Here is a 115,343-nt window from a genome sequence, read left to right as displayed (position 1 = left end):
TTTGATATACTTTGCGTAGACGCACTGCAGTGCGTCTCTACAGAATATTGGGAGGTGTGAATTAATTCACAATTCATAATTTACAATTAACCATTATTAAGACACTACTTTGTACGTTGGATCTTCAATAACATTCACTTTAATAACTGCATCAGCATTTTTAAGCAATTGTCTGCAATCTTCGCTTAAATGCTGTAGCTCTACTGTTTTATATAACTGATTGTACTTTTTAGTAATATTATTCAAAGCTTCAATGGCCGACATATCTGAAACACGGCTTTCTTTAAAATCGATTATAATATGATTGGGGTCGTTTTTGATATCAAACTTTTCTAAAAAAGCCGCTGTTGAACCAAAGAATAACGGTCCATAAATTTCATAATGTTTTATTCCGTTTTCATCAATGTAATGTCGTGCACGGATTCTTTTGGCACTTTCCCAAGCAAAAACTAGAGCTGAAATAATTACGCCTATTAATACCGCTAAAGCCAGATTATGCAACACAATGGTAATTACAGCCACTAGAATTCCAACAAAAATATCGTGTCTTGGCATCTTATTAATAATCCTGAAGCTTGCCCATTCAAAAGTAGTAATCGCTACCATCATCATAACTCCTACCAAGGCCGCCATTGGTAATTTTCCGATTACAGGTGCGCCAAAAAGTATAATCATTAAAATGGTTAGTGCTGCAATAATTCCCGAAAGTCTGGCTCTAGATCCTGCACCAAGATTTACTAATGTCTGAGCAATCATTGGACAACCACCCATTCCGTAGAAAAAACCGTTTAAAATGTTTGAGCTTCCTTGTGCAATACATTCTCTATTGCTATTTCCTCTTGTTCCTGTAATTTCATCAACTAAATTCAGTGTAAGCAAACCTTCAGTCAAACCAACGGCTGCAACGATTACCGAATAAGGAAATATTACTTTTAAAGTTTCAAAAGAAAATGGAATATTCGGAATATGAAACGGAGGAAATCCGCCTTGAACCGAAGCGATATCTTCAACCGTTTTGGTTTCGATATTAAAAACAATTACCAGAGCAAAAATGACCATAATAGCCACTAAAGATGCCGGAACGGCTTTTGTAATCTTCGGAAAAATTAAAACAATCGCAATGGTCAAAGCAACCAAGCCTAGCATAATGTATAAAGGAGTTCCTTGAAGCCAAGAAACCTGTCCATTTACAACGGTTTTAAACTGCTCCAATTGCGACATAAAAATCACAACTGCCAAACCGTTTACAAAACCAAACATTACGGGTTGCGGAACTAACCGAATAAATTTTCCTAGTTTAAAAAGTCCAATACAGATCTGGACAACACCACCAAGAGCTACGGCGGCAAAAACATATTCTATTCCGTGCGATTTCATCAAGGCGATCAAAACAATTACCGTTGCTCCCGCTCCGCCCGAAATCATTCCGGGTCTTCCGCCAAAAATAGCCGTAACCAATCCTGCAATAAAAGCGGCATATAAACCAACTAATGGCGGAAATCCAGCCAAAATAGCAAACGACAGCGATTCTGGAATCATAGTCATTGCTACAGTTAAACCCGCTAAAATTTCGTTTTTGTAATTGACTTTCTGACTAAAATCGAAGAGTTGGAACTTTTTTTTCATGGCGTAAAATTAGAAAAATAATACGCAAAAGAACAGACCTTTTAGCTGATAAAAAGTTATTGGAAAAACACCTCAAAAAACAATTAAATCAGATTAACTGTTCGAGAAGAAAAAGAAAGATAGAAAGTATAAAACTTAGCATTCCAGATTTATTTTTAAAATTAGAATATCATACAAAATACTTACAAAAAAAAGAAATACAGCTGCGTACTTTTACCCGATTTTGACTGTGTTTTTATAAAAACATTATTCTAGTCTTATGCAAGTATAGCCCAAACTAGATACATAATTCACAACATTATCGTATTGCAAATCAAAACCTTCAATTCGTAAAATTTTATCGCAATCTTCCAGATCAAAATTGATTTTATAATCTGGAAACTGATTTTGTATAACCGTCATGATATAATCCCGATCAGATTCTTCCTGGATATTTGTTTTAAAAATTTCCACAACACTCTCTGCTTCTTGTAATTCTTTAAACTGGTGCATTTTTATTTATTATTAAAAAGATTATAGAAACTCAAGATCAAAAATAAAGCAGACATCCCTATTTTAACAGCAATTTTATACCAATGGCGTATGATTTATACGAATGGCGTTGGTATAAATTTTTCTTTATAAATACCTACAAACTATACGATTGTATTATTTTTGCCGCTATGACAATTGCAAAAATCTACCAGAACTTTTTTCTACGAAACCTAATCGTAAATACACTTGTTTACTTAGTTATTTTGGCCTGTATTTATGACGAAGTAAGACTTGACGGACACAGCTGGTCTTATATTCTGAGTAAAATTGCCATGGGATATTTTCCGTGTATTGTCTGGATTACGATTTTTAACATCTGCATCATTAAGCCTTTTTTATTCCATAAAAGGTTTAAAATCTTTTTCACGCTTCTTGCGGCTTATTGGACTTGTTTTTATTTCTTCATGAATTGGTTCCTTCCGCTTGTCGAATTGGGAAATTTAAAAACTCTTCAGATTGTATCGCTTATTATAAACGGTTGCTTTTTTTATTTTCTGCATATTGTTATTAGCAAAAAAATGAGTCAGGCCGATAAAGATATTATGAATTTCAAATCGGAGCTTTCGTTTTTAAAACAACAGCTGAATCCGCATTTTTTATTGAATGCTATGAATAATCTTTACGGAGAAGCTTTATTAGAACCAGAAAAAGTTCCAGATCGAATACTGAATCTTTCAGATTTGCTGCGTTATCAGATTGAAGCTTCTAAGAAAGACTTTGTTTTAATGCAGGAAGAAATTGCCTTTATCAAAAAATACATTGAATATTATACGTTTAGAAACGAAAGACTTGCCGTAACGCAAAAAATTGAAGGCGTTCATGACCAAATCGAGATTCCGCCTTTGTTCTTTCTTCCTTTGGTAGAAAATGCAGTAAAGTTTTCTGCCGAAACCGCCGAACCTTTTATTAATCTTGATTTGAAGGTAAATTGCCGAAGCGTTGTTTTTACCTTAAAAAACAATTATCTCGATTCGGGATCACGTCTTTCAAGCACGGGAATTGGAATTGAAAACTTAAAAAGACGTTTGGAAGTTTATCGTCTGAAACATGATTTGAGCTGTAAAAAAGAAAAAGATATCTTTATCGTAAAATTGAGTATATGGCACTTACCTACCGCTGTCTAATAATCGATGACGAATCGCCGGCGCACAAAGCCTTGATTTCGCATATTTCTAAATTTGACGAACTGGAACATTCTGGAAGTGCTTTTAATGGTATGGAAGCCATAAAACTGCTCAACGAAAACCAATACGATATTATTTTTCTCGATATTAATATGCCTGTAATTTCGGGTGTAGAATTAATGGAACTCCAGCCCAAGCGCCCAATTACGATTGTAACAACGGCTTATTCTGACTTTGCGCTTTCGGCTTTTCAAAATGATGCGATTGATTATTTAATGAAACCCATTTCATTCGATAAATTCTCAAAAGCGATCGAAAAAGCCAAAACCTATCATTCTGGAAATAACCTTAAAAAAGAAAACAGCGACGACGAAAAAGTCCTTTCTTACCGCTCCAACGGACAAGTAATTGAAACGCCTCTTTCTGATATTTTATACATCGAAAGCCTGGGCAATTACATGAAATTATACAATTGCAAACTAAAATCTCCAATTGTCATTTACGGTTCGCTTGCGAGTATAAGTGCCGAAATTGATTGTGCACATTTTCTGCAGGTTCATCGGTCTTATATTGTAAATACCACTAAAATTTCTGCTGTCACTGCAAAAAATCTTACTATGTCAAATGGCGATATTGTTCCTGTGGGAAGAAAGTATCAGATTCTTCTAAATAATCTTTCGATTAGATAATTTGTCAATTTTGATAATTAGATAATTTTTGAAAAATTCAGCTTATTGGCTGAGCTTCATTTTTTGCGCTATATTTAACGCAATCGCAAGCCCCTATTCATAGCAATTGCAAAGATTTCAAATCTTAAAAACTATTATTTTCATTTGTTTTAAATTTACAGCAATTACTCAAAATTGAAATTTTGTTAATTCTTTTCTTAAAAAAAATGGCAAACTAAGAAACTTTTCTTACTTAATTATTTAAATTCGCGCCAACCGAACCACTAAGCCCCTAAAACACCAATGAACATTTTTAATTTTTTTAGAAGATCAGATACAAAATGTCCGAGATGTCTTGGAAAAAGATTTGTTGATTGGGATGATATCCGCCGTTTAAATCGCCAGTTAAAATGGAGTCCTGCACCATGCGCATACTGCGATGCAACAGGAAGAGTCCCCAAAGAAATGCTTTCGAAAGTTGCTGTTGACTGCATGTATCTCACAATAGATTTGCCAGAATCTGTAATCGAAAAAATAAAAGAAGGTGATCTCGAAACCATTGAAAAAGGAAAACAGCGCGAACTTTTTGTAGACCATCTTATACAATATGCAGAGCATCATTACCTTACTCAAAATCTAGATGCCGAAAGCATTGCTAATTTATATTTGGAATTCGAAGCAGAAAAAGCTCCTTTTGCCGTTACCAAAGAAGAATTAATAAAATATATCCAAGGCGTAATCGAATTAAAGAAATCTGCATTACAATAACCTTTGCACCCCAACTACTCGAAATCTTTAACCGTTTACAAAAACAGGTATAAATACCCATAGTCATCACTTAATTTTAAACTAATATTGTTACTAATAATTTTTAGTTTAGGCAAGGTTTTCTAATAGAGAGCTTTTTAATTTTTTGTCACTTTTTTTTTGGAACACAAAGTGGGATTTCAAATCGCTGGTACCGATTAGAAATTTCACTTTTTTTGTTTCCCTATCCAACCGCTTATTTTACCGCAAAGAGCGCAAAGGGTTACGCAAAGTTCGCTACGTTTTTTTTAAGAAGTTTGTAAGGACACAATGCCTTGCGAACTTTTACGTTTTTATTAAGTTTCCTCATTAAAAATTCTTAGCGCTCTTTACGTTAAAAAACATTAACCGCAAAGTGCGCTAAGTTTATCTCTCGCAGATTTAGCAGATCTAAGAGATTTTGTTTTATCTGCTTAATCTGCAAAATCTGCGGAAAAATTATGTTGCCACAAAGCTTTGCGAACTTTGCGATTTTATTCAGTCTTGTATTAAAAATTCTTAGCGCACTTTGCGGTAAAAAAACATCGCGTTTAAAGCCTAAAGCCGTATTTTTGTCCTCTGTAAAAGCCACGAAATTAAGTCCGCATGACTAGAGAACATTATATTCCGTTTAACAAAGAATTTTTACTGGAACAGCAAATTTCTGCCTTTGCTGAAAATCCGCAAAAGGTTGATGATTTTAAAAAGTTATTCGAAATTATCGAACATTATTATCATTACGAATCTTTTAATCTTAACCGAAATTTAAAACAGCATTACGCGCTCTACGATCCGGATTTAAGCGAAAAAGAACGTGAGCAGTTTATCAATAAAAGCAATTTCCCAGTTTTTAAAGAAACGTTGCTAAAAGTTCTCGAACGTGGCAATTACTATAGAATTAATCAGAAAGCTTTAAACGACGCTTTTAACGAATCTGATTTGATCGGATTGAACCTTTCTATCGATTTTAATGCTTTTAAAGATTTCGAACTCTATGCACGCGGCCATCATAAAGCGAAAGAAAAAGTCAAAAAATACTTTTTCTGGACCAAAGAAGTCGAAATTGAATATTATGATCGAGTGCTCATTTATCTTAATTACAGCGATGCAGATTACCTGAGAGAAAAGAAAGTCAAATTAGGAAAAATGCCAATCGATCCAGGATCTATTGCATTAAAAATCTTTAAACGTGTTCCTAAAAACGATCTTGAAACCATTTTTCCGAATGCCATTCCGAAAATGTCTCTAAAGGACAAATTACTGCTTTGGGTCCCAGGTGTTTTTGGTGGACTTTCATTATTAAGTGCCAAAGTAATTCCGGCCTTGATCAATATGTATGAAGCCTATCAAACAGGCGAAACCATCGATTTATTAAACAGCAAAACCTCCTTAAATCAAGGTTTAATCGCATTGGGGATTTTAGGAGCATATTGTTTCCGTCAATACAATAACTTCATAAATAAGAAGATCAGATATTCCAAGACACTTTCTGATAGTTTGTATTTTAAAAATGTCGGGAACAACAGCGGTGCCTTTTATTCTTTATTAAATTCTTCTGAAGAAGAAGCTTTAAAAGAAACCATTCTAGCTTATACTTTTTTACACGAAAGTGAATATTCTTTAACAGCACAAGAACTAGACAATCAAATTGAATCTTGGTTTCAAACCAAACTAAATACCGATTTGGATTTTGATGTGAATGATGCTTTATTAAAATTAAAAAGCATTGGCCTCGGAATAGAAACTAATGGAAAATGGAACGTGATTCCGTTAAACCAAGCGCTTGTTGCCATAGATGAACTTTGGGATAATGTTTTTGAATATAATCAGAAAAGCTTAAATTATTTTGAGTAAAAGGAATCGAAAAAATGTGGTTTGTCGTAATTATCAAAATAATAAAATTTGTTTCTTTGTCGAAAACAAAAAAGTATGAAAAGAACTTTACTTTACACTTTATTTCTATTATTTACTTTCTCTCTTTACTCGCAACCAACTATTCAATGGCAAAAGTCAATTGGGGGAACAAAAAATGACTTTGGCAGAAAAATCATTAAAACTTCAGATGGTGGTTATATTTCTGCAGGTTATACTATGTCAAATGACAAAGATATAATCAATAATCATGGCAATACTGATATAATTGTTATTAAACTTAGTAGTACCGGAACTATTCAATGGCAAAAAACTTATGGAGGAAGTAATTCCGACACAGCATCAGCAATTCAACAAACTTTGGATGGTGGTTACATTATAGCAGGAACCACTTCATCGAATGATGGAGATGTTACAGGTTATAAAGGAGGATACAGTGATTACTGGATAATTAAAATTTCAAATGACGGCACAATTGAATGGCAAAAATGTTTTGGCGGTACAAATACTGATAGTGGAAGTGATGTACAACAAACCGCAGATGGCGGATATATTGTATGTGGAAGCGCCTCTTCAAATGATGGTGACGTTTCTGGAAATCACATGGGCAATGGTGCTAGCACTGATTATTGGGTTGTTAAATTAACAAATACAGGATCTATTATGTGGCAAAAATGTTATGGCAGTAATTACGAAGAAATTTTACATTCGATAAAACTAACTTCTGATGGAGGATTTATTCTAAATGGAGAAACTTCTGGTAACGGCGGAGACGTTACTGGATTTAAAGGAGAGGTAGATTATTGGGTCGTTAAAATAAATAGTAGTGGTGTATTAGAATGGCAAAAAGCACTTGGAGGAAGCAAGTCAGATTATGGAGTTGACATTATACAAAATTCTAAAGGAAACTACATTGCTGTTGGTTATATAGCTTCTACTGATCGAGACGTTACCAATTCATATGATAATGGTGATGCTTGGATCGTAGAGCTAAGTTCTACAGGAAATATAATTTGGCAAAAATCGATAGGCGGAACAGGAAGCGATTATTTATATTCTGTCAACCAAACTACCGATGGAGGCTACATTCTTGCTGGAGATACATCTTCAAATGATTTTGATGCTACTGGACATCATGGCACTTCTTTTAATTTTGATTTTTGGATCGTCAAATTATCAAATAATGGAAATGTCGAATGGAGCAAATCTTTAGGAGGATCTGCTACTGATACAGCTAGTATGGTAAATGAAACAAGCAGTGGAAATTATATAGCTGCAGGGTATTCCTACTCTAGTGATGGCGATCTAACAATCAATAATGGGGAAAGCGATATATGGATAGTAAATCTGGGAAATAATTTAAGCATACCTAATAGAAACACTAATCCAGTTTTAAGTTTTTTTCCTAATCCAACAAAAGAGTTTATTAATTTACATGTTGATCCAAGTTTAATGGGTGCTTTCTATAAAATATATGATCAATCATCAAAATTGGTTAAAACTGACACAATACAAACGGAGAATTCTACCATTCAGATTAATAACCTCCCAAACGGAATTTACTATATAAAGGTTTTAGATTCTACTTTTAAGATTATTAAAAATTAATTTCTAATCGAAAAACACAAAACGCAATTTTACAAATTGCGTTTTTTTATTATACTATTAAATTTTCCTTTTAAATGAAATCAAGCTACAAATGTTCCTGCTGCGGAGAAGTTTTTGACGAAATGCCTTTATGTTTCGGCAACGAATTTCCTGCTTATTATTTTACAATTCCGCCCGAAGAAAGAGAACAAAGAATTGAATATGGAGGAAGCTGGTGTTATGTTGATGAAGAACATTTTTTTCATCGCGGAAGATTAACCATTCCGATAATCGATTATCATGAAGATTTGATTTTTAATGTCTGGACTACGATAAGCGAAGATAATTTCTGCCTTAGAATGGATTTATGGGAAGATTCAAATAGAATTAATCAAGAGCCTTATTTTGGCTGGATGCAGACTGATGTTCCCACTTACGGCAAAACCATATCTCTAAAATCAATCGCCATTGAACAAGATTTAGGATTAATTCCTGAAATAAAACTGATTGAAGAAAACCATCCCTTGACCCTAGATCAGGAAAACGGAATTACCTTGGAAAAAGCCATTTCGATTGTAGATGAAATAATGAAAATACAGCACGGTAAAAGCTAAAAGAAATTTTATTAGATTTACGCATCTAACCTTAAAACCACAAAAATGAGAACATTAGATCAATGGTTTGCAGAATATGCCGTAAGTCACCAAAACCCGACCAATAAAGCGATTCATTACATTTGCGTTCCCGCAATTTTCTTTTCTATTGTTGGATTGTTAATGAGTATTCCGAGCGGAATTATTGCCAACACTTTAAACCTAAATTTACCTATTGTCGAAAACTGGGCTTTTGTAGTTCTACTTTTTGTTTTGGTTTTCTACATTAGATTATCAGTTGCAATGGCAATTAAAATTGCTTTGTTCTCGGGAATCTGCTTAATCTTAAATTATTATATCGGACAAGTTGTACCGTTGTGGGCATTCTCAATAGGCGTTTTTATTATTGCTTGGATCGGACAATTTTACGGACATAATATTGAAGGCAAAAAACCTTCTTTCTTAAAAGATCTTCAGTTTTTATTGATTGGCCCTGCTTGGGTTGTTGAGAATTTGTTTTCTAGGAAATAAATCGTTTCAAAATAATATTGCAATATTAACGAATAATTAAAAATAAGGATTATCTTATTTTTTGAAATAAAAATGTACTTTTGATATACCAAAAATAAAATCATGATAGAGTTAATCTGGGGAATACTAAATCTTGTACTGTCTTTAGGACTTCTTATTTTTTGCGCAAAAAAAGCAGCAGAGATTCGTAAAAAAGTTAGCTTATCCGTTGCCATTCTCTTTTCTTTTTTTGCTTTATCCTTTATGACAAGACCTGGTAATGAACAAAAAGATAAAAAATTTGAATTTGAAAATAGGGAAACCGAAAAACAACCTTCAAATCGCAATACCTATCTTTCAAAAATTACTCTTGAAGATGATCTCTTATCAAAAATCGAATTGTACGTTATATGCGATGGCGAAAATGCTCGTTCAGCATTGATTCCAAGAACTGGATATTCTTTTGGCACAGAATGGTCTACACAGTACATTACTATAAATAAAACAGAAAAGAAAAACACCTTTCAATATCAAGCTGGAGGAACTAGAAAATGGATACTTCTTGGCATTGACATATATTCAGAGTATAAAGAATTTAGCGGAATGAGCGAATTTAAACACACTTTCTAACGTTCTTTAAATCCTAAATCAATTCTAAAAAAATAAAGGACAAGGAAGAATTTATCTTTTTTGTCCTTTTCATTTAAAAAACATTTCCAAACAGTTTAAAAACTTAATCTATAAAATGAGAAAATCCTTGACTGTAATTGCTTCTGTAATTTTACTTTCCTCATGCAAACAAACAGACACTAAAAACGTTCAGAACAAAGAGACAACAAAAAAAGACAGCATTAAAGTTGAAAATACTACGCAAACAGAACAATCAAATTCTGATTTGCTAGAACAATTTTCTAAAAATAAAAATGAAGTTATTCGTAAATTAAAAACACTTTCTAATAAAGAAGCCAATGCTTTGTATGAAAAATATTCTGAAGAAAATACCGCTTTAGTACAGCAAATAGCCGAAAAAGAAGCTGGAGTATTGGATAAATTCTACAATGAAGATGAGGCCAATAAAAAAGCTGTTAAGCTTTTGGGCGAAAAACTTTCTAAACACCAACTTGAGTTTTCTGAAATTGGTGAAGGATACGTTGAAATAGAACCCGTTCATGATTTTTACTATCAAATTTTTAAAAACTACGTTACGCGTGATTATAAAGATTATTTGTATTTAATAAGTGAAGAAAGCAAATCGCTTTATTCTGCAGATGCTGGACTTGTTATCTCTTTTAAAGATTTGGGAGACAGAATAATTTCATGGGAAAATTTCATGACCAAATATCCTGATTCAAATTTGATTGCATCTGTAAAAGAGCAATACAAAAATTACCAGATGGATTATCTTGTTGGTCAAGACAATACACCAACTGCGGAAAGAGCAACAGATGAAAACTATATTTACCCAGAAAATATTCAGGAATTCAACCGATTCATGAAAAAATATCCAAAAAGCCCAACTGTTCCTCTAATCAACTTGTTTATGGAGAACTTTAAGAGCGAGAGTATTTTTGATCTATTAAGAGCTGAACAGGATAAACTATAAATCTGAACCAAAAAATATTTAACAACCAACAATCTAATTATGGAAAATAAAAACCAACCTATTACATTCGTCTTTTGGATAGTAGCCATCATTTTGGGCGTAACCTTATATAAGCAATTTGATTTTAAAAATTTAAAATTTGAGAATCCGGCAATGGCAGTTATTTATAGCATTGTCTTTGTATTTTCGGTTTATTACATCATTAAAAATTCTAAAAAGAAATAAAATGTAATTAATAATAAACCTCTAAAAGTTTATAAGATATATCTGCTAAATATTGATTAATATGTCTGATGTTTTCAGTAGTATTAACTCATTAGTGTCAAGCAAAAGCCAAAATTTCGCCTAAAAAATGAATTAAAAAAATACAGAATGGAATTGAATTTTAAAGATTTCCCTAAACTGATTACCGAAAGATTAGTATTAAGAAACATTGAAAACACTGATGTTGCTTTAATACATAAATTACATTCTGATGCAATTGTAAATGCTTTTGTTGGAAGAGAAAATTCATCAAGCTTAAAAAAAGCAGAAGAATATATAATCAAAATGCAAAATTTAATTGCAAGAAATGAATGCATTTATTGGGTTATAACAGAAAAAGGAAATAACAACCTAATTGGTTCAGTTTGTTTATGGAATTTTGATATTGAAAATGAAATTGTAGAAATAGGATATGAAATGTTGAGTGAATTTCAAGGCAAAGGAATAATGTCCGAAGCAATCAACAAAATAATAGAATATGCGTTTGAAAAAATAAAAGCAAAAATAATAACTGCTTTCCCCTCTTCTGACAATATTAATTCTGTATCAATATTAAAGAAAATGAACTTTGAACTGGAGAATGAAAAATATAATAATACCCATGAGAATGTAAAAAATCTGGTAACTTACACTTTTAGAAACAGTAAAAATCAATAACTAGAAGAGAATCTTAAAATCATCGAACCATAGAAAAGCCTGCAAAATATACTTTCTGCAGGCTCTTTTATTTTTTATTAACCTCGATTGTCTGAAATATTCACATCAGTGATTATTCTATTGTTTGTCAATATCTTCTAATATTGAAATTCCGGTCAAATTTGCCTGGTTGTTTTTTAAAAATGCGTAAGTAATTTTGTCAACTTTACAATTAATAAATTGAACTTTTTTAAATCTATCATTATACTTAAAAAAAGTGTTTAAAATTGTCGCGTCCTGAAATTTAACTCCATAGAAGGAACAATTTTCAAAATGACAGTCTTCAAAAGCTCCTGTGAATACAATATTACTAATGCTTGATTTGCAAAATTTCGTAAACTTCCATACGACATCATTTACAATACTGCTCTCTAAGTTTGATTCTAGAATTTCTGCACCCGAAAAGTCTGCTTCAGAAAAATTACATTTTTCAATATTACTTTTAAAAATATTAGCATCAATAAAATAGCAGTTGTTAAACTGATTGTTTGAAAGATTAGAAGACTGGATTTTGGTGTTTCTAATGTCCGAATTAGAGAAATCGCACGCTTCAATATTGTTTTTTCCCAGAATTAATCCAGATAAATCAGATTTTATAAACTTGCAGTTCTTCATATTTGAAGAGCTAAATTTTTCCTTTAAGTTTTTTAAACCCGAAAAATCAGCATCAATCCAATTACCTTGCGACATATCCCAATTCCAGTCAAATTTTTCACTTGGATTGTTTTTTGCGCGCTCTCCTGTTTCTTTAGAAATCTTTTCAATAAATGGTGCTGCATTTTTTTCTGTCTGAAAACTATCGGAGAAATAGTTAAGGTCGACACCCAGAATTTCCGCAAGTCGGTTTAATGTCGTGATATCCGGCATAGATTCGCCACGCTCCCATTTGCCAACTGCTTGAGGACTTATAGATACCTTTTGTGCAAGTTCAGCTTGTGAAAGATTTACTTTCTTTCTTGCTGCGACAATTTTATTGCCAATTGATTGTGAATTTAGCATCATAATTTTTGTGTATTTGTGATGTCACAAAGTTATTTTGTCCACTAGTCCTGATGCAAAAAATAGCATCTACCTTTAGTTGCTTTTACGCTACTTTCAGTTGTATTCTGGCAACTAATAGTTGTTTTTGTGTTTTTTTGCTTATTTGAGTCAATTATGCATCTTCATTAAAAATTATTTTAGCTGAATATGATTTTTCTTTTATGAATATCTTACCAATAAAAAGAACGCAATTGTAAATAATTAATTACAGAGGTTTAAGCTTTAAATTAGCGAGCTTAAATCAGCAATAACTCACTCATAAACAAATATATCATTATTATTTTTACTACAAATTTAATGTACTAATAAAAAACGGAGATCGTTTAAGTAGTTATGGTATTACTTAAAACGAAAAAATCTTGACAGCGTTTAAACCTGAATTCTACGTAAATGCAGACTATATTAAAATTAGATAATTTCTAAATCGATTTTCAAACCATAAAAAAAATCTGAGAATCTACATTCTCAGATTTTTAAATTTTATTGTGACATTGACGGTGCAGGCTTCGAATCGTTACTAGAAGAGCTAAGGATTTTAAATGGCTGCTTAATCTAATGCCTATTTTCTATTTAAGTAACATCTTAGTTTAAGTACTTTGATATAATATTTAAAAATAATTTATTCTAAAATTAAATCGCAAACCAATTCCCGTAAGAGAAAATGAGATCTTAAATGACAATTTCATAATTATCACAGTAATTTTATTGGTATATAAATATCAATAATATGATGATTTTCGGGATGTAATTTAGGATCATTTAAATGACTTAAGAAGAAATTTCTATTATCTGGCTGATACCCATTTTCTTCAAACCATACTTCGTAAATATAATTCCATGTTTTAAAGCATTCTGACATTGGCGCTTCTTTATGGAAAATAGCATACAATCCGCCACTTATTGTCGTATTGCCAATTATCCCTTCTCCTATTATTTTTTCAGGAACAGACAAACAAACATCTGCTTGAAGCATTCCTTCTAAATTAGCATTACTCCTATAGACGGTTAACGCTTTTGTTTCAGGAAAATTCACCAAATTTCTCGGAGAAGCCCAACTAAAAAGCTGTTTAAACATATCTTCAAATGTCTCGCTATCATGTTTGTGAATATTCAGATTTCGAATATAAATAACATTAAATGCATCCAGTTTTTTGACTTCAAAATCAAGTTTCATAGTTTCACTCATTTCAATATTTTTTAAATTATTTAATTTGAGTGCAAGGTAGTTTTCGATTTCGGACTGCATTTTTCCAATATTGCTATCTATTATACCAATATTGCTATTTTTATACAACTTCCGCCATTCAGAAGGTGTTTGCTGTTTAACTTCACGAAAAGCTCTTGAAAAGGATGAAATACTTAAAAAACCACAATCAGTTGCTATTTCGCTAATTGTTTTGGAAGGATTGTTCATTAAGAAGAATAAAGCTCTTTCAATTTTTGCATTTTTAATAAAATCATTAATTGTTTTTCCTGTAACTGACTTAAAAATTCTATGAAAATGAAATTTTGAAAAATTCGAAAGAACAGCCAATTGCTCTAAAGAAAGTTCTTCATGAAGATTTTCTTTAATATAATCTATACTCTTATTGATTCTAAAATAATACTCTTTAATAGATTCTTCTTTTGTCATGCTTTTGGATCTATATTTCGTTTCGACTAAAGATTCATGATGTGTAAACCAATATTGAAACCAAAGTTAAGAATGTATTTTTCAACCACAAAAAAGCCTGAGAATATTGATTCTCAGGCTTTCAATTTTTTTAGTGACCTTGGCGGTACAGAATTCGAACCATTTATTGGAAGATCTAAAGATTTTGAGTAAAATCTAAATTTTAGATTTAATGAAAATTCATATTTATTTCAAATCTTATCTCTTATTAATAAAACAATTACGAAGTATTTTTTTATAGCACTTTAGATTTCATTTTCATTAATTATTAACGAAGTATTAAGTTCATTTGATGCGTTACAAAGAATTATCAATATATTTGATTTAAAATTAAGTACTGCGTTATAGAGCATATCTATCCGAAATGGGGATGACTTATATGACTATGTCATACACATATACAAGTTAGTGGTAATTTTATGAACATATACAAAAGATATAAACTAGCAAAAGAAGATTTCCATAAACATAAGAAAGGAAGTCTATATAATGCCACAAAGAGTGCAGAATCTCTCTTCGATATTATGTACGAACTTGAAAATTATAGCAAAGATCAAAATCAAAGTTATCTACTTGCTAAAATTTATTATGAATTAGGCTGGAAATGGGAATGTAGAAAATTTATTAAAACCCATTTATCCTCAAACAAATTAAATTACTTAAATAAGTTGAAATGGAAATATCTATTAAATAAAGTCGAAGATTTATTTAAAGTGAGTCATTATGAATTAATTGAATATAGAGATTTAAGAACTGCTAAAAAAAGAAATCTACCCCAAACATTATTGAGAAACGACTTTATATTTAATGAGGAAGTATATTTTATTATAGTAAGTATAAAATCAGACTTTAATGATATAATATTGTTAAATAAAAAAGTATTAAATGAAGAGGTTGAATTTAGTATAGAAAAAGAAAGTAGCATTATTAAATTTATTGAAAAAACAAACTCGCATTTATCTTGGATAAATAATTCCCATAAAGATTTAATTAATTATTACAATGAAAATTATCAACAAATTTTGAGTAGCATAGGCCGTTTAGACTATGGTAAGGCTAACGATGAATGGTATGATGGATTAAGAGTCGATAGTGTAGGCTTTCATTATAATAGTAATGAGAAGTTAGAAGGTTTTTATACAATTTATGATTATTATAATATGAATTCTGGATTTCATATTGACACTTTAGATAATTCAATTGTAGATCTATATTATAATACTGATTTATAAAAAATATAACCTATTAGCAAAAACGATGTACCTGACGGGGTTCGAAACTAAATTGCTTGTAAACACTGACCTTTGTAAAAATAAAAAAATATCGCAACGATTTTCAAACCATAAAAAAGCCTGCAAAATATACACTTTGCAGGCTTTCAAATTTTATAGTGACCCCGGAGGGGTTCGAACCCCCAACCCTCAGAGCCGAAATCTGATATTCTATCCAGTTGAACTACGAGGTCAAAAAATATTTAAATTTTCAATTTTTAAAATCCCAAATTCCAAGTTTAGTATTGGAATTTGGAATTTATATATTGATCTTTCCAATTTGGAATTTGGAATTTCTTTATTGGAACTTAAAAATTACGACAGTAATTTTTTCACAATTGTAGAAATGGTCTTTCCTTCAGCAGTTCCGCCTAATTGAGCAGATGCTAATCCCATTACTTTACCCATTGAAGCAATTCCAGAAGCTCCTGTTTCAGCAATGATTTTTGCAATTACAGCTTCTACTTCTTCTTCGCTTAATTGAGCTGGCAAAAACTTCTCGATTACAGCAACTTGAGCCAATTCTGGTTCTGCTAAATCTGGACGGTTTTGCTCTGTAAAGATTCTTGCGCTCTCTTTACGAGTTTTAACCAATCTCTGAAGTAATTTAATTTCTTCATCTTCTGATAAATCTTCTTTAGATCCTGAAGCAGTTGAAGCCAATAATAATTCAGATTTAACAGCTCTTAAAGCTTCTAAAGCTACTGTATCTTTTGCTTTCATGGCCGTTTTAATTTCGTCCATGATTTGTGTTTGTAAACTCATGTTTATATTTTATTTGAATAAGCGAGTGCTTATTAATTGATATATTAATTTAACCCTTCGACTTCGCTCAGGGTGAAAACAAGATTCACTTTAAAAACCTATTTAGGAAGTCAAATTCTGAAATTCTGTGCGAAGATAAAAAAAATAACCCGAAAATTAAATCCAATTTTCGGGTTACCTAATATTATGATTCTAAAAATTAATCTACGTTATCGTGCAAAAATGAATTGTTTGAACGTAATTGTAAATCATTATTACTGTCTGTTCCAACAGAGATTCTAGAATTAGTATTATTAGACTGAGAATTAGACAAATCTATTCCTAATCTTTTGTAAGCTGGCTCTTTTTCCAACTCATCAATTCTAGAAACATTGTTGTGGAATTTATAGTTAAATTCTTTTAGTTTCTTTCTTCTTTCTTCTGCTCTTAAACGCAATGTTTCTTCAATAGTTAATTCTAAAGGAGAAACTTCAGAAGTTGTTGAAATATCAGGCTGACTTGCAAAATCAACTCTTTGTTTCAATGTAATATTTAATTCTTCTGGAATTGTAGGCTCAACTACTTTTTCAACTGGTTTAGAAGCTAATAAATCATTTTCAACTTCCATATATTCCTCTAAAGAATATTTAATAATTCCGTTGTCTGAAACTTCAGTTACAGGAACAAATTGTACTGGATCGTTTACTTTAATATCACGAGTTTCATTTGTCAATTCAAACAAAACTCTATTATCCTCAACAACTGGCTCTCTTTTTACAGGCTCTTGCTTAAACAAAGGAAGATCAAAAGAGAAAGCTGTTTGTTCTTCTTTTTCGAAAACTCTTTGTTGTTGCACTGGCTGGAATGGCTGTTGTTGCTGTACTTGCTGAACTTGTTGAACAGCTGGTACCTCAGGAGATGAAATTGTAAAATCGATATCTGTAATTGGTGAAACAATTTCGAAAGTTACATCTAGATTTTTGATAAACTCAGACATCACCACTAACTCTTCCTGATTCATTGCTGGAGCAACAGCTTGTGCAGTTGGAGTAAAGGTTTCATCATCGTCAATTAAATCAAAAACAACTTTATCTTCCACTTTTGCTGTCGGTGTATCAACAGTTAGGTCAAAAGAAGCAAGTGGTTTGTTTGTTAAATTATGAACACTTCTCTGCTCATCTTCTAACGTATGAATGATTTTCTTTGGCTCTGTATTTACAATTTCATTTTGTTGTTCTACATCAAAACCTGTAGCAATAATAGTTACAGCAATAGCCTCACCAAGAGTTTCGTCTTCACCAACCCCCATAATGATATTTGCATTGTAACCAGCTTCATCTTGAATGTGGTCGTTGATTTCTCCAATTTCGTCAAGAGTGATCTCATTAGTTCCAGAAACGATAAGCAACAATACGTTTTTGGCACCCGTAATTTTATTGTCATTTAACAATGGAGAATCTAACGCTGAAACAATAGCATCTTTAGCTCTGTTGTCGCCTTCAGCCACAGAAGATCCCATGATCGCAGTTCCGCTGTTAGCCAAAACAGTTTTTGCGTCACGTAAATCGATATTTTGAGTATAGTGGTGCGTAATTACTTCAGCAATACCTCTAGAGGCTGTTGCCAAAACTTCATCCGCTTTAGAGAATCCAGCTTTAAAGCCAAGATTTCCGTATACTTCTCTTAATTTATTGTTGTTGATTACAATTAAAGAATCGACCTGCTTACGCAATTTCTCAATTCCAATAATTGCCTGTTCCTGACGCACTTTCCCTTCAAATTGAAACGGAATTGTCACGATACCAACTGTTAATATTTCTCTTTCTTTTGCTAATTGAGCAATTACCGGAGCTGCACCAGTTCCAGTTCCTCCACCCATACCAGCAGTAATGAATACCATCTTAGTATTTTTATCCAACATTTTTTCAATATCCGAAATACTTTCGATTGCCGACTGCTGTCCAACGTCTGGGTTTGCTCCTGCTCCTAGCCCTTCAGTTAAATTAACTCCTAACTGAATCTTATTGGGTACTGAACTATTTTGAAGCGCTTGCGAATCGGTATTACAAACGATAAAATCTACGCCTTTAATACCTTGTTTGAACATGTGGTTAATTGCGTTACTTCCGCCTCCACCTACACCTATTACTTTGATTACATTTGATTGATTTTTTGGTAAATCAAATGAAATACTTCCAAATTCTGAGTTGCTCATCATCTTTTTGGTTTTTTGAAATTCTTATTAAGTACATTTTTTACTTCTTGACTTGGGGCAAGAAATAATCCTTCTCTTTTTATTATTCTGCGTTGTCTAAAAATTCTTTGATTTTGTCGACATATCGATCAAAAAATGATCTTCTTATTTTGGTCTCAGTAGATTCATTTTTAGGCACCCTTTGACTTACGGTTTCTCTAGGTTCTTCAATGGTTTCTACTTTCTCAACGTAGTTTTCTTCAACTTCGTATCGCTGTACTGGCGGAGCAGTTCTGTAAACAATTTTTGGCTGTTCTTGAACCATTTCCATTCTAACCGCACTTTGCGAACTGTTTTCAATACTGTTCATTACTAATCCTACTGCAGTTGCAAATAACGGGCTAGAGATTTCTTCACTAGAGTTTCCTGCCAAATGCTCGTTCGGATAACCAATTCTAGTATCCATTCCTGTAATGTATTCTACCAGCTGTTTAATGTGCTTTAATTGTGCACCCCCACCTGTTAATACAATTCCAGCGATTAGTTTTTTACGAGGATCTTCGTGTCCGTAAGCTTTAATTTCTGCAAAAACCTGTTCTACAATTTCCACAACTCTTGCATGGATAATTTTAGATAAGTTTTTAAGCGAAATCTCTTTTGGCTCTCTTCCTCTTAAACCTGGAATAGAAACAATTTCATTGTCTTTATTTTCTCCTGGCCAAGCAGATCCGAATTTTATCTTTAAAAGCTCAGCTTGTTTTTCAATAATCGAACATCCTTCTTTGATATCATCTGTAATTACATTTCCTCCAAAAGGAATTACTGCTGTATGACGAATGATGCCATCTTTGAAAATAGCCAAATCTGTTGTTCCGCCTCCAATATCGATAAGCGCAACACCAGCTTCTTTTTCTTCCTGACTTAAAACAGCATCAGCCGAAGCTAAAGGCTCTAAGGTCAATCCAGACAATTCAATTCCTGAACTCTGAATACATCTTCCAACGTTTCTGATTGAAGATGCCTGCCCAACTACAACGTGAAAACTAGATTCTAATCTTCCGCCGTACATTCCGATTGGCTCTTTAATTTCAGATTGCCCATCGATTTTAAATTCTTGCGGTAAAACGTGAATAATTTCTTCTCCCGGTAACATCGCCAGTTTGTTTACCTGATCGATTAGGAGTTGAATATCTTTTTCGCCAATTACTTCTTCTGGATTATTTCTACTGATGTAATCGGTATGCTGAATACTTCTGATGTGCTGTCCGGCAATACCCACAACCACATCTTTGATTTTGTATCCTGAATTATTTTCTGCTTCGATTATCGCTTGCTGTATCGATTGAATCGTCTGCGTGATGTTGTTTACTACTCCTCTGGCAACTCCCAAACTTTTGGATTTACCAATACCCAAAATCTCCAACTTACCATATTCATTTTTTTTGCCAATCATGGCAACGATTTTGGTTGTTCCAATATCTAGACCTACTGCAATGTTATCTTTTTCCATTTTCTATTATTTAGTGCAAACTACTTGTTCCGTAAACCTAAGGTCAATTTTTTTGTATTTGTATAACGAACTATCTAAAACCGCTTTTTGAAAGAAAGCTTTATAGTTTCTAAATTTCTTATCAACATTCATCGTTCTGCCAAAATCTATGAAGTAATCATAGTTACGATTAAACATTTTTAAGCTTCCATTCGGCATAATCTCTATAGCAATGATGTTTTTTTTCAAAAACGCATCGTCATAAATTGTGCGAAATAAAGCTGCTAAATCTTCGTTATTTTTTGCATTTATTGCCCCTGAAACAAGAGGAACTCGCGCAGTGAAATTGTCCGACAAGGGCATTTTATTACCCTCATAGTCAATATAAAAAGAAGCGGCGCCATCATAAACTCTTGCTATGGGCGTCTTCTGTTTTACTACTGCTTTTAGAACTCCATCGATACTTACAAAAACATTTGACTTCTCAATCATCTCTTGCGTATCGAGGGTTTTCTCTATCTTATTCAAATCTACTTCATCTTTTCTAATACTGGAAGCGTCTCTTTTATTTTCTATCAACAATTTATTAACCGTTTCTGGCTTCACAAAAAGCGTATTTTCTCCTACAAAAACAACCATCGATTTTTTTAATTTCCGATCTCCATTTCGATGTTGCGCGAAGGAATATAGAAACAAAACCAGTCCGAAAATAAGTACTAATCTTATATTTGCCCAATTAAATATTTTCATTTAAAACCTTTTTAATTGACGGAACCATCTCTCCCAGATCACCAGCTCCAATTGTTACAATAATAGGTGCATCGCTGGCTTTGATTTCACCTAATAAATCTTCTTTTGCAACAATTTTTTTGTTCGAATTTGTCATTTTACCCAAAAGCCACTCAGAAGTCACTCCTTCCATAGGAAGCTCTCTTGCAGGGTAAATATCCATCAAAAACACTTCATCAAACTGCGATAAGCTTTCCGCAAATCCGTCAACGAAATCTCTTGTTCTGCTGAACAGGTGCGGTTGGAAAATCGCTAAAACTTTACGTCCTGGATATAATTCTCTAACTGCTTGATGAACAGCATTTATTTCTGTTGGATGGTGCGCATAATCATCAATATATACTAAATTTTCGCTCTTAATTTGATATGAAAAACGTCTTCTGATTCCGTTGAATGAAGCAATGGCTTTTGCAATAGAATCGGTCGGGGTGCCGAAAGTTTTAGCCATCGCAATAGCCATCAATCCATTCATTAAATTGTGTTTTCCAGGCAGTCCAAAACGTAAGTCCTTCATGATTTCTGACGGCGTTTGCACATCAAAAACATAAGCTCCATCTTCAATACGAACGTTATAAGCCTTATATACAGCATCTTCATTTATAGCACATTGAACACCGTCTAAAGGCAATTCTTTGGTTATAAAAAGATTGTTTTTATCTTCTACTTTTGAAGCAAACTCTCTAAACGAAGCTTGAATAGCATCGCTAGTTCCATAGATATCCAAATGATCTGCATCCATAGAAGTCACACAAGCGATATCTGGACGCAAATGCAAAAACGATCTGTCAAATTCGTCTGCTTCAACAACCGTTACGGTTTTTCCGCTTCCGATTAAATTAGAATTATAATTCTCAACAATTCCACCAATGAAAGCTGTTACATCAGCACCGCTTTGAAACAAAATATGCCCCAAAATACTTGACGTTGTAGTTTTTCCGTGTGTTCCGGCAACTGCAAAACAGAAAGTATCTCTACTTATAATTCCGAGAACTTCGGCACGTTTTTTAACCTCAAAATTTCTTTCAATAAAATAATTCCATTCTGAATGAGTTTTTGGAACCGCTGGTGTGTAGATTACCAGTGTATTCTCTACATAATAATCCGTTGGAATTAAATTTATATTATCTTCAAAATGAATATCAATACCACTTTCAATCAATTCACTAGTCAGCATAGAAGGTGTTTTGTCGTAACCTGAAACTTGTTTTCCAATAAACTTGAAATAACGAGCCAGAGCACTCATTCCGATTCCTCCGATACCAATAAAATAAACGTTTTGTATTTGATTTAAATTCATTTTCTTTATTTATAAAAATATTCTAAAACTTTATTCCCTAATTCTGAAAGAATACAAACTCCCAAAACAATTGCTATCAAAGACAGAATGTCTCTTATAGATTTTTTGAAATATTTTTTATTCTTTTTAAAATCATAATAATACGCTACACCGATTAAAACAATAAGCAGAAAAAAAATAATTAGAATATAATTCATTTAATTACTTATTTATCAATTTCACAATCTCAGCAACAATAGCCTGAGTTGCTTTTGGCATAGCTAATTTTTTAATGTTATCACTTAATTGTTTCTGTTTTCCGTGATCTTTCAGCAGCGCTTCAAAAACAATGCTAAACTGACTGTCAAGCTCAGATTCTTTCAACAAAATCGCACCTTTTTCATCTACAATTGCCTGCGCATTTTTAGTTTGGTGATCCTCAGCTACATTAGGTGACGGAATAAAAATCACTGGTTTTCCAACAATGCATAATTCTGACACTGATGAAGCACCTGCACGTGAAATTATGACATCTGATGCTGCGTAAACAAAATCCATTCTTTCAATAAAATCAACCACTTTTACATTTGGCTGATTGTACTTTTTATATTCTTCAAAATATAATTTCCCGCATTGCCAGATTACCTGCACCTCTTGCGAAAGAAAATTTTGCAATTCTTTTTCGATTAACTGATTGATTCTTCTTGCTCCTAAACTTCCTCCAAGAACCAACAATGTTTTCTTATTTTGGTCTAAACCATAAAAAGCAATTGCTTCCTCTCGTTTACTTTCGATATCAATCAAATCTTGACGAACTGGATTCCCTGTTAAAACGATTTTTTCTTTCGGGAAAAAACGCTCTAAATTTTGATACGCCACACAAATTGCATTTGCCTTTTTGCTCAACAATTTATTTGTTATACCTGGATAAGAATTCTGCTCTTGAACCACTGTTGGAATTCCTGCCGAACCTGCCGCTTGCAATAATGGTCCGCTGGCAAAACCACCCGTTCCGATTACTACATCTGGCTTGAACTTTCTAATTATTCTTTTTGATTCCAATAAACTGCTCGCCAATTTAAGCGGAAACATCAAATTTTGTAATGTCAGTTTTCGCTGCAATCCAGCAATCCAAAGACCTTTTATTTCGTAACCTGCCTGAGGCACTTTCTGCATTTCCATTTTATCTTTGGCACCTACAAAAAGAAATTCCGCATCGGGAAATTGTAATTTTAATTCATTTGCAATCGCAATTGCAGGATAGATATGCCCTCCTGTTCCTCCTCCGCTAAGTATGAATTTATACTTTGTCATAACTATTCAATCCTTATTATTTGTTCAAAACTGCATTCATCGGATTTCTTGAATTATCTTCGATAGAATACAAAGCTTCTTCTTCGTAAATCTCTTCTTTTTCATTGCTAGCCAAATCTTCTTCAGCCAATTCTTTATCTATTAATCTTTGAAGCGCTTCTTTTCTTCTTGCTTTTTCTTCTTGCTCTTCGGCGATTTCTTCTTCTTTTTTAGTTACACTAATAATGATTCCGAGAGAGAAACATGTCATCCAGATAGAACTACCTCCAGAACTTATCAGCGGAAGCGTCTGCCCTGTTACTGGCAACAACTCCACCGCAACCGCCATATTTATCATCGCTTGAAATATCATCGGAAATCCGAGACCGACGACGACTAATTTTCCAAACAAGGTATTCGCTTTATGCGATGCGATTACAAATCGGAACAACAATAACAAGTACAGAACTAATATTGCAACACCACCAACTAAACCATATTCTTCTACTACAATTGCATAAATAAAATCTGAAGATGACTGTGGCAAGAAATTTTTCTGAACACTTTTTCCTGGCCCTAATCCGCCCAATCTACCTGATGCGATTGCAATTTTTGCTTTTTCAATCTGATAATCATCTTCGTCTGGTTTATCGGTTGTAAAGTTCATAATACGACTTTCCCACGTTGAAACCCTACTGAAAAATCTTGAATCTGGAAATGCTTTTGCCACCAAAAGGAAAAAAGCCAACATTGCAACTCCCGATCCTATGATAAAAGCAATATATTTTAATGGATATTTACCAATAAACGTAAGCATCATTACCATTGAAAATATCAACGCTGTGGTCGAAAAGTTGGCTGGTAATATTAATGCCAAAGTGATAAATACCGGAACCCAAAGCTGAATAAACGAGGTTTGAAACGGCTCGTTTTCTTCTTTGGTTTTCGACAAATAACGCGCAACGTAAATAAACAATACGCTTGCCGCTAACGTCGAAGTTTGAAACGTAATTCCAATGAACGGCACCTGAATCCAACGGCTCGCATTTGCTCCCGCGATTACTGTTCCTTTCAATAAGGTGTACAGCAATAATAGCCAAACCACTGGAAGCGCAATTTTTGAAATTGCTCTAAAATAATGATATGGCACTTTATGAACCCAGTAAATAATCAAGAAACCGATACAAACGTGAGCCAGATGTTTTACCAAATACCCCAATGTATTCCCAGTTCCATGACCTATATACGCCAGATTACTACTTGCACTAAAAACAGGCATAAACGAAAACAAAGCCAATAAAGCCACAAATGACCATATTACTCTATCTCCTTTTAGTTTGTTAACTAGCTCCTTCATATTTTAGATTTTAGAGTTTAGATTTTAGATTTTTCCCCACTAAACCTTTAAACTAATTTTTATTATTGATTCTGTTATTTACTGTTTTTAAACTGCTTACAAAAATGGCTGTTAACTCATTTCCTTCTTTCCAAATTGCTTCAAATTCAGATTTTGCAATCCACATTTTTTCTTTTATAATTTCTAACCAAAACAAAGTTTCATCTGCTTCTTCTAAAACAATATTCATTTTAGCAACAAATTCTCTATCGCTTCTGGCTCGACAAACTGCTCTATAATTTGCCCCAACAGATGTTCCACTTCTTACTATCTGATTAGTTATTGATCTAATCACATTTGTATTTGGCATTTTTTCAGCCAATTCAATTATCATTAAAGAGAACTTTTTTGTTCTCATTTTCATTTCATCCGTCGTCATAATCAAAAAGAACTTAATTTGAGTTCAAAGATTGAGAACAATCTAAAATCTGAACTCTAAAATCTAAAATTATAAATTATGCACTGCTTGTTTAAATTGTTTTCCACGGTCTTCGTAGTTTTCGAATAAATCGAAACTCGCGCAGGCTGGAGACAATAAAACCACATCGCCTTTTTCTGTTAATCTTTGAGCAGTTTTTACTGCATCATTCATATTATTTACTTCAACCATAATATCTACAACGTTTCCAAAAGCATCGATAATTTTACGGTTATCGATTCCAAGACAGATAATTGCTTTTACTTTTTCACGTACTAAAGACATTAATTCGTTGTAATCGTTTCCTTTATCAACACCTCCAACAATCCAAACTGTTGGTGCATTCATACTATCCAAAGCAAAGAAAGTAGCGTTTACGTTTGTTGCTTTTGAATCATTGATATATTGAACGTTCTGTATTTTTAATACTTTTTCTAAACGGTGCTCAACACCTTGGAAATTAGATAGACTTTCACGAATCGTTGCATTTCTAATTTGCATCAATTTAGCTACAGAGCTTGCTGCCATGGCGTTTTTCATATTATGTTTTCCTTCTAACGCAATGTGTTCTGTATCCATTGTAAACTCTTCTTGGTTGATCTTTATTTCCATTTTGTTGTTATTTATAGAAGCCCCTTCATCAAATTTTTTCGTCAATGAAAAAGGAATTAGTTTTGCTTTTGTTTTGTTCTTCTTTAACCATTCTGTGCTTGCTTCATCATCTGCATCGTAAATGAGATAGTCATTCTCAGTCTGGTTCATTGTTATTCGGAACTTCGAATTGATATAATTTTCATATTTATATTCGTATCGATCTAAATGGTCCGGACTTATATTGGTTATTATCGCAATATCGGGTCTGTAATCTATTATTCCGTCTAACTGAAAACTGCTTAATTCAAGAACGTATGCATCAAACTTATTTTCAGCCACCTGCCAGGCGAAGCTTTTTCCAATATTCCCTCCCAATCCTACATTCAGTCCTGCATACTTTAGCAAATGATGTGTAAGCATTGTGGTGGTCGTTTTACCATTACTTCCCGTAATCCCGATGGTCATTGCCTCTGTGTAAGGAAATGCAAATTCAATTTCAGAAATCACTTTAACTCCAGCTGCAATTAGTTTTTTTACTATCGGAGATTTATCAGGAATTCCAGGACTCTTCATCACCACATCAGCATTAAGAATTAAATCTTCAGTATGCTGCTCCTCTTCCCAAGCAATTTTATTAATGATAAGAACTTCTTTGTAACTCTCTTTAATCTTTCCAAAATCGGATACAAAAACCTCATACCCTTGTTTCTTACCGAGGATCGCGGTTCCTACCCCGCTTTCTCCTCCACCTAAAACTACTAATCTCATTTATCTTAATTTTAGGGTAATGATTGACAATATGGCTAACATTACGGCAACAATCCAGAAACGGGTTACGATTTTACTTTCGTGATATCCCTTTTTCTGATAATGATGATGAAGTGGCGACATCAGGAAAATTCTTCGTCCTTCTCCGAAACGCTTCTTCGTATATTTAAAATAAGTTACCTGAATAATTACTGAAGCACTTTCTGCTAAGAAAATCCCACAGAATAAAACAATCAATATTTCTTTTCGAACTGCAATTGCCAATACCGCAATGATTCCTCCAATAGTCAAACTTCCTGTGTCTCCCATAAAAACCGATGCTGGATATGAGTTGTACCAAAGAAATCCGATTAGAGCACCAACAAAGGCAGAAATAAAAACCGTCATTTCTCCCGAATTTGGGATATACATAATGTTAAGATAATTTGAGAAAATAATATTACCTGAAACAAATGTAAAAATCCCGAGCGCGAGGACGGATATTGCGGAGGTCCCTGCGGCCAGTCCATCGATACCATCTGTTAAATTTGCTCCGTTTGAAACTGCTGTGATAATAAAAATTACTACTGGAATAAATACTAGCCAAGCCCATTTTTCATATCCATCACCCATGAAAGACAAAACTTCAGCATAGTCAAATTCGTTGTTTTTCACGAAAGGAATTGTGGTTGCTGTAGACTTTTCTTCAACACCAGCAGGAACAACAACTGTTGAATTTGCAGCTGTTTTAAAAATATCTGCACGGCCTGTGTCTGTTCTTACTGTAACTGCCGGATTAAAATAAAGTACTGCCCCAACAATGATTCCAAGACCAACTTGACCAATTACTTTAAAAATACCTTTTAATCCTTGTTTATCTTTTTTGAATATTTTAATATAATCATCCACAAAACCGATACTTCCCATCCACAACGTAGTCACAATAAGCAATACGATATAAATGTTATGCAATCTTGCAAATAACAAAACTGGAATAAGAGTAGCCAAAATGATGATCAATCCACCCATTGTTGGCGTACCAGCTTTTTCATTCTGACCAGCAAGACCAAGTTCTCGAACTGTTTCTCCCACTTGCTGACGGCGCAAAAAGTTAATTACTCTTTTACCATAAATAGTCGACAGAAGCAACGAAAGCATAAATGCCAAAGCTGACCTAAATGTGATATACTGGAAAACTCCTGTTCCAGGAATGTCCAATGTTTTATCAAAATATTCAAATAAATAGTACAGCATATTTTCTTATTTTTTTAAATTCCAATCTCGAATTAAATTCCAATTTTTTAAAACCCAAAATCCAATTTTATTGGGATTTGGAATTTGGAATTTTCTTTTTGTTATTTATTTAGTTGTTCTAAAATTTCTTTTACCGTTTCCATATCGTCAAAATGATGGCGAACACCATTTATTTCCTGATACGTTTCATGCCCTTTTCCTGCAATTAGAATGATATCTTTAGGCTGAGCCAGTTGACAAGCTGTTTTAATTGCCTGTTTTCTATCTGTAATTCGCAGCATTTTTTTATAGTTGTGCGGTTCAACTCCCTGTTCCATTTCATCCAAAATAACTTCTGGATCTTCATTTCTTGGATTATCTGAAGTCAAAACTGCTTTATCACTCATATCCGAAGCAATCTTTGCCATTATCGGGCGTTTCGTTTTATCACGATTTCCTCCACAACCAACTACAGTAATCAATTGCTCGTTTTTAGTACGAATATCATTTATCGTTTTTAAAACATTTTCCAATGCATCTGGCGTATGTGCATAATCTACAACAGCAGTAATTCCGTCATCTGAAACAATATATTGAAAACGCCCCGAAACACTCTCTAAATCAGACAGTAAACGCAACGCTTCTAGACTATCAATCCCTAGCTCTACAGCAGTTCCGTAAATCGCTAAAACATTGTATGCATTGAAAGTACCAATCAGTTTTACCCAAACCTCATTGTCATTGATTTTTAATAATAATCCAGACAATTGGCTTTCTAAAATCTGAGCTCTATAATCTGCATAAGATTTCAAAGCATAAGTCAGTTTTTTAGCCACTGTATTCTGCAACATTACAGAACCATTTTTATCATCAATGTTCGATAAAACAAAAGCTGATTTTGGAAGTGAATCGAAAAATGACTTCTTAACATCTCTGTATTCTGCAAATGTTGGATGATAATCTAAATGATCGTGAGAAAGATTCGTGAAAATTCCGCCCACAAAATGCAAAGCTTCTGTACGCTTCTGGTGAATTCCATGCGAACTAACCTCCATAAAACAATGCGTAACTCCAGCTCCAACCATTTCATTTAAATAATGATTAATAGTCAAAGAATCTGGTGTTGTATGTGTTGCAGGATATTCTGTTTTATCTACTACGATTTTTACAGTTGATAATAAACCAACCTTAAAGCCTGCCTTTTGAAACAACTGAAACAATAATGAAGCAATTGTTGTTTTTCCGTTTGTTCCTGTTACGCCAACTAATTTTAGTTTTGAAGATGGATCTCCAAAATAATTAGCCGCCATAAAAGCCAAAGCTGTATTGGTATCTTTTACTTGAATATAAGTTACCTCATTGGCCGTATTTACTGGAAGCGTATCGCAAATAATTGCTTTTGCTCCTAGCTGAATTGCTTTCTCTATGTAATCATGTCCATCTGAAAGCGAACCTCTGATCGCAACAAAAACATCATTTGTTTCAACCTTACGTGAATCAAATTCAATTTTAGAAATAGCAATATCTGTTGAACCTTTTACAGATTCAATAGCTACTTTATATAATATGTCTTTTAATACTTTCACGATAATTCTAATACAATTGTTGTGTTTTTGCTAATACTGGTTCCAGCTTGAATCGATTGATTTTTTACTTTCCCCATTCCATTTACTTTTACTTTCAAACCTAAATTCTCCAGCAAAGCAATCGCGTCCATTCCTGGCATTCCTTTCAAATTAGGAATCTGATTAAGCTTTTTATTAGCTTCAGCCGTGTATTTATCATAACTAGCATCCTGTTTTGGAATTCTAGAATCTAATTTTTTAATTTTATTTGTCGAAGGCGCATCTGTAAAAATCTTTTGAGCAATTCTTTTAAAAACTGGCCCAGCAACATCTGCTCCGTAATAGTTATTTCTAGATGTATTTGGTTTATGAACCACTACGATACAAGAATATTTAGGATGATCTGCCGGAAAATAGCCTGCAAAAGAAGAAGCGTAATACATTCCTTCTCTTCCTGCATTACCATAATTCACCATAGCCGTTCCTGTTTTTCCTGCCATCGAAAAATCTTTTGAATACAACTTAGAACCTGTTCCTTTCTTTACCACATTCGCCAAAACCGCTTTTACTTTTTTAAGTGTTTCTGGCGAACAAACCTTTGGATTCATTACTTCTGTATCAAACTTTTTAATGGTTTTGTTCCATTCTTTAATTTCTGATACAAATTGTGGCTTTACCATTACTCCATTGTTTGCAACTGCATTATATAATGTCAAAGTCTGCATTGGCGTAACCGAAACGTTATATCCAAAAGCCATCCACGGAAGCGTAGTTCCCGACCAATGTTTGTCTCCAGGCTGTGGAACATAAGGTCTTCCTTCTCCTTTAAAATGCAATCCTAATGGCTTATTTAAACCTAAATCATTAATATGATTTACAAACTTACGCGGGTTACTTTTGTAATTATCATAGACTGCTTGTACCATTACCGTATTTGACGAAAGCTCAAATCCGCGTGCTAATGTAACTTTCCCGTAACCGCCTTTATGCGAATCACGAACAGCTCGTCCATAATATCTGATTTCTCCTCCATGACTATCGTAAACTGTACTCGTATCAGCTACTTTATCTTCTAAAATCGCCATTAAATCAACCAATTTAAAAGTCGATCCCGGCTCGTGAGATTCAGCAACTGCATAATTTGTGGTTTCATAATAAGAACCATCTTCAGCTCTTCCTAAATTTGAAATCGCTTTTATGTATCCTGTTTCCGTTTCCATTACTACGACACAACCGTGATCTGCTTCGTAATCTTCCAATTGTTTCAATAAAGCGTGGTGCGCAATATCTTGAATGAAAACATCTATAGTCGAGATCACATCGTAACCATCAATTGGATCTACTTCGTTTACATCACGAATTGGTTTCCACTGTCCTTTTGCAATTTTCTGCTTTAAAATTTTACCGTCTTTTCCGTTCAGATAACTTTTAAAAGCCCATTCAATTCCTTTTCCAACTTCTACTCCAGTTGCAGGATCAATACGGTCGTAACCAATTGTTCTTTCTGCAATTTTCCCAATTGGGTGTTTTCTAACTGTTTCTTGCTCAACTATAATTCCACCTTTGAAAGCTCCTAAATTGAATAATGGAAAACCTTTAATTTTCACATATTCAGTATAACTCAAATTGCGGGCAATCAAGTAATAGCGATTTTTATTTTCGCGTGCTTTTCGCAATTCTTTCTGGAAATAACTGCTTGACTTATCTAAAACTGTCGCCAGAGAATCTGATAATGGTTTTACATACTTCTCAAACGTTTCTTTTTTCGGCGTTTTGGCATCAAAACGAATTTCATAATTCGGAATTGATGTTGCCAGCAAACTTCCGTCGGCAGAATAAATATTTCCTTTATTGGCAGGAATTACAAAGTTTCTTACGGTACGCTGTTTTGCCAGTTTTCTGTAATAATCCCCTTCAACCCATTGAATATTGGTTAATTTAACAACAATAGCAATTGCCATCAAAAAGATGAAAACTGCTACGAGGTAAATTCTGTAGGATATATGTTTATCTTCTACTGCCATATTCTTTTAAAGAAACTTTTTTCTTCTTCTTTTGTAACTTCTATTTTTACTGGAGGAACCGTCGACGGGAAAATTTGTTTTTCTAACATTTTATCCGAAATGGTTGACTCCATTTTTAACTTCATCAATTCTGAACGTCGATCAACAAATTCAGATCGTAGTTCTTTTACTTCATTATTTAATTTCGCGATTTCAAAAACCTTCTGCTCGTATCGCTGTGTATTGGCGATCATCAAGATGGCCAGCAGAATTATAAAGACAATAAATCGCCAATTTTTTACTGCATCTTCATGAATCAGGAATCTTGCTTTTAATATGCTAAATACGCCACTTTTCATTATTTCCTACCTTAATATATATTATAGCTTTTCTGCAACTCTTAATTTGGCACTTCTTGCTCTATTATTAATCTTGATTTCCGCATCATCTGGAACAATCAGTTTCCCGATAGTTTTGAATGGAACTGAAAAGTTTCCGTAAAAATCTCTTTCAGGTTCTCCTTCAAACATTCCGTTTTTAATGAATCTTTTTACCAGACGATCTTCTAAAGAATGGTAAGAGATTACAGAAAATCTTCCTCCCGGTTTTAAAATCTCCAATGACTGCTCAATAAATTCTTTAAGAACATCCATTTCCTGATTTACCTCGATTCTGATTGCCTGATAAATCTGAGCCAATACTTTATTTCGAACTTTCTCTGGCAAAAACTTTTTCAGAACTTCTTTTAATTCTTCAGTCGTTTTGATTGGGTAATCTTTTCTAGCCTCAACAATTGTTCTAGCCAAAACTGGTGCGTTTTTCAACTCCCCATAATCAAAAAAAACACGACGTAAATCCTGTTCTTCATATTCGTTAACCACTCGATAAGCATTTAAATCATTTCTTTGACTCATCCGCATATCTAACTCGGCATCAAATCTTGTTGAGAAACCTCTCTCAGGAACATCAAACTGATGTGATGAAACTCCCAAATCTGCTAAGATTCCGTCAACCGCTTTTACTCCGTGAAAACGTAAAAATCTTTTTATGAATCTAAAATTCTCATTTATCAAAGTGAACCTTTCGTCTGGCAATGCATTGGCAAGCGCATCTTCGTCTTGATCAAATGCAAACAGTCTTCCGTTTGGCCCTAATCTTTTTAAAATCTCTTTTGAATGACCACCGCCTCCAAACGTAACATCTACATACACACCATCAGGTTTAATATTTAAACCATCTACTGTTGGATGAAGCAAAACCGGATTATGATATTCCATCTTCGTCGTCATTAATATTTCCCATTACTTCTTCGGCTAGATCTGCAAAATCCATATCTTCGCCGCTTATTGATTTCTCGTATAAATCCTTGTCCCAAATCTCAACAATATTAACCGCAGATGAAAAAACCACATCTTTAGAAATACTTGCAAACGTTACCAAATCCTTTGGAACAAGCAATCTCCCTAATGCATCAACCTCAACCACTTTAACACCAGCAGTAAACCTTCTAATGAAATCGTTGTTCTTTTTTACAAAGCGATTAAGCTTGTTGATTTTTTTCATCATCGCATCCCATTCTACCATAGGATACAATTCTAAACACGGCTGAAAAACAGAACGCTTCAAAACAAATCCGTCTTGAAGAGAAGCCGTCAACTGCTTTTTCAAAGGCGCAGGCATCATTAGCCTTCCTTTAGCATCGACTTTACACTCATATGTTCCAACAATTGTGTTCAAAAAAACTAGTTAACATGTTATACAGCAAAAATATAAAAAATATTACCACATTTTACCACTTTATACCACTTTGTTAATAAGTTTAACCACTTTGCTACCACTTTCCATAATCTCCATTTAATCAATACCTTAACTATTAATTAACAGATCCTTAAATACGTTATTCATTCAAAAAAATAATGCGCTAATTTTCTTAAAAATTTGATTATAATGCATATTTCTTAACATTTGAATATTTTAACAAATACGCGTTTAATTACTGATTTTTAACCTTTTACAAGTTCTACTCAAATTATCTAGTTAAAAAATGACATCAAAAATTCATTTTTGTTGAATTAACCCTATATTTGTCGAAATTGAAATTGGCATTAGATTAGATGGACAAACACTATAAAAAAGAAGGCAAATACAGCTATTTCGAAGCTGGAGAAGGAACTCCGATCGTTATCCTGCATGGTTTAATGGGAGGCCTAAGTAACTTTGATGGTGTAGCACAATATTTCCCAACAAAAGGATATAAAGTTGTTATCCCAGATTTGCCAATATACACCCAAAGCATTTTAAAAACGAACGTAAAAAGTTTTGCGAAATACGTAAAAGACTTTATCACTTTTAAAGGTTTTGACAAAGTAATTCTTCTAGGAAATTCATTAGGAGGACACATCGCTTTGTATCACACAAAACTTTACCCAGAAAAAGTTGCCGGACTTGTAATTACTGGAAGTTCTGGACTTTACGAAAGCGCAATGGGAGACAGTTACCCACGAAGAGGCGATTACGAATACATCAAAACAAAGGCTGAAGCTGTATTTTATGACCCAAAAATTGCAACCCCTGATTTGATTGATGAAGTTTACGCTACTGCTAATGACAGAATCAAATTAATCAAAACTTTAACCATTGCAAAAAGTGCGATCCGCCATAATATGGCCAAAGATTTGCCAAAAATGGACGTTGAAACTTGTATTATTTGGGGAAGAAATGACTCTGTAACACCTCCAAATGTTGCGGAAGAATTTGATAAATTACTACCAAATTCAACTTTATACTGGATTGACAAATGCGGACACGCAGCAATGATGGAACACCCTCAGGAATTCAATGAAATTCTTGAAAAATGGCTTACTGAAAAGAATTTTTAGCCATAAAATTTATTTTTTTTAGGAGGTTTTAAAACGAGAGATTATGAAAATTAACACCGCCGAATTTATTGTCAGCAATTCTGACGCTTCAAAATGTCCGAAAGACTTTTTGCCAGAATATGCTTTTATAGGAAGATCAAACGTAGGTAAGTCATCTTTGATAAATATGCTTACCAACAACAAAAACTTAGCTAAAACATCTGGAAAACCAGGGAAAACGCAATTAATCAATCATTTCAAAATCAACAATAATTGGTTTTTGGTCGATTTACCAGGTTACGGATATGCTAAAGTTTCAAAGAAAACAAAATCAATTTTCCAACAGTTTATTACCGATTATTTCGAAAACAGAGAGCAATTGGTTTGTGCTTTTGTTTTAATTGATATTCGTCACGAAGCACAAAACATCGACATTGAATTTATGTCTTATATGGGCGAAAGCGAAATTCCGTTTTGCATTATTTTTACTAAAGCAGATAAAATTGGCAAAACCAAAATAGATTCGCATATTGCCGCTTACAAAAAACAGATGTTTGCCAATAACTGGGCCGAAATGCCACAGTATTTTGTAACCTCATCTACAGAATCAATAGGAAAAGAAGAGCTTTTGTCTTATATAGATCAAGTGAATCAAGAAGTTTTTAAAAACAACTCAGAATTTTAAAGTTTAAATTCCAATTTTTTGAAATTCCAAATTCCAAACTTAGAAACTCAAAATATTAAATCTCAAATCCCAAGCTTACAATTGGAATTTGGGATTTTTTTATTGAAATTTATTCTTGTAGCTTTTCCTTCGTTTTTCTTCTGAAATTTAAAACTTTCCATTCTTTATAAATCAAAAACTGATATAGAATATAAAAGAGAGAATTGAAAAACCAGAAATCGAGCACAAATGGCTCTGTAAAAAATACCGAATCACTATTTCCAGACAGAAAAATACTAGCACTGCTTGCTACATAAATAATTAGCCCGTTACAGAAATAGAAATAATTATGCTTATGTTTTTTTAAATTTAAAACAATAAAATAAATCGCATAAAACAACAGCGGAATCGATGTTATAGCAATTTCTACCAAATTAAACTCCCAATACAACGAAGGTCTATCATAATATTGATACCCTAAAAAAAGCAGCACCGAAACAAACACAATTACCATAATCTGCTTTAGCACTTTACTTGAAAAACTTTTATAAAAAAAGAGATTAAGTGTAATAAACTGGAAAATAAAATAATAGTGCGAAAGAAAGAAATTAGAATTTGGATAAAGAAATCCAATTATATGACAAAGTAATTCTACACAAAACAACAGCACCAAATAAGCTGTTATAATACGATACAATATATCTCTGTTTTTGCAGGTCATGTAAAAGCGTATCGCATTGGCAAGTAAAAAAAACAACCCAATAAGACTTACAAGAAAAGCGAACAGCATATAATTTGTTTTACCTAGACAATTTACAATAAAAAACAAAAAATCCCAAACCCAATATTTAAAATTGGAATTTGGGATTTCTTTTATTTGAAGCTTGACTATTTCGTAAGTTCAAGTTTTTCTGCAAAGTAATCACAGAAATCTTTCATCGTGTCAGACATTTTCTCGTCATCTGTTGCACGTTTAAAAGTATCAGACATTGCCACTAAAGTTTGGTGGAAGAAAATTTTCATTTCGTCTACCGGCATATCTTTTGTCCACAAATCAATACGCATCGTTTCTTTTGCTTTACTGTCCCAAATAGACAGCATAATTGCTTTTGCCTCTTCGGCTTGAACTCCACCGTCTTGCGCACTCCATGTTAGTTTTTCTGGAACACGGTTTTCGTCCAATTCTATATTGAATTTAATCTCTGAGTTTATATTTGCCATTATTTCTTAGGTTTATATTTTGATTTTTCGAAGATTTCTTTTGGCTCAAGCTTAAACAATTCAGCCAAAGAAACATCACTATTATTTTTCATGTAAGAACGTACCATCTGCCAGCCAATCCAAGCTCCCACTCGCCCTGGAGAATCGTTATCTATTTCTAAAAAGAATTTTGAAAAAGGTGCTGGAGCTATAAATCGTGCTCTCAATTTCGGATCTTCATTGTAAAGCATTTCATTTTCTATAAAATAACGCCACATGTAAGCTTCATTTTCTTCACACCATTTTATCTGTTCAGGAATATACCCCATTTTTTCTGCATCTGTATATTCAGGAATCAGCAAATCTTTTGCATAAAGCTGTTTTCCTTCAAAAATCATTTGAGCAACCAAACTTCTGTCAATTGAATTTGGAATATTTCGATAAGAAAAACTAGAAACCACATCTGGCATAATCTGTCTTTCTTCAAAATTCTCTTTTAAGTAATTCGGAAACTCATAAAACTTATGATCCTTTCCTAAATATAATTCCAAGGCCACCACTACAAGACTGTCTGCATAAATTGATTTAGCATTATAATCCATTTCTCCAATAACCGTAATTACCTTAGGAATTTTAGTTTTAGGGAAATAATATTTTACGTGTTGAAAAAGCTCATTAAACTCTTTGCGAACAGGTTCAAAATTGCTGTATTTTTTCTGAACTTCTTCGTAAACTTCTCTCCAGATTGGATCGTTCATTTTCTGAATCCAGACATTATCATCATTGCCAGGAAAGAAAAAAGGATATTGTTTTTTTATTTTTGGAAGATCTTGTGGTTTGGTCTCAAAAAACACCTTATCAAATCGTTCTACCTTAATATCAACAGGAATTTCTTCTACTTCTTTTTCAACCTTACTTTTTTGGTTGCAAGACAAAAAAAACAGGCATAGAACCACTGCAAAGCGATATATTTTCATTTTATTTTAATTAGATTTGTGTTATCAGAATTTTAAGTAAGTGCATACTCAAAATAATTCTGCAAATATACATCCCTGTATCTTAAAACTTAAACTATTATGGCTAAAAAAAGCACAATTCAGACAGAAAAAGTAAATACGCACATTGTAGAGTGGTTAAAAAATTACGCCGCTAATGCAAAAGTAAATGGTTTTGTAATTGGAATCTCAGGAGGCGTAGATTCTGCAGTAACTTCAACTTTATGCGCACAAACCGGACTGAAAGTTTTATGTGTAGAAATGCCAATTCATCAGGCAGAAAGCCAGGTTTCAAGAGGAAGAGAGCATATTGACCAGCTTAAAAAACGTTTCTCTAATGTTTCTGATGTTAAAACTGATTTGACAGGAGTTTTTGAATCTTTTAAAAGCAGTGTCCCTTCAACCAATGATCAAGCTAAAGTAAATTTAGCTTTGGCAAACACTCGTGCGCGTATTAGAATGACTTCATTATATTATTTAGCAGGAATTAATGGTTTACTTGTTGCGGGAACAGGAAACAAGGTTGAAGATTTTGGCGTAGGTTTTTACACAAAATATGGAGATGGTGGTGTAGATTTAAGTCCGATTGCTGATTTAATGAAATCTGATGTATATGCTTTAGGAGAATTTTTAGAAATTCCCCAATCAATTTTAACAGCAGCACCTACTGATGGATTATTTGGCGACAATCGTACTGATGAGGATCAATTAGGTGCAAGTTATGACGAATTGGAATGGGCGATGTTGGCCGCGGAGTCAGGAAAGACGGCATCTGACTTTGAAGGGAGAGAAAAATCTGTCTTTGAAATTTATAAACGATTAAACACCAGCAACAAGCATAAAATGGATCCAATTCCAGTTTGTTTAATACCAAAAACGTTAAAATAACACATTTTAACATTCTCTGCGAGTTATTACAGAATTTATTTATTAATTTTACCGTTCCAAAAACATGAACAATTCTAAAAAAGGTAAAAATTATGATTAAAGTATGTCTAGCAGACAATCATCCTGTGACGCACTTTGGCGTTAAGTCTTATTTCAAAGACCACGATCAAATTTCAATTGTTGCCAATGTAGGCAATTTTTCAATGGTTAGAGATATCCTTCAAACGAAGGAAATCGATATTCTAATCTTAGATTTAGAACTAGAAGGGCTTTCAAGCATCTTCGAAATCAAATCAATTCTGAAAAATTTCCCAAAAACAAAAATTGTTATTTTCAGTGATCTTGCTGAGCAAATGTACGCTCCAAACGCAATTAAAGCAGGAGTTTCTGGGTATGTGCACAAAACAGAAAAACTTGAAACATTAGGTCATTCTATTATTAAAGTACACGAAGGAAAAATTATCATCAACGAAACAGTACGTAAAAACATGGCACTTATTGCTAAACAAAGCAAAAGTGAGCGTCTGTACAGAAAACTTTCTAACCGTGAGATCGAAGTTTTACGTTACTTAAGTGATGGTAAGAAAAACAATGAAATCTCTAAAATCTTAAATCTGAACGAAAAAACGATCAGTACTTACAAACTGAGATTATTAACAAAATTAAACGTTACTAATTTGGTTGACTTAGTAAACAAAGCTAAGACTTTAGAAATTATTTAATTTAAATCGACTAGCTTAAAATTTAAGCAGTCAAAAAATTATAAAAACTCTAACTTTTTTGATTCATCAAATTAGATAGAGTTTTTCTCTTTTTAGTGATAAGGCACCACTACTCGGCCTAGTTTTTTCGAAAAATTATTCAGCAGTTTAGAATAATCTATCACCATACTTAAAATTTCTGAGTTATCTTCTTGTGGATCGGTTAAAAGAGAATTCTTTAATTCTGCAATAATTCCAGATACCAAATACCATCTCATAGAAAATATCGTATCAGAAACATTCTGCTCTATGGTTTCGCTTTTGTGTTTTGGGAAAATATTCTGCCCTTCCCAATTATGAATAGTCAGCCTTTCATCTTCCATTAAAATATTGGTCACTTCTTGAGCAAATTCAGGCTCTAGATGCATCAAATATTTATCTAAACTAAAAGTCTCATTTTGATTGTAAAAAGCGATAATGTTATTGTAAATATTTTGAAATAAGATATTCGACAATTCTACCTCATCTTCTTGAAGACTCAAATATATTTTCTCAAACACTTTATATTGTCTTTTTTCCGAAACTTCTTTTACATTTCCTTCTTCATCTGCTTTCAAGAAAACATCTTCGAAACTTTCGACAACACTTCCGTACAATAGCAAAATCTCAATGACTTTCCTTTCAAAAACATATAAAATATCTACTTTTTGAGTTTGTTCTGGCGGATAATATCCTGGATCTCCTGGATAGTCATAACCTTCTGGCGGACCAGTTCTCGGATCTTCTGGATCTCCACCTGAAAATGTACCTGTTTGTGGAGGCTGATTTCTAACTACTTCAAAAGGCTTCTGCTCTTGTTTCTGCTTTTTATTAGCGTCAGCTATATCTTTCTGAATAAGCTGTGCCAAAGTGCTCGTCAAGACCTGCTCCGAAATATCCATAATTCGAGCACATTCCTGAATATAAACCTCGCGCTGAATACGATCTGGTATTTTAGAAATACTCGCCACCATATCGCGAATCAGATCAGCTTTTTTTATTGGGTCGTTTTTAGCTTCGCCCATTAAAATCGAAGCTTTGAACTGTATAAAGTCTTTGCTATTATTTTCTAGATAAGCAACTAAATCATCATGCGAATTTTTACGGGCAAAACTATCCGGATCTTCTCCTTGAGGAAAAGAACAAACACGAACATTCATACCTTCTTCCAAAATCAAATCAATTCCTCGAATGGCTGCTCGTAAACCCGCAGCATCTCCATCAAAAAGGACGGTGATATTTCGCGTCAGACGATTGATCAAACGAATCTGATCTGGCGTTAAAGCTGTTCCAGATGAAGCCACAACATTTTCTATTCCAGCTTGACTGAACTGAATCACATCGGTATAACCTTCAACTAAATAACAGTTGTTTTGTTTTGCTATAGATTGTTTTGCATGATAAATTCCGTAAAGGACTTTACTTTTATGGTAAATATCACTTTCTGGCGAATTCAGGTATTTTGCGGCTTTTTTATCATTGGTTAAAATACGCCCTCCAAAACCTAAAACACGGCCCGACATACTTTGAATCGGAAACATCACACGACCTTTAAATCGATCAAACGGACGGTCTTCTCTCGGAATTGTTAAACCTGTACTTTCTAAAAATTCTAATTTATAACCTTTGCCAAGGGCTTCTTTCGTCAAAGCATCCCAAGTTTCTGGAGAATATCCTAAATTGAATTTCTTAATGGTTTCGTTGGTAAATCCTCTTTCTTTAAAATAAGACAAACCAATTGCTTTTCCTTCTTCAGAATTAACCAAAACATCCTGAAAATATTTGGCAGCAAATTCAGAGACCAGATACATACTTTCACGAATATCTGTATTTGCTTTTTCTGCTTCTGTCTGTTCGGTTTCTTCAATTTCGATATTGTATTTTTTAGCTAAATATCGAATGGCTTCTGGATAGGTAAATTGCGAGTGCTCCATTAAAAATTTAACAGAATTCCCTCCCTTTCCCGTACTAAAATCTTTCCAGATTCCTTTTGCAGGCGACACCATGAACGACGGCGAACGCTCATCTGAAAACGGACTCAAACCTTTAAAATTACTTCCTGCGCGCTTCAAATTCACAAAATCGCCAATAACCTCCTCTACTCGAGCAGTTTCAAAAACAGAATCAATGGTGGTTTGTGAAATCAAAGTGTATTAAATTTTAAAAGTTGAGAGCTAGCAAAAATACGCAAATCTTGTTGGAATTTTAATCATTTTAAACCAAAAAAAGCACCTCTTACGAGATGCCCTTTTACTAACTAAACTTAATTTTATATTTAATTGAAATCGAAGCGCAATCCCAAGGAAATATTATTTTGATCAACACTATTTTTTTCAAATAAAGGCTGTAAATCGTATTTCAAATACAAACTTGTCGCTTTGTAACCAACATATGTACTTAGTCCATAATTAAAATCATTTACATTAAAATTACCCTTTGTTTTTTGCTTCACATCATTTCCAACTGCATCGTCAAAACATAAAATTTGTTTTGATTTCACTCTAAATCCGGCATAACCTCCTATACCAAATCTGGCACTTTTATGTGATTTAAAATAATTAACGCCATCTCGAACTTCTTTCTTAGTAAAATCAAACTCCAAATGCAATGGCACCATTACATATACATTTCTAAATCGGGATTCGTCTAAATGTACGGGGCTTGTCACTAAATCGGTTTGTGCACCATTTTTTTCAAAATAGCGATCATCTGTAGCTCGCAGATTATTATACATCAGAGACATTCCGTATTTAAAATGCAGCAAATTATCTTCTTTAAAAATTCTAGTATTCCCAGTTATTCCCCATTCATAAAAGTGAGATTGCAAATATTTAAAATCTGAATGGGCAACTTGGCCATCTGTCACTAAATTATTTGCTCCAAAAGCAAAAACAAATTGTGTAGTCGTTCTTTTTGATTGACGCTTATCAACATCTTTTTGTCCATGATATACTTTCATAGAAGTAAGATTAATGATTGTTTGGTCTCCTTTATCACAATCATTGCAATCGCCAATTATAATTTTTGTCCCTTTTCTTTTATTTGCATCTTCTGTCTCAATTTTTCCATCAACTCTATCCTGAACCAATTGACTTAATTTATTTTCTTCGATAGCTACATTGGTTTCAATATTGGCAGCGTGAACTTTAGCTTTATTTAATTTAAGCTCTTCTGCTTTTTCTTTAGAAATTGTTCCTTTTGAAGCTTCATTGTCTAATGAATCCACTTCCACTTTTAAAGCCTTTTTTTCATCCTCTGTTATTTTTTTAATTTGGTCAGCAATCGCTTTTGCTCTTACTTCAAATGAAATTTCCTTATGCTCTCGTCCTTTAGTTAACCCAGTTTCTGGAACAGTATCATCAACTACTTCTAGCTTTACATCTTTAAACCAAATTTTCCCTGGCCCATCTAATAAAACTCCATAAGAAATTGATGTTGCATCCTTTGGAACAAATAGAACAACTTCATATTTTGTCCAATCAGTTGAACCTTTTATAGGTCTGTTCTGCATGTTATCAAAAGCAAGCACACGAGCAGAATAATAATCGACACGCATCCAAAGTCCCGCCCAAGAATTTACATTTTCAGTCTTTACATAAGCGGTCATTTTAAGCGTTTTATCCTGATACAAATTAGATTTTACGGATTTCATAAGAGTGCCAAAACCTTTTATTTTATTTTGAACTGATTTTATGGTTAAGATATTTCGATCTTCGGATTCAGGATTTTTTTCAAAATTCATTTCATATTTTACAGGGTCATGTTGCCAATAAGACCAGTCTAAAACTTTTTTATAACTGCCGCTCTCTTGCGCTGATAATTTAGTTGCCATAACAACTATCATCATTATAAGTAATATAATTTTTTGCATGATTTTCGTTTTTTGATTGATGATTGATGATTCTTTATTTATTCTTCGTAATTTCTATTTGCTATAGCGCTTTTTACAGCCTTCAAATTTTTATTAAATTTATCTAGCGCTGACTCTCTATAAGATTGATTTAATTCTGTTTCAGCATTTAGCAGCAAATCATTAGGATTTACTGAAACCGCTTTTCTGTTTTTTTTAATTATTTCGTCAGTAGCTTTTGTATCCGCTTTACCATTGACTTCTGCTAATAATTGTTCTGCCGAAATGTATTTGCTTTTATTCTCAGATTGGTGATTCTTATTTTCAAAAGAATTAACTATCGCATTATCTTCTTTTAAATCATTTTTAACCGAAAGCTCTACATTGCTCTCAAGCTGTTTTGAATTCTTGTTTTGATTATGAATATCAACAACAGCTGGTGCATTTTTCATTATTTGTTTCGGATTATGATTATTGCTACTTGCAACATCCTCTTTATTTATCCCTACTACATCTAAAGTGTCTTTATTTATTTTTTGCTCTAAGACTATTGGTGTATCCCTTTTTATTTCTACAGTTTCAGAACGGTTCCAATAGATCGTTCCAACCAATACCCCCCCCGCGATGCTTGCAGCTATATACAGCCATTTTCTATTTTTCTTTGACTTTTTCTCTTCTGCTACACTCAACATGGCATCCAATCGATCCCAAGCTTTGTTGCTTGGTTCAATTTCGCGTTGGTTTAGTTTTTCACGGAAATCCTTTTCAAAATTATTCGGTTCCATTATCTTGTTTTTTTAAAATAGTAATTTGTGTTTGCAGCATTTTTCTAGCGTGCGATAATTGCGATTTTGATGTTCCTTCATTAATTCCTAACATCTTGGCAATTTCATTGTGTTTATAACCTTCAATTGCGTATAAATTGAAAACCATTTTGTAGCCGTCGGGCAAAGCATCAATTAAATACTGAATCTGTTCTACTGTAAATTGGCTGTCGATTTCATTAAAGCTTTCTTCAACAAAAAATTCGTCTTCGGCAAATTTTACTTTTTTCTGAACTCTTAAATAAGAAATGCATTCGTTAACCATAATTCGACGAATCCAGCCTTCAAAACTTCCTTTATGTTCAAAATTTTTGATATTCGTAAAAACCTTCATAAAAGCCGTTATCATTACATCTTCTGCCAATTGTATGTCTTTTATATATTGACGGCATACACTTAACATTTTTGAAGAATATTTACCATAAATCTGCTGCTGTGCCTGACGATTGTTCTCTACAGCCAGCTTTATGATTTTGGTTTCTTCTTGATGTAACGAAATAATTTTCATTAATAAGCTTTTCGGTTTGGTTTTGGTTTTAGAAACAGACTTCTATTAGCATAGACGATTGTCGATTTGAAATGGTTGCATGAGCATTGAAAATTTCAAAAAAATAAATTACAAATTCCAACCATAGGAAACACACAACTGATTTACAACAAAGTAAATCAATTATCAAATTGACAAATTTTCTGATTATCTAATTAAAAAAGATTATTTTTTTCTCTCAATAACATAATTCACCATCAAAGTCAAAGCGTCTTTGTATTCTGAATCTTCGAAGTTTTGAAGTAGAGAAAGTGCTTCCTGCTGGAATTGCACCATTTTGTTTTCGGCGTAAGCCAAACCATTATTATTTTTTACAAAGGCAATCACTTCTTTTACGCGTTTTTTGTCTTTGTTATGGTTTTTGATGGAGTTTATCAGCCACTTTTTTTCTTGCGGAGTACAAGTATTTAAAACATGAATTAAAGGCAACGTCATTTTTTGCTCTTTAATATCTATTCCAGTTGGTTTTCCGATGGCTTCTTCGCTATAATCAAATAAATCGTCTTTGATCTGGAAAGCCATTCCTATCAATTCACCAAACTTACGCATGTTTTCGACCTGAGCATCGTCTTCGATTACAGCTTTCGCGCCAAGCGCACAACAAGCCGCAATAAGTGTGGCTGTTTTCTTTCTGATGATTTCGTAATAAACATCTTCTGTAATATCAAGTCTTCTTGCTTTTTCAATTTGAAGCAATTCTCCTTCGCTCATTTCACGAACGGCTACAGAAATAATTCTCAATAAATCGAAATCGCCATTATCAATAGAAAGCAGTAAGCCTTTTGACAATAAATAATCTCCAACCAAAACGGCAATTTTGTTTTTCCAAAGCGCATTGATTGAGAAAAATCCGCGACGACGATTACTGTCATCTACTACATCATCATGTACCAAAGTTGCAGTGTGAATAAGCTCAATTACTGAAGCTCCACGATACGTTCTTTCGTTTACTGTCCCGCCAGAAACCATTTTTGCAGTAAGAAAAACAAACATCGGACGCATTTGTTTTCCCTTGCGGTTTACTATATAATAAGTGATTCGGTTTAATAACGCAACCTTGGAAGTCATCGACTCATGGAACTTTTTTTCGAAAAGTTCCATCTCGTTAAAAATGGGCTGCTTTATTTGAGACGTAATATTCATTTAGACTCCAAATATACTATTTTAAATAAAAATACGTTGTGTATTTTAGGTTACGATTGTAATATTTTATGTCTAAACCTAAAAATTCCCACCAAAAATAGCTCTAACTAATACTGATTTGAATTCATTAACGTAAAAGAAACCCAAAACTATTTATTTATGAAAACAAAATTTTTATTAATTGGAACATGTATAATTACATTGTCTTTTTTCATTAGCTGTAATTCTGATGAAAAAACAAATGACGGATCATCAGCTAAGATTACAAACGACGAAATTGTAGCTAATTCTAAAATCGACGCTTCTGTAGAGGATGTCACTAATATTGCTGAAGACCAGTTTAGTTCTCAGCTTAACGTAACTTCAAAACCAAGCGGACCAATAAAAAATTATCTTCCGAGCTGTGCCACAATCACAACCGTTTTAACCAATAATACTTGGACAAAAACAGTAGATTTTGGTGTAGACGGCTGTACTTTGAATAACGGAAATACTGTAAAAGGAAAAATGGTCGTTTCTTTCTCGAACGATTTTACTTCTTCCACACAAACCATCAGCTATACTTTTGAAGGATTTTATCATAATGGGAGAAAACTTCAGGGAAGCAAAAGCATTGTAAGAACTATTAAAGAAACCAATTTATTAGTGACGCCACACCCTGTATCAACAGCGTCCATAGATTTGACAATTACTTTTGATGATGGAAAAGTTTATTCTAGAAAAGGAACTTTGATAAAAGAAATGACTTCTGGTTATGATACTTGGTTTGATTGGGATGATAATGTATTTGTTGTTACAGGAAGTGGTTCTACAACTTTTCCTAATGGAGATACTTTTTCTGCAGAAATCACAACTCCTTTAGAATTTAATGCTTCTTGCAGAAAATCTTTTGCGGTAAAAGGAATTGTTTCTATTACTAAAAATGGCGCTTTGGCAACTATTGATTATGGAAACGGAGAATGCGATACTCTAGCAAAAGTAACCAAAGATGGCGTTACAGAAGAAATAGATTTGAAAAAATAAGCATCCTTTTTGTCCAAAAAAAAGCATTAAAAACGAGAAATAATTCTTGTTCTTAATGCTTTTTTTATACCGATCAGATACTCCTAACGGAGTATTTCTTTACGCTTCTTTGTTGGCTAATTGTCCGCAGGCGGCGTCGATGTCTTTTCCTCGGCTGCGACGTACTTTTACCACTACTCCAATATTTTCCAACGCTTTTATGTAAGTCATAATCGATTCTTCTGAAGCTTGTTGAAATTCGCCATCATCAATTGGGTTATATTCAATCAAATTGACTTTGCAAGGCACATATTTACAAAACTTAACCAAAGCATCAACCGAGGCTTTATCATCGTTAATTCCTTTCCAAACTACATATTCGTATGAAATCTTGCTTTTGGTTTTTCTGTACCAATATTCTAATGCTTCTCGTAAATCTTTTAAAGGGAAGTTTTTACTGAAAGGCATAATGCGTGCGCGAGTTTCATCAATTGCAGAGTGTAATGAAACTGCCAATTTGAACTTCACATCATCATCAGCCATTTTTTTAATCATTTTCGGAATTCCTGAAGTCGAAACCATGATTCGTTTCGGAGACATTCCTAAACCTTCTTCAGAAGTAATCATATCGATAGCTTTAATGACATTATTATAATTCATTAAAGGTTCTCCCATTCCCATAAAAACAATATTCGAAAGTGGGTGATTGTAATATAAACGACTTTCTTTATCGATAGCTAGAACTTGATCGTAGATTTCGCCAGGTTCTAGATTTCGCATTCTTTTTAATCTTGCTGTTGCACAGAAATTACAATCTAGACTGCAGCCAACCTGACTAGAAACGCAGGCAGTAGTTCTTGTTTCTGTCGGAATTAAAACCGATTCAACGACAAGTCCATCATGAAGTCGAACGGCATTTTTCACAGTTCCGTCACTACTTTTCTGCATAGTATCAACCTTAATATGATTGATTACAAAATTATTTTCAAGCATTGATCTTGTAGCTTTTGCTACGTTTGTCATGTCTTCAAAACTGTGAGCACCTTTACTCCATAACCACTCATAAACCTGATTTCCGCGGAAAGCTTTATCTCCATTTTCAACAAAAAAATCGCGAAGCTGGTCTTTTGATAAGGCTCGTATGTCTTTTTTCTCCATTTGCATGCTGCAAAGTTAATCACTTTTGTCATTTTTTGTTTGGTTTTTACATTCTTAATTAATTAAACCTCAAAAAAAGCCACTCAAAAAATGAAGTTGATATTTCTCGACAGAGAACACAACAGCTTAACAAGCAAACAGTTAACTCTTGACTCTGTTTTATAAAAATCAAAAACCCAGGAACAACAGGGCTTTACACTCTTTACGATAACAATTTAATAAAACTTTCGCCATGATTTTTATCATTCCTTTTTCTTCGCGCGCGCGATAATTTTGGTCTAAGAAATAAAGGAAGCCACTACTTCATTAACCACTAACTGAATTCTAAAGCTTCCTTGTTTAACTGATTAACCTATACTTTATCAACATGAAAACAATTCAATCATTTTTACTGACAGTAATTTTTACAACAATGGCATTACAGGCAAATGCTCAAAAAAATTATAATGTAGCTGCAAACTCAACCTTTGAAGTAGCGGGCACTTCGACCGTACACGATTGGGTAATGAAATCTACAGAAGGAACAGGAACTGCCAGCCTAATGGTTAAAGATTCTAAACTAACAGGAATAAATAGCTTGACTGTTTCTTTATTAGCAGAAAGCCTAAAAAGCTACAAAGCAAGCATGGACAAAGTCGCTTATGAAGCCATGGATACCGAAACACACAAATACATTGAGTATGTTTTAAAATCTGCTGAAAAAGTTGATGAAACAACTTGGAATCTTACAGGAATTTACACTATTGCAGGCGTGAGCAAAGAATATAAAACTCAGGTAAAAGTAACGACCAGCAAAGGAAGTTTCATTTTGCAAGGTTCTAATCAAATCACTTTTGGCGATTTTGAAATGACGCCTCCTAAAGCAGCTCTTGGAGTTGTAAAAGCAGGAAAGGACTTAACTGTAATCTTCAATATTATTCTGAGTTAGAATTCTTATTGATAATGTTAAAGAATACTCCTTTTTTAACTTTTTGCCAATTCAAAATAAATGTTAAAAAATATCAATTTGATAAAATCAATCCTCTCTTCTTGCTTTGGCAATCGATACTATAAAAAATGAAAACGTTGTAGTTATTAAATACCTCTTTAATAAAATTTTAACAATGATTTTTATCATGCACAAAGCTGATTTATAGAAAGATCTTTGATACAAGTTAAAACAACATTCTTAGTACTAAATAGAAACTGGCCGACTATTAACTTATTTTTTCACAATATAAACATGACAAAAATGAAAACAAATACATTAAAACTTTTCGCCGTTATAACAGCTTTTTTAGGAATCAGCACATTTGCTACAGCACAAAAATCATATGCTTTAGATAGTAAATCAACTTTTTCTGTTGCGGGTACTTCTACACTTCACGATTGGGAAATGAAATCGGCTTCTGGAACTGGAACAGCGTCTTTAAATATTGCTAACGGAAAACTAACAGATATTGATGCTTTGACCGTAACTCTTTTGGCTGAAAGCGTAAAAAGCGAGAAAAAAAGCATGGATAAAGTGGCTTACGAAACTTTAAAAACAGATAAAAACAAAAACATTAAATATGTTCTTAAATCTGCTGAAAAAGTAAACGAAACAACTTGGGAACTAACAGGAACTTACACCATTGCCGGAGTTAGCAAAGTTTACAAAACTTCTGTAAAAACAACGGTTACAAAAGATGGTTTAAACCTTCAGGGAACTAACAAAATCACTTTTACAGATTTCGGAATGAAATCGCCAACGGCAATGCTTGGAACAATAAAAACAGGTCAAGACCTAACAATAAAATTCAATTTAACCTTTAATTTATAAACGCCATGAAGAAAATTTATATTCTATTCGTCACATTAATCAGCACATTTGCTGTTCAGGCACAGGTCAGTTTTGGAAACATGCAAAATCAAATCTCTAGAGGAAAAGACGGTATCAACGTTTTCGACGTACAAAAAGACAATAGAGAATTTAAAGGTCTTAGTATTGATGTTGGTGGTGCTTTCAATATGGATTTCCAAGCAACAAATTCATTCAACAACCAACCTGCTACCATTACGACTACCACTACTACGCCTACTGGGACTACCACTAGATCAATTACAGGGTATCGTTTAATGAATACTGAAAACAATTTTACTCTTCCTGCTGCTGATATGTATATTGGTGCTCAATTGTTTGATGGAGTAAGAGTGAATTTAGATGTTTATTTAGCTTCAAGACACCACAATGATTCTTATGTAAAAGGTGGATACTTACAAATTGACAAGTTAGACTTCATCAAAAAAGACTTCTTGGCTGATGTAATGAAATATGCTACCATTAAAATTGGACAAATGGAGAACAATTTTGGTGATGCTCACTTTAGAGGTTCTGATAATGGTAATACAATAAGAAATGCGTTTGTTGGAAACAACATTATGTATTCTTTCACTACAGAAATGGGTATGGAGGTTTACTACAACAGAAATGGATTGGTAAGTATGCTTGGTGTTACAAATGGTAATTTAAATCAAAGTAACGAAGAAGTTTTTTATCCTAATGGACCAAACGCTAATACAACGCATAGCCCTTCAATCTTAGCCAAACTTGGTTATGATAAACAGCTTAATGAAGATTTAAGAGTAAGATTAACTGGTTCTTATTACCATAATGCAAATCTTGGTAATGCCAACATCTATTCAGCTAATAGATCAGGATTTGGTTATTGGGGTATTTTGAATAATAACGCTTATAAAAACACTATTACTAAGACCGATGCTAATGGTACTGTTATTTCAACAAATACTACTGATGTTCCTACTAGTTTCAGTAAAACATCTACTCCAGAAGCAACGTTCAACCCTAATTTCAAAAATTGGGCTACTACCTACATGATTAACCCATTTGTGAAGTATAAAGGACTTGAATTCTTCGGAACAATCGAATTGGCTTCAGGAGGAGATAAAGCGGGTACTGACGATAAACGTACTGCAAATCAATATGCTTCAGAGCTTATTTACAGATTTGGAGGAACTGAACAATTCTATATCGGAGGAAAATACAATACTGTGTCTGGAAAATTATCTAATGCTGATGCTAAAAAGGTTACCGTAGATAAATTTGAAGCAAGTGCTGGCTGGTTTATGACTAAAAACATTTTAGCTAAATTAAACTACGTTAATCAAAAATATAAAGATTATTCACAATTTACAGGAGATCCTGCTACTGGAAATCTAAACAACTTTTATGGTGGTAAATTTGAAGGTTTAGTATTCGAAGCAACAATTGCGTTCTAATATAAAAAAAATGAAAACGAGATTTTCAATCTTAATTATGGGTTTAGTAGTTTTCTTTTTCTTAGGAAGTGCTAAACCCACTTTTTTTCCAGAAGATACAGCTGTGGTAATAAATAAAATAAAAATAGAAATCACAGGACTATCAACTGTGGGCAAATATAATTGCTCAAACACTTTTAATATAAAGGACACTGTTTATGTAAACTCAGTTAAAAAAAATACTTTTAATACCGACATCAAAATGTCAAACTTTGATTGCGGCAATAAAATAATGACGAAAGATTTACAAGGAACAGTAAAAGTGAAAAAATTCCCCAACAGCACAGTTTCTATCAGTGATATAAAACCTATGGGGAAAAATTACAAATGCAGACTAAACTTTTTCATAACTGATAAAACACTCAAATACAAAGATTTTATACTATACAATACCGATGATAAAATTCAAGGAACACTTAGTTTAAAGTTCTCTGATATTGAGTTGGAGCCACCAGTAAAAATGGCTGGTCTCATTAAAGTTAAAGATGATATTGTGATTAATTTCAGTTTATACAAAAACTAATATTTTTCTTCTAAAAAAATTAATGCCCTAAAGCATAATTTCAAAATTTGGCACAAGAATTGTTTTGCTCTAAAAAGAAAACATAATCTTACAAAGAGCTCAATCATTTTAAAATTTGTAATTTTATTTTTCAGCCATTTTAACCTTTAAGTTTTATCAACCTAAAAAAAAAAATTGAAATTATGAAAAAACAAATTTTGAGTTTAGCTGTAATTGCTTTATTAGCATTCGCTGTTCAATCATGCGAGAAAAAAGAAAACAAACCTGCAGAAGACGAATTAACTCTTGGCAACAAAGTTGACTCTCTGACATCAGATATCGAAGAAGTAAAAGATACTGCGGTAAGCAAAGCCGAAAATGCCGCTACTAAAGCTAAAGATGCTACAGAAAAAGCAGCAAATGATGTAAAAGACGCTACTAAAAAAGCAGCGGAAGATGTAAAAGATGCTACTAAAAAAGGTGCTGAAAAAGTAGAAAATGCTGCAAAAGCTGCAAAAGACGGAACCGTAAAAACAGCGAAAGAGGTAAATGAAGCTTTGAAAAAATAAATTTCATCTAAATCTGAAACAGAAACCATCCACTCACAGCGGATGGTTTTTTTATGCTTAATATTAAGGGCATATTTTTGTATTTTTGTAACTAAATTACAAGATACTACAACATGCATTTTATATCTCAAGAATTAGAAGATTACATCGAACAGCATTCTGAAAAAGAACCAGAATTGTTGGCGAAACTCAATAAAGAAACTTATCAAAAAATACTTCTGCCAAGAATGCTAAGCGGGCATTTTCAAGGCCGTGTTCTAAGCATGCTTTCAAAATTGATTCGTCCAGTCAATATTCTTGAAATCGGAACTTACACTGGTTATGCTGCTTTGTGTTTGTGTGAAGGAATGCAAGAAAACGGACAGCTACATACCATTGATATCAAAGAAGAATTGGTCGATTTTCAACGAAAATATTTTGATATGTCTCCTTGGGGAAAACAAATTTTTCAGCATTTGGGAGAAGCCGTAAATATTATTCCGGATTTAGATTTAAAATTCGATTTGGTTTTTATTGACGCAGATAAGGAAAATTACCTCAATTATTGGGAAATGATTGTTCCAAAAATGAATAAAGGTGGTATCATTTTATCGGATAATGTTCTTTGGAGTGGAAAAATCCTAGAACCAGTTCATCCAAACGATGTTAGCACAAAAGTACTTTTAGAATACAACCAGCTTTTAAAAGATGACCCTAGAGTAGAAACAGTTTTATTGCCAATTCGCGATGGATTGACGGTTTCAAGGGTATTGTGATTTTCTTAAGATGCTAAGGTTCTAAGACGCTAAGTTTTTTAAAACTGAGAAATATATTAATGAATTGCCTCCAGCTTTAGCTGGAGAAACATAATTTAATATCTAGGGCTTTAGCCAAATTAAATAATCTTAATTTGGCTAAAGCCCTTTATTTGTCCATAAAAAAACCTCCAGCTAAAGCTGGAGGCAATTCAATTATATGATTTTCAAAATCCTAAAGAAAAACCTTAGAACCTCAGTTCCTTAGCAACTTAGAACCTTTCCAAAAAACTCTATCCTGGAAAATACTGTGGTTTTAGCTTTTTATAAACTAAATAAAGTAAAAATCCGAAAAGTGCTCCAAAGAAATATCCTGTAAGGATATCACCCGGAAAATGCAATCCTAAATAAATTCGGCTGTAAGCAAAGATTAAAGGCCATAGAAATAACAATCCGAAATACTTGAAATAGCGCTTTAAAATCAAAAATAAAAATGTTGCGACCGCCATAGTATTGGCAGCATGTCCAGAGAAAAAGCTATATGATTTTCTAACCTGAACCACTCTAATAATTGAATTTATTTCCGGATCGTTACATGGACGCAAACGCTGGAAAGTATGTTTGAATAAGTTACAGGTCTGATCTGTAAAAGCAATTAGAACAGCTACAAAAAGCAGTAAATACAGGGTTTGTTTTCCTCCTATTTTTTTATAAATAAGATAAAATAGAAGTAAGAAAAACGGCGTCCAATACAATTGATTGGTAATGATAAGCCATAATTTGTCGTATGTTTCAGAACCTAATCCGTTAAGAAAGATTAAAAGATCTTTATCTAATTCCTGTATTTTTTCAAGCATTACATTTGGCGTTTAATAGGTCCAGAGAGAGTGTCAATATCTTCTTTTACTTTTTCGATTTCAGTTGTAGTATCTCCTAAAAGATTTCCTGTATCTCCAAGTAAATTCGATTTTGCATTATTAATTTCTGCATTGATATTTCCAGTAATATCATTCAGAGATTTTGAATCAAGACCATTTGCCTCAGCTCCTTTCTGAATTTCGCTTTTAATATCATTAGTTGCATTTTTTAATTGAGCCATAGCTTTTCCCATTGTACGTGCGATTTCCGGCACTTTATCTGAACCAAAAAGCATTAGTACTATAAACAGTATAAAAACTAATTCTCCTCCTCCTATACCAAACATAACTTTTAATTTTGTAGTCGCAAAGATATTAAATTTTGCAGCTTAGAGTTTTAAAATTAACTTAAAAAGTCCTTGAAAATACATTTAATTAAAAGAAAAAAGCTCATCAGGTTTATAAAACTTGATGAGCTTTTTATTTATTTTCAATTTATTTAGTCAAATTTTGACTTTGTCTCTACTTTTGGCCAAGAGTTATTGGTTACATCAATATCAGCTGTTAGCAATTGAGGGTCAACTTGAATGCTCTTAATCGCTTTTGTAGTTGCATAAACTTTTCTAGCCGTATCATTACTTTTTCTCCAGATTTGAGCTGGGTATTTGTAATTATCTTTAGAACCATCTTCGTAAGTAATCTCAACTAAAATAGGCATAATCATTCCGCCTGGTTTATTGAATTCTACTTCGTAGAAATACTTAGGAGATTTAATACTCGCTTTTTCTTCAGCTGTAAAAGTCTGATCTACGTAATCTGCCAAAGGTTTAAAATCTTCTACTTTTAAAGCTTTTTTCTTAGAATCGCTTACCTCTGCATTATCTCCAGACACTAAGTAAACAAAAGGTCCTTTTTCGTATCCAAAACGTCCTTTTCTAACTTTTACATCTTTAATATCTGCAGTTGGAGTATCTGAAACGTAATATTGTTTTACATCTTTAATTCCGATATCTACAAAATCTGTTGAGTAAAACCAACCTCTCCAGAACCAATCTAAATCTACCGCTGAAGCATCCTCCATTGTTCTAAAGAAATCTTCTGGGGTTGGATGTTTAAACTTCCATCTGTTTGCATACGTTCTGAATGCATGATCGAATAATTCTCTTCCCATAACTACTTCTCTCAAAATATTAAGACCTGTAGCTGGTTTTCCGTAAGCGTTATTTCCAAACTGGTGAATAGTTTCAGAGTTTGACATAATTGGCTCTAAAAACTTCTGGTCACCACTCATGTAAGGAACAATATTTTTTGCTGGTCCTCTTCTTGAAGGGAAATTTGAATCTAATTCCTGTTCTGCTAAATATTCTAAGAATGAATTCAATCCTTCATCCATCCAAGTCCATTGACGCTCGTCTGAGTTTACAATCATCGGGAAGAAAGTGTGTCCAACTTCATGGATAATAACACCAATCATTCCGTTTTTAACTTCTTTGCTAGTTACGCCATTTTCATCAGGACGGCCATAGTTCCAACAAATCATTGGATATTCCATACCTTGATCTTCTGCAGAAACAGAAACTGCTTTTGGATAAGGATAATCAAAAGTATGAGATGAATAGCTTTTTAAAGTATGAGCCACAACCATTGTAGAAGTTTCTCCCCAAAGCGGGTTTGCTTCTTTTGGATAAACAGATTCTGCCATAACAGTTCTGTTTCCAATTTTCACAGCCATTGCATCGTAAATGAATTTTCTTGAAGAAGCAATTCCGAAATCACGAACATTTTTAGCACTAAATTTCCAAGTTTTTTTCTTTTCAGAAAAACCTTTTTCAGCTGCTTCTGCTTCTGCCTGCGTTACAATAACAACAGGTTTATCAAATGATTTTTGTGCTTGTTCGTATCTTTTTACCTGTTCAGCTGTAAACACTTCGCTTCTGTTCATTAATTCACCAGTTGCGTCGATTACATGATCTGCAGGAACTGTAATATTTACATCAAAGTTTCCAAAAGGAAGAGCAAACTCTCCGCTTCCCCAGAACTGCATGTTCTGCCATCCTTCAACATCATTATAAACTGCCATTCTTGGGTAGAATTGCGCGATTACATATAGTTTGTTACCGTCTTTCTCGAATAATTCATATCCAGAACGACCGCCTTCTTTTCTATAATTATTAATATTATACCACCATTTTATTGAGAAAGAAATTTTTTCTCCAGGTTTTAAAGGTGAAGTCAGATTTATACGCATCATAGTTTCGTTGATCGTATAAGACATTGCGCTTCCTTTAGCGTCTTTAACTTGTTCAATATTAAAACCGCGCTCTAAATCTTTTTTCAAGTATTTAGAAGAAAAACCGTCTAGAGGCAAAACCTGATTGATTTTATCACTTTCAGCCAATGAAGTCTGCGTATTTGCTTTTGCTTGATTTTGATCTAATTGAATCCATAAATACTCCAAACTATCTGGCGAGTTATTTGTATAGGTAATGGTTTCAGATCCGCTTAATTTTGAATTTTTATCATCCAATTCAACATCGATTTTATAATCTGCCTGTTGTTGGTAGTAAGCTGGTCCTGGAGCTCCAGAAGCTGTACGAAACATGTTTGGTGTTGCCAACAAATCATACATTTGGCTAAACTTGTTTGTGTCGTACTTTCCTTGTTGTTTGGCAGGAGCTGTTACTGGTTTATCCTGCGCCACTAACATTGCAGGAAAAAGCAATAATAATGAAAGTTTTTTCATAAAAATTTAATGGTAATTTCTTTAGGCTGTGAAAATAGTAATTAAAACATTAATTTTGTCAATACCTTAATATTTTAACAATTCCTTCCTTGAAGATTCTGTAAAAAGCACACTTCTTTTTGTATCAAATGCTGAAATATGCGTAATGTTTTGCTGTTCTGAATTCCAATCGACCAAAATAGTGTTTGAAATTTCAAGCGTTTTGAATTTATCAATATCCTTTATTCTGGAATAACACACCAAAACATCATCTGCTTCAATTTCTTTAGATAAAAAAGTTATCGCTTTTGATTGCCCATTTACTTTAATCAGAAAGTGTTCTGATAGATATTTTTTTAATAATTCAACATCTGCGGGAGTTTCTTTGCTTGTACCAACAAATGTCTTTTTGTGATACTTTTTCTCCATTGCATTATTCAAATCATCTATAAAAATGCGAGAAGTAATTTGCAGCATTTTCTTTTCTGCGGCATAATTTACCTGAAAAACACCAACATAAAATTTATGAAATGCAAATGCTGAAGACAATACAAACAAAACTCCCAGCAAAGGGAAAACTAACTTTTTTTTCATTTTTGAACAGCCTCAGCTTTCTTAAATTCTTTATTCTTATTGATCATAAAATCCATCAACTGAAATTTCTGATCTGGATCTACCATTTCTTTAGAATGCGGATCGTTTGAGCAATACATTAAGAAAAGCTCTACTTCGTCATCTTTAAGATTAAGCGTTTTGGAATAAAAATCTTTTGTAAAATTATCTTTAGCATATTCTACAAAAGCAATATCTGTAACTTCTTCCTCTTTTACTTCGTCTTTTTTACTTAAAAGTTTTTTGACATCTTTAAAGATTCGAACAAAATCGGTTCCGTATTTTATAGTCTGATCAGAAAGCATTGCGTTGTTTTTTGCCGTAGACTGTTTATCATCTTCAAACTGCATATCCACATATTTCTGCGAACCGCCTTGCATTGCTTTTACCTTTAATTCTTTATGAACCACAACTTCTTTAAGCTGATTATTAACCAAATCCAATTTGACTTTCAAAAGAACTTCAGCACAATCTTTTTCAGTTAAAACTACTTTTTTTGATTGAAATGACAGACCTGAAAACAGCAAGGTGTCTTTCGGCTGCGCCATTATATCAAATAAACCGCCAGCTCCAATAAATGTTCTGACATTAGCATTAACATTCATTACATAACCACTTTCTATGGCTAAAAAATCATTGATAACCTGACCGTGTAATGGTTTCCTAAAACCGTTTTGCCCTAATACAAATTGACAAAATAAGCAGACAACGAGTACTCCTAATTTATTTTTCATTTTCGAGAATTGTTAGATATTTTCTTGCTAGATCTGTGATTAAAAACATACTCATTGTTTTGTTTTTAGTATTCAAAGATACAGCAAAATCGGTATCATCTACACAAAATAATTGAAATCCTCTTATATCATCTACAGGAATCTTTAATCGATTCGTATAATAATTCTCTTCAAAAAGATATTCGAGTTTTCTAAAAAGAGCTTCTTTTTTCTCTATATTCACTTCTTTTTTCAGCATCGCAGTTCGTCCCGAAATTGCATTTAAAAGCTTATCTACTGATGTTGAAGTTGCGGTATAAACCTTTCGCTCAGCAGGCGTATATTTTTTTTGTCCGTATGGAATAATTCCCAAATTTTCGGCAGTTATATTTGCATTTTCATTCACCACCACTTCTTTCAACTCTACTTCTTTAGCAGTCATTTTTACAACCAAAAAGCCCGTATTCATGTCTTCCGCAGTGATTCTATGTTTAACCGGATCTAAGTTTACCGCAGAAAAAACCAAAACATCTCCTTCTCTAACCGCAATTGAAAAACCGCCATCAGAATCCGAAACTGTTGCGGCCTGAGTAGCATTGTTTATAATATTTACCCCCTCAACAGGAGTAGATTGCTCCTGCACCTTCCCTATTAATAGCTTAATATCACTTTTTTGCCCAAAACTTATTTGAACCAAAAGAAAAACAACAATCGATATAACTCTATTTATTTTCACCAGCAATCATTTCTTTATACTTTACAGCCAACTCTCCAAGCAAAAACTCCGTAGAAGTTTTATTTTTAGAATTCAAAATCACAGTAAATTTCTCATTCTCTACAGCATAATACTCAAAACCTTTAACATAATCTGCTGGGATTTTTAATCTTTCAACAAAATGCTCCAGAGTAAACATATTTTCCAAAAGCCTCATAAAAAATTCCTTTTTTTCTACTGCAACTTCTTTCTTAAGCATAGCCGTTCTACCTGAGAAAAAATTTAGTAACGGATCTGCAGAAATCGAACCTCCAGCCATTGCCCCCCCATTTGCAGTCGCATTCAAGGCAGTCGCTGTTTGCAGTTTACGTTCTGCTGCAGTATATTTCTTCTGCCCTATAGGAATTACTCCCAAACTTTCAGCATTAATATTATCATATCTCTTTACAATAACCTCTTGCAATTGATACATAATCATAGTAAGATTGACAGCAAAATTGAGATTTGAAAAATCTTCCTGTTTCAATAAAACTCTTTTTTCTTTAAAACTTATTGAAGAAAAAACCAGAACATCATCTGCTTTTGCAGAAATCGAAAAAGATCCCAAAGCATTTGTTGTCACAGTTTCTTCTGTTTGCGCATTGATTACATGTATGCCTTCCAAATCTGAAGTATTTGAAACCACTTTACCACTAAAAACAGAGCGATCTTGGCTTTGTGACCAGCAAGCCTGCCCCGCCACAATAATTAAAAAACAAGTAATTTTCTGAAGCAAAATAAAATAATTTAAAAATATTCTTAAAACGGTAAAAATATCCTAAGTCGTTCCAAATTTAATATTAATAACTTGGTAAAAATTTGTTAATTAAAACATTAAAAAATCAAAGAAAAACAGAGTTTTAATTATCTTTAGCAAACAAAATTTGAGTTTAAAAATCATGAAAAGCATTATCATTGCAAGCACTTCTACTTTGCACGGAGGCAACTACTTAGAATATATTTTACCTACTTTAAAAACACATTTTAAAAATTGTAAAACAATCTTATTTATTCCTTATGCTCGCCCAAGCGGAATTTCGCATGACGAGTATACAAAAAAAGCCGCAGAAGCTTTTAACACAATCAACATCAGCGTCAAAGGAATTCATGAATTTGAAAACCCGCAGGACGCAATAAAAAACGCTGAAGGAATCTTCACAGGAGGAGGCAATACTTTTTTATTGGTTACCCAACTTTATAAAAACAATATTATGCAGCTGCTTTCTGAAACCGTAAAAAACGGCACACCATATCTAGGATCAAGTGCAGGAAGCAATATCTGCGGTTTGTCAATGCAAACAACAAACGACATGCCTATTATTTACCCTCCAAGTTTTCAGACTTTAGGATTAATTCCTTTCAACTTAAATCCGCATTATCTAGATGCCGATTTACAATCTAAACACATGGGAGAAACTCGCGAAACAAGAATTAAAGAATTTCACGCATTTAATTCAATTCCAGTTTTAGGCTTAAGAGAAGGAAGCTGGCTAGAAGTTAAAGGAGAAAAAATTACCTTAAAGGGAGATCTATCCGCTCGTTTGTTCCAACAAAACCAAGAAGCTCAGGAATTAGAAACTGAAAGCGATTTAAGTTATCTGAAATAATTTTTCTAACCATATAAGTGATGTAAGTTCATTTAAAAAGGCTAAATAAAAAAACTTATATCTTCTTACATCACTTATATGGTTCAAAAAAGCACGAAAACAAAAAAGCCTCAAACAATGTTTGAGGCTTTTGAAGAGCGAAAGACGAGGCTCGAACTCGCGACAACCAGCTTGGAAGGCTGGAGCTCTACCAACTGAGCTACTTTCGCATTAATCGGGTGCAAACTTAAAAAATTTAATTTTTAAAACAAAATAAAAATCAAAAAATTTATTTTCACATAAGTAAAACGTGTTTACTTTTAGAGCGAAAGACGAGGCTCGAACTCGCGACAACCAGCTTGGAAGGCTGGAGCTCTACCAACTGAGCTACTTTCGCATTGGTTGTGCAAATATAGAAAGAAAGTTCAGTTCAAAACAAGCTTTTGGGCAAAAAAAATCAATAAAAATCAACATTTTTTTATAACTTATTTAAAATTAAAAAGTTATAAAAGCAATATTTTTTCAAAAAATCATGATTACAATTAAAGAAATTCCATCAAAAGAGACTTATGCTGTTCGTCAACCTGTTTTAAGAAAAGGAAAACCTATAGAAAGTTGCGTCTTTGAAGGAGATGATCTAGAATCTACTCATCATTTCGGCTTATTTGAAGGCGAAAATTTAACAGGAATTATTTCATTATTTGAAAAAATCAATCCTATATTTGCCGCTCAAAATCAAGCACAGATTCGAGGGATGGCTGTTTTAGAAACCCATCAGAAAAAAGGAATTGGCGAGGCTTTGGTAAGACATTGTGAAGCCTATTGCAAGAATAGCAAAGTCGACTTGATTTGGTTTAATGCCAGAACTGCCGCTGTCGGATTTTATCAAAAAATGAACTATCAGCCACTAGGCGAAGCATTTGAGATTAAAGATGTTGGCGAACATTATTTGATGTTTAAAAAATTATAAAATGAGAATACTTTACTCTTTAGTAGTAATATGCTTTTTAATGGGCTGTAAAAAAGAAAGCCCAAAACCCGCACCTAATATCAAAAAAAAGGCACCGGCAATTATACTTACTGATGAGAGAACTGTCGAAATTGACACCGCATTAATAGGAACTTTTAAAAGCGAAACCTTAAAGCAATTTTACGTTGCATCTGAAAATCAAACCGTATGGGGCAATCTTAAAAAGAGAACTTTTGTTTTATCACAATTAGAAAAATCAGAAGAATTAGGCTTAAATCCGGAAGATTATAAAATTTCCCAACTAAAAAAATTCGAAAGCAAAGCAGCTTCACTTAGTGATAAAGACTTGGTTACGTATGATATTTTATTGACTTATAATTTTGAGAAATATCTAAGCCATATATATAAAGGAAAACTGGACCCTAAAAAATTGTACACCAATTGGGATTTGGATGAAAAAGAGTTTGATGTAAATTCTGTTTTAATTAAAGGTTTCAACAAGAACAAATTAGATAGTATTGTTGAAAACATTCAGCCTAAAACACAAATCTATAAAGAACTGCTAAAAGCCCTTGAAATCATTAACACTTTTCCAGATGACAATGTAAAAACTATTGAATCTGCTGATAAAATCGTTTTAAACGACACTAACCCTGCTTTAACAAACATTAAAAAAAGGCTTTTGTACTGGAACGATATGGAAGGAAAAGACAGTCTTTCTAATATTTACAACCACAAAACTTTTGAAGCCGTTAAAAGATTCCAAGAAAGGCACGGTTTAGCTTCAGACGGAGTTATTGGAGCAGGAACTATTCGTGCCTTAAACTATTCTAAAGAAGACAGAAAAAAACAGATAATTGCCAATTTGGAGCGTTGGAGATGGTATCCGTCAGAATTGGCTGAAAATTATTTTATTATCAATATTCCCGATTACAGCTTACATGTTGTTGAAAATAAAGACACCACTTTGGTTAGAAATATTGTGGTAGGAACAAACAAAAGAAAAACACCTATTATTACTTCATTCTTAAAAACGGTTGTTTTTAATCCGACTTGGACTGTTCCGCCAACGATTCTGAAAGAAGATGTCGTTCCTGCAATGAAAAGAAACCGAAATTATTTGGCTAATAAGAATATTACGATTTACGATACTGCCGGAAAGGTAGTTTCTCCTATGGCATGGAATGAAAACAAACCAAACAACTATCGTTATGTACAAAGCCCTGGTTATGACAATTCTTTGGGCTTAATGAAAATTTTATTCCCAAATCATCATAGTGTTTATCTGCACGACACCAATCACCGAAATATTTTTGGCCGCAATAACCGTTCTATGAGTTCTGGATGCGTACGTGTCGAAAATCCGCTGGAACTTGCCCAACATATATTGGATGTTGACGGGAACTGGCCGCAAGACAGAATTGACACTATTATTGCGAGCAAAACAACAATGAGCTTCAAGATTACCAAAAAGTACGCTTTATATCAGTGGTATTGGACAGCTTGGAGCAAAAAAAATCAGCTCATTTTCAGAGCTGATATTTATGATTTAGATTCGGATTTATATGCGCAATTAAGAAATTAGCCTCTCTTCCATCGCAAAACTTCTTGACGGATGGTAGATATATAAACACGATTTGTCTTTTATTAATTCGATAATCTCATTTGTCAATTCAACTGGAACTGCTGGACAGCCTTGGCTTCTGCCTAATCTTTTATGATCTCTAATGAAAGATTCAGAAACGTAGTCTGCGCCATGCATTACAACACCTCTTTCGCGAGCATTGTCATTTACGCCATTCTCTAAACCATCTAAACGCAAAGAAGCACCATGTTTTCCCTGATAAATTTCGCCAGTCGCATAAAAACCTAAACTGCTTTTAAATGATGAATTAAGGTTTGAAAATGTTGAAGCAAACTCTTCACCAGTATTTCTACCGTGAGCTACAAGAGAATTAAACAAAATAGTATTGCTAGTTAAATCAATCACCCACAAACGTTTTGTGTTTGATGACAAACTGAAATCAATCAGTGTTAAGATGTTTTTCTTAATCACGCCTCTTTCTTTCAACAAATAAAATCCTTTTAAAGCTTCTGAGAAAGTTTTAAGCTCAGGCATTTTAAAGTTGTTGGAATTTAATGAATTATAAACGCTTTCGATTTTAGAATCTACTGTAACTTTTTCGACTTTAGCAATCGTCTTTACAGTCGCGTTTTTTTTAAGATCTGCTGTGTTTTTTGAATCTTTTCCAAAAGACAATAGCAAAAACACAAATAACGGATAAATTTTGTAAATCATTGAATTTCTTTAGGTTAAACAAAAATTTGGGTATCGCAAAAATATAAAAAAATCATACCTTGCAAAATATGAGCCTGATTTTCAAGGCTTTTTTGCTTAAATTTTAACATTATTAACACAAATTTGCTTTTTATGTAAGATTTTATCTTACGCTAAAAATCATAACCTTTTTAACCGTTTTCTTAAAAAAAGAAAAACAAAGTAAAAATTTTGAATAGTAAACGGCAACAAGCAGAACAAATTAAACCTGTCATTTCTATAAAAGAATGATTATTAAGCATGAAAACATCTATTTATACAAGTGTAAAATGTTTCATCAGCCAGAATGCCGTCAAAAATAAAGTCGAAAAGAGAGCTTAGCGTGAATTAATTTTAAAAAACAAAGGCTTCTTTAATTAAATCAATATTTTTTTTTGTAGTTCATTTTATTAAATATAAATGTAACAATTCTCAGGTTTCAAACTTTAGAAATGCCTTATATTTGTAGAAAACAAAAATGCAATGAACAAAAAAGTTATCCTTATGATTTTGGATGGTTGGGGAAAATCTCCTGACCCTAAAGTATCTGCAATAGACAATGCAAATGTTCCTTTTATAAACAGTCTTTATAAAAACTACCCAAGCGCACAGCTTAGAACCGACGGATTAAACGTTGGTCTTCCGGAAGGGCAAATGGGAAATAGCGAAGTTGGACACATGAATCTTGGCGCAGGAAGAATTGTTTACCAAGATTTAGCCAAAATAAATTTAGCTGTAGAACACAAAACTTTAGCAAAAGAGCAAGTTTTAATTGATGCTTTTACCTATGCTAAAGACAACAATAAAAAAGTACACTTTTTAGGATTAGTTTCTGATGGTGGTGTTCACTCACACACTTCACACCTTCGCGGGTTAATCGATGCTTCTCAAGAATACGGTTTAGATCAGGTTTATGTTCACGCTTTTACAGACGGACGTGATGTTGACCCGAAATCTGGCGCAAAATATATTCATGATCTTGAAGATTATATTAAAGATACTCCTGTAAAAATCGCTTCTATTGTTGGACGTTATTATGCGATGGATCGTGATAAACGTTGGGAGCGCGTAAAATTGGCTTACGATCTTCTTGTTAACGGCGTTGGAACTCCATCAACAAACGCTGTTGCAAGTGTTTTAGACAGCTACGCAAAAGATGTAACAGATGAGTTTATCGAACCAGTTGTAATTGTTGATGAAAATGCAAAACCTCTTGCTACAATTGTTGAAGGTGATGTTGTAATTTTCTTCAACTTTAGAACAGACAGAGGACGTGAACTTACAGAAGCTCTTTCTCAGCAAGATTTCCACGAGCAAAACATGCATAAACTAAACCTTTATTATGTAACATTGACAAACTACGACGAAACGTACCAAAACGTAAAAGTGGTTTACAATAAAGATAATATCACTGAAACGCTTGGTGAGGTTTTAGAAAAAGCAGGCAAAAAACAAATCAGAATTGCGGAGACTGAGAAATATCCGCACGTAACTTTCTTCTTCTCGGGAGGTAGAGAAACTCCTTTTGAAGGCGAATCAAGAATTTTAAGAAACTCTCCAAAAGTGGCAACTTATGATTTAAAACCTGAAATGAGCGCTTACGAATTGGCAGATGCTCTTGTTCCTGAATTAAATAAAGGTGAAGTAGATTTCGTTTGTTTAAACTTTGCAAACGGAGACATGGTTGGTCACACCGGAATTATGGAAGCTGCAATTAAAGCTTGTGAAGCGGTTGACGCTTGTGCAAAACAAGTTATCGAAGCAGCTCTTGCTAACAATTACACTACAATTGTAATTGCCGATCATGGAAACTGCGAAACGATGATCAATCCTGACGGGTCTCCAAATACTGCACACACAACAAACCCAGTGCCGATTATTTTGGTTGACAAAGAATTGAAAAACATTCAAGATGGTGTTTTAGGCGACATTGCCCCTACTATTTTAGAATTAATGGGCGTGCAACAGCCGAATGCAATGACTTGTCATTCACTTCTATAATTTTCACCATATAAGTTATATAAGTTCATTAAATAGAACTTAAAAAAATCTCGCAAAGACGCTAAGTCGCAAAGAAATTTATAAAACTTTGCGTCTCTGCGACTTTGCGAGAACTATTTTATACTAGAATGCAAAGCTTAATTCAGCTTTTATCTTATATGATTTTTGCTTCTTAAATTAAGCAATGCTCATTTATATTTCCTTATATCACTTATATGGTTCAAAAAACAAAATGATAAAGTTGCTCAACGCCATAAATCACAAGCCCAATTACACCTCCAACCAAAGTCCCGTTAATCCTGATATATTGAAGATCTTTACCTATTTCTAATTCTAATTTTTCAGAAACCTCTTTTCCATCCCAGCTTTTTACGGTCGACGAAATCAAATCTCCAATTACTTTTTTGTTATTCAAAAGCATTGAAAGCAAATCATTTTTAATAAAACCATTTATTTTGTCAATCATAACAGGATCTTCCTTGATTCCGTTTCCGAAAGTCTGAATTAAATTTGAAATGCTTTTTTTTATCGAAGAATCATCGCCTTTATTTAAATCGTTTGTAATGGACAATTTAATTTCATCCCAAATGCTATTGATATAATCCTGAACCTCTTTTTTTCCAACAAAACCTAAAATCATATCATTGATTTTAACTCTCATTTCTTCAGAGTTTTTTACCTTTTCCAAGAAATTAAAAATGTATTCGTCAATTTTTAAACGCACCGCACTTTCTGGCTTTTTCGCTTCATTCAAAAAATCCTGCAAACCATTAAAAACACCTTCTGTGATACTTTTATCGACCAACCCAAAACTTAAAAGCGGGGTTGAAGCTTTTACTTTTTGCCTAATTAAATCTTTATTGTTCGTTAACTCAGTACTCATAACTTCCAAAAGATTTGTCAGCATCTGATTTTTTAAATTCCCTTTTTGCAAAGGTTCTAATGCCAATGCCACCCAATCACCAAAATTTATTGCCTCAATTTTTTCCTTAAACTGAACCTGAATAAATCTTCTGACATCTTCATCTTTTATTGTTCTTAAAATTCCTGGGATAATATTTACAACTACTGCATTGGCAATTTTATTGGCATTTTCTTCCTTCGAAAGCCAATCTGAAGCTTTGGTTGCAAAATTAAATTCGTCCAATTTTACTTCTAATTTTTCTCGATCAAGAAATTCTTCAGAAACAAAATTCCCTAGGTTCTCTCCTATTTCATTTTTCTTAGTCGGAATAATAGCCGTATGCCAAATCGGAATTCCCATTGGATGGCGAAATAGCGCCACAACAGCAAACCAATCGGCTATTCCTCCAACCATTGCTGCCTCGCTAAAAGCCTGAAGCATTGGAATTTTGAAGTAAATGGCAATTATAAAAAGAAGCACAGCAAAACCCAAAAGCGACAAAGCTGTTGCTTTCATTTTCTTTAATGCCTTTACTTTAGCTATATCTTGATCAGTTGAAATTTCCATAATTACAAACATTTTCACTACTAATTTATGGCTTTTTTCTGAAACGCTTTAACTCTATTGATTGTTTTGATAGCCACGAATTCACGAATTTTCTTTAAAATTTAATTAATTCATTTGTGTAATATCTTTTTTTAATTTTTGTTTTGAGATAATTCGAGAATTCGTGGCTAAAAAATTTAGATAAAATATTGTACTTTTGCCAACTGAAAATGGAAAAAATATGATTATCCAAAAAACTAGAGAGGAAATAGAATTAATGCGCGAAAGTGCTTTAATCGTATCAAAAACATTAGGAATGATTGCTTCTGAAATAAAAGAAGGAGTAACTACATTATATCTTGACAAATTGGCCGAAGAATTTATTCGTGATCACGGTGCAGTTCCAAGTTTCCTTGGATTGTACGATTTCCCGAATTCACTTTGCATGAGTCCAAATGCTCAGGTTGTTCACGGTATTCCTAATAATGTTCCTCTTAAAAACGGTGATGTTATTTCGGTTGACTGTGGTGCTTTTAAAAATGGTTTCCATGGCGATCACGCGTACAGTTTCGAAATTGGAGAAGTTGCACCAGAAGTTAAAAAACTTTTGCGCGTAACTAAAGAATCTCTTTACGTTGGAATTAGAGAATTTAAAGCTGGAAATCGCGTTGAAGATGTTGGAAATGCAATTCAAAAATATACTGAAGCTCACGGTTACGGAGTAGTTCGTGAATTGGTTGGACATGGTGTTGGACAAAAAATGCACGAAGAACCAGAGATGCCAAACTACGGAAAACGCGGACGTGGAAAACTTTTTGTCGAAGGAATGGTTGTAGCAATCGAACCTATGATCAACATGGGAACTAGAAACATCAAACAACTTAAAGACGGCTGGACAATCTTAACTGCTGACGGAAAACCTAGTGCGCATTTCGAGCACGATGTAGCTTTAATCGATGGAAAACCTGAATTATTATCGACTTTCCAATATATCTACAAAGCTTTAGGAATCGAAAGCAACGAAGAAGACGAATTCAGACAAGTTCCATTAGTGCTGTAAGGTATTCCACCGAGATTCACAGAGATATACGCCAAGATTCACAAAAAATTATTTATACGCCTTTAAAAAATGTATTCTCAAAATTTAGTCTCACAGGATGAACTAGATGCTATTTCGTATAAAATTATTGGTTTAGCAATTGAAGTTCACAAACAGCTGGATCCAGGTTTATTAGAATCTGCTTATCAAGAATGTTTGTATTATGAAATTATGAATTCAGGTTTAATTGTTGAAAAACAAAAAGCTTTACCAATAATTTATAAAGACATAAAATTAGATCACGGATATAGAATAGATTTGCTGATTGAAAATAAAATTGTTATCGAATTAAAAACTGTTGAGGCTTTTACAGATGTACATTTTGCACAAATACTAACATATCTTAAACTTGGAAATTATCCTTTAGGATTGCTCATAAACTTTGATTCAAAAATATTAAAAAACAATATAAAAAGATTTATAAACACTCTGTGAAACTCTGTGTCTACTTAGTGTAACTCTGTGAAATAACCCCATGAAAAAACTTTTCAAATTAGTTTTAAATACAATCCCGCGTCCTTTATTAATTCGTTTGAGTTATGTAGCGCGTCCAATTTTAGCTTTCTCTTTAAAAGGAGATAAATTTACAGATCCAATTGACGGAAAAAGCTTTAAATCGTTTTTGCCTTATGGATACGGAAAACAGCGTAATAATGTGCTTTCGCCAAGTACACTTTCTTTAGAAAGACATCGTTTGCTTTGGCTGTATTTAAACGATCAGACAGATTTTTTTACAGCACCAAAAAAAGTATTGCATTTTGCTCCAGAACAAGCTTTTTACAAAAGATTCCGCAAGCAAAAAAACTTAGATTACACTACAACTGATTTGCTTTCACCTTTGGCAGATGTAAAAGCAGATATCTGCAATTTACCTTTCAAAGACAACGAATATGACGTTATTTTATGTAATCACGTTTTAGAGCACATCCCAGACGATACAAAAGCAATGCAGGAATTATACCGTGTTTTAAAACCAGGCGGAATGGCAGTTCTTCAAATTCCTCAGGATTTATCTCGCGAGGTTACATTTGCCGATGATTCGATTACGGATCAGAAAGAGCGCGCAAAAATCTTCGGACAATATGACCACGTTCGTGTTTACGGACGCGATTATTTCGATAAATTAAGAAGTATTGGATTTATTGTAATTGAAGAAGATTATACTAATAAAATTGCATCAGAATTGGTTGAAAAATACTGTTTAGCAAAAGGCGAGATTATTCCGCTTTGCTTTAAACAGGAAAACTAATTTTCTCACCATATAAGTGATATAAGTTCATTTAAAAGGAGTTTTCAAAATAGTAATAATTTGAAAACTCCTTTTATTTTTTTGCCCAAACCTAAATTACAAGCCTAACCAAATCCCTAAATCTTGGAACCTACAAAATCATTTCAGTTCTGTTTTGACATCAGTTTGGAAAAAAATCTGAATGTTCATATTCCAACCGCATACATTGTTGAGAATACTAGCGAAATCAAATATTTAGACAAAAAAGCAAGTCCAGATGTACTTGAAAGTTTCGGAATCACTTTTGACAATTTAGATTCTAACTCAAAAAGAATATTAACAGCTTGCGATTCTCTTAAACCCGAATTTATTTTTAAAAAATTCGGTGCTAAAATTAAGTCAGCCAAAACAATTGCTGATTTACAGAAAGATTCGAAAATTGAGTTTGCCATTCGTCAGCATTTAAAATTCAATTTAAGTTCATTTTACGATTTAATTGTAAAAGAACAATTTCCTTTGTCTTTAAATCTTGGACCTGAAAAAGATTTTTATCGTTCAAGAGTTAGCATTGATCCACTTGATTTTGAACCTCAAATTCAATTTGACAAGCATGCTGAAGGAATCACCTATACCCTTTCTTTAAAAGAAAATGAAACCACTTTTTCTCCAATGGACAGCAAAGCAGAAATTCTTTTGGATGAACCTGGCTGGCTGATTATTAATAAAAAATTGGGGCAGCTAAAAGAGTTGAACTCTAAAAAGCTGATGCCTTTTTTAAAGAAAAAATCTATTGAAATCCCTTCAAAATTAGTTGATGATTATTTCAAAAGCTTTATTCCGCAAATCGCGAAGAAAATTGATATTGAAGCTACTGGTTTTGAGATTGAACTTCGAGACAAAATCATTTCCTGTACGATTCAGCCTATTCATGATTTCTTTAAAAATTGCTACTATCTTAATCTTTATTTTGATTATAACGGATATTCATTTGATGCAAGCAAAACTAAAAAAACACATTCTTTTGTGGATTTCAGTGTTGCTAATGAACCTAAAATAATTCAGTTTAAAAGAAATCCAGACGAGAATTTATTCATTGAAAAATTAAATAAAATTGGTCTAACCAAAATCAAAAATGAATTATTTGGATTAAATTCAGAAGCTGAAAATACAGATCCTTTCATCAATATTCAGCTGATTATTGATCATAAAGAAGAACTGAAAAACTTAGGTTTTACAATTGATAACCTAAAACTGGAAAGCAAAGAAATCATTACAGAAAACCATACTATTTCTGCTTCAAAAGAAACAACTGGCGATTGGTTTGACATTAGAATTATTATTACGGTTGGCAATTATAAAATCAATTTCAGCGAAATAATTCCAAATATAAAAAGCAAGGAAAGACTTTTTGCATTGCCTGACGGAAACTACTTTTTGATTCCGCTAGAATGGTTCAGCAAATATGGTTCTTTGGCAAAGCTGGCCAAAACAGAAAATGGAGTTCTTTTGTTGCGTAAAAGTAATTTTACAGCTTTAGACGGAATTTCAGAAATTGACAGTGATTTAGACCAAATTCATCAAGCTGAATTTACTGGTTCTGACTTAATAAAGGCAACTTTGCGACCGTATCAAATTGATGGAGTAAAGTGGCTTTTAGGTCATTTCAATTCCAATATGGGTGCGTGTCTGGCCGATGATATGGGGCTTGGAAAGACGTTACAAACTTTGTCAGTTTTGGTTTCGGTGCAAGAGCAATTAGGTTTTACCACTAAAACTACCAATTTTGATTTGTTTGCCAACGAAACCACTATCGAAAGAGAACCGCTAAAAGCTTTGATCGTTCTTCCTTCTTCATTGGTTTTTAACTGGTTTAATGAAGCTGGAAAGTTTACGCCTCACTTTTCGAAAATGCAATATGTTGGCAATGATAGAAAATCATTAGCAAGCAGAATCAATTCAACCGATTTGATTTTTACAAGCTACAGCATCATTCACCGAGATATTTCTATTTTAGAAAAATACGATTTCCGTTATCTGATTTTGGACGAAAGTCAATACATCAAAAACAAAAATTCTAAGATTTTTAAAGCCATCAATAAAATCAGTACAGGGCATAAAATTGCTTTGAGCGGTACACCGATCGAAAATTCGCTTGACGATTTATGGTCGCAAATGCAGTTTATCAATCCTGAGATTTTAGGAAGCTATGCTTTCTTTATGGAAAATTTCAAAAATCCGATTGAGAAAAAACAGAATGAAGAAGTTTTAACGGAATTAAAAAACCTCATCGCTCCCTATATTTTAAGACGAACAAAAGAACAGGTTTTAAAAGATTTACCAGAATTGACAGAGCAGATTTATTACTGCGACATGGATCCTGAACAGGAAAAATTATACGAGAAAGAGAAATCTAAGGCGCGCAATTTCTTGCTTAAAACCGATGGATCTGGCCCAGATAAAATCAATATCATAAATACTTTGATGAAGTTGAGACAGCTGAGCAATCACCCAAAAATGGTCGATCAGGAATCTGAAGTTGATTCTGGAAAGTATATTGCTGTAACCAATTATTTGGAAAACTTAGTAAAAGCAAAACAGAAAGTAATCATTTTCAGCTCATTTGTTACCAACTTAAATTTCTATACCGATTGGTGTAAGGAAAACAAAATAGAGTTCTGCGAAATTACAGGTGAAACCCCATCAGACAAAAGAGAACAGCAGGTTAAAATGTTTCAAGAAAAAGAAAATCCGTTGTTATTCTTTATTTCGCTTAAAGCGGGAGGTGTTGGTCTGAATATCACCAAAGCTTCTTATGTTTTATTTCTAGATCCTTGGTGGAATCCTTTTGCTGAAAAACAAGGTGTCGCGCGTGCACACAGAATCGGACAATTGAATAAAGTAAATGTGATTCGTTTTATTTCTAAAAATACAGTCGAAGAAAAAATCATCAAATTGCAGGAAAACAAAAAATTATTGTCTGACTCACTTTTAGAAGAAAGTTATATCAATGATGAAATTGAAGGTAACTTAGAGTATATTTTAGGAAATTAATCGTTAAATCCAATAGAATGGCATCTTTTTCGTTATATAAAATTGTTATATTTACAATCTTACAACGTTTTAAGATGCCGAAATTTTTATATACAAGCTTTATTTTTCTTTTCATTTTCACTTTAGCGAAAGCTCAAGAAAAAGAAATTGACCCTCCTTACAATATCAAAACTGTCTCTTTTATTCAGAATGGCAGTAATGTTGCGCCAATTTTCGAATTAGGTTCTCCATTTACCTTTCAATTTGATGATTTGTTTGGTAATGAAGCCAATTATTACTTTGAAGTTATTCATTGCGATTACAACTGGTTTCCAACAGATATTCCAAAAACTGACTATATTTTTGGTATGGATAATCAGAGAATTACCGATTTTTCGAATTCGTTTAATACCCTACAGGTTTATACACATTATAGACTTTCTTTTCCGAATCAGTTTACGCAATTATTAAAGCTTTCAGGCAATTATATGTTGCGAATTCTTAATGAAGACCGAGAAGTTGTTTTCTCAAGAAAATTTATTTTACACGAAAATCATTGTACTGTTGGCGTGCAAGTAAAAAGAAGCCGTAACCTTAGCAATATTGATTATAAACAGAATCTTGATTTTGCTATTTTATCTAATGATATTGTGTTTCAAACTCCATTGCAAAATGTAAAAGTGCTTTTACTGCAAAACGGAAACTTTCATACCGAAATAAAAAATGTTGTTCCCCAATACACAATTGGTAATCAGCTGGTTTATAAATACGACAAAGAAACCCAGTTTTGGGGCGGAAATGAGTTTTTGTATTTTGAAAACAAAGACATTAGAGCTGCCAGTAATAATGTGGCCAAAGTAGGTTCGAACAATGATATTTACAATTCGTTTTTGTACACCAATGCAGCAAGAGGAAATCAGATTTATACTAATTATGAAGATGTGAACGGAAATTTTGTTGTGAAAAACATCAACGGTTCTAATAATGACATTGAGGCCGATTATGCATGGGTTTATTTTAGTCTTTCTGCTCCTGCTTTTAGAATGAACAAAGACATTTATATCTCTGGAATGTTTAACAACTACAGTCTTTCGCCAGAGTACAAAATGGATCACAATAATGACAAAGGAGTTTTTGAAAAAGCCATTATGATCAAGCAAGGTTTTACTAATTTTCAGTACACTGTTGCAGATAAAAAAGGGGTTGTTGATTTTGAAAATGCCATTGACGGAAACTTTTATCAGACTGAAAACGAGTACACCATCTTGGTTTATTACAAAGAAGCTACTGACCGTTATCAGCGTGTAATTGGAAAAGGAAATGCAAACTCTATCAATATAGTCAATTAAAACAATGTTAAGGTTTTAGATTAAACGATTTTTTTTTGTAGCTTTGCCTCTATAACACTCACATATATACGGCGTTAGTATGGTTTCTCAAATTACACGAGGCATAAAAATATCTGTTTTGACTAGTTTTGAAGGTACATACTTCAAAAACTACAAGATTCATTTTGCTTTTAGCTACGTAGTTACCATCGAAAATCATAGTAAAGATTCTGTACAATTAACTTCTCGCCACTGGGAAATTTTTGATTCTTTAAATGATTTAGAAGTTGTAGATGGTGAGGGTGTAATTGGTAAAAAACCAGTTCTAAAACCTGGCGAAAACCATACGTACAGTTCTGGCTGTCTATTATCGTCTCCTTACGGCGCAATGAAAGGTCATTTCAACATGATCAACTTTACTACAACAAAAACATTCAAAGTAATTGTTCCTACTTTTAGAATGTGTGCTCCTTTTGCATTAAATTAAGATATAGTTTACAACTATTGCTTTTATCGTTATCTTAATCATAAAATTGTCAATTTATTAATTTATCCTTTGTACTTTTGTGCAACGTTAGATTATTCGTAACAAAACAAATCGTCTAACTTTAAATTGTCTAATTCACAAAATTTTAAATAACATGCTTAAAGGATTTTTCCATGTACCAAAAGCGGTAAACGAGCCTGTAAAGAGCTACGCACCAAACTCACCAGAAAAAGCTGCTGTTCAAGCTGCTTACACCACAATGTGGAATTCTCAAATTGACGTTCCTTTGTATATTGGAAACGAAGAAATTAGAACTGGAAATACAAGAAACATTACAGCTCCTCACGATCACCAGCACGTAGTTGGAAAATATCATTTAGCTGAAAAACAACATATCGAAAAAGCAATTGCAAATGCACTTGAATCAAGAAAAGCATGGGCAAACTTAGCATGGGAACAGCGTGCTGCAATTTTCTTAAAAGCTGCTGAACTTATTGCTGGACCATACAGAGCTCGTATTAACGCTGCTACAATGATTGGTCAGTCTAAAAATATTCACCAAGCAGAAATCGATGCTTCTTGCGAATTAATCGACTTTTTACGTTACAATGTTGAGTTTATGACTCAAATCTACAACGATCAGCCAAAATCAGATTCATCTGTTTGGAACCGTGTAGAGTATAGACCATTAGAAGGTTTTGTTTACGCTATTACTCCTTTCAACTTTACTGCAATCGCTGCAAACCTTCCTGCAAGTGCTGCAATGATGGGTAACGTTGTGGTTTGGAAACCAAGTGATAGCCAAGTATTTTCTACAAAAATCATTTTAGAAGTTTTCAAAGAAGCTGGAGTTCCTGATGGAGTTATCAACGTAGTCTTTGGAGATGCGTTAATGATTACAGATACAGTTTTAGCTAGCCGTGATTTTGCTGGTGTTCACTTTACAGGATCAACTCATGTATTTAAAGATATCTGGGCCAAAATTGGTGCAAACATCCACAACTACAAAACGTACCCAAGAATCGTTGGTGAAACAGGAGGTAAAGATTTTATCATTGCTCACCCAAGCGCAAACGTAAAACAAGTAGTTACAGGAATTACTCGTGGAGCTTTCGAATTCCAAGGACAAAAATGTTCTGCAGCTTCTAGAGCTTATATTCCACAAAGTTTATGGCCAGCTGTAAAAGAACAATTAATTGCTGATGTAAAATCTATGAAAATGGGTTCTCCAGAAGATTTCGGAAACTTCATTACAGCAGTTATCCACGAAGGTTCTTTCGATAAATTAGCTAGTTATATTGATCAAGCTAAAAAAGATGCTGACGCAGAAATCATCGTTGGTGGAAATTACGATAAATCTGTAGGTTACTTTATTGAGCCAACAGTTATTGTAACTACAAACCCAAAATATACTACAATGGAAACTGAGTTGTTCGGACCAGTTATCACAATTTATGTTTACGAAGATGCTAAATGGGAAGAAACTCTTGAATTAGTTGATACTACTTCTGAGTATGCTTTAACAGGAGCAGTTTTCAGCCAAGATCGTTATGCTATTGAAGTAGCTACAACTAAATTACAAAACTCTGCTGGTAACTTCTACATCAATGATAAACCAACTGGAGCTGTTGTAGGAATGCAACCATTTGGTGGAGCAAGAGCTTCTGGAACTAACGATAAAGCAGGTTCTGCATTAAACTTATTGCGTTGGGCTTCTCCAAGAACTATCAAAGAAACTTTTGTAACTCCAGAAGATTACAGATATCCTTTCTTAGGTTAATCCAATCTAAAATTTCAGATTTATAAGTTGTAAATCTGACTATATACAAAAGCCAATCTTCAAAGAAGATTGGCTTTTTGTTTTTACTTACAATAAAGCTTAAATATTTTGTAATACTTTTCTTATTTATTTAAAAATCAACGCTTTAAAAGTTTCAAATGCCTTATTTTGATATTTTAAAAACTTTTTGTTCCCATTCAAAAAAACTCATCCTCTTACTTTTGCTTCATATTAAAAGTTACAATAAATTAACAGCATAAGCATGAGAAATTTAAACAATGTTCCTAAAGTTATTATGGAATCAAAAAGTATTGGACATCCCATTAATTATAAATGGACAAAAAAGAAAATAAATAATCTTTTAGATCCTATTGAAGGAAATGAAGACCTAGAAGAAGCCTTAATGCAGATAAACCATAAAGGCTCTATAGGACTAACTGCAGCATTACTAGAATGGGTTTACTGGCGTTTTACAGGTTATACCCAAACAACAAACGACACACAAAAACGTATTGAAGCGCTTTGGTGTTCTATCAATAATCGTGAACAAACAAACCCTCTTTTATTTGATACAGATTTTGAAGTATCTGCAACTGGCTCTGTAAATGGCGCACTTTGGATTGCATTAATGAATGTAAGAATGATAGATGTAAGATATCGTAAAGGCTCTTATTTTTTACAAAATGATCTTGTAGGATTGGTATTATTGGCACGTCATATTACGCCAAAAAAGAAAAACTTCGACAATTGGTTTGCTCAAACCATCATCAACTTAACTCATTCTCACCCTAATCCGTACAGAAATGAGGCGTTAGATGAAACTGATGAAGCTGTATACGATTCATCAAACGAACCTGTAATTTGCAGAGAGTTTTTCTTCGATGAAAAATTCAAATACTCTGTTGAAGCATCAGAAAACGCAATCCATGCCATGATTGATAATTTAGATCATAAAGCGAATAGTTTTTTAAATCTTCCAAAAAAAGCATCATAATTTCGACCTTTAGTTTTGTTCAAAAAAATAACCCGATTAGAATTTCCTAATCGGGTTATTTGTTATTTAAGGTTTAAATTTTAATGGGAGGTGAACCACTTTTTTAGTTTCAAAGAATTCATCTTCAAATATATTCGCCAAATCGTATAAAGTTGCATTTGGAAAATCCTTCAGCTCTTCAGCTAAATCACCGCCTTTCAAATATAAAATTCCATTTTTCAACATGTGTTTATGTTGTTTTTTGATTTTATCTTTAATCCATGAAACAAAATCAGGCATATTAGTAACTGCCCGGCTTACAATAAAATCGAAATCACCTTTTACCAATTCAGCACGTTTTTGTTCTGCTTTTACGTTCTTTAATTCTAATGCATCTACAACACCTTGAACCACTTTTATTTTTTTGGCAATAACGTCAATTAAATAAAAACGAGTTTCAGGAAAAAGAATCGCTAACGGAATACCTGGAAAACCTCCGCCTGTTCCAACATCCAAAACTGTTGCTCCTGGTTCGAACTTCATAACTTTTGCAATTCCTAATGAATGCAAAATGTGTTTTGTATATAATGAATCAATGTCTTTACGCGAAATAACATTGATTTTTTCATTCCAATCGTGGTATAAAAAGTCTAATTTTTGAAATTGCTCGATTTGAAGATCGGTCAAATTGGGAAAATATTTCAATATCTCATCCATTGCTGTAAATTTTTAACAAAAGTACTACTTTACGATTGAAATATTTAACTCAATTTTGCAAATTGAGAATTTATAATAATTACCTTTGAAACCTATTTAAAACAATTATGAATAACACGGCTCCAACTTTTGCTAGGCAAGACAATCTGAAGTTTTTCAGAACACTTAACTCTCGGGTAAACAATTACTTCAAGGAGAACAACATTCAGAAAACTGGAAACTGGAAGTTACACTTAAAAGCCGTTATTCTATTTGCTGTTTTTCTAACTCCCTATTTTTTAATTCTTACGCTTGACATGCCATTTTGGGTTATGTTACTTTTATCAATTGTGATGGGTGTTGGAATGGCCGGTGTTGGAATGAACGTTATGCATGATGGAAATCATGGTTCTTATTCAAATAAAAGCTGGATCAACAAATTAATGGGTGGAACAATTTATGTTTTGGCCGGAAATGTTTACAACTGGCAAGTACAACATAATGTACTACATCACACTTATACTAATATTCCTGGGCATGATGAAGATTTAGATGCTGGAAGAATTATTCGTTTTACAGAACATGCTGAATGGCATCGTTTTCACCGTTTTCAACATTACTATTCTGTTTTCTTGTATGGATTATTAACTTTCAATTGGGCATTAACAACCGATTTTAAGCAAATGAGAAATTACCTGAAAAGAAAATTATCTTATGGAGAACCGAAAAACCCTAAAATCCTTTGGACAACACTTATCATTACTAAAATGATTTATGTATCGATTTGGATTGTTTTGCCAATTGTAATTGGAATTACTTGGTGGAAAGTACTTGTTGGCTTTTTTGCAATGCACTACACAGCTGGATTAATCCTAAGTATTGTGTTTCAATTAGCACACGTAGTTGATCATACTACAAATCCAACTCCAAATGATTTAGGAGAAATGGATAACACATGGGCAATTCACCAATTATATACTACAACTAATTTTGCACCAAAAAATGCAATTGTAAATTGGTACACAGGAGGTTTAAATCATCAAATCGAACATCATATTTTCCCAAATATCAGTCATATTCACTATGGTAAAATTGCAAAAATCGTAAAAGAAACAGCAAAAGAGTGCAACTTACCTTATTACGAATATAAAACGATGCGAAGTGCCGTTGTTGCTCACTTTAAGCATTTACGCGATTTGGGAATGAAACCTGAATTATCAGTTTAATAACTAAAGAAAATCTATTAATAATTAACCTTCCTTAATAAACAGCAAATTAAGGACATCAAAAATTTTATAATGAATCATATTCTTTCGGACAGAATCAACAACCTTGCGACATCGCAAACTTTAGCAATGGCCGCTTTGGCAAGAGAATTAAAAGCACAAGGAAAAGACATTATCAGCTTAAGTTTAGGTGAGCCTGACTTCAATACACCAGACTTCATTAAAGAAGCAGTAATAAAAGCAGTAAACGAAAATTATAGCACTTATTCTCCAGTAGAAGGTTACTTAGAATTAAGAGAAGCTATTTGTAGAAAATTCAAAAGAGACAATAATTTAGAATACAAACCAACTCAAATTGTAGTTTCTACAGGAGCAAAACAATCTTTATACAACATTGCGCAAGTAATGTTAAACGACGGTGACGAAGTTATTTTACCAGCACCTTACTGGGTTTCTTACTTCGAAATCGTAAAACTTTCTGGCGGAGTTCCTGTTGAAGTTCCAACTTCTGTAGAAACAGATTTCAAAATGACGCCAGAGCAATTAGAAGCTGCAATCACACCAAAAACAAAAATGATGTGGTTTTCTTCTCCATGTAATCCTTCTGGATCTGTTTACAGTAGAGAAGAATTAACAGCATTGGCAAAAGTCTTAGAAAAACACCCAAATATCTATGTAGTTTCAGACGAAATTTATGAACACATCAATTTCTCAGGAACTTTCTGCAGCATCGGTTCAATTCCAGGAATGTTAGAAAAAACAATCACTGTAAACGGAGTTGCAAAAGCATTTGCAATGACTGGATACAGAATTGGTTACATTGGAGCTCCAGAATTTATCGCAAAAGCTTGTACAAAAATTCAAGGACAAGTAACATCAGGAGCAAACTCTGTAGCACAACGTGCTACAATTACAGCAGTAGATGCAGATCCTAGTGTATTAAACCACATGGTTGAGGCTTTCCACGGACGTAGAGATTTAGTGGTTGGATTGTTAAAAGAGATTCCAGGAGTAAAAATAAACGTTCCAGAAGGAGCTTTCTATGTATTCCCAGACGTTTCATCTTTCTTCGGAAAAACTTTAAAAGGACACGAAATTAAAGATGCAAACGACGTTTCGATGTATCTTTTAGCTGAGGCAAACGTAGCAACAGTAACTGGAGACGCGTTCGGAAATCCAAACTGTATTCGTTTCTCTTATGCAACAAGCAACGATATTTTAAAAGAGGCATTACGCAGAATCAAAGAAGCTTTGACTGCATAACAATATTCTAAGTTTTTATAAAAACGGCTTAAGGTTCAAAAGTTTCATCACTTTTATACTTTAAGCTGTTTTTTTGTTTGTTAAAGTTGAAAAACAATTCTTACATTCGCGCACAAAAATTTTAAACTAATCAAATAAAACGTAATGAAATTTATAATGCGCTTTCTATTTACATTTGTTCTTTTTATCAGTCACTTTTCTAATCATTTAAGAGCACAAACAACAGGTAACTCCATTAAAGCATCCATAGGTTATGGATCGAGCAGTTCTTATTACATAGAAGATTATGGAAGCCAAGAAGAAGTAGATGTTATGGGAGGCGGTCTTTATCTTCAAGGCGAATATATCATAGGACTAAAATCATGGTTTAGTATAAGACCTTACGCTGGTGCCATTTTTGAATCTGTCGATAAAAATCAAAACGTGCAAAACCAACCTCAATATAAAGTAACGACTAACGCTTTTTTGATGGGAGGAAAAGTTCGTATTTGTGCCCCAATTCCATGGGTTGCGCCATTTATTGAAGGCGGTATTGGAACTTCAATAGGTAAATTCGAAACCCTTACACCTGCTGTAAATTTTAACAAAAGTGATGTTTTACTTCATATCCCATTTAGTATTGGATTGGCAATCGGCAGACATAACAATTTCGAAATTGGGATTTCTGGGTATTTTCATCCAGCTGCAAAACAATCTACTGGAGTATTTGCAGTTGGATATACTTTTCCGTTAGATTAGTTTTATATAAGTTAAAAAGACTACCTTACATTAAAGTAAATCAGACATAAATATTTGATGCATGAAAAAAATAATTCTAGATTTAGCTGTAACCTTAGATGGTTTTATTGAAGGCACAAATGGAGAAATTGATTGGTGCATTATGGATGATGATATGGACTTTGGTGGATTTTTATCAGATATAGACACTATCTTTTATGGTCGGGTAAGTTATGATTCTTGGGGTAATTTTCAACCAGATGAAAATGCAAGTAACGCAGAAAAATTGCTTTGGGAAGGAGTACATTCAAAAAAGAAATACGTTTTCTCCAGTCAAAACAAACAAGATAACAATGCTACGTTTATAAATTCTGACATTATAGCTAAAGTAAATGAAATTAAAAATCAACCCGGAGGTGATATTTGGCTATATGGCGGAGCAAGTCTTATTAAAACTTTCATACAATTAAATCTTATTGACACATACAGAATATCGGTTCATCCAATAGCTTTAGGAAGTGGAAAACCGTTATTTGAAGATTTAAAGAGCGACTTGAATTAAGATTGCTTAAAACTAATATTTTCAAATCTGGAGTAGCACAACTTATTTACGAACCTGTGAGATAAGCAAAAAATCACTTATCATAATTCCATATTAAGTTAACAATTTCAAAAAAATCGCTTCATCACTAGCAAACTCGGAATATTTATTAGACCTTTGCACACTTTTTTTCGGGAATACCACAAAAGTCTAAAGTTTTAGAAATGAAGAAGAAAATCGAAATATTAGCTCCTGCTAGAGATTTAATTGGAGGAATCGCTGCCATAAACAGTGGCGCCGATGCAGTATATATTGGTGCGCCGCAATTTGGAGCACGTTCTAATGCCAACAACTCTATTGAAGATGTTGCTGAACTGGTAAAATACGCACACTTATTTAACGCACAGGTTTTTGTGGTTATGAATACCATTTTGTACGACAACGAATTAGAAACGTGTCGCTCTATGATTTGGGAATTATACGATATTGGTGTTGATGCCTTGATTATTCAGGACATGGCGATTATGGAAATGGATTTGCCTCCTATCGTACTTCACGCCAGTACACAAGCTAATAATCGTGATGCTGATAAAATCAAATTCTTAAAAGACGCTGGTATTAAACGTGTGGTTTTAGCACGTGAATTGAACCTTCACCAAATTAAAACAATATATGATCACGCTGATGTTGAATTAGAGTTTTTCGTAACTGGAGCTTTATGTGTTTCTTTTAGTGGAAACTGCTATATGAGTGTGGCAAACGGAGAGCGTAGCGCGAATCGTGGTTCTTGCGCACAAAACTGCCGTTTACCTTATAACTTAATCGACGGAAATGGAGATACTTTAATCAGAAACAGTCACTTGCTTTCTATTAAAGATTTAGACGTTTCAGATCAGATTCCGAATTTAATTGAAGCGGGAATCGTTTCTTTCAAAATTGAAGGAAGATTAAAAGATGTAGCTTACGTTAAAAACAACGTATCTTATTTACGCCAAAAATTAGACAGCTTTTTAGAAGGAAGTGACAAATATATCAAAGCTTCTTCTGGAAAATGTACGTATACTTTCGATTCTACTTTAAGCAGAACCTTCAATCGTGGTTATACGGATTATTTCGTCAACGAAAGACACAGCTCAATTGGTTCTTGGGAAAGTCCAAAATCAAAAGGTCAATATATTGGAAAATTAATTAGAACTGTTGGAAACGCTTACGAAATCGAAAACGGCGAATTATTAAACAACGGTGACGGACTTTGTTTTATCAATGAAAACAACGAAGCTGATGGAATCTATGTAAACAAAGCCGAAAACGGAAAAGTTTATCCAAACGTTTTAAAAGAAATAAAAGACGGAACTTTCATATACAGAAATAACGACGCTGCTTTCATCAAAATTGTAGAAAGAGAAGACAGCGCAATCCGTAAAATCGGAACTACTTTATTACTTACCGAAAACGAAAACGGTTTTGAATTAATCGCAACCGACGAAGACGGAAACGTAAGTACAGTAAAATTAGAGCATCCGAAAGAAAAAACGAAAACAGGCGAATCGATCGAAGAAAACATTAAAGTTCAATTGGCAAAAACAGGTTTTACACCTTACAGCGCCGATGAAATCAATGTTATGTTCTCTGAGAACTGGTTCCTTCCAATTTCAAAAATCAACGAAATGAGAAGAAATGTTTTCGAACAATTATCAGAAATTCGTTTGGCAAATTACGTTCGCGAAGAGCACCAATTAGTTAAAACATCACATCCATATCCAGAAACCAAATTGGATTTCATGTACAATGTTTCGAACAAAACCGCTCGTAAATTCTACGAACGTCACGGTGTTACTGAAATCGAAAAAGCATTCGAATTGCAATGGGATCCAGGAAAATCTCGCGTAATGACAACCAAATATTGCATTAAATACGAATTGAAAAAATGCCCGATTCACCAAAAAGATATCGTGGGCGTTAAAGTAAAAGAACCTTTAGTTTTAAAACAGGGCGAATTGGAATACAAACTAAAATTCAACTGTAAACCCTGCGAAATGGAAATCTGGGAAAAAGATGCCGAATTTGAAATTGAAGAAGATCATTTTCATTAAGATTGTTTAACCGTAACGTTTTTTAACCGCAAAGAACGCAAAGGAATACGCAAGGTTCGCAAAGATTATTTTAAAATCTTTGCGAACCTTTTTATTTTGGGTGTGTCCCTCCGGGTCGGGCTATCCGCTACAAGTCCTCGCACTTCCTTCGTCAGGCTCCGGGCTTTCCACTTCTATCCCTCACGCAAATCGTAAAACGAGAACATTCATTAAAAAAATCAAAAAACATTTTTCCTGAGTTGCCTCCAGCTTTAGCTGGAGGAATTGAAATTGATAAAGCTTGAGGCTTTAGCCGAATATATAGTTTGGCTAAAGCCTCAATAGAAACTTTATTTTTACCTCCAGCTAAAGCTGGAGGCAATTCAATCGATCAACAAATTAAATCCCCCGAATCTGCAAAATATGTGTAAGAAATTCCTTGCGTCATTATTTAACTTAAAAACAAAAACTTCGCGCTCTTTGCGTAAATCTTTGCGAACTTTGCGGTTAAAAAAAGCTTTTTCCCTACTTTTACTACTCAAACATTACAATACTCCAAAATGAAAATACTACTCCTAGGTTCAGGCGAATTAGGCAAAGAATTTGTCATTGCCGCACAACGAATCGGACAAACCATAATTGCAGTTGACAGTTACGAAAATGCACCAGCCATGCAAGTTGCACACGGTTTTGAAGTCATCAATATGCTTGACGGCGAAGCTCTTGACCGAATCGTAGCCAAACACCAACCCGATTTTATCGTTCCCGAAATAGAAGCCATTCGCACCGAACGTTTTTACGATTATGAAAGACAAGGAATCACAGTTGTTCCTTCAGCGAAAGCGGCAAACTTTACCATGAATCGTAAAGCCATTCGAGATTTAGCAGCAAAAGAACTAGGACTAAGAACTGCAAAATATCAATACGCCACCTCAGCCGAAGAACTTCAAAAAGCAGTTCAGGAAGTGGGAATTCCGTGCGTCGTGAAACCATTAATGTCTTCATCCGGAAAAGGGCAATCGACAATCAAAACAGAAAGCGATATTGAAAAAGCTTGGCAATATGCCGTTGCGGGTTCACGTGGCGATGTTATCGAAGTTATTGTAGAAGCTTTTGTAAATTTTGATTCTGAAATTACGCTTTTAACAATTACTCAAAATAATAATCCAACTTTGTTTTGCGCTCCAATCGGACACAGACAAGAACGTGGCGATTATCAAGAAAGCTGGCAACCGGCTTTGGTTTCAGAAAAAGATTTATATGAAGCTCAAGATATGGCCGAAAAAATTACTGAAGCACTTGGCGGTGCTGGACTTTTTGGCGTTGAATTTTTCCTAACAAAAGAAGGCGTTTATTTCTCTGAACTTTCTCCTCGTCCTCATGATACTGGAATGGTAACTTTGGCTGGAACGCAGAATTTCAACGAATTCGAATTGCATTTAAGAGCGATTTTAAGTCTTCCAATTTTCGAAATCACTTTAGAAAAAGCTGGAGCAAGTGCAGTACTTTTGGCATCAGAAGATTCTACAAATCCAACTTTTACTGGAATCGAAAAAGTAGCCGCTTTACCAAAAACCGATTTCAGGATTTTCGGGAAACCAACTTCAAGACCTTACCGAAGAATGGGAGTTGTTTTAAGCCATGATACACTTTCGACTCCAATTAACGAAGTAACAGAACGCGCCAAAGAAACAGCAAAATTAATAACTGTAAATTCGTAGAATTAAATTAAAAATTTTCTTTAACACATAGAAACATAGATTTTAATTCTAATAAAAAAGGGAGAAGAAAAACAAGTTTTCACACATAGTCCCGATAGCTATCGGGATGCATTGAAACAAGTGAAACGCCTTTATATACAAAGCATAACTATGACTCTATGTGTTTACATACACACAACAGATTAACTATAAATTCTTAACTATGAAAAATATACTTTTAGCGACATTCCTTTTTATTGGAATCGCAGTACAGGCACAAGACAAAAAGAAATTTGACAAACCAACAGTCGTTGAAGCTTCTTGCGGAGAATGCCAATTCGGAATGAAAGGCAAAAGCTGTGATTTAGCTGTTCGTATTGACGGAAAAAGCTATTTTGTTGATGGAACTACAATTCACGATCACGGTGATGCTCACGCTGAAAAAGGTTTCTGCAATGCAATCAGTAAAGCTTTAGTTACGGGAGAAATCAAAGGAGACAGATTCAAAGCAACTTCATTTACTTTAATAGACGATAAAAAATAATGGCATTAATTCTCGAAAATATTGCTAAACACGTTTCTCTGACACCAGAGGAACAGGCGCTTTTTTTATCTAAATTAGAGACGAACACTTATAAAGCAAAAACTGTTTTATTAAACGCGGGAGAAGTTTGTAAACATTCCTATTTTGTAAATTCAGGAATTTTAAGAAGCTTCAATATCAATGATAATATTGTGGAACATGTCCTTTCATTTGCCTGCGAAGGCTGGTGGATGAGTGATATGTACAGTTATTTTTCGCAAAAACCAGGACAGCTTTTCATAGAAGTTTTAGAAGAAGCTGAAGTTGTTTCTTTATCTAAAGAAAATCAGGAACAATTGTATCTTGAAATTCCGAAGCTAGAACGTTTTTTCAGGATTTTAATTGAGAATTCATTAGTTGCGAATCAGCAGAGATTAATGGATAACTTGAGTTTGCCTGCTGAAGAACGCTTTGAAAAATTCACAAAAAAATACGGAACATTAGTTCACAAAGTTCCTCAAAAACAAATCGCTTCTTTCATTGGTGTAACGCCTGAATTCTTTAGTAAAATGAAAGCCCGTCTTTTGAAAAAATAAAATTAAACCATTAAGACATTAAGATTCATTAAGCTTGACTTAATCTTTCTTATTTTTTAAGAATATAAAGCTTAACTTTCTTAATATCTTAATGGTTAAAAAAAAGAATTAAAATTGCTCAACCTCTGTAGAATGTTCCATCGCCGTTATTGCTGATTTTCCTAACATTACTGTGTTCTGAACGGCATCAAAATAAGAAGTTCCAACAAAAGCCTGGTGTTTTACTGCTCTGAATCCGTTTTTCTGTAAAGCGAATTCTCTTTCCTGCAATTCAGAATATCCAGCCATTCCTCGTTCTTTATAAGCTTTAGATAATTCGAACATACTTGTGTTCAAAGCATGGAATCCCGCCAAAGTAATGAACTGGAAACTATAACCCATTGCAGCCAAATCTTCTCTGAACGTTTCCATTTCGGCAACAGATAATTTTGCAGCCCAGTTGAAAGACGGAGAACAATTATACGCCAGCATTTTATCTGGGAATTCTTTTTTCATTGCTTTTGCAAATTTTCTCGCATAATCCAAATCCGGATTACTGGTTTCCATCCAAATTAAATCGGCATACGGCGCGTAGCTTAAACCTCTCGCAATTCCCTGGTCGATTCCGTTTTTTACGTAGAAGAAACCTTCAGCAGTTTTCTCGCCCGTTAAAAACTTTCTATCTCTTGGATCTGCATCACTAGTTAATAAATTAGCTGCATCGGCATCTGTTCGGGCAACAATTAAAGTTGAAACACCCATAACATCTGAAGCCAATCTAGCCGCAATCAATTTGTTAATGGCTTCTTGCGTTGGAACTAAAACTTTTCCGCCTAAGTGCCCACATTTTTTAGCAGAACTCAGCTGGTCTTCAAAATGAACTCCAGAAGCTCCCGCTTCAATCATAGATTTCATTAATTCGAAAGCATTTAAGTTTCCTCCAAAACCTGCTTCAGCATCAGCTACAATTGGTACTAAATAATCTTTTTTATCTTCAATATTATTTACAGTCTGAATCTGATCGGCACGCAATAAAGCGTTGTTGATTTTTTTCACCACCATCGGAACGCTATTTACCGGGTAAAGCGATTGATCAGGATACATTTCTCCCGCCAGATTTGCATCAGCAGCAACCTGCCATCCGCTTAAATAAATCGCTTCTAAACCTGCATCAACTTCCTGAATCGCTTGATTTCCAGTCAACGCTCCCAAACCCGCAACATAATCCTGACTTTTTAACTTTCTCCATAATTTCTCTGCACCCATTTTTGCAATAGAATGCTCAATTTTATAAGACCCTTGAAGCGTTACTACTTCACTCGCAGTGTAAGGACGCTCAACGCCTTTCCATCTCGGGTTCGTAATCCAATCGTTAATCAATTCCTGAATTCTGTCTTCTGTTGTTTTCATAATATAGTTTAGTTAAAGTGGTTCGTTTTTTAGTGTTCAGTTTTTAACTGTGACTTTTTTTTAACACATAGAAACATAGTTATGCTTTGAGTTAAAAGGCGTTTCACTTGTTTCAATGCACATAGCTATGTGTGAAAATCTAGATTTTTTCTTCTTCCTTTCTTCATTAAAAACTAAAAATCTATGTTTCTGTGTGTTTAAAAATTTATAAATATTTGTAGCACGGAATAGTAAGGAAATCCACAAAATGCAGGTTTACAACTAATCTTTCCAGTAATTTTTCCGCTAATGGAAACTGCTGTTTTTCGTGATTTTCTGCTCCTACTTCTTCTTTGAGTTTTCTAAATTCATCTAAAGCCAATTCATGATAATAAGCCAAATCTAATTTTCGTCCGTTATCCAAAATCACTTTATTTTGAAGCCATTGCCACAATTGCGATCTCGAAATTTCGGCTGTTGCAGCATCTTCCATTAAATTATGCAAAGCTGCCGCACCTTGTCCGTTTAGCCATGAAGCCAAATATAAAACGGCTACATTGATGTTTTTTCGAACGCCATTTTCTGTGATCAATCCAATTGGCGGTTCGATTAAATCGGCTTCTGTAATTTTTCGATATTCTCTTTTTACGTGAATCTGATTTGGAGTTGGCATTCCTTTATCAAAAACTTCTTTTGCAATGGCAACCAAATCTGGATGTGCCACCCAAGTTCCGTCATGACCGTTTCGAACTTCACGCTCTTTATCAGTTTTCACTTTTGCGAAAGCGATAGCATTGGCTTCTTCATTATTTCGAATCGGAATCTGTGCAGCCATTCCGCCAATCGCATGAATTCCTCGTTTATGGCATCTTTGAATTACTAGATTTGAATACGCATTCATAAAAGGCGAAGTCATATTTACCTGATCACGATCTGGAACAATGTATTTTGGATTTTTTCTAAACTTTTTGATGTAAGAGAAAATATAATCCCAGCGTCCGCAGTTCAAGCCAACAATGTGCTCTTTCAATTCGTAAATGATTTCATCCAACTGAAAACTTGCGGTTATGGTTTCAATTAAAACAGTCACTTTTATAGTTCCACGTTTCAGATTTAGATAATCTTCAGTAAAATCAATTACAGTATTCCACCATCTTGCTTCTAGATAATGTTCCAATTTCGGAATGTAGAAATACGGTCCAGAATTGTTTTCTAAAAGTCGTTTATGATTATGAAAAACATACAAACCAAAATCTACCAAAGAACCTGAAACCTCTTTTCCTTCAATCAAAACATGCTTTTCTGGCAAATGCAAACCTCTTGGACGAACAATCAGCGTGGCAATTTTTTCATTTAAATGATACGATTTCTGTTTCACCAAATCAGTAAATGTGATGGTTTTATTAACGGCATCTATTAAATTCATTTGTCCATCCATCAAGTTTTGCCAGGTTGGTGAAGTGCTGTCTTCAAAATCTGCCATAAAAGTTTTAGCACCAGAATTCAAAGCATTGATAATCATTTTTCGGTCAACTGGTCCAGTAATTTCAACTCTTCTGTCTTGTAAATCTTTCGGAATTTCTCCAGCTGTCCAATTACTTTCTCTGATGCTTTTGGTTTCTGGAATAAAAACCGGCATGATTCCCTGATCAAAAGTGACTTGTTTCTGTTCTCTCTGCAAAAGCAATAATTTTCTTTGCGATTCGAATTTTTTGTGCAATTCGATAATAAACGCAGTCGCTTCTTCTGTCCAGATTTTTGGATAAGCAAGCTTTTTGTCGGCTAGGAATTCTATAGCCATTTCAGTGATTTCTAATTGGTTTTTCATAGCTGCAGATTTTAATTTTTAATTTGATTAAACAGATTTTCTATTCAATCATTTTCGTCGAATCAAAACACATTAATCATAACTAATTCATAATTAATAAGTTTCAACGATACAATGTTATAAAAAAGTTTTTTACAAAACAAGCGAACGTTCGCTAAATTTTAAAAATATTTTTTTGGCGATTATTTTTAGATTACTTACATTTGAATTATGGATATCGAAAAAGACTATATAAAGCTGATTTTTGGGCTAAAAATGAAACAAGTTCGTACACAGAAAAACTTGTCTCTTTTTGGCCTGGCCAAACTGACTAATCTTTCAAAATCGTATTTAAACGAGATTGAAAAGGGAAAAAAATATCCCAAAACCGATAAAATTTTGCTTTTATGCGAACATTTGGACGTGACTTATGACCAAATGGTGTCTTTAAAACTCGATAACAACCTCGCTCCTATTGGCGAAATCTTGAAATCAGGAATTTTAAAAGAAATTCCACTAGAGCTTTTCGGAATTCAGGAAGCCGATTTAATTGATATTATTGCGAATGCTCCAGCCAAAGTCAATGCATTCATTAGTACCATTATCGAAATTGCACAGCATTATAATTTAAGCCGTGAGAGCTTCTTTTTAGCCGCTTTACGCTCGTATCAGGAAGCGCACAGCAATTATTTTGAAGATTTAGAGGAAAAAGTAATCGCGTTTTCTAAATCGTTTCAAATCAATTTGGATTCTAAAATCAGCGTTGAAGAACTGGAATCGATTTTAAAAGAAGAATACGAATACAACATTAAAGAAATTGCTTTTACAGATCAGGAAGCTTTAGATGATTTGCGTTCGATTTATGTTCCGAAAAGCAGAACTTTATTGCTTTCTACAGAACTCGACGCTCCACAGAAAGCTTTTATTCTAGCTAAAGAAATCGCCTATAATTATTTAAAAATTTCAGATCGTTTGCTGACATTCAGTTGGATCAAGTTTGAAAATTTCGATCAGGTTTTAAATAATTTTTATGCCTCTTATTTTGCAGGCGCTTTATTATTGCCAAGAAAATTAGTTGTAGATAAAATCAATAATTTTCTAGAAAATGAAAATCCGAAACCAGAAGAATTTGTTCAATTAATTGAAAGTTTTGAGGTTTCGCCAGAATCTTTTTATCAGCGATTGACCAATTTATTACCAAAAGATTTTCAGCTAAAAAACTTATTCTTTTTAAGATTATCCCATAAAATTGGTTCTGATTTTTACCAGATAAATAAAGAATTACACATCACGCACCAACAGGAACCACATGCCAATGAAACCAACGAGCATTATTGCAGAAGATGGGTTTCGGTTAAAACGATTGACGAAGCGATCAAACAAAACAAATCTCATTTTTTTGATGCTCAAATATCGAGTTACGCCAATAGCGGAAACGAATATTTGGTTTTTTCATCGGCAACAAAAGATCCTTTTGCAGAAAATTATATTAGAAGCATTTCGGTTGGAATCTTGATTAATCCGACGATGAAAAAGAAATTCAAATTCATTGATGGGAAACCTTTGGTGAAACGAATTGTTGGTGTAACTTGCGAAACTTGTGCTGTACAAGATTGTTTGGAACGAAGTGCTCCACCGACAGTTTTGGAAAGAGAGAAACGCCATGAAAATACGGATACTGTTGTACAGCAGTTTATAAATCAATACAGTTAGAATGCCATGAAATATTTTGCTATAATAATCACTCTGTTTTTTATCAGCTTTAACCAGAAAACAGATAAACTTACTGGCCGATACAATTATTTAATTGAAGATGAAGGTGCGTATATTTTAAAAGATAAAATTACTTTTGGCGATAGTATTTTTAAGTTTGATAATAAATATCTGCCAAAAGGGAAAGTTTCTTATGGTAATGTGATACTATTGGATAATTTCATTAATACTGATTTGATTATAAGTATTCCAAAAGATCAGATTAAAAAAGATACTATTCCTTTTTTCATGCATGACAAGAAACATCCAGCTATGAATTATCTTGATATAGTGGTTGGGAAAGGAAAATTGATTAGGATTAAATAATTTAACTCTATCCTTTTATCACGTCCTATTTGTCATTCCGAGGAACGAGGAATCTCCGCGAGAAGCTCGACAAAGATTGGCGACATGCTATGCGGATTTACTTGCGGAGATTCCTCGTTCCTCGGAATGACAAAACTGTGTGGCTACTTTGAAGCTAAAAAAACTCTATAATTTCCAATCTTTGTAGAGTTACTTGCGAAGATTTCTCCTTCGTCGAAATGACAAACCATATGGTTACTTTGAGGTAAAGCCTTTGAACCTCTTCAACTTTGCCCCTTCGCACTTTCTTATAAAAACTAAAACTTCTAAAATAGCCCCGATAGAAGTGGAAATCCTTTTGTGGTGGGGTTCACCACAAAAGATTGCAACGGATAGCGGGACTAGACGTCTTTTGAAAACGAAAACTTCTGCTCCAGAAAAAAACTTAGTATCTCAGCATCTTAGAACCTCAGAATCTTTTCTTAATCTACATTAAGTGCTTTTCGTCTACATCGACCGTATCTTTGTACTATAAAAATAACAAAAGGACAAAATCATGGAAAATATAGTATTGCACAAAGCAGACACAAGAGGAAACGCAAATCACGGATGGTTGAACGCTTATCATAGCTTTAGTTTTGCGAGCTGGTACAATCCTGATAGAATTCAGTTTGGAGCGCTTCGTGTTTTGAACGATGATACAATTGCTGCTGGAATGGGTTTTGGAACTCACCCTCACGATAATATGGAGATTATTACAATTCCATTGAAAGGTGATTTGGCTCATAAAGACAGTATGGGAAATACTGAAGTAATTAAAAACGGAGATATTCAGGTGATGAGTGCCGGAACTGGAATTCAACATAGTGAGTTTAACCCAAATGCAGATCAGCAGACTAAGTTATTGCAGATTTGGTTGTTTCCAAACAAAAGAAATGTTACGCCACGATATCAGCAAATTACTTTAGATGTTGCTGACAGACATAATAAATTGTCTCAGGTTTTATCTCCAAATGCAGATGATGAAGGGGTTTGGATTCACCAAGATGCTTGGTTTAATATGGGGAATTTCGACTCTGGAGTTACTGCTGAATATAAAATCAAAAAAGAAGGAAACGGAGTTTATGCTTTCGTTTTAAAAGGAAATGTAACCATCAACGGTCAGGAATTAAACTCTCGTGATGCAGTTGGAATTTCAGGAACTGATACTTTAAACATTAAAGCCAATACAGATGCTGAATTTTTACTAATGGACATTCCGATGAATTATTAATTCAAACAAAAACAATTAATACCTGTACTTTGAAACGATAATAAATCTGAAAATCAGATTATTATCGTTTCTTTTTTTATTCCATTTCAAAAAAGAAAGACTAACTTTATAAGTAAAAAATTGGTCTGACTTTAAAATTAAACTAATCCTTAAAATTTTAAACCATGAATCCAAATAACCTCACTAAAGAATATACAAACGGAGAAGTCACAATTGTATGGCAATCGGGAAAATGCATTCATTCTGCTAATTGTGTCAAAAATAATCCAGATGTTTTTCGTCCAAAAGAAAAACCGTGGATTACTCCAGAACAATCTACTACTGAGAAAATTATTTCTACTGTTAATAAATGTCCGTCGGGAGCGCTGACATTTTATATGAATGATAAAAAATAATTCTTCGACTTTACTCAGAGAGACAACAAAACACAAAATGTGATAACCAAAAAATTATCACATTTTTCATTTCTTAATCTAGGTTAAGTGCTCTAGGACAACTGTCACCGTAACTTTGTCCTATCAAAATGAAACAAATTAATTATTTAAAAAAATAAAATTATGGCAACTACAAAATGGTCAATTGACCCAACTCACTCAGAAATTGGTTTTAAAGTTAAACACATGATGTTTACAAATGTTTCAGGAAAATTTGGAACTTATGATGCTACAATTACTACAGACGGAGACAACTTCGAAAATGCTGCTATCGAATTTTCTGGCGATATTGCTTCAATCGATACTGCAAATGCAGACAGAGACGGACATTTAAGAAGTGCTGACTTTTTTGATGTAGAAAACAATCCAAAATTGACTTTCAAAGCTTCATCTTTCAAAAAAATTGATGCTGGTGATTATGAGTTAACTGGAGATTTAAACATTAAAGGTGTTTCTAAAACAGTAAAATTCCCAGTAGAATTTAGCGGAACTATGACTGACCCTTGGGGAAATACAAAAGTTGGTTTAAGCATAGAAGGAAAAATTAATCGTAAAGATTGGGGTTTAAACTGGAACTCAGCTCTTGAAACAGGTGGTGTTTTAGTAGGCGAAGAAGTTCGTTTGAACATTGAATTACAATTTGTAAAACAAGCCTAATCTATTTGGTTTTAGATTTAATTGGTTGGTTATTGAGGCCCTGCATTTGCAGGGCTTTTTGTTTGCCACGAATTACACGAATTCCCATAATTTTTTTCTCTCAAAGCCGAAAATTTTGCCACAGATTTAAAAGATTTCCACAGATTAGAAATCCAAATAATCTTTTTAATCTGTGACTAAAAAATAATTCGTGGAAATTCGCGTAATTAGTGGCAAACCTCAAAATTCATCGCACTGTGTTTCTAAATTCAGTCGGCGACATTCCTGTTTGCTTTTTGAAGAAGCGAGAGAAATAGGAATAGTCTTCGTAACCAACCTTAAAGGCAACTTCGTTTACTGCCAATTGTTTATCGATCAACATTCGTTTTATTTCTAGAATTACTCTATCCATAATTACCTCTGTAGCAGTTTTTTGAAGGATTTCGTTACAGATTCTATTTAAATGTTTCAGCGTAATATTTAGCTTTTCCGCATAAAACGAAGGTAATTTTTGGGTTGTGAAATATTCTTCTAAAAGAGATTCAAACTTATTGATCTTAATATTGTATGAATGAGTTTGATGCGAATAGGTTTCTCCATATTTTCTGGCTACTTCGATATGAATACAATCCAATAAATTTAGTAATTTGTCCAACTGAAATTTGTTGTTTTGGCTATTTTCTTGAATCAACAAATCGAAATATGGAAGAATTTTAGGAATTTCTTTTTCTTCAAAAACCATTTCTGGTCGATTTTGTATGGAATGATAAAAGTTATAATCGTTAATCTTTTTCTGTCCGAAATACAGATTGTACAATTCCTGCGAAAAGATAATTACAAAACCTTCAACATCTTCAGATAAATTCCAATGATGCATTTGTCCTGGTTGTAGCACAAACAGACTTCCTCTTTTGATTTCAAACTGATCAAAATCGACTTCATGCAATCCAGAACCTTTTGTAAAAAATACCATCAAATAAGAGTCATGTCGATGTGGTTCTTCTATAAAACTGTGATTTTTGAGATGTTCGGTAAAAGTATTTACATAAAAATCACGATGAATGTCGTTACAGCTAAAATTCTGAACACTATAAATAGGATATTTTTTCATTTTGTAATTTGGAATTTATTCTTTTGAAATTCAAATCAAGAATGTCTTTATTGTGCTACAATAAGCGAAGATACTAAAAAGACTTCTATAAGGTTCTGAATTACCTTTGTTTAAACAAAAATTAACAATATCATGTCAAGCACATTAACTCATATTTTAAAAAACGAATGTCCTGTTTGTCATAAAGGAAAAGTTTTTACAGACAAAAATATCTTCCTGAATTTCAGTTTTCCAAAAATGAATGAATACTGCAGTCATTGCAATTATAAATTTCAAAAAGAACCTGGTTATTTCTTTGGCGCTATGTATGTAAACTACGGATTAAGTGTAGCCCAAGGAATTGCAACGTATTGTATTGCGCAGTTTTTCTTTGAGAAAAATTTCGATTTAAGAATCCTTCCAATTATTGCAGTTTCTATCACTTTGCTCACACCTTTTAACCTTCGTTTTTCCAGATTAGCATGGATTTATATGTTTAAGGATTATTCGAAATAAAAAAGTATTATTTTTGCCTTTCAATTGAAGCTAATTTTCAATTCAAAAAAATAAAAAACAAATTAGACAAATGAAAGCATACGTATTTCCGGGTCAGGGTGCACAGTTCACAGGAATGGGTAAAGACCTTTATGAAAATTCGGCTTTAGCCAAAGAATTATTCGAAAAAGCAAATGAAATTCTAGGTTTCAGAATTACAGATATCATGTTTGAAGGTACTGCCGAAGAACTAAAAGAAACTAAAGTTACACAGCCTGCAGTATTCTTACACTCTGTTATTTTAGCTAAAACTTTAGAAGATTTCAAACCTGAAATGGTTGCAGGACACTCATTAGGAGAATTTTCTGCTTTGGTTGCTAATGGAACTTTGTCTTTTGAAGATGGTTTAAAATTAGTTTCTCAACGCGCTTTAGCAATGCAGAAAGCTTGCGAAATCACTCCGTCAACAATGGCTGCAGTTTTAGGTCTAGCTGATAATGTTGTGGAAGAAGTTTGTGCTTCTATCGACGGAGTTGTGGTTGCAGCTAACTATAACTGCCCTGGACAATTAGTAATTTCTGGTGAAACTACTGCTGTTGAAAAAGCTTGTGAAGCTATGAAAGCTGCTGGAGCAAAACGTGCTTTAATTTTACCTGTTGGAGGTGCTTTCCACTCTCCAATGATGGAACCTGCAAGAGAAGAATTGGCTGCTGCAATTGAAGCAACTACTTTCTCTACTCCAATTTGCCCTGTGTATCAAAATGTAACTGCAAATGCAGTTTCTGATGCTAACGAAATTAAAAAGAACTTAATCATTCAATTGACTGCTCCTGTAAGATGGACACAATCTGTACAGCAAATGATCGCTGACGGTGCGACTTTGTTTACTGAAGTTGGTCCTGGAAAAGTTTTAACTGGTTTGATTAACAAAATTGATAAAGAAGCTGCTGTTGCGAATGCTTAATTAGTATTCAGTCGCAGTGACAGTTTTCAGTTGTTAACTGTATAAAACAATAAATCCTCATATGCTTTGATAAGTTTATGAGGATTTTATTTTAATTTTATAAACAAAACATACAATGAAAGATTTTTTTAATAATATCATTCAAAAACCTACTATTTTCTCAATTTTAGGAATATTGAGTATAATTATCGGAACTTCATTTACTTTGTACGCTATAACACTAAAAGGTGGAGCTAGTCTAGGCGCTTTATTTTCTATAGCTCTTGTTATTAGCTCTCTTATTTTCATCGCAGTTGATCGAATTTTAGTAGAGAAAGCTGATTTAAAATTTGTTAATATTATAGAATTAATAATTCTCGTTCTTTTAAGTTTCTTTGCTTATTTCAGCAATTAATTTCTTCTTGAGAAACAACTAAATACTCAAAATATATTCAAGAACTGAATCTGTAAAAATTACTTTTTCCAAGGATAAGCTTTTATTCTTTTAGACATTTCAGCTTTAAACTCCTCGGGTGTTAATCCTTTTGCAAATTCAGCGTCAAAATCAAAAGTTTCATGATCTATACCTTTAAATTTAGGTTTTTGAGCTTCGTATTCAACTGCTGGCTCTTCAACCTTATCTTTCTTTTCATTTTCTTTATCCGAACTCATTATTCCTACATTTTAATCTTACAAATTTACAAAATAAACTAAATCAAAATTATAAAGTTTTCTTTTCCTTCTTTTTGTAATTAATAATAAAAACTCCCAAAATGATCAGGATAGTTGCGATTATAAAATCAATTGTAATTTTTTCATCTAAAATCAGCCAGCCAAAAAATACCGCAATTATGGTGTTGATATATGCCAAAATAGAAACCTGAACCGGTGTAACGTGTTTTAGCGCATAATTATAACTAAAAAAAGCAATTACAGATCCGAAAATCGACAAATACAATGCTGCTAAAATACTTTTAGTACTCCATAAACTCACATCAATAGTGGGCGAAAAAATGAATGCTAAAACAATCTGAATGCATGAAGCCATTGTAAACTGGTAAAATAAATTAAGAACGATATTTTTAGATTTATTCCCATGAATTTTGGTATAAATTGTTCCACCAGCCCAAGCAGTAATCGCAAATCCCATAAACATCATTCCAATTCTGTAATCGGCATCTAAAAAAGATCCGAGCCCATCTTTAAATATAAAAACCACTCCCGAAAACCCTATTATAACTCCAATAAATCCTCTTAAACTTGGTTTTTGTAATTTAAATAAAATACTGCCCAGAAAAATAAGTATAGGAGCCATAGCACTAATTACCGAAGCCAGTCCGCTTGGCACAGTCTGTTCTGCAACGGTTGTAAAACCATTTGCCACTACAATCATTAAAATAGAAGGAACAAGCTGATGTTTTAAATTTTCCCAGCCAATCCATTTCAATTCTTTTTTGAACAATAAAATGGTCATCATAATCAATCCCGCCAATCCTTGACGAATTGAAGTCACAAACCAAGGCGGAATCGTTTCAACCGCAACTCTAATACCTAAAAAGGTAGTTCCCCAAATAATTCCAACAGCCGCTAAGGCAAATATTAATTTATAATCTAAATTCTGTTTCATAAAATGCCCTTTAAAAAAAAAATCCCAAACTATATTGCTATAATCTGGGATCTTAAAAATTTATAATTTTATTAAAAAATTACTTATTCCTCACTTTTTGTTCCCATTTCCATGCGCTTGCCATTGCTTCATCCAAACTTAGTTCAGCCTTCCATCCTAAGACATTATTTGCCTTGTCTGTATTTGCATAAGCCTCAGTGATATCGCCTTCACGACGCGGCATCATCTTGTAAGGCAATTCTTTACCGCTGACTTTTTCAAAACTATTAATGACTTCTAGAACAGAACTTCCTTTTCCTGTTCCTAAATTGAAAGTTTCCACTTTTGCCAGATTCTTTTTATCTAACAAACGTTTTAAAGCAATTACGTGCGCTTTTGCCAAATCTACAACGTGAATGTAATCGCGAACAGCAGTTCCGTCTGGCGTTGGATAATCATTTCCAAAAACAGATAATTCCTGACGTAAACCTACTCCGGTTTGTGTAATAAACGGAACTAAATTTTGAGGAACTCCCAACGGTAATTCACCAATCTGTACAGATTCGTGTGCTCCAACTGGATTAAAGTAGCGCAATAAAATAGCACTGATATTAGTAACTTTAGCTGTATCCGTAATGATTTCTTCTCCAATCTGTTTGGTGTTTCCGTAAGGAGACATTGCAGTTTGCACTGGAGCATCTTCTGTAATCGGCATTTTTTCGGCTTGACCGTAAACCGTACAAGAAGAACTAAAAATAAAACTTGCTTCAGGTTTTTGCTGTAACTCTTGTAAAAGATAAACTAAACTGCTAATGTTGTTTTCATAATACAGTAAAGGCTGTTCAACACTTTCACCAACTGCTTTTGAAGCGGCAAAATGAATGACACCAGTAACATCATTATGTTTGTTAAAAAAATCCCGAACAGCACTTTTCTCTCTTAAATCAATTTTCTCGAATAAAGGCGTTTTTCCTGTAATCGCTGTAATTCCTTTTAAAACATCTTCTGAAGAATTAGAAAGATTATCAATGATCACAACTTCGAAGCCTTCATTTTGCAATTCGACTACGGTGTGAGAACCGATAAATCCTAATCCTCCTGTTACTAATACTTTCATTTTTTTGTGGTTGTTTTATGTAGTTAATTTATAAGCTTGTCTTGCAATTAAAACCCATTTGCCTTTTTGTTTCTGCCAAACGAGCATTATTCCTATTTTAATATCTCGATCTATTCCATCGTCTTTGGTATGAGCCGATAAAATGTGTCGAACTATGGCAACATCATTCTGAATAGTTATAGTTTGATTCTGAAAATCGATCGAAACAAAATCAGATTTTCCACTTACTATTCCCTCTATAAATTCAGCTTGATTTTGAAAATTACCATTTGAGTGGACATAATTTAATTTGTCCGAAGTTAGCGCTTTCAATTTCGCTCCATCAGCATCAATCATTGCCTGACGCAAAATTTCGACTTGACTGCTAATGGCATTCTCTTCTTTAGAATTCGTTTTTTGAGCAAAAACCGAAAACTGAAGAAAAATCATTAAAATTAAAAGACTACCTTTTCTCATCTTTATTTATTCAAAAATTCTAAAACAGAATCGGTAATAAATTTAATTTGTTCGTCATCAAGTTCAGTATGCATTGGCAAAGCAATTACTTCTTGAACTAATTGATTCGTAACTGGAAATTGCTCCTCTTTGTAACGAGGATCTAAATATGCTTTTTGAGAATGCAATGGAATTGGATAGTAAATTGCACACGGAATTCCTTTATCCAACAAATGCTGCATTAAAGCATTTCTATCTGCATCTAAAATTCTTAATACATATTGATGAAAAACGTGGTCATTTTCGTTTGCATCAAAATCAGGAGTAATAATTTTTGCATTTCCTGCGAAAGCTGCATTATATTTAGTAGCCGCCAAACGACGCGCTTTATTATATTCATCTAAAAGAGGCAGTTTTGCATTTAAAACTCCAGCTTGAATACTATCCAAACGAGAATTCACTCCCACAACATCGTGGTGATAACGCTCATACATTCCGTGATTTACGATTCCGCGGATAATATGCGCCAATTTATCATCATTTGTAAAAATTGCTCCTCCATCTCCATAACATCCAAGGTTTTTAGAAGGAAAGAATGAAGTTGCCGCAACATGACCAATTGTACCTACTTTCACTTTTGATCCAGATTTCGAAATATAATCTGCTCCAATTGCTTGTGCGTTATCTTCGATTACATATAGATTATGTTCTTTAGCAATTTCCATAATCGCATCCATATTAGCCGCACGGCCAAATAAATGAACTGGAACAATTGCTTTTGTTTTTGGAGTAATTGCTTTTTTAACCGCATCGATATCGATGTTCATATTTTCCATATCAACATCAACTAAAACTGGAGTTAATTGCAACAATGCAATAACCTCAACAGTTGCTGCAAAAGTAAAATCGGCAGTAATAACTTCGTCTCCTGGTTTCAAATCTAATCCCATCATCGCAATCTGCAACGCATCTGTACCATTAGCACAAGGAATAACGTGTTTTGCGCCTAAATAATCTTCAAGATTCTTTTGAAACTGATGAACTAAAGGTCCGTTGATGTAAGTATTTGTATCTAAAACTTCTTGGATTGAAGCATCTACAGTAGATTTTATTTTCTCGTATTGACTTTTTAAGTCAACCATTTGTATTTTTTTCATTTTCGAATAATATTTAAAAATTAAAGACTCTATTTTTAACAGAAATCTCTAAAAGGAGGAACAAAAATAGTTATTAATAGCTTCAAACCAATGAAAATAGTCGAAAGAAATGTAATTTAGCTGCAAAAAAAATTACATGCTTTTTTTATACAATCTAACCATTTACATCGCAGGATTTTTCTTAAAAATCATAGCACTATTTAGTCCGAAAATTAAGCTTTTTGTTGAAGGGCGAAAAAATGTATTTTCAATATTAGAAGAAAAAATTAAAGCAACAGATAAAACAATCTGGTTTCATTCTGCTTCATTGGGCGAGTACGAACAAGGCCTTCCGGTAATCGAAAAAATCAAAGAAAAATACCCTTCACATAAAATTATTGTTACTTTTTTTTCACCATCTGGATACGAAGTGCGTAAAAATAACACAGTTGCCGATGTGACCATTTATTTACCACTTGACACTAAAAGCAATGCAAAAAGATTTTTAAAACTAGTTCATCCTGAATTTGCATTTTTTATTAAATACGAATTCTGGCTAAACTATTTAAAGGAATTAGAAAAAAGCAAAACGCCAACTTATTTAATTTCAGGAATTTTCAGAGACAATCAAATGTTTTTTAAATGGTATGGCGGTTTTTACCGAAAAGCATTAAATGCATTCACCTATTTTTTTGTTCAGAATGAAAGCTCTAAACAAAAAATAGAATCACTTGGTTTTAAAAATGTAATTGTTTCTGGCGACACCCGTTTTGATCGTGTAAATGCTATTTTAGAAAGAGACAATCGCTTAGATTTTATTGAAAATTTCAAAAATAACCAACCAACAATTGTCGTTGGAAGCTCTTGGCCAAAAGACGAAGTTTTGATTGCCGAATACATCAATCAAGCTCCTGAAAATGTAAAATTTATTATTGCTCCGCATAATATTAAGCCAGATCAAATTTCAGATCTTTTGTTGAAAATCACAAAATCAACCGTTTTATTCTCAGAAAAAGAAAACAAAGATTTATCTAACTATAATGTTCTTATAATAGATACAATTGGCATTTTGACTAAGATTTACAGCTATGGAACGATCGCATACGTAGGAGGCGGATTTGGAAACCCGGGAATACATAATATATTAGAACCTGCTACTTTTGGAATCCCAATTGTAATTGGCCCAAACTATTCGAATTTTGCAGAAGCTATCGCTTTAGTTGGAATTGGTGGGTGCTTAACAATATCAACAAGCACAGAACTTAAAGCAGTATTTGACCAATTATTGAATGATAAAAACTTTCTAGAAGAAAAAAGTAAAATCTGCAAAGCGTTTATTCAAGACAATAAAGGAGCCACCGAAACGATTATGAAACGCATCTCATAACCTTTTGATTTGACAAAAGCGTTAAATTTGAGAAAATAAGCAAAAAGATCTTGCTTAAATACTCTTAAAAAACAAAACAAACCCTTAATCCAAGAAGCTAAACAACTGATTTCCATAAAGATTATTCAATAAAAAATAATTTAGACTAGAAATTAGATAATTTAAGAAAAATTTATAATTTTGGCATATTCTTTGATAAATAAGATAAACGTGAGTAAGGAAAATATTTTAAAAAAAAAGTGAAAAAATATTTTACATATTAAAAAATTTATATCTTTGCCACGAATTAATAATTAACCTTTTATAATAAAGTAAGATGAAAAAAGTATTTTTAAGTTTAGCTGTTGTTGCTGTATTAACTGTTGTATCTTGTAAAAAAGCTGACGCTGCTGCTGAAGCTCCTGCTGTAGATTCTACTGCTGTTGCTGTTGATTCAGCTGCTGCTGTTGTTGATTCTGCTGCTGCAACTGTTGATTCTGCTGCTGCTAAAGTTGATTCTGCTGCTGCTAAAGTAGAAGAAGTAAAAAAATAATTAGAACCTAAGTTCTAACGATTTTAAAACCATCTTTTTAGATGGTTTTTTTTGTGATTAATTTTTCCATTAATCCACAAGCAATAAAAAAAGCGTTCATAAATTATGAACGCTTTTTTTTATTTATTCAGCAGCCTCTTCCATTTCCTCTTCAACCTCCTCATCACCAAAAATCGACTCACTCGAAGAGAAATCCAAAATTTCCGACCTAGAGGAATATGTTACAATTTCTTTTATCCCTTTCTGCAAAAGCAATTCCGTGCTGTATTTTCGACTTGTAGCGAAATGAACATCACCCAACATCAATTTAAAAAAATACTTTCCTCCAGAACCCTTAAACTTCAAAAATTTCGCAAGATCGATATTCGCCTTAAACTTCTCAATATCCTCTTCACACTCAAACCTTAACTCATAACTCAAACTCGTAAAAATAACCTTCCCTTTTCGAGAGGTAAACGTAAACTTATATTCATCATTAAATCGCTTACTAATTACAAAAGCACCCATTTATAAATTTTAGATTTTAGATTGTTGACTTTAGATTTTTCTAGATTCTGAGATTCTGAGATTCTGAGATTCTGAGATTCTGAGATTCTGAGATTCTGAGATTCTGAGATTCTGAGATTCTGAGATTCTGAGATTCTGAGATTCTGAGATTCTGAGATTCTGAGATTCTGAGATTCTGAGATTCTGAGATTCTGAGATTCTGAGATTCTGAGATTCTGAGATTCTAATAAATTTACTGCGTAAATTTATTCCCTGCAAGTATGCAAATAAAAAAAGCCTCTTCAAAAGAAGAGGCTTTAGTACTCAGAGCGGGACTTGAACCCGCACGAACATTGCTGTTCACTGGATTTTAAGTCCAGCGTGTCTACCAATTTCACCATCCGAGCATTGTATGATCTTAGAGCGAAAAACGGGGCTCGAACCCGCGACCTCGACCTTGGCAAGGTCGCGCTCTACCAACTGAGCTATTTTCGCATTTTCAAATTTTGTTTAAGAACTGCAACACTTGATTTGTTTCGTATTGCGAGTGCAAATTTAGGACATTTATTCAATTACACAAGTGTTTTTTCAAAAAAAAATCCACTTATTTTATAACGTTCTGATAACCTAAAGTTTAAATTTGAAAAAATTTTGGATTTTATTTTTTAACCAGCATTCTTTTGATCTCATTCAGTTTCATCAACGCTTCTACTGGTGTAATTGCATTAATATCGAGATTCAGAATCTCTTCTTTTATTTCTTCCAACAAAGGATCATCCAGATTAAAGAAACTCATCTGCATTTCTTCATTTGCCGATTTTATTCCGTTTAAAGCATCGCTTGAATGATTCTTCTCTAATTTCTTTAAAAGTTTTTGTGCTTTCGAAATAACTAGCTGAGGCATTCCTGCCATTTTCGCCACGTGAATTCCAAAACTATGAGCGCTTCCTCCTTTTACCAGTTTTCTAACAAAAAGAACGGTATCTTTTAATTCTTTTACTGCCACATTGAAATTCTGGATTCTTGGCATTGATTCCGTCATTTCGTTTAGCTCATGATAATGTGTTGCAAAAAGCGTTTTAGCTCTTCCTGGATGTTCGTGCAAGAATTCGGCAATTGCCCACGCAATCGAGATTCCGTCATAAGTACTGGTTCCTCTTCCAATCTCATCTAACAATACCAAACTTCTATCCGATATGTTATTCAAAATAGAAGCTGTTTCATTCATTTCTACCATAAAAGTAGATTCTCCCATCGAAATATTGTCTGAAGCTCCTACTCTGGTAAAAATCTTATCTACAATTCCCATTCTAACACTATCAGCAGGAACAAAACTTCCCATTTGAGCCAGAAGCACAATCAAAGCCGTTTGTCTTAAAATAGCCGACTTACCCGACATATTAGGTCCGGTAATCATAATAATCTGCTGCGTTTCTCTATCTAAGAAAACATCATTGGCGATATACGGCGTTCCAACTGGCAATTGTTTTTCAATTACAGGGTGTCTTCCATTTTTGATATCCAATTCGAATGTCTCATCGATTTCAGGCTGCACATATTGATTTTCGACAGCCATCTGCGTAAACGAACACAAACAATCCAATTGCGCAACCAAATACGCGTTCATTTGAACAGGTTTGATATAAGTAGAAATCCAAGCTACTAATTGCTCAAAAAGCTCGCTTTCTATTTTATAGATCTTTTCTTCAGCTCCTAAGATTTTAGTTTCGTATTCTTTTAATTCTTCGGTAATATAACGCTCCGCATTTACCAAAGTCTGTTTACGAATCCATTCTTCTGGAACTTTATCTTTATGGGTGTTTCTAACTTCGATATAATATCCGAAAACATTATTAAACGAAATTTTCAGTGAAGAAATCCCTGTTCTTTCAGATTCTCTTTTTTCAATTCCTTCTAAAAATTCTTTTCCTGAAGTCGAAATCGCACGAAGTTCATCCAGTTCCTCATTTATTCCGCTCGCAATGGCATTTCCTTTTGAAATGGCAACTGGAGCATCTTGATTTAGTGTAGTCTTAATTTTTTCGCGAAGCAAATCACAAGCATGCAAACTGTCTCCAATAACTTTTACCGCTTCTTGTGGACTTTCTAACGCAAGAGTTTTAATTGGAATAATGGCATCCAAAGATTCCTTTAAATACACGATTTCACGAGGAGAAACTTTTCCTGCAGCAATTTTAGAAATCAAACGTTCTAAATCTGAAATCTGTTTAATCTGATATTGGATATTATGCAGAATTTCAGGATTAGATTTCAAATAAGCCACAACCTCATGTCTGCTTTTTACCTTGTTCGCATCTTTCAATGGCAAAGCCAACCAACGCTTCAATAAACGCCCTCCCATTGGAGAAAGCGTTTTATCGATAACATCCAAAAGTGTAACTGCATTTGGGTTATAGCTGTGATACAACTCTAAGTTTCTAATCGTAAAGCGATCCATCCAAACGTACGCATCTTCAGCAATACGCTGAATCGCTGTAATATGCTGCACACGGTTATGCTGTGTTTCTGATAAGTAATACAAAATGGCACCAGAAGCAATAATTCCTTCTTTTAATTCCTCAACACCAAATCCTTTTAAGGAATTCGTTTGGAAATGCTTCGTTAAAGTTTCCAAAGCATAATCTTCTTTATAAATCCAATCTTCTAAGTAAAAACTATGAAAATCTTCTCCAAACGCATTTTTAAAATCTCCTTTATTATTCTTTGGCACTAAAACCTCGCTCGGATTAAAGTTCTGCAGTAATTTATCAATGTATTCTGCATTTCCTTGAGCGGTTAAAAATTCTCCTGTAGAAACATCTAAAAATGAAATTCCAATATTTTTATTAGCAAAAAAAACAGATGCTAAGAAATTGTTTGATTTTGACTGTAAAACCTCATCGTTCAAAGAAACTCCTGGAGTTACAAGCTCCGTTACCCCTCTTTTCACGATTGTTTTAGTCATTTTCGGATCTTCCAGCTGATCGCAGATTGCAACACGAAGTCCGGCTTTTACCAATTTTGGCAAATAAGTATTTACAGAATGATGCGGAAACCCAGCCAGCGCTGTTTCTGTATCAGACCCCGCTCCTCTTTTAGTTAAGGTTATCCCTAAAATTTTAGAAGCTCGAATGGCGTCTTCTCCAAAGGTTTCATAAAAATCTCCTACTCTGAAAAGCAGACATGCATCAGGATATTTAGCCTTGATCTCGTTGTACTGTTTCATTAAAGGTGTTTCTTTCACCACTTTCTCTTTAGCTGCCAAATTATTATATTTTAAATGAAAAAATTAAGACAGCGAATTTATGATTTTTTGGTGGCATATCGAAAGCTTCAAAAATTAAAATATTTTAAGATATTTTTAGTTACTGATTTAAGTTTTTTATATAGCTTTGTTTATCATTTAAAAAAAGACCCTTAAAGATGAAAAAAATAATTTTATTCGCTATGTTGGCTGTTGCTGGTATCACGGCTACAAATGCACAAACAACTAAAAAAGCTAAAGCTGCTAAAGTTGCTAAAGTTGAAGGAGCAGGAATGCTTTTCGAAACTGAAACTATTGACTACGGAACTATCGCTCACAATGCAGATGGAAAACGTGAGTTCGTTTTTGTTAACAATGGTACAAAACCATTAATCATTACAAACACTCAAGGATCTTGCGGATGTACTGTTCCAACTACTCCAAAAGAACCAATCGCTCCAGGAGCTAAAGGTGTTATTGGTGTAAAATATGCTACTGACAGAGTTGGTGCTTTTACAAAAACTGTAACTGTTACATCTAACGCTGAAGGACAACCAACAAAAATCCTTACTATTAAAGGTACTGTTTTACCAGATCCAGTAAAAAGCTAATCTGAAAAACATTTAAAATAATCAAAAAGCTTCCTTATCTTTGGAAGCTTTTTTTATGCATGAATTTAAAACAATGAGAAAACTCGAAAACAGCGAACTAGACCGTAAATCAATTGAAGATTTTAAAAAATCGGAGAAAACCCCTTTAATATTAGTTTTAGACGATATTAGAAGCCTGCACAATATTGGTTCTGTTTTTAGAACAGCTGATGCGTTTTTGATTGAAAAAATAATTTTATGCGGTATTACTGCAACTCCTCCAAACAAAGAAATTCACAAAACGGCTCTTGGTGCAACAGAAACTGTTGCTTGGGAACATCATGAGAATGTTTTGGAAGTGATTGAAAATTTAAAGAAAGAAAATGTTTTGACTATGGCTATTGAGCAAGTTGAAAGTGCGATTTTTCTTCAAGATTTTAAAGTTGAAAAAAATCAGAAATATGCTTTGGTTTTTGGAAATGAGGTTTATGGCGTATCACAAGAAGCTGTTGCAATCTGCGACGGATGTATTGAAATTCCTCAGCTAGGAACAAAACACTCTCTTAACATTTCTGTAAGTGCCGGAATTGTGGTTTGGGATTTATTTCAAAAAATAAATTGGCCTGAATAAAAATTTATTTTTTTATTCTTAATTAATTGATATTTTTAGCGAATGAAGAATATCAAATTAGCAATCTTTTTCTTTTTATTTTCTGTTTTAAGTTTTAATTTTTCTAATGCGAATGAAAATACAAAAACTTTTAACAAAAAGAATGCACACTTCTCAAAACATAGCGTAAATTCAAAAATAAAAAAACAAAAGAAAAGCAGTGTCGTAATTGATCCTCCAAAGCTTATTGCGAAGGGAGATCAACCTTACTGTCCACAGACATCAATCAACATTGTAACCGACTTTAGAATTGATCATGATATTGCCGAAAACGGAACACAAGTACTTTACATCCAAATTTCGTCTGGTTATTCAAATGGTTTTGATCGATTAGAACTAACAAATCCGAGCTTGCATCCTAATATTCTAACCAGTTGGGACTCTACATCTGGAAAACTAAGATTATCAGGAACAACTGCCGCTGACATTCCTTATGATGATTTTGTCTCAGCAGTAAAAGATGTTGTATTTACTAATTCTTCTGCAACAGCTAACGGAACAAGAACATTTTCCATTACAATTGGACAAGCTAATTATCTGCCTTCTACTGGACATTATTATCTCTTTATTCCAAATATAGGTGTTACTTGGACAAATGCACGAGATTTAGCTGCATCTAGTACTTATTATGGCCTTCAAGGTTATTTAGCAACAATTCTATCTGCCGATGAAGCAAAATTAATTGGCGAGCAAGCTTCTGGAACTGGATGGATTGGCGGAAGTGATGCAGAAACTGAAGGTATTTGGAAATGGGTTACTGGTCCAGAAGCAGGAACTATTTTTTGGAGAGGAAATGCAAATGGCTCGACACCAAATTATGCTTTTTGGAACACAGGCGAACCAAATCAGCAAGGTGATGAAGATTATGCACACATTACGCAACCAGGTGTTGGAATAAGAGGTTCTTGGAATGATTTATCAAATACAGGATCACTTACCTCTGGAGATCCTTATCAGCCGAAAGGATATATTGTAGAATATGGTGGAATGCCAGGCGAAGTTCCGCTAGAAATTGCTGCTAGCACCAAAATCACTATCCCAGAAGCAATAACCTCTATTGATCCAACTCCAGTTTGCGATTCTGGAAGTTTCACCTTTAATGCAACTGCGACAGCTGGAGCAACAATTCGATGGTTTGACGCTCTTGTTGGCGGAAATTTATTAGCAACAGGTTCAACTTATACTACATCACCAATAACCGCAACTACAACTTATTATGTTGATGCGGGCTGCGAATCTAATCGCAAGTCAGTAAAAGCAACTGTAAATACAACTCCCGCAACTCCAATAGCAGAAAAAGATACTTATACTAATTGTGGTGCGGGATCTTTAACAATTAAAGCAACTTCAAATATTGGAACAATAAACTGGTTTACTTCTCCAACTGACGGAACAAGTGTTTTTACAGGAACAACTTTTACAACTCCAACAATTTCATCCAATACAACTTACTATGCCGAGGCATCAAATAATGGATGCAAAAATACAACTAGAACCCCTATAAACATTGTAATTAACACACCTCCAGCTGTTACAGACGAAACTTTGCCTTTGTGCCAGTTCAAGTCTATTACATTAGACGCAGGAATTTCTGGAATGAGTTATTTATGGTCAAATGCCAATGAAGCTACACAACAAATTACGGTTACTAAAGGAGGCAAATATACGGTCGTTGTTACAAGTCCCGAAAACTGTTCGAGTACAAAAACAATTATAGTTGAGGAACATATGATTCCTCAAATTGCACGCGTTGATGTCGAAGGAACGAGAGTCATTATTTATCCCGTGAAAGCAGAAGATTATTTTGAGTATTCTGTTGATGATGTCTATTACCAAGATTCTACAGTTTTTTACGATGTTCCTGGTGGATTGCAAACTGCTTATGTGAGAGAAAAAAACAGATGCGGTGGAACTACCAAACAATTTGTAGTGCTTGTTTTCCCTCCATTTTTTACACCAAACAATGATACATACAACGATATCTGGGAAGTAACTGGAATGGAAAATTATCCACAGGCTGTAGTGACCATTTTTGATCGATACGGAAAATTAGTCGCGCAGTTAAGCCGTTTCAAAATGAGCTGGGATGGCACTTTAAATCAAGTTCCGCTTCCTGCTTCAGATTATTGGTATGCTTTAAAAGTAGATGATTCAATGCCTGTTTTAAGAGGACATTTTACATTAAAAAGATGATTTTTAATTAGTCAATGTGCCAATTTGATAATTAGATAATTTGAAACGATAAATTCAGAAAATTATCTAATTGTCTCATTTTCTAATTATCTAATTGACCCATTTCAATTAAGCTTCTTCTTAATTTCATTTAATATATAAAGGTAATCTTCGTGGTTTTTCACAAAATCACGATTAGAAACATCAATAATTAAAACATTCAAATCGGTTTGCGATTTTATGTACTCCAAGTAACCATTATTGATTTTTTCTAAATATGCAGCTTCGATATTCTGTTCATAAACTCGTCCGCGTTTTTTGATATTTTGAAGAAGACGATCTGTATTTTGATACAAATAAATATACAAATCAGGTTTTGGCATTTCTCTGTAAATAATATCGAATAGATTTCTATACAAACGATATTCATCTTCTGCAAGCGTTATCTTTGCAAAAATCAGTGATTTAAAAATATGATAATCTGCAACGATAAAATCTTTAAACAAATCAAATTGAGCCAAATCATCTGCCAATTGCTGATAGCGATCGGCCAAAAAAGACATTTCTAAAGGAAACGCATATCGGTTCTGATCTTTGTAAAACTTTGGAAGAAACGGATTATCTGCAAATCTCTCTAAAACCGTTTTTCCGTTAAAATCTTCCGATATTTTATGCACCAAAGTAGTTTTTCCTGCACCAATATTTCCTTCAAAAGCAACATAATTAAATTGGTTTAACGGAATTTCTCCTATCGGACTTTTCAAATCCTGAACAACCGTACACACACTGTCATCTGGAGTAATCGCGATCAATTCTGAAATTGTTTTCTGCAAAATAGGATGTTTCCAATTCAACTTTAAATCCTGCATTGGCAGTAAAACAAAGTTTCTATTCTGCATTAATGGATGCGGCACTTGAAGTTTTTCTGTATCAATTATTTCAGCATCAAAAGCAATCAAATCAACATCGATAATTCTAGACTGATATCCTTCCTGATTCAAGCGGATTCTTCCCAATTCTTTTTCAACTTTTAAAACCTGATTTAATACTTTTTGTGCAGAAGAATAGGTATGCAAAAGAAGTGCACAATTATAAAACGCATCACTCTCAAAACCCCATGCAGGAGTTTCGTAAAGTTTTGAAACCTCAATAACAGTCCCTACATTTTGGTGTATCAAATCAATACATTTCTGAATGTTTTCTAGTCTGCTGCCTTGGTTGCTGCCTATCGATAAAACGACTTGATGCTGTAATTTCATAATTAATGCAAATTAACTAAAACTATTTTAGAATTAACCAATATATTTGTGAAACGACGTCTCAAATCTCATCAATAATTTAGAAGTCTAATTTGTAACATTTTGCCCTTTTTCGCTACTTATTAAAAAAATATACATATGAAGTTTTTAGGAAATGTAATTGCCACAGTAATTGGTATTTTTGTATTTATTATGCTCTTCTTTTTTGGAGTAATCTTTATCGGAGCCATTTTTGGCGGAGACGACACTGTTTCGGTTAAATCGGATTCGGTTATTGAATTGAATTTAAAAGAAATTAAAAATGATTACGCAGGAAAATATAAAGATCCTTGGGTAACTGTCTTTTCAGACAAAAAAGGCATTGGTTTGACAGATGTTATCAATGCAATTGAAGCGGCAAAAACAGATGACAACATCAAAGGAATTTCGATTTTAAATGATGAATCTTCTCTTGGTCTTGCGCAATATAAAGATTTAAGAAATGCTCTAGAAAGCTTTAAAAAATCTGGAAAATTTGTCTGGGCTTATGCCAACACTTATTCGCAAAAAGAATATTATTTAAATTCTGTTGCCAACACTATTTATTTAAATCCTGCTGGAGATCTTGATTTTAAAGGTCTTTCTTCTGAAATTATGTTTTTCAAAGATTTTCAGGATAAATCTGGAATTCGCATGGAGGTTATTCGTCACGGAAAATATAAAAGTGCCGTTGAACCTTTCTTAGAAAATAAAATGAGTGATGCCAACAGAGAACAAATCACTGCACTTTTGAACTCTATTTGGGCTACCGTTTCTGCTGATATTTCAAAAAGCAGAAATATTCCGCTTCCTAAATTAAACGAAATTGCAAACGGACTTCTGGCAAGAACTCCAGAAATGGCCAAACAACAGCATTTGGTTGATATTATTGCTTACGAAGATGTTTATCATGATGCCATTAGAAAAGCGCTGAAAGTAGACAAAGACGAAGATTATAATAAAATTTCAATCTCAGATTATACTCAAAATAACGTAACAACAGCATTAGCTAATACAGCGTCAGATCAGATTGCCATTATTTACGCTCAAGGCGAAATTGGAAGCGGCGAAGGAGATGTAAATACTATTGGAGAAGGTTCAATGAGACGTTCTTTGCAAGAAGCTAGAAAAAATGACGATGTTAAAGCTATCGTTCTTAGAATTGACAGCCCAGGTGGAAGCGCTTTGACTTCAGATTTAATTTGGAGAGAAATCGAAATTACCAAAAAAGTTAAACCCGTTGTAGTTTCTATGGGTAATTATGCTGCTTCTGGCGGTTATTATATTGCCTGTAACGCCAATAAAATATTTGCCGAAAACAATACGATTACAGGATCTATTGGGGTTTTCGGAATGCTGCCTAACTTTAGTCCATTGGCTAACAAATTAGGAATCAATTCTGAGCAGGTTAAAACGCATGAAAATTCCGCAAACTACAGTCCGTTTTTACCTGTCGATGAAAAATTCAAAGCTTTTACCTTAGAAGGAGTTGAGAAAATCTACAACACTTTTGTAACCCATGTTGCCGAAGGCCGTAAAATGACTTTTGCACAAGTTGATTCTATTGCACAAGGTAGAGTTTGGTCTGGAACCGAAGCTTTAAAGATTGGTTTAGTTGATAAAATAGGCGGACTAAATGATGCCATTGCTGAAGCAGCAAGAATCGCTAAAATAAAAAATTACAGTACTCAGAATTATCCTGAATACGAAAAAACCTTAAACGATCTATTAGGTAATCTTCCTTTTGCAAAATCAAAAGAGGCGTTTATAAAAGAAGAAATTGGAGAAGAAAATTATCTACTTATTGAGCAGGTTAAGAAATTCCAAAAACAAAAAGGAGTGCAAGCCATATTGCCTTACGGAATCAATATTTATTAATTTGAATTAAAAGATGAATAAAGTAATTCTTTTTTTGACGGTTTTGTTTTGGAGTTTTATAAATGCTCAAAATCAAAAAGAAATCACGTTTAAGGAAACACCAGCGATTTTAAAGATCAATAACGATCAAATTTTTGGCACGCTAACAACGCCAGATTTAACCAAAAAGTTTCCAGTTGCTTTAATCATTGCGGGTTCTGGCCCAACGGACCGAAACGGAAATAATCCGATGATGAAAAACAATTCGTTGAAAATGCTGGCAGAAGCTTTAGCAAAAAACGGAATTGCGTCTTTACGATACGACAAAAGAGCAATCGGAGAAAGCAAAGCTGCCGGAGGTTCTGAAAGCAGTCTGGTTTTTGAAAATTATATTCAAGATGCGAAAAGCTGGATTAATTATTTAAAACAGGATAAACGTTTTTCTAAAATAATTATAATTGGTCACAGCGAAGGTTCTTTGATTGGAATGGTTGCCAGTGGAAAAGCAGATAAGTTTATTTCGATTGCAGGCGCGGGCGAACCAGCAGATCAGATTTTGAAAACGCAGATTGGAGCAAAGTCAATGAAACAGCTTAATGACATGACTTTCCCAATTATTGATAGTTTAAAAAATGGATTTGAGGTAAAGAAAGTCGACCCGATGCTAAATTCTCTTTTCAGGCCAAGCGTTCAGCCTTATCTAATTTCGTGGTTCAAATACAATCCGCAAACCGAAATACAAAAGCTTACCATTCCTATTTTATTAGTACAAGGAAATAATGATATTCAGATTGCAGTAAAAGATGCCGAAAATTTAAAACAGGCAAACAAAAATGCAGACTTGCAGATTATTGACAAAATGAATCATATCATGAAAATTGTTGATGGCGGTCAAGAAGCTAATTTAGCCAGTTACAATAACGAAACACTTCCTATTTCAGAAGTCTTGATCGAGAAAATAGTTTCATTTATTAATAAATAATAAAATAAACACCCTAAAAAATCCGTTTTGAAAATAGTTCTCAACGGATTTTTTTTATTTAACAATTTTAATAATTTTCTTACATAATTAAGAAAACTTTATCTTTAAACTCTAGTAAAAAAAACTATTTTTGCAGGAGTCGATTTTAAAAATGTAAACCCTCAAATCTATTTATATGCTAAAAAAAGTTTTAAAAATAAGTGCCATAGTCCTTGTGGTATTTGTTGCGGCATTATTTGCCATTCCGTTTTTGTTTAAAGACCAAATCAAAGCTAAAATTGTTGAAGCAATCAACGAAAGTGTTGATGCCAAAGTAAGTTTTACAGATGCTGATTTAAGTTTATTTAAGAATTTTCCAAACGCGACAGTTGGAATCGAGAAATTAGTTATCATTAACAAAGCTCCTTTTGAAGGTGACACCTTGGTTTCGTTAGGAGAATTAAATTTAAAAATGAGCATTAAAGAGCTTTTCAAAGGAAAAGAAGAGCCTTTAAGCATTCAGGGAATTAGTTCTACTAACGGATTAGTAAATATCATTTTCAATAAAGATGGTGTTGGAAACTTTGATATTGCTCTAAAAGACAAAAAAGAAGACAAGAAAGACGAAGCAAGCAAACCACTTGCATTGAAAATTCAAAACTATAAAATTGAGAATTTTACTTTTAGATACATCGATCAAGGTTCTAAGATTAAAATGGTAATTGACAGTTTAAACCACGAAGGGACTGGAGATTTCACCAATTCAAAATTAGATCTGGCTACAAAATCTACTGCAAAAGTTTCATTGGACATGGATAAAATGAATTACATGAAAAATGTGAAACTAACTTTAGACGCTGTTCTTGGAATTGATTTAGAGAAAAGCAAATATACTTTTAAAGAGAATAAAGCTTTAATTAATCAATTGCCATTAGAATTTGACGGATTCATTCAAATGACTGAAAAAGCTCAGATTTATGATTTAAAATTTAAAACTCCTACTTCATCTTTTACCAATTTCTTAGGTTTAATTCCTTCTGCTTATGCTGCTGGTTTAGACGGTGTAAAAACTACTGGAGATTTTACAGTAAATGGTTTTGCAAAAGGAGAATTGACAGATACAACTGTTCCTAAATTTAATATCGAAATTGCATCTAACAATGCTTCTTTCCAATATCCAAACCTTCCAAAATCGGTTCAAAATATTGTAATTGATACGAAAATCATTAACGAGACTGGAATTTTAAATGATACTTATGTCAACCTAGATAAGTTATCTTTTAGAATTGATCAGGATGTTTTCAACGCTAAAGCGAATATCAAAAACATTACTGTAAATCCTATTATCGATGCGGCTTTAAAAGGAACAATCAACTTGGCTAATCTTTCAAAAGCATATCCAATCAAAATGGATAAACCTTTGGCTGGTATATTAAAAGCTGATGTTACAACAAATTTTGATATGGCTTCTGTAGAAAAAAGCCAATATCAAAATATCAAAAATGCTGGTACAATGAGCTTGTCAGGATTTAAATATACTGATGAGAACAACAAATCGATGAACATCAGCACAGCGCTTGTTGAATTCAATCCGAGTAAAATTAACTTGAAGCAATTTGATGCTACGACTGGTAAAAGTGATATTAGCATTAATGGAGTTTTAGAGAATTTCTATGGTTTTATGTTTAAAAAACAAGAACTGAAAGGAAACTTCAACATGAGCTCAAACCAATTGGCTGTTGACGATTTCATGACTGCTGGTGAACCTGCAAAAGAAGAAACCAAAACTCCAGCAAAGCCAGCTGATGCAATGAAGATTCCTGCTTTCTTAAATTGTACATTAAACGCAAAAGCAACAACGGTTTTATATGACAATTTAAAACTAAAAGATGTTTCTGGTAGATTGCTTATTAAAGATGAAAAAGCAACTCTTGAAAACTTTAAAACAAATATTTTCGGAGGATCTATT

General features: G+C 33.5%; 107 protein-coding genes and 5 tRNA genes (1 of these 112 cut by a window edge). 59 read left to right on the top strand and 53 right to left on the bottom strand.

Annotated elements, in window-relative coordinates; translation table 11 throughout:
• Positions 1–96: 96 nt before the first annotated feature.
• Together PQ463_RS22140 and PQ463_RS22135 are read right to left on the bottom strand one after the other, a co-directional pair.
• Entirely contained in the window at positions 97–1,626 is a 1,530-nt protein-coding gene (locus PQ463_RS22140; RefSeq protein WP_274255523.1) for a SulP family inorganic anion transporter, read from the bottom strand.
• Between the two features lie 246 nt (positions 1,627–1,872).
• Positions 1,873–2,118, bottom strand: coding sequence for a hypothetical protein (locus PQ463_RS22135; protein WP_274255522.1), 246 nt, complete (start codon positions 2,116–2,118; stop codon positions 1,873–1,875).
• Positions 2,119–2,201: 83 nt separating this feature from the next.
• Here PQ463_RS22135 and PQ463_RS22130 point away from each other — a divergent pair, with 83 nt between their 5' ends.
• The 11 genes from PQ463_RS22130 to PQ463_RS22080 all read left to right on the top strand — a co-directional run bounded on the left by PQ463_RS22130 (position 2,202) and on the right by PQ463_RS22080 (position 11,824).
• Positions 2,202–3,284, top strand: a complete 1,083-nt coding sequence (locus tag PQ463_RS22130) for a sensor histidine kinase (RefSeq protein ID WP_111422822.1) — start codon at positions 2,202–2,204, stop codon at positions 3,282–3,284.
• Positions 3,260–3,973 (top strand): LytR/AlgR family response regulator transcription factor, encoded by a 714-nt coding sequence (locus tag PQ463_RS22125; RefSeq protein ID WP_274255521.1) that lies wholly within the window; start codon positions 3,260–3,262, stop codon positions 3,971–3,973. Before PQ463_RS22130 ends, PQ463_RS22125 begins: the two co-directional genes overlap by 25 nt.
• 282 nt (positions 3,974–4,255) lie before the next feature.
• Entirely contained in the window at positions 4,256–4,720 is a 465-nt protein-coding gene (locus PQ463_RS22120) for a hypothetical protein (RefSeq protein WP_274255520.1), read from the top strand.
• Between the two features lie 624 nt (positions 4,721–5,344).
• Positions 5,345–6,592, top strand: a complete 1,248-nt coding sequence (locus PQ463_RS22115) for a TMEM143 family protein (protein ID WP_274255519.1) — start codon at positions 5,345–5,347, stop codon at positions 6,590–6,592.
• A gap of 75 nt (positions 6,593–6,667) precedes the next feature.
• Complete coding sequence (locus PQ463_RS22110; protein WP_274255518.1) at positions 6,668–8,218, top strand: T9SS type A sorting domain-containing protein; 1,551 nt, start codon at positions 6,668–6,670, stop codon at positions 8,216–8,218.
• Between the two features lie 74 nt (positions 8,219–8,292).
• Complete coding sequence (locus PQ463_RS22105) at positions 8,293–8,811, top strand: DUF2199 domain-containing protein (RefSeq protein ID WP_274255517.1); 519 nt, start codon at positions 8,293–8,295, stop codon at positions 8,809–8,811.
• A gap of 45 nt (positions 8,812–8,856) precedes the next feature.
• Entirely contained in the window at positions 8,857–9,321 is a 465-nt protein-coding gene (locus tag PQ463_RS22100; RefSeq protein WP_274255516.1) for an Mpo1 family 2-hydroxy fatty acid dioxygenase, read from the top strand.
• Between the two features lie 102 nt (positions 9,322–9,423).
• Positions 9,424–9,930 carry a hypothetical protein gene (locus PQ463_RS22095; protein WP_274255515.1) on the top strand — a complete coding sequence of 169 codons (507 nt, stop codon included), beginning with the start codon at positions 9,424–9,426 and terminating at the stop codon, positions 9,928–9,930.
• A gap of 115 nt (positions 9,931–10,045) precedes the next feature.
• On the top strand, positions 10,046–10,903 hold the full coding sequence (locus PQ463_RS22090) for a tol-pal system YbgF family protein (protein ID WP_274255514.1): 858 nt from the start codon (positions 10,046–10,048) through the stop codon (positions 10,901–10,903).
• A 39-nt stretch (positions 10,904–10,942) separates the two neighbouring features.
• Positions 10,943–11,128: a hypothetical protein gene (locus PQ463_RS22085; RefSeq protein ID WP_274255513.1), complete on the top strand. Its 186-nt coding sequence runs from the start codon at positions 10,943–10,945 to the stop codon at positions 11,126–11,128.
• Between the two features lie 147 nt (positions 11,129–11,275).
• Positions 11,276–11,824 carry a GNAT family N-acetyltransferase gene (locus PQ463_RS22080; RefSeq protein WP_274255512.1) on the top strand — a complete coding sequence of 183 codons (549 nt, stop codon included), beginning with the start codon at positions 11,276–11,278 and terminating at the stop codon, positions 11,822–11,824.
• A gap of 117 nt (positions 11,825–11,941) precedes the next feature.
• On the opposite strand, the gene PQ463_RS22075 is transcribed toward PQ463_RS22080, so the two are convergent.
• Both PQ463_RS22075 and PQ463_RS22070 read right to left on the bottom strand, forming a co-directional pair.
• Positions 11,942–12,865, bottom strand: coding sequence for a helix-turn-helix domain-containing protein (locus PQ463_RS22075; RefSeq protein ID WP_274255511.1), 924 nt, complete (start codon positions 12,863–12,865; stop codon positions 11,942–11,944).
• Between the two features lie 730 nt (positions 12,866–13,595).
• Positions 13,596–14,537 carry an AraC family transcriptional regulator gene (locus PQ463_RS22070; RefSeq protein WP_274255509.1) on the bottom strand — a complete coding sequence of 314 codons (942 nt, stop codon included), beginning with the start codon at positions 14,535–14,537 and terminating at the stop codon, positions 13,596–13,598.
• Between the two features lie 458 nt (positions 14,538–14,995).
• On the opposite strand from PQ463_RS22070, the gene PQ463_RS22065 reads away from it, so the two are divergent.
• Positions 14,996–15,808 (top strand): hypothetical protein, encoded by an 813-nt coding sequence (locus PQ463_RS22065; RefSeq protein WP_274255508.1) that lies wholly within the window; start codon positions 14,996–14,998, stop codon positions 15,806–15,808.
• Between the two features lie 159 nt (positions 15,809–15,967).
• Here the strand turns inward: PQ463_RS22065 and PQ463_RS22060 are convergent.
• From PQ463_RS22060 to PQ463_RS21985, 16 genes are all read right to left on the bottom strand, one after another.
• Positions 15,968–16,041 (bottom strand) — tRNA-Arg (locus PQ463_RS22060).
• A gap of 121 nt (positions 16,042–16,162) precedes the next feature.
• On the bottom strand, positions 16,163–16,612 hold the full coding sequence (locus PQ463_RS22055) for a GatB/YqeY domain-containing protein (RefSeq protein WP_198854339.1): 450 nt from the start codon (positions 16,610–16,612) through the stop codon (positions 16,163–16,165).
• A 199-nt stretch (positions 16,613–16,811) separates the two neighbouring features.
• The gene (gene ftsZ / locus PQ463_RS22050; protein WP_274255507.1) at positions 16,812–18,809 is read right to left on the bottom strand and encodes a cell division protein FtsZ; all 1,998 of its coding nucleotides are present in this window, start codon (positions 18,807–18,809) and stop codon (positions 16,812–16,814) included.
• Between the two features lie 79 nt (positions 18,810–18,888).
• Positions 18,889–20,295 carry a cell division protein FtsA gene (gene ftsA, locus PQ463_RS22045; protein ID WP_274255506.1) on the bottom strand — a complete coding sequence of 469 codons (1,407 nt, stop codon included), beginning with the start codon at positions 20,293–20,295 and terminating at the stop codon, positions 18,889–18,891.
• 6 nt (positions 20,296–20,301) lie between these two features.
• The gene (locus tag PQ463_RS22040; protein ID WP_111422786.1) at positions 20,302–21,024 is read right to left on the bottom strand and encodes a cell division protein FtsQ/DivIB; all 723 of its coding nucleotides are present in this window, start codon (positions 21,022–21,024) and stop codon (positions 20,302–20,304) included.
• A complete protein-coding gene (gene murC, locus PQ463_RS22035; protein WP_274255505.1) occupies positions 21,011–22,360 on the bottom strand; it encodes a UDP-N-acetylmuramate--L-alanine ligase in 1,350 nt (449 codons plus the stop codon). Before murC ends, PQ463_RS22040 begins: the two co-directional genes overlap by 14 nt.
• A gap of 201 nt (positions 22,361–22,561) precedes the next feature.
• Positions 22,562–23,653 carry an undecaprenyldiphospho-muramoylpentapeptide beta-N-acetylglucosaminyltransferase gene (murG, locus tag PQ463_RS22030; RefSeq protein WP_274255504.1) on the bottom strand — a complete coding sequence of 364 codons (1,092 nt, stop codon included), beginning with the start codon at positions 23,651–23,653 and terminating at the stop codon, positions 22,562–22,564.
• 16 nt (positions 23,654–23,669) lie between these two features.
• Positions 23,670–24,989, bottom strand: a complete 1,320-nt coding sequence (locus PQ463_RS22025; RefSeq protein ID WP_274255503.1) for an FtsW/RodA/SpoVE family cell cycle protein — start codon at positions 24,987–24,989, stop codon at positions 23,670–23,672.
• A 52-nt stretch (positions 24,990–25,041) separates the two neighbouring features.
• Positions 25,042–25,362: a four helix bundle protein gene (locus PQ463_RS22020; RefSeq protein ID WP_443135189.1), complete on the bottom strand. Its 321-nt coding sequence runs from the start codon at positions 25,360–25,362 to the stop codon at positions 25,042–25,044.
• A 114-nt stretch (positions 25,363–25,476) separates the two neighbouring features.
• Positions 25,477–26,808 carry a UDP-N-acetylmuramoyl-L-alanine--D-glutamate ligase gene (murD, locus tag PQ463_RS22015; protein WP_274255501.1) on the bottom strand — a complete coding sequence of 444 codons (1,332 nt, stop codon included), beginning with the start codon at positions 26,806–26,808 and terminating at the stop codon, positions 25,477–25,479.
• Entirely contained in the window at positions 26,809–28,041 is a 1,233-nt protein-coding gene (gene mraY / locus PQ463_RS22010; RefSeq protein WP_274255500.1) for a phospho-N-acetylmuramoyl-pentapeptide-transferase, read from the bottom strand. It abuts the gene before it with no gap.
• A 101-nt stretch (positions 28,042–28,142) separates the two neighbouring features.
• Positions 28,143–29,606 (bottom strand): UDP-N-acetylmuramoyl-L-alanyl-D-glutamate--2,6-diaminopimelate ligase, encoded by a 1,464-nt coding sequence (locus PQ463_RS22005; RefSeq protein WP_274255498.1) that lies wholly within the window; start codon positions 29,604–29,606, stop codon positions 28,143–28,145.
• A complete protein-coding gene (locus PQ463_RS22000) occupies positions 29,603–31,609 on the bottom strand; it encodes a PASTA domain-containing penicillin-binding protein (RefSeq protein ID WP_274255497.1) in 2,007 nt (668 codons plus the stop codon). Before PQ463_RS22000 ends, PQ463_RS22005 begins: the two co-directional genes overlap by 4 nt.
• Positions 31,600–31,947: an FtsL-like putative cell division protein gene (locus PQ463_RS21995; RefSeq protein WP_066032697.1), complete on the bottom strand. Its 348-nt coding sequence runs from the start codon at positions 31,945–31,947 to the stop codon at positions 31,600–31,602. The genes PQ463_RS22000 and PQ463_RS21995 overlap by 10 nt, the downstream gene beginning before the upstream one ends.
• Before the next feature lie 21 nt (positions 31,948–31,968).
• Positions 31,969–32,877 carry a 16S rRNA (cytosine(1402)-N(4))-methyltransferase RsmH gene (rsmH, locus tag PQ463_RS21990; protein WP_274255496.1) on the bottom strand — a complete coding sequence of 303 codons (909 nt, stop codon included), beginning with the start codon at positions 32,875–32,877 and terminating at the stop codon, positions 31,969–31,971.
• Complete coding sequence (locus tag PQ463_RS21985; protein WP_035691746.1) at positions 32,852–33,325, bottom strand: division/cell wall cluster transcriptional repressor MraZ; 474 nt, start codon at positions 33,323–33,325, stop codon at positions 32,852–32,854. Before PQ463_RS21985 ends, rsmH begins: the two co-directional genes overlap by 26 nt.
• 377 nt (positions 33,326–33,702) lie before the next feature.
• Between PQ463_RS21985 and PQ463_RS21980 the strand changes: the two genes are divergently transcribed.
• Positions 33,703–34,467: an alpha/beta fold hydrolase gene (locus tag PQ463_RS21980; RefSeq protein WP_111365039.1), complete on the top strand. Its 765-nt coding sequence runs from the start codon at positions 33,703–33,705 to the stop codon at positions 34,465–34,467.
• Between the two features lie 43 nt (positions 34,468–34,510).
• A complete protein-coding gene (gene yihA / locus PQ463_RS21975) occupies positions 34,511–35,131 on the top strand; it encodes a ribosome biogenesis GTP-binding protein YihA/YsxC (protein ID WP_111377274.1) in 621 nt (206 codons plus the stop codon).
• 867 nt (positions 35,132–35,998) lie between these two features.
• Here yihA and gldC read toward each other — a convergent pair.
• The gene (gldC, locus tag PQ463_RS21970) at positions 35,999–36,331 is read right to left on the bottom strand and encodes a gliding motility protein GldC (protein WP_008467164.1); all 333 of its coding nucleotides are present in this window, start codon (positions 36,329–36,331) and stop codon (positions 35,999–36,001) included.
• Entirely contained in the window at positions 36,331–37,287 is a 957-nt protein-coding gene (gene gldB, locus PQ463_RS21965; RefSeq protein WP_274255494.1) for a gliding motility lipoprotein GldB, read from the bottom strand. Before gldB ends, gldC begins: the two co-directional genes overlap by 1 nt.
• Positions 37,288–37,386: 99 nt before the next feature.
• Here gldB and nadE point away from each other — a divergent pair, with 99 nt between their 5' ends.
• The gene (nadE, locus tag PQ463_RS21960; RefSeq protein WP_274255493.1) at positions 37,387–38,193 is read left to right on the top strand and encodes an NAD(+) synthase; all 807 of its coding nucleotides are present in this window, start codon (positions 37,387–37,389) and stop codon (positions 38,191–38,193) included.
• A 92-nt stretch (positions 38,194–38,285) separates the two neighbouring features.
• Positions 38,286–38,915, top strand: coding sequence for a response regulator transcription factor (locus PQ463_RS21955; protein ID WP_008467169.1), 630 nt, complete (start codon positions 38,286–38,288; stop codon positions 38,913–38,915).
• 92 nt (positions 38,916–39,007) lie between these two features.
• Here the strand turns inward: PQ463_RS21955 and dnaG are convergent, their stop codons facing one another.
• The 5 genes from dnaG to PQ463_RS21930 form a co-directional block, all read right to left on the bottom strand.
• Positions 39,008–41,080 carry a DNA primase gene (gene dnaG, locus PQ463_RS21950; RefSeq protein ID WP_274255490.1) on the bottom strand — a complete coding sequence of 691 codons (2,073 nt, stop codon included), beginning with the start codon at positions 41,078–41,080 and terminating at the stop codon, positions 39,008–39,010.
• 128 nt (positions 41,081–41,208) lie between these two features.
• Positions 41,209–42,804 carry a porin family protein gene (locus tag PQ463_RS21945; protein WP_274255489.1) on the bottom strand — a complete coding sequence of 532 codons (1,596 nt, stop codon included), beginning with the start codon at positions 42,802–42,804 and terminating at the stop codon, positions 41,209–41,211.
• Between the two features lie 38 nt (positions 42,805–42,842).
• A complete protein-coding gene (locus PQ463_RS21940; RefSeq protein WP_274255488.1) occupies positions 42,843–43,568 on the bottom strand; it encodes a hypothetical protein in 726 nt (241 codons plus the stop codon).
• The gene (locus PQ463_RS21935; protein WP_274255487.1) at positions 43,555–44,115 is read right to left on the bottom strand and encodes an RNA polymerase sigma factor; all 561 of its coding nucleotides are present in this window, start codon (positions 44,113–44,115) and stop codon (positions 43,555–43,557) included. Before PQ463_RS21935 ends, PQ463_RS21940 begins: the two co-directional genes overlap by 14 nt.
• A gap of 204 nt (positions 44,116–44,319) precedes the next feature.
• Complete coding sequence (locus PQ463_RS21930; RefSeq protein ID WP_111377266.1) at positions 44,320–45,297, bottom strand: polyprenyl synthetase family protein; 978 nt, start codon at positions 45,295–45,297, stop codon at positions 44,320–44,322.
• 159 nt (positions 45,298–45,456) lie between these two features.
• Here PQ463_RS21930 and PQ463_RS21925 point away from each other — a divergent pair, with 159 nt between their 5' ends.
• A complete protein-coding gene (locus PQ463_RS21925; protein WP_274255486.1) occupies positions 45,457–46,320 on the top strand; it encodes a hypothetical protein in 864 nt (287 codons plus the stop codon).
• A 99-nt stretch (positions 46,321–46,419) separates the two neighbouring features.
• Here the strand turns inward: PQ463_RS21925 and rlmN are convergent, their stop codons facing one another.
• The gene (gene rlmN / locus PQ463_RS21920; protein WP_274255485.1) at positions 46,420–47,463 is read right to left on the bottom strand and encodes a dual-specificity RNA methyltransferase RlmN; all 1,044 of its coding nucleotides are present in this window, start codon (positions 47,461–47,463) and stop codon (positions 46,420–46,422) included.
• 361 nt (positions 47,464–47,824) lie between these two features.
• On the opposite strand from rlmN, the gene PQ463_RS21915 reads away from it, so the two are divergent.
• The 6 genes from PQ463_RS21915 (at position 47,825) to PQ463_RS21890 (ending at position 52,580) form a co-directional block, all read left to right on the top strand.
• Positions 47,825–48,385 carry a YceI family protein gene (locus PQ463_RS21915; RefSeq protein WP_274255484.1) on the top strand — a complete coding sequence of 187 codons (561 nt, stop codon included), beginning with the start codon at positions 47,825–47,827 and terminating at the stop codon, positions 48,383–48,385.
• Positions 48,386–48,688: 303 nt separating this feature from the next.
• Complete coding sequence (locus PQ463_RS21910) at positions 48,689–49,258, top strand: YceI family protein (RefSeq protein WP_274255483.1); 570 nt, start codon at positions 48,689–48,691, stop codon at positions 49,256–49,258.
• 5 nt (positions 49,259–49,263) lie between these two features.
• The gene (locus PQ463_RS21905; RefSeq protein ID WP_274255482.1) at positions 49,264–50,715 is read left to right on the top strand and encodes a hypothetical protein; all 1,452 of its coding nucleotides are present in this window, start codon (positions 49,264–49,266) and stop codon (positions 50,713–50,715) included.
• A gap of 10 nt (positions 50,716–50,725) precedes the next feature.
• Positions 50,726–51,277: a hypothetical protein gene (locus PQ463_RS21900; RefSeq protein ID WP_274255481.1), complete on the top strand. Its 552-nt coding sequence runs from the start codon at positions 50,726–50,728 to the stop codon at positions 51,275–51,277.
• Positions 51,278–51,459: 182 nt separating this feature from the next.
• A complete protein-coding gene (locus PQ463_RS21895) occupies positions 51,460–51,825 on the top strand; it encodes a hypothetical protein (RefSeq protein ID WP_274255480.1) in 366 nt (121 codons plus the stop codon).
• A gap of 113 nt (positions 51,826–51,938) precedes the next feature.
• A complete protein-coding gene (locus tag PQ463_RS21890) occupies positions 51,939–52,580 on the top strand; it encodes an O-methyltransferase (protein WP_274255479.1) in 642 nt (213 codons plus the stop codon).
• A gap of 272 nt (positions 52,581–52,852) precedes the next feature.
• Here the strand turns inward: PQ463_RS21890 and PQ463_RS21885 are convergent, their stop codons facing one another.
• From PQ463_RS21885 to PQ463_RS21855, 7 genes are all read right to left on the bottom strand, one after another.
• A complete protein-coding gene (locus tag PQ463_RS21885; RefSeq protein ID WP_274255478.1) occupies positions 52,853–53,416 on the bottom strand; it encodes a phosphatase PAP2 family protein in 564 nt (187 codons plus the stop codon).
• On the bottom strand, positions 53,416–53,763 hold the full coding sequence (locus tag PQ463_RS21880) for a Sec-independent protein translocase subunit TatA/TatB (protein ID WP_160781043.1): 348 nt from the start codon (positions 53,761–53,763) through the stop codon (positions 53,416–53,418). Before PQ463_RS21880 ends, PQ463_RS21885 begins: the two co-directional genes overlap by 1 nt.
• A 152-nt stretch (positions 53,764–53,915) precedes the next feature.
• Entirely contained in the window at positions 53,916–56,159 is a 2,244-nt protein-coding gene (locus PQ463_RS21875; RefSeq protein ID WP_274255477.1) for a M1 family metallopeptidase, read from the bottom strand.
• Positions 56,160–56,225: 66 nt separating this feature from the next.
• Positions 56,226–56,732 carry a DUF6702 family protein gene (locus PQ463_RS21870; protein ID WP_274255476.1) on the bottom strand — a complete coding sequence of 169 codons (507 nt, stop codon included), beginning with the start codon at positions 56,730–56,732 and terminating at the stop codon, positions 56,226–56,228.
• Complete coding sequence (bamP, locus tag PQ463_RS21865; RefSeq protein ID WP_274255475.1) at positions 56,729–57,484, bottom strand: BamP family beta-barrel-assembly machinery protein; 756 nt, start codon at positions 57,482–57,484, stop codon at positions 56,729–56,731. Before bamP ends, PQ463_RS21870 begins: the two co-directional genes overlap by 4 nt.
• Positions 57,474–58,199, bottom strand: coding sequence for a carboxypeptidase-like regulatory domain-containing protein (locus PQ463_RS21860; protein ID WP_274255474.1), 726 nt, complete (start codon positions 58,197–58,199; stop codon positions 57,474–57,476). Before PQ463_RS21860 ends, bamP begins: the two co-directional genes overlap by 11 nt.
• Positions 58,186–58,953: a carboxypeptidase-like regulatory domain-containing protein gene (locus tag PQ463_RS21855; RefSeq protein WP_274255473.1), complete on the bottom strand. Its 768-nt coding sequence runs from the start codon at positions 58,951–58,953 to the stop codon at positions 58,186–58,188. Before PQ463_RS21855 ends, PQ463_RS21860 begins: the two co-directional genes overlap by 14 nt.
• 163 nt (positions 58,954–59,116) lie before the next feature.
• On the opposite strand from PQ463_RS21855, the gene pepE reads away from it, so the two are divergent.
• On the top strand, positions 59,117–59,824 hold the full coding sequence (pepE, locus tag PQ463_RS21850; RefSeq protein WP_274255471.1) for a dipeptidase PepE: 708 nt from the start codon (positions 59,117–59,119) through the stop codon (positions 59,822–59,824).
• A 136-nt stretch (positions 59,825–59,960) separates the two neighbouring features.
• On the opposite strand, the gene PQ463_RS21845 is transcribed toward pepE, so the two are convergent.
• Together PQ463_RS21845 and PQ463_RS21840 are read right to left on the bottom strand one after the other, a co-directional pair.
• Positions 59,961–60,033 (bottom strand) — tRNA-Gly (locus PQ463_RS21845).
• Between the two features lie 94 nt (positions 60,034–60,127).
• Positions 60,128–60,200: transfer RNA gene (locus PQ463_RS21840), tRNA-Gly, on the bottom strand.
• Between the two features lie 135 nt (positions 60,201–60,335).
• On the opposite strand from PQ463_RS21840, the gene PQ463_RS21835 reads away from it, so the two are divergent.
• Both PQ463_RS21835 and PQ463_RS21830 read left to right on the top strand, forming a co-directional pair.
• Positions 60,336–60,773, top strand: a complete 438-nt coding sequence (locus PQ463_RS21835; protein ID WP_274255469.1) for a GNAT family N-acetyltransferase — start codon at positions 60,336–60,338, stop codon at positions 60,771–60,773.
• 1 nt (position 60,774) lies between these two features.
• A complete protein-coding gene (locus PQ463_RS21830) occupies positions 60,775–62,358 on the top strand; it encodes a L,D-transpeptidase family protein (RefSeq protein ID WP_274255468.1) in 1,584 nt (527 codons plus the stop codon).
• On the opposite strand, the gene PQ463_RS21825 is transcribed toward PQ463_RS21830, so the two are convergent.
• Complete coding sequence (locus PQ463_RS21825; RefSeq protein ID WP_274255467.1) at positions 62,347–63,072, bottom strand: murein L,D-transpeptidase catalytic domain family protein; 726 nt, start codon at positions 63,070–63,072, stop codon at positions 62,347–62,349. The two genes, PQ463_RS21830 and PQ463_RS21825, sit on opposite strands and share 12 nt — an antisense overlap.
• Positions 63,073–63,573: 501 nt before the next feature.
• On the opposite strand from PQ463_RS21825, the gene gpmI reads away from it, so the two are divergent.
• On the top strand, positions 63,574–65,091 hold the full coding sequence (gpmI, locus tag PQ463_RS21820; protein ID WP_274255466.1) for a 2,3-bisphosphoglycerate-independent phosphoglycerate mutase: 1,518 nt from the start codon (positions 63,574–63,576) through the stop codon (positions 65,089–65,091).
• A 220-nt stretch (positions 65,092–65,311) separates the two neighbouring features.
• On the opposite strand, the gene PQ463_RS21815 is transcribed toward gpmI, so the two are convergent.
• The gene (locus tag PQ463_RS21815) at positions 65,312–66,562 is read right to left on the bottom strand and encodes a DUF445 domain-containing protein (RefSeq protein ID WP_274255465.1); all 1,251 of its coding nucleotides are present in this window, start codon (positions 66,560–66,562) and stop codon (positions 65,312–65,314) included.
• A gap of 220 nt (positions 66,563–66,782) precedes the next feature.
• On the opposite strand from PQ463_RS21815, the gene map reads away from it, so the two are divergent.
• From map to PQ463_RS21775, 8 genes are all read left to right on the top strand, one after another.
• On the top strand, positions 66,783–67,601 hold the full coding sequence (map, locus tag PQ463_RS21810; protein ID WP_057117239.1) for a type I methionyl aminopeptidase: 819 nt from the start codon (positions 66,783–66,785) through the stop codon (positions 67,599–67,601).
• Positions 67,602–67,670: 69 nt separating this feature from the next.
• Positions 67,671–68,075 carry a GxxExxY protein gene (locus PQ463_RS21805; protein WP_274255464.1) on the top strand — a complete coding sequence of 135 codons (405 nt, stop codon included), beginning with the start codon at positions 67,671–67,673 and terminating at the stop codon, positions 68,073–68,075.
• 40 nt (positions 68,076–68,115) lie between these two features.
• Positions 68,116–68,889 (top strand): class I SAM-dependent methyltransferase, encoded by a 774-nt coding sequence (locus PQ463_RS21800; protein ID WP_274255463.1) that lies wholly within the window; start codon positions 68,116–68,118, stop codon positions 68,887–68,889.
• Positions 68,890–69,012: 123 nt separating this feature from the next.
• The gene (locus PQ463_RS21795; protein WP_274255462.1) at positions 69,013–71,919 is read left to right on the top strand and encodes a DEAD/DEAH box helicase; all 2,907 of its coding nucleotides are present in this window, start codon (positions 69,013–69,015) and stop codon (positions 71,917–71,919) included.
• Between the two features lie 74 nt (positions 71,920–71,993).
• A complete protein-coding gene (locus PQ463_RS21790; protein ID WP_274255461.1) occupies positions 71,994–73,247 on the top strand; it encodes a type IX secretion system plug protein in 1,254 nt (417 codons plus the stop codon).
• 79 nt (positions 73,248–73,326) lie between these two features.
• Entirely contained in the window at positions 73,327–73,713 is a 387-nt protein-coding gene (gene apaG, locus PQ463_RS21785; protein WP_008467225.1) for a Co2+/Mg2+ efflux facilitator ApaG/CorD, read from the top strand.
• A gap of 154 nt (positions 73,714–73,867) precedes the next feature.
• Positions 73,868–75,493, top strand: coding sequence for an L-glutamate gamma-semialdehyde dehydrogenase (pruA, locus tag PQ463_RS21780; protein ID WP_111376723.1), 1,626 nt, complete (start codon positions 73,868–73,870; stop codon positions 75,491–75,493).
• 262 nt (positions 75,494–75,755) lie between these two features.
• Positions 75,756–76,487 carry a hypothetical protein gene (locus PQ463_RS21775; RefSeq protein ID WP_274255459.1) on the top strand — a complete coding sequence of 244 codons (732 nt, stop codon included), beginning with the start codon at positions 75,756–75,758 and terminating at the stop codon, positions 76,485–76,487.
• 66 nt (positions 76,488–76,553) lie between these two features.
• On the opposite strand, the gene rsmG is transcribed toward PQ463_RS21775, so the two are convergent.
• Positions 76,554–77,183, bottom strand: a complete 630-nt coding sequence (rsmG, locus tag PQ463_RS21770) for a 16S rRNA (guanine(527)-N(7))-methyltransferase RsmG (protein ID WP_274255458.1) — start codon at positions 77,181–77,183, stop codon at positions 76,554–76,556.
• Between the two features lie 107 nt (positions 77,184–77,290).
• Between rsmG and PQ463_RS21765 the strand changes: the two genes are divergently transcribed.
• The 8 genes from PQ463_RS21765 to PQ463_RS21730 all read left to right on the top strand — a co-directional run bounded on the left by PQ463_RS21765 (position 77,291) and on the right by PQ463_RS21730 (position 85,800).
• A complete protein-coding gene (locus PQ463_RS21765; protein ID WP_274255456.1) occupies positions 77,291–78,388 on the top strand; it encodes a fatty acid desaturase family protein in 1,098 nt (365 codons plus the stop codon).
• Between the two features lie 72 nt (positions 78,389–78,460).
• The gene (locus PQ463_RS21760; protein ID WP_274255455.1) at positions 78,461–79,651 is read left to right on the top strand and encodes a pyridoxal phosphate-dependent aminotransferase; all 1,191 of its coding nucleotides are present in this window, start codon (positions 78,461–78,463) and stop codon (positions 79,649–79,651) included.
• 144 nt (positions 79,652–79,795) lie between these two features.
• Entirely contained in the window at positions 79,796–80,389 is a 594-nt protein-coding gene (locus tag PQ463_RS21755) for a hypothetical protein (protein WP_274255454.1), read from the top strand.
• 61 nt (positions 80,390–80,450) lie between these two features.
• The gene (locus PQ463_RS21750; protein WP_274255453.1) at positions 80,451–80,930 is read left to right on the top strand and encodes a dihydrofolate reductase family protein; all 480 of its coding nucleotides are present in this window, start codon (positions 80,451–80,453) and stop codon (positions 80,928–80,930) included.
• A 203-nt stretch (positions 80,931–81,133) separates the two neighbouring features.
• On the top strand, positions 81,134–83,002 hold the full coding sequence (locus tag PQ463_RS21745) for a peptidase U32 family protein (protein ID WP_274255452.1): 1,869 nt from the start codon (positions 81,134–81,136) through the stop codon (positions 83,000–83,002).
• Positions 83,003–83,541: 539 nt separating this feature from the next.
• Positions 83,542–84,702 carry a formate-dependent phosphoribosylglycinamide formyltransferase gene (purT, locus tag PQ463_RS21740; RefSeq protein WP_443135188.1) on the top strand — a complete coding sequence of 387 codons (1,161 nt, stop codon included), beginning with the start codon at positions 83,542–83,544 and terminating at the stop codon, positions 84,700–84,702.
• A 202-nt stretch (positions 84,703–84,904) separates the two neighbouring features.
• Positions 84,905–85,225, top strand: coding sequence for a DUF6370 family protein (locus PQ463_RS21735; protein WP_008467236.1), 321 nt, complete (start codon positions 84,905–84,907; stop codon positions 85,223–85,225).
• Positions 85,225–85,800, top strand: a complete 576-nt coding sequence (locus PQ463_RS21730; RefSeq protein WP_201998470.1) for a Crp/Fnr family transcriptional regulator — start codon at positions 85,225–85,227, stop codon at positions 85,798–85,800. Before PQ463_RS21735 ends, PQ463_RS21730 begins: the two co-directional genes overlap by 1 nt.
• A 108-nt stretch (positions 85,801–85,908) precedes the next feature.
• Here the strand turns inward: PQ463_RS21730 and aceA are convergent, their stop codons facing one another.
• Both aceA and aceB read right to left on the bottom strand, forming a co-directional pair.
• Complete coding sequence (aceA, locus tag PQ463_RS21725; RefSeq protein WP_274255451.1) at positions 85,909–87,189, bottom strand: isocitrate lyase; 1,281 nt, start codon at positions 87,187–87,189, stop codon at positions 85,909–85,911.
• A 205-nt stretch (positions 87,190–87,394) separates the two neighbouring features.
• On the bottom strand, positions 87,395–88,996 hold the full coding sequence (gene aceB, locus PQ463_RS21720) for a malate synthase A (protein WP_274255450.1): 1,602 nt from the start codon (positions 88,994–88,996) through the stop codon (positions 87,395–87,397).
• A gap of 210 nt (positions 88,997–89,206) precedes the next feature.
• On the opposite strand from aceB, the gene PQ463_RS21715 reads away from it, so the two are divergent.
• From PQ463_RS21715 to PQ463_RS21695, 5 genes are all read left to right on the top strand, one after another.
• Complete coding sequence (locus PQ463_RS21715; protein ID WP_274255449.1) at positions 89,207–90,688, top strand: helix-turn-helix domain-containing protein; 1,482 nt, start codon at positions 89,207–89,209, stop codon at positions 90,686–90,688.
• Positions 90,689–90,694: 6 nt separating this feature from the next.
• Positions 90,695–91,054 (top strand): hypothetical protein, encoded by a 360-nt coding sequence (locus tag PQ463_RS21710; RefSeq protein ID WP_274255448.1) that lies wholly within the window; start codon positions 90,695–90,697, stop codon positions 91,052–91,054.
• Positions 91,055–91,589: 535 nt separating this feature from the next.
• Positions 91,590–92,306, top strand: a complete 717-nt coding sequence (locus tag PQ463_RS21705) for a pirin family protein (protein WP_274255447.1) — start codon at positions 91,590–91,592, stop codon at positions 92,304–92,306.
• Between the two features lie 164 nt (positions 92,307–92,470).
• Positions 92,471–92,701 (top strand): (4Fe-4S)-binding protein, encoded by a 231-nt coding sequence (locus PQ463_RS21700; RefSeq protein WP_111376707.1) that lies wholly within the window; start codon positions 92,471–92,473, stop codon positions 92,699–92,701.
• Positions 92,702–92,863: 162 nt separating this feature from the next.
• Entirely contained in the window at positions 92,864–93,397 is a 534-nt protein-coding gene (locus tag PQ463_RS21695) for a YceI family protein (RefSeq protein ID WP_111422686.1), read from the top strand.
• 226 nt (positions 93,398–93,623) lie between these two features.
• On the opposite strand, the gene PQ463_RS21690 is transcribed toward PQ463_RS21695, so the two are convergent.
• Positions 93,624–94,487 carry a helix-turn-helix domain-containing protein gene (locus PQ463_RS21690; RefSeq protein ID WP_274255446.1) on the bottom strand — a complete coding sequence of 288 codons (864 nt, stop codon included), beginning with the start codon at positions 94,485–94,487 and terminating at the stop codon, positions 93,624–93,626.
• 132 nt (positions 94,488–94,619) lie between these two features.
• Between PQ463_RS21690 and PQ463_RS21685 the strand changes: the two genes are divergently transcribed.
• From PQ463_RS21685 to PQ463_RS21675, 3 genes are all read left to right on the top strand, one after another.
• Entirely contained in the window at positions 94,620–94,982 is a 363-nt protein-coding gene (locus PQ463_RS21685; RefSeq protein ID WP_274255444.1) for a DUF983 domain-containing protein, read from the top strand.
• Positions 94,983–95,052: 70 nt separating this feature from the next.
• Positions 95,053–95,925 carry an ACP S-malonyltransferase gene (fabD, locus tag PQ463_RS21680; RefSeq protein WP_111364962.1) on the top strand — a complete coding sequence of 291 codons (873 nt, stop codon included), beginning with the start codon at positions 95,053–95,055 and terminating at the stop codon, positions 95,923–95,925.
• A gap of 115 nt (positions 95,926–96,040) precedes the next feature.
• Entirely contained in the window at positions 96,041–96,319 is a 279-nt protein-coding gene (locus PQ463_RS21675) for a hypothetical protein (protein ID WP_274255443.1), read from the top strand.
• Between the two features lie 59 nt (positions 96,320–96,378).
• On the opposite strand, the gene PQ463_RS21670 is transcribed toward PQ463_RS21675, so the two are convergent.
• From PQ463_RS21670 to PQ463_RS21650, 5 genes are all read right to left on the bottom strand, one after another.
• On the bottom strand, positions 96,379–96,576 hold the full coding sequence (locus tag PQ463_RS21670) for a hypothetical protein (RefSeq protein WP_274255442.1): 198 nt from the start codon (positions 96,574–96,576) through the stop codon (positions 96,379–96,381).
• Between the two features lie 49 nt (positions 96,577–96,625).
• Positions 96,626–97,531, bottom strand: coding sequence for a DMT family transporter (locus PQ463_RS21665; RefSeq protein WP_274255441.1), 906 nt, complete (start codon positions 97,529–97,531; stop codon positions 96,626–96,628).
• Positions 97,532–97,610: 79 nt separating this feature from the next.
• A complete protein-coding gene (gene galE / locus PQ463_RS21660; protein ID WP_274255440.1) occupies positions 97,611–98,627 on the bottom strand; it encodes a UDP-glucose 4-epimerase GalE in 1,017 nt (338 codons plus the stop codon).
• A gap of 15 nt (positions 98,628–98,642) precedes the next feature.
• Positions 98,643–99,083, bottom strand: a complete 441-nt coding sequence (locus PQ463_RS21655) for a nuclear transport factor 2 family protein (protein WP_274255439.1) — start codon at positions 99,081–99,083, stop codon at positions 98,643–98,645.
• Positions 99,084–99,085: 2 nt separating this feature from the next.
• On the bottom strand, positions 99,086–100,219 hold the full coding sequence (locus PQ463_RS21650) for a DegT/DnrJ/EryC1/StrS family aminotransferase (RefSeq protein WP_274255437.1): 1,134 nt from the start codon (positions 100,217–100,219) through the stop codon (positions 99,086–99,088).
• Positions 100,220–100,355: 136 nt separating this feature from the next.
• Here PQ463_RS21650 and PQ463_RS21645 point away from each other — a divergent pair, with 136 nt between their 5' ends.
• Positions 100,356–101,585, top strand: coding sequence for a 3-deoxy-D-manno-octulosonic acid transferase (locus PQ463_RS21645; protein ID WP_274255435.1), 1,230 nt, complete (start codon positions 100,356–100,358; stop codon positions 101,583–101,585).
• A 316-nt stretch (positions 101,586–101,901) separates the two neighbouring features.
• Positions 101,902–102,117, top strand: coding sequence for a PG1828 family lipoprotein (locus tag PQ463_RS21640; RefSeq protein ID WP_008467260.1), 216 nt, complete (start codon positions 101,902–101,904; stop codon positions 102,115–102,117).
• Between the two features lie 123 nt (positions 102,118–102,240).
• On the opposite strand, the gene PQ463_RS21635 is transcribed toward PQ463_RS21640, so the two are convergent.
• From PQ463_RS21635 to mutS, 4 genes are all read right to left on the bottom strand, one after another.
• Entirely contained in the window at positions 102,241–102,624 is a 384-nt protein-coding gene (locus PQ463_RS21635; RefSeq protein ID WP_274255433.1) for a DUF1508 domain-containing protein, read from the bottom strand.
• 300 nt (positions 102,625–102,924) lie between these two features.
• Positions 102,925–103,010 (bottom strand) — tRNA-Leu (locus PQ463_RS21630).
• Positions 103,011–103,025: 15 nt separating this feature from the next.
• Positions 103,026–103,098 (bottom strand) — tRNA-Gly (locus PQ463_RS21625).
• 163 nt (positions 103,099–103,261) lie between these two features.
• Complete coding sequence (mutS, locus tag PQ463_RS21620; RefSeq protein WP_274255432.1) at positions 103,262–105,868, bottom strand: DNA mismatch repair protein MutS; 2,607 nt, start codon at positions 105,866–105,868, stop codon at positions 103,262–103,264.
• A gap of 158 nt (positions 105,869–106,026) precedes the next feature.
• On the opposite strand from mutS, the gene PQ463_RS21615 reads away from it, so the two are divergent.
• The 3 genes from PQ463_RS21615 to PQ463_RS21605 all read left to right on the top strand — a co-directional run bounded on the left by PQ463_RS21615 (position 106,027) and on the right by PQ463_RS21605 (position 109,300).
• Positions 106,027–106,458, top strand: a complete 432-nt coding sequence (locus tag PQ463_RS21615) for a DUF1573 domain-containing protein (RefSeq protein ID WP_008467274.1) — start codon at positions 106,027–106,029, stop codon at positions 106,456–106,458.
• A gap of 73 nt (positions 106,459–106,531) precedes the next feature.
• Entirely contained in the window at positions 106,532–107,068 is a 537-nt protein-coding gene (locus PQ463_RS21610; RefSeq protein ID WP_111364948.1) for an RNA methyltransferase, read from the top strand.
• 42 nt (positions 107,069–107,110) lie between these two features.
• A complete protein-coding gene (locus tag PQ463_RS21605) occupies positions 107,111–109,300 on the top strand; it encodes an Ig-like domain-containing protein (protein ID WP_274255431.1) in 2,190 nt (729 codons plus the stop codon).
• Between the two features lie 104 nt (positions 109,301–109,404).
• Here PQ463_RS21605 and folK read toward each other — a convergent pair whose 3' ends face one another.
• Positions 109,405–110,538, bottom strand: a complete 1,134-nt coding sequence (gene folK / locus PQ463_RS21600; protein ID WP_274255430.1) for a 2-amino-4-hydroxy-6-hydroxymethyldihydropteridine diphosphokinase — start codon at positions 110,536–110,538, stop codon at positions 109,405–109,407.
• Positions 110,539–110,676: 138 nt separating this feature from the next.
• Here folK and sppA point away from each other — a divergent pair, with 138 nt between their 5' ends.
• From sppA to PQ463_RS21585, 3 genes are all read left to right on the top strand, one after another.
• The gene (gene sppA, locus PQ463_RS21595; RefSeq protein ID WP_274255429.1) at positions 110,677–112,434 is read left to right on the top strand and encodes a signal peptide peptidase SppA; all 1,758 of its coding nucleotides are present in this window, start codon (positions 110,677–110,679) and stop codon (positions 112,432–112,434) included.
• Between the two features lie 13 nt (positions 112,435–112,447).
• A complete protein-coding gene (locus PQ463_RS21590; protein ID WP_274255428.1) occupies positions 112,448–113,395 on the top strand; it encodes an alpha/beta hydrolase family protein in 948 nt (315 codons plus the stop codon).
• Positions 113,396–113,570: 175 nt separating this feature from the next.
• Positions 113,571–115,343 carry the 5' portion of an AsmA-like C-terminal region-containing protein gene (locus PQ463_RS21585; RefSeq protein WP_274255427.1) on the top strand. It continues 831 nt past the right edge of the window, so the window shows 1,773 of its 2,604 coding nt (coding positions 1–1,773); the start codon lies at positions 113,571–113,573; its stop codon lies beyond the right edge, outside the window.

This window comes from Flavobacterium sp. KACC 22763, assembly GCF_028736155.1.
In the GTDB taxonomy this organism is placed as follows: Bacteria; Bacteroidota; Bacteroidia; order Flavobacteriales; family Flavobacteriaceae; genus Flavobacterium.
The sequence above is the reverse complement of the archived record's forward strand: the minus strand, read 5'-3'. Positions and strand labels throughout refer to the sequence as shown.

What these genes read in the sequence shown, in the direction of transcription:
- PQ463_RS22140 (WP_274255523.1), bottom strand. Translation starts at nt 1,626, where the DNA reads ATGAAAAAAAAGTTCCAACTCTTCGATTTTAGTCAGAAAGTCAATTAC.
- PQ463_RS22135 (WP_274255522.1), bottom strand. Translation starts at nt 2,118, where the DNA reads ATGCACCAGTTTAAAGAATTACAAGAAGCAGAGAGTGTTGTGGAAATT.
- PQ463_RS22130 (WP_111422822.1), top strand. Translation starts at nt 2,202, where the DNA reads ATGGCGTATGATTTATACGAATGGCGTTGGTATAAATTTTTCTTTATA.
- PQ463_RS22125 (WP_274255521.1), top strand. Translation starts at nt 3,260, where the DNA reads ATGGCACTTACCTACCGCTGTCTAATAATCGATGACGAATCGCCGGCG.
- PQ463_RS22120 (WP_274255520.1), top strand. Translation starts at nt 4,256, where the DNA reads ATGAACATTTTTAATTTTTTTAGAAGATCAGATACAAAATGTCCGAGA.
- PQ463_RS22115 (WP_274255519.1), top strand. Translation starts at nt 5,345, where the DNA reads ATGACTAGAGAACATTATATTCCGTTTAACAAAGAATTTTTACTGGAA.
- PQ463_RS22110 (WP_274255518.1), top strand. Translation starts at nt 6,668, where the DNA reads ATGAAAAGAACTTTACTTTACACTTTATTTCTATTATTTACTTTCTCT.
- PQ463_RS22105 (WP_274255517.1), top strand. Translation starts at nt 8,293, where the DNA reads ATGAAATCAAGCTACAAATGTTCCTGCTGCGGAGAAGTTTTTGACGAA.
- PQ463_RS22100 (WP_274255516.1), top strand. Translation starts at nt 8,857, where the DNA reads ATGAGAACATTAGATCAATGGTTTGCAGAATATGCCGTAAGTCACCAA.
- PQ463_RS22095 (WP_274255515.1), top strand. Translation starts at nt 9,424, where the DNA reads ATGATAGAGTTAATCTGGGGAATACTAAATCTTGTACTGTCTTTAGGA.
- PQ463_RS22090 (WP_274255514.1), top strand. Translation starts at nt 10,046, where the DNA reads ATGAGAAAATCCTTGACTGTAATTGCTTCTGTAATTTTACTTTCCTCA.
- PQ463_RS22085 (WP_274255513.1), top strand. Translation starts at nt 10,943, where the DNA reads ATGGAAAATAAAAACCAACCTATTACATTCGTCTTTTGGATAGTAGCC.
- PQ463_RS22080 (WP_274255512.1), top strand. Translation starts at nt 11,276, where the DNA reads ATGGAATTGAATTTTAAAGATTTCCCTAAACTGATTACCGAAAGATTA.
- PQ463_RS22075 (WP_274255511.1), bottom strand. Translation starts at nt 12,865, where the DNA reads ATGATGCTAAATTCACAATCAATTGGCAATAAAATTGTCGCAGCAAGA.
- PQ463_RS22070 (WP_274255509.1), bottom strand. Translation starts at nt 14,537, where the DNA reads ATGACAAAAGAAGAATCTATTAAAGAGTATTATTTTAGAATCAATAAG.
- PQ463_RS22065 (WP_274255508.1), top strand. Translation starts at nt 14,996, where the DNA reads ATGAACATATACAAAAGATATAAACTAGCAAAAGAAGATTTCCATAAA.
- PQ463_RS22055 (WP_198854339.1), bottom strand. Translation starts at nt 16,612, where the DNA reads ATGAGTTTACAAACACAAATCATGGACGAAATTAAAACGGCCATGAAA.
- ftsZ (WP_274255507.1), bottom strand. Translation starts at nt 18,809, where the DNA reads ATGATGAGCAACTCAGAATTTGGAAGTATTTCATTTGATTTACCAAAA.
- ftsA (WP_274255506.1), bottom strand. Translation starts at nt 20,295, where the DNA reads ATGGAAAAAGATAACATTGCAGTAGGTCTAGATATTGGAACAACCAAA.
- PQ463_RS22040 (WP_111422786.1), bottom strand. Translation starts at nt 21,024, where the DNA reads ATGAAAATATTTAATTGGGCAAATATAAGATTAGTACTTATTTTCGGA.
- murC (WP_274255505.1), bottom strand. Translation starts at nt 22,360, where the DNA reads ATGAATTTAAATCAAATACAAAACGTTTATTTTATTGGTATCGGAGGA.
- murG (WP_274255504.1), bottom strand. Translation starts at nt 23,653, where the DNA reads ATGACAAAGTATAAATTCATACTTAGCGGAGGAGGAACAGGAGGGCAT.
- PQ463_RS22025 (WP_274255503.1), bottom strand. Translation starts at nt 24,989, where the DNA reads ATGAAGGAGCTAGTTAACAAACTAAAAGGAGATAGAGTAATATGGTCA.
- PQ463_RS22020 (WP_443135189.1), bottom strand. Translation starts at nt 25,362, where the DNA reads ATGATAATTGAATTGGCTGAAAAAATGCCAAATACAAATGTGATTAGA.
- murD (WP_274255501.1), bottom strand. Translation starts at nt 26,808, where the DNA reads ATGAGATTAGTAGTTTTAGGTGGAGGAGAAAGCGGGGTAGGAACCGCG.
- mraY (WP_274255500.1), bottom strand. Translation starts at nt 28,041, where the DNA reads ATGCTGTACTATTTATTTGAATATTTTGATAAAACATTGGACATTCCT.
- PQ463_RS22000 (WP_274255497.1), bottom strand. Translation starts at nt 31,609, where the DNA reads ATGGCAGTAGAAGATAAACATATATCCTACAGAATTTACCTCGTAGCA.
- PQ463_RS21995 (WP_066032697.1), bottom strand. Translation starts at nt 31,947, where the DNA reads ATGAAAAGTGGCGTATTTAGCATATTAAAAGCAAGATTCCTGATTCAT.
- rsmH (WP_274255496.1), bottom strand. Translation starts at nt 32,877, where the DNA reads ATGACGACGAAGATGGAATATCATAATCCGGTTTTGCTTCATCCAACA.
- PQ463_RS21980 (WP_111365039.1), top strand. Translation starts at nt 33,703, where the DNA reads ATGGACAAACACTATAAAAAAGAAGGCAAATACAGCTATTTCGAAGCT.
- yihA (WP_111377274.1), top strand. Translation starts at nt 34,511, where the DNA reads ATGAAAATTAACACCGCCGAATTTATTGTCAGCAATTCTGACGCTTCA.
- gldC (WP_008467164.1), bottom strand. Translation starts at nt 36,331, where the DNA reads ATGGCAAATATAAACTCAGAGATTAAATTCAATATAGAATTGGACGAA.
- gldB (WP_274255494.1), bottom strand. Translation starts at nt 37,287, where the DNA reads ATGAAAATATATCGCTTTGCAGTGGTTCTATGCCTGTTTTTTTTGTCT.
- nadE (WP_274255493.1), top strand. Translation starts at nt 37,387, where the DNA reads ATGGCTAAAAAAAGCACAATTCAGACAGAAAAAGTAAATACGCACATT.
- PQ463_RS21955 (WP_008467169.1), top strand. Translation starts at nt 38,286, where the DNA reads ATGATTAAAGTATGTCTAGCAGACAATCATCCTGTGACGCACTTTGGC.
- PQ463_RS21945 (WP_274255489.1), bottom strand. Translation starts at nt 42,804, where the DNA reads ATGCAAAAAATTATATTACTTATAATGATGATAGTTGTTATGGCAACT.
- PQ463_RS21940 (WP_274255488.1), bottom strand. Translation starts at nt 43,568, where the DNA reads ATGGAACCGAATAATTTTGAAAAGGATTTCCGTGAAAAACTAAACCAA.
- PQ463_RS21935 (WP_274255487.1), bottom strand. Translation starts at nt 44,115, where the DNA reads ATGAAAATTATTTCGTTACATCAAGAAGAAACCAAAATCATAAAGCTG.
- PQ463_RS21930 (WP_111377266.1), bottom strand. Translation starts at nt 45,297, where the DNA reads ATGAATATTACGTCTCAAATAAAGCAGCCCATTTTTAACGAGATGGAA.
- PQ463_RS21925 (WP_274255486.1), top strand. Translation starts at nt 45,457, where the DNA reads ATGAAAACAAAATTTTTATTAATTGGAACATGTATAATTACATTGTCT.
- rlmN (WP_274255485.1), bottom strand. Translation starts at nt 47,463, where the DNA reads ATGCAAATGGAGAAAAAAGACATACGAGCCTTATCAAAAGACCAGCTT.
- PQ463_RS21915 (WP_274255484.1), top strand. Translation starts at nt 47,825, where the DNA reads ATGAAAACAATTCAATCATTTTTACTGACAGTAATTTTTACAACAATG.
- PQ463_RS21910 (WP_274255483.1), top strand. Translation starts at nt 48,689, where the DNA reads ATGAAAACAAATACATTAAAACTTTTCGCCGTTATAACAGCTTTTTTA.
- PQ463_RS21905 (WP_274255482.1), top strand. Translation starts at nt 49,264, where the DNA reads ATGAAGAAAATTTATATTCTATTCGTCACATTAATCAGCACATTTGCT.
- PQ463_RS21900 (WP_274255481.1), top strand. Translation starts at nt 50,726, where the DNA reads ATGAAAACGAGATTTTCAATCTTAATTATGGGTTTAGTAGTTTTCTTT.
- PQ463_RS21895 (WP_274255480.1), top strand. Translation starts at nt 51,460, where the DNA reads ATGAAAAAACAAATTTTGAGTTTAGCTGTAATTGCTTTATTAGCATTC.
- PQ463_RS21890 (WP_274255479.1), top strand. Translation starts at nt 51,939, where the DNA reads ATGCATTTTATATCTCAAGAATTAGAAGATTACATCGAACAGCATTCT.
- PQ463_RS21885 (WP_274255478.1), bottom strand. Translation starts at nt 53,416, where the DNA reads ATGCTTGAAAAAATACAGGAATTAGATAAAGATCTTTTAATCTTTCTT.
- PQ463_RS21880 (WP_160781043.1), bottom strand. Translation starts at nt 53,763, where the DNA reads ATGTTTGGTATAGGAGGAGGAGAATTAGTTTTTATACTGTTTATAGTA.
- PQ463_RS21875 (WP_274255477.1), bottom strand. Translation starts at nt 56,159, where the DNA reads ATGAAAAAACTTTCATTATTATTGCTTTTTCCTGCAATGTTAGTGGCG.
- PQ463_RS21870 (WP_274255476.1), bottom strand. Translation starts at nt 56,732, where the DNA reads ATGAAAAAAAAGTTAGTTTTCCCTTTGCTGGGAGTTTTGTTTGTATTG.
- bamP (WP_274255475.1), bottom strand. Translation starts at nt 57,484, where the DNA reads ATGAAAAATAAATTAGGAGTACTCGTTGTCTGCTTATTTTGTCAATTT.
- pepE (WP_274255471.1), top strand. Translation starts at nt 59,117, where the DNA reads ATGAAAAGCATTATCATTGCAAGCACTTCTACTTTGCACGGAGGCAAC.
- PQ463_RS21835 (WP_274255469.1), top strand. Translation starts at nt 60,336, where the DNA reads ATGATTACAATTAAAGAAATTCCATCAAAAGAGACTTATGCTGTTCGT.
- PQ463_RS21830 (WP_274255468.1), top strand. Translation starts at nt 60,775, where the DNA reads ATGAGAATACTTTACTCTTTAGTAGTAATATGCTTTTTAATGGGCTGT.
- PQ463_RS21825 (WP_274255467.1), bottom strand. Translation starts at nt 63,072, where the DNA reads ATGATTTACAAAATTTATCCGTTATTTGTGTTTTTGCTATTGTCTTTT.
- gpmI (WP_274255466.1), top strand. Translation starts at nt 63,574, where the DNA reads ATGAACAAAAAAGTTATCCTTATGATTTTGGATGGTTGGGGAAAATCT.
- PQ463_RS21815 (WP_274255465.1), bottom strand. Translation starts at nt 66,562, where the DNA reads ATGGAAATTTCAACTGATCAAGATATAGCTAAAGTAAAGGCATTAAAG.
- map (WP_057117239.1), top strand. Translation starts at nt 66,783, where the DNA reads ATGATTATCCAAAAAACTAGAGAGGAAATAGAATTAATGCGCGAAAGT.
- PQ463_RS21805 (WP_274255464.1), top strand. Translation starts at nt 67,671, where the DNA reads ATGTATTCTCAAAATTTAGTCTCACAGGATGAACTAGATGCTATTTCG.
- PQ463_RS21800 (WP_274255463.1), top strand. Translation starts at nt 68,116, where the DNA reads ATGAAAAAACTTTTCAAATTAGTTTTAAATACAATCCCGCGTCCTTTA.
- PQ463_RS21790 (WP_274255461.1), top strand. Translation starts at nt 71,994, where the DNA reads ATGCCGAAATTTTTATATACAAGCTTTATTTTTCTTTTCATTTTCACT.
- apaG (WP_008467225.1), top strand. Translation starts at nt 73,327, where the DNA reads ATGGTTTCTCAAATTACACGAGGCATAAAAATATCTGTTTTGACTAGT.
- pruA (WP_111376723.1), top strand. Translation starts at nt 73,868, where the DNA reads ATGCTTAAAGGATTTTTCCATGTACCAAAAGCGGTAAACGAGCCTGTA.
- PQ463_RS21775 (WP_274255459.1), top strand. Translation starts at nt 75,756, where the DNA reads ATGAGAAATTTAAACAATGTTCCTAAAGTTATTATGGAATCAAAAAGT.
- rsmG (WP_274255458.1), bottom strand. Translation starts at nt 77,183, where the DNA reads ATGGATGAGATATTGAAATATTTTCCCAATTTGACCGATCTTCAAATC.
- PQ463_RS21765 (WP_274255456.1), top strand. Translation starts at nt 77,291, where the DNA reads ATGAATAACACGGCTCCAACTTTTGCTAGGCAAGACAATCTGAAGTTT.
- PQ463_RS21760 (WP_274255455.1), top strand. Translation starts at nt 78,461, where the DNA reads ATGAATCATATTCTTTCGGACAGAATCAACAACCTTGCGACATCGCAA.
- PQ463_RS21755 (WP_274255454.1), top strand. Translation starts at nt 79,796, where the DNA reads ATGAAATTTATAATGCGCTTTCTATTTACATTTGTTCTTTTTATCAGT.
- PQ463_RS21750 (WP_274255453.1), top strand. Translation starts at nt 80,451, where the DNA reads ATGAAAAAAATAATTCTAGATTTAGCTGTAACCTTAGATGGTTTTATT.
- PQ463_RS21745 (WP_274255452.1), top strand. Translation starts at nt 81,134, where the DNA reads ATGAAGAAGAAAATCGAAATATTAGCTCCTGCTAGAGATTTAATTGGA.
- purT (WP_443135188.1), top strand. Translation starts at nt 83,542, where the DNA reads ATGAAAATACTACTCCTAGGTTCAGGCGAATTAGGCAAAGAATTTGTC.
- PQ463_RS21735 (WP_008467236.1), top strand. Translation starts at nt 84,905, where the DNA reads ATGAAAAATATACTTTTAGCGACATTCCTTTTTATTGGAATCGCAGTA.
- PQ463_RS21730 (WP_201998470.1), top strand. Translation starts at nt 85,225, where the DNA reads ATGGCATTAATTCTCGAAAATATTGCTAAACACGTTTCTCTGACACCA.
- aceA (WP_274255451.1), bottom strand. Translation starts at nt 87,189, where the DNA reads ATGAAAACAACAGAAGACAGAATTCAGGAATTGATTAACGATTGGATT.
- aceB (WP_274255450.1), bottom strand. Translation starts at nt 88,996, where the DNA reads ATGAAAAACCAATTAGAAATCACTGAAATGGCTATAGAATTCCTAGCC.
- PQ463_RS21715 (WP_274255449.1), top strand. Translation starts at nt 89,207, where the DNA reads ATGGATATCGAAAAAGACTATATAAAGCTGATTTTTGGGCTAAAAATG.
- PQ463_RS21710 (WP_274255448.1), top strand. Translation starts at nt 90,695, where the DNA reads ATGAAATATTTTGCTATAATAATCACTCTGTTTTTTATCAGCTTTAAC.
- PQ463_RS21705 (WP_274255447.1), top strand. Translation starts at nt 91,590, where the DNA reads ATGGAAAATATAGTATTGCACAAAGCAGACACAAGAGGAAACGCAAAT.
- PQ463_RS21700 (WP_111376707.1), top strand. Translation starts at nt 92,471, where the DNA reads ATGAATCCAAATAACCTCACTAAAGAATATACAAACGGAGAAGTCACA.
- PQ463_RS21695 (WP_111422686.1), top strand. Translation starts at nt 92,864, where the DNA reads ATGGCAACTACAAAATGGTCAATTGACCCAACTCACTCAGAAATTGGT.
- PQ463_RS21690 (WP_274255446.1), bottom strand. Translation starts at nt 94,487, where the DNA reads ATGAAAAAATATCCTATTTATAGTGTTCAGAATTTTAGCTGTAACGAC.
- PQ463_RS21685 (WP_274255444.1), top strand. Translation starts at nt 94,620, where the DNA reads ATGTCAAGCACATTAACTCATATTTTAAAAAACGAATGTCCTGTTTGT.
- fabD (WP_111364962.1), top strand. Translation starts at nt 95,053, where the DNA reads ATGAAAGCATACGTATTTCCGGGTCAGGGTGCACAGTTCACAGGAATG.
- PQ463_RS21675 (WP_274255443.1), top strand. Translation starts at nt 96,041, where the DNA reads ATGAAAGATTTTTTTAATAATATCATTCAAAAACCTACTATTTTCTCA.
- PQ463_RS21670 (WP_274255442.1), bottom strand. Translation starts at nt 96,576, where the DNA reads ATGAGTTCGGATAAAGAAAATGAAAAGAAAGATAAGGTTGAAGAGCCA.
- PQ463_RS21665 (WP_274255441.1), bottom strand. Translation starts at nt 97,531, where the DNA reads ATGAAACAGAATTTAGATTATAAATTAATATTTGCCTTAGCGGCTGTT.
- galE (WP_274255440.1), bottom strand. Translation starts at nt 98,627, where the DNA reads ATGAAAGTATTAGTAACAGGAGGATTAGGATTTATCGGTTCTCACACC.
- PQ463_RS21655 (WP_274255439.1), bottom strand. Translation starts at nt 99,083, where the DNA reads ATGAGAAAAGGTAGTCTTTTAATTTTAATGATTTTTCTTCAGTTTTCG.
- PQ463_RS21650 (WP_274255437.1), bottom strand. Translation starts at nt 100,219, where the DNA reads ATGAAAAAAATACAAATGGTTGACTTAAAAAGTCAATACGAGAAAATA.
- PQ463_RS21645 (WP_274255435.1), top strand. Translation starts at nt 100,356, where the DNA reads ATGCTTTTTTTATACAATCTAACCATTTACATCGCAGGATTTTTCTTA.
- PQ463_RS21640 (WP_008467260.1), top strand. Translation starts at nt 101,902, where the DNA reads ATGAAAAAAGTATTTTTAAGTTTAGCTGTTGTTGCTGTATTAACTGTT.
- PQ463_RS21635 (WP_274255433.1), bottom strand. Translation starts at nt 102,624, where the DNA reads ATGGGTGCTTTTGTAATTAGTAAGCGATTTAATGATGAATATAAGTTT.
- PQ463_RS21615 (WP_008467274.1), top strand. Translation starts at nt 106,027, where the DNA reads ATGAAAAAAATAATTTTATTCGCTATGTTGGCTGTTGCTGGTATCACG.
- PQ463_RS21610 (WP_111364948.1), top strand. Translation starts at nt 106,532, where the DNA reads ATGAGAAAACTCGAAAACAGCGAACTAGACCGTAAATCAATTGAAGAT.
- PQ463_RS21605 (WP_274255431.1), top strand. Translation starts at nt 107,111, where the DNA reads ATGAAGAATATCAAATTAGCAATCTTTTTCTTTTTATTTTCTGTTTTA.
- folK (WP_274255430.1), bottom strand. Translation starts at nt 110,538, where the DNA reads ATGAAATTACAGCATCAAGTCGTTTTATCGATAGGCAGCAACCAAGGC.
- sppA (WP_274255429.1), top strand. Translation starts at nt 110,677, where the DNA reads ATGAAGTTTTTAGGAAATGTAATTGCCACAGTAATTGGTATTTTTGTA.
- PQ463_RS21590 (WP_274255428.1), top strand. Translation starts at nt 112,448, where the DNA reads ATGAATAAAGTAATTCTTTTTTTGACGGTTTTGTTTTGGAGTTTTATA.